This window comes from Stutzerimonas chloritidismutans (assembly GCF_020783375.1).
Classification (GTDB): domain Bacteria; phylum Pseudomonadota; class Gammaproteobacteria; order Pseudomonadales; family Pseudomonadaceae; genus Stutzerimonas; species Stutzerimonas kunmingensis.
This window is the reverse complement of the sequence record NZ_CP086067.1, coordinates 3,398,025-3,509,646: the sequence shown is the minus strand read 5'-3', so window position 1 is coordinate 3,509,646 and position 111,622 is coordinate 3,398,025. Positions and strand designations below refer to the sequence as shown.

Below are 111,622 nucleotides of genomic sequence, written 5' to 3'. Positions count from 1 at the left end.
TGCGGAGGATCGTGCCGAGGCGTCCATCGCCTGTCGCCAGGTGGGGCCGATTCGCATCAACGGCAAGCTCAAAGATGGCGATGTAGTGTTCAAGGAGCGCACCTCGCTGGTGTTCAAGACCATGCAGGTGGTGCGCTTCTTTGATGAGTCGCGTAATACCTTGGTTTATCTGGTCTACAGCGATCGCGTCATTGAGGGTAGCCCGCAGAATGCAGTGACGGCGATTCCGATTCTGCCTTGGCCGGTTGCGCCGTAGCTTGCGCATCGGTCCATCCTTCGCAAGTGGGGCAAAATTTGGGCATAAAAAAACCGGCGCTAGGCCGGTTTTTTCAAGAACCTGCAGTTAGGCTGCAGCAGCTTCGCCGAGGGCCTTGATGTGGCCGTTCAGGCGGCTCTTGTGACGAGCAGCTTTGTTCTTGTGGATGATGCCTTTGTCGGCCATGCGGTCAATGACCGGCACAGCAGCAGTGTAGGCTGTGCGAGCCTTGTCCAGGTCTTTGGCGTCGATGGCCTTGACCACATTCTTGATGTAGGTACGAACCATGGAGCGCAAGCTGGCATTGTGGCTGCGACGCTTCTCAGCCTGAATTGCGCGTTTTTTGGCGGAAGGGCTGTTGGCCACCGTCGAACTCCTCGAAAACTTGGGGGATTGCAAAGCAAATAAGGCCGCGAATCATGCCGACGCGAAGGGCGCTTGTCAAGCCCGGTCGAATGGCTTGAGAAGCTGGTCGGACAGAAGGGCTGCGGCTAAACTCGCCGCCTCTTTTCGTGTCGTAACTGGCCATCGATCCGGCCGGCGCTGAGCGCTCGGTCGATCAATCTCGCTGCAATTCTAGGAAGACAAATGTCCGAAAAAACCGGCAAGGGCGGATTGTTGCGCTCCAGCGCCGTGGTCAGTGTCATGACCCTGCTGTCACGCGTGCTGGGCATGGTACGCGATATGGTCGTCGCCAGCTACTTCGGTTCGGGGGCTGCGGCCGACGCGTTCTTCATTGCGTTCAAGATTCCCAACTTTCTGCGCCGGCTGTTTGCCGAGGGCGCATTCGCTCAGGCGTTCGTGCCGGTGCTTTCGGAATATCGCACCAAGCGCACGCTGCAGGACGTCAAGCAGTTGGTGGATCGCACCGCCGGCATGCTCGGGCTCATCCTTGCCGGGCTGACTGCGCTGGGCGTGCTGTTTGCGCCCTATGTGGTAATGGTCTTCGCGCCCGGCTTTCATGATGATCCGGAGAAGATGCAGCTGGCTGGCGAGCTGCTGCGCATCACCTTTCCCTACCTGATGCTGATCTCGCTGACGGCATTCACCTCCGGCGTGCTCAACAGTTACGGGCATTTCGCGGTGCCGGGCTTCACGCCGGTGCTGCTCAATGTCTGCATGATCGCCTCGGCTGTGTTTCTCACGCCCTATTTCGATCAGCCGATCATGGCGCTTGCCTGGGGCGTGTTCATTGCCGGTTTCGCCCAGCTGGCCTTCCAGCTGCCGTATGTCGCCAAGCTTGGCCTGCTGCCGCGGCCAAAGGTAAAGCGGGGTGATGAGGGCGTTCGTCGCATCATGCTGCTGATGGTGCCGGCGCTGTTCGGTGTCTCGGTCAGTCAGATCAATCTGTTGCTGGATACAGTGCTGGCTTCCTTTCTGCAGACCGGCAGCGTGTCCTGGTTGTATTACGCCGATCGCCTGTCAGAGCTGCCGTTGGGGGCGTTCGGCATCGCGATTGGCACGGTGATCTTGCCAAGCTTGTCGCGCCAGCATGCCGGAGACGATCCAAAGGCGTTCTCCGCAACGGTCGATTGGGCATTGCGCATGGTGCTGCTGGTAGGCGTTCCCGCTGCGCTGGCGCTGGGTATTCTCGCCGAGCCAATGATCGCCAGCCTGTTCTATTACGGCGCCATGAGCGAAGAGGCGGTGGTGCAATCGGCCAGGGCGCTGCAGGCCTATTCTCTCGGCGTGCTGGCGTTCATGCTGATCAAGGTGCTGGCGCCGGGTTTCTTCGCTCGTCAGGATCTGAAGACGCCGGTACGCGTCGCGGTCATCTGCATGGTCGCGAACATGGTAATGAACCTGATCCTGATCTGGCCGTTACAGCATGTCGGGCTGGCGCTGGCGACCTCGTTGTCGTCGATGCTCAACGCTGTGCTGCTGTTCTGGGGGCTGTACAAGGTTGGCGTCTACCGTCCTGCACCGGGCTGGTGGCTGTTCGGGTTACGCCTGGCAGCTGCCTGTGCGGCGATGGTGGCGACGGTCTGGTGGCTCAACGTGCCGGCGCAGGAGTGGTTCGTCTGGGGCTGGCAGCAGCGAGCGCTGCGGTTGGGGATTCTCGTTTGCGCAGGGCTCGCGGCATTCGCCGCCGGGTTGTTGCTGACCGGGCTGCGACCGCGGCATTTGCGGCATTGATCGACGATTCACGGGCGGAGCAAACCTGTCCGGGATGCGCGGCACGTGCGTATAATCGGCCACTTTTCAAGCAAGAAGTGCGGTATGCAGCTGGTTCGAGGCCTTCACAATCTGCGACCCCGGCATCGGGGCTGCGTCGCCACCATCGGCAATTTCGACGGCGTGCACCGGGGGCATCAGGCCATCCTGGCGCGGCTGCGCGAGCGTGCGGCCGAATTGGGGCTGCCCAGCTGCGTAGTGATCTTCGAGCCGCAACCGCGTGAGTTCTTTTCGCCGGACAAGGCGCCGGCGCGGCTCACCCGCCTGCGTGAAAAGCTGCAGCTGTTGAGCGAGCAGGGCGTCGATCTGGTGTTGTGTCTGGCCTTCAATCGCCGCCTGCGAGAGCTGAGTGCCGCTGAATTCGTCCACGCCACGCTGGTGGAAGGGTTGGGTGTACGGCATTTGGAAGTCGGCGACGATTTCCGTTTCGGTTGCGACCGCGCCGGCGATTTCGACTTCCTGCTCAAGGCCGGCGCGGCCGAAGGCTTCTCGGTCGAGGCCGCCACCACCATTGAGGTGGACGGCGAGCGGGTCAGTAGCACGCGGCTGCGTCAGGTGCTGGCGGAGGGTGATCTGGCCTGCGCCGAAGCACTGCTCGGCAGACCGTTCGGTATCACTGGCCGGGTCATGCACGGGCAGAAGCTGGGCCGCCAGCTCGGAGCGCCAACTGCCAATGTGCAGCTCAAACGCCGCAACACGCCGCTGAGTGGCGTGTTTCTGGTCAGTCTCGAGCTGGACGAAAAGTCGCTTGCCGGTGTCGCCAACATCGGCATGCGACCCACGGTCGAGAGTGACGGTAAACCACACTTGGAAGTGCATCTGCTCGATTATCAGGGCGACCTGTATGGGCGTCTGGTGCAGGTCACCTTCCATCGCAAGCTGCGCGACGAGCAGCGTTTCGCCTCGCTGGAGGCGCTCAAGACGGCGATCGAAGCCGACATCGCCGCTGCCCGCGATTACTGGCGGGCTTCACCCCTCATGACGAGTCAGGACTGAAATGACCGATTACAAAGCGACCCTCAATCTGCCGTCCACGGCATTTCCGATGAAGGCCGGTCTGCCACAGCGCGAGCCGGAGATTCTGCAGCGCTGGAACAGCATTGACCTGTACCGGAAGCTGCGGCAGATCGGCGAAGGTCGCCCGAAGTTCGTCCTGCACGATGGCCCGCCGTATGCCAACGGCAATATTCACATTGGCCACGCGGTGAACAAGGTGATCAAGGACATGATCGTCCGCTCGCGCACCCTGGCTGGTTTCGACGCGCCCTATGTGCCGGGTTGGGATTGCCACGGTCTGCCGATCGAGCACAAGGTCGAGACCACCTTCGGCAAGAACCAGCCGGCCGATCTGACCCGCGAGCGTTGCCGCGCCTACGCGGCCGAACAGATCGAAGGGCAGAAGGCCGACTTCATCCGCCTCGGCGTCCTGGGTGACTGGGACAACCCGTACAAGACCATGGACTTCGCCAACGAAGCCGGGGAAATCCGCGCCCTGGCCAAACTGGTCGAAGGCGGCTTCGTCTTCAAGGGCCTGAAGCCGGTGAACTGGTGCTTCGACTGCGGTTCGGCGCTGGCCGAGGCGGAGGTCGAATATCAGGACAAGAAATCCGATGCCATCGACGTCGCCTTCGAAGTCGAGGATGCCGACAAGCTGGCTGCTGCGTTCGGTCTGCCGAATCTGGCCAAGCCTGCCAGCATCGTGATCTGGACCACCACGCCCTGGACCATTCCGGCCAACCAGGCACTGAACGTGCACCCCGAGTTCGTCTATGCGCTGGTCGACACCGGCGAGCGCCTGCTGGTGCTGGCCGAGGAACTGGTCGAGTCCTGCCTGCAGCGCTACGGTCTGGCTGGTGAAATCATCGCCCGTTGCGAAGGCAAGGTGCTGGAGCTGATCCGCTTCCGTCATCCGTTCTACGAGCGCTTCGCCCCGATCTACCTGGCCGATTACGTGGAAACCGGTGCCGGTACCGGTATCGTCCACTCGGCGCCGGCCTACGGCGATGACGACTTCCGCTCCTGCAAGCACTACGGGATGGAGAACGACGACATCCTCGGCCCGGTGCAGAGCAACGGCGTCTACGTCTCCGACCTGCCGTTCTTTGGTGGACAGTTCATCTGGAAAGCGAACCCGGCTATCGTCGAGAAGCTCGCCGAGGTCGGCGCGCTGCTCAAGCACGAGTCGATCCAGCACAGCTACATGCACTGCTGGCGGCACAAGACCCCGCTGATCTACCGCGCCACGGCGCAGTGGTTTGTCGGCATGGACAAGGTTGCCCATGACGGCAGCTCGCTGCGCCGCCGTGCACTGGATGCCATCGAGCAGACCGAGTTCGTCCCTGCCTGGGGCCAGGCGCGCCTGCACGGCATGATCGCCGGGCGCCCGGACTGGTGCATCTCGCGCCAGCGCACCTGGGGCGTGCCGATCCCGTTCTTCCTGCACAAGGAAAGTGGCGAGCTGCACCCGCGCACCGTCGAGCTGATGGAGCAGGTGGCGCAGCGCGTCGAACAGGGCGGTATCGAGGCCTGGTCGAAGCAGGATGCGGCGGAGCTGCTTGGCGAAGAAGCGGCGCAGTACGAAAAGATCACCGACACCCTCGATGTCTGGTTCGATTCCGGCACCACCCACTGGCATGTGATGCGTGGCTCGCACCCCATGGGTCACGAAAGCGGCCCGCGTGCCGATCTCTATCTGGAAGGCTCCGACCAGCATCGCGGCTGGTTCCATTCATCGCTGCTGACCGGCGCAGCCATCGACGGGCATGCACCGTACAAGGGCCTGCTGACCCACGGCTTCACCGTGGACGAGAACGGCCGCAAGATGTCCAAGTCCCTCGGCAACGTCATCGCGCCGCAGGAAATTACCGACAGCATGGGCGCCGACATCCTGCGTCTGTGGGTCTCGGCCACCGACTATTCCGGCGAGATGGCGGTATCCAAGCAGATCCTGCAGCGCAGCGCCGATGCCTACCGTCGTATCCGCAACACCGCACGCTTCCTGCTCTCGAATCTCGACGGCTTCGATCCCGCGCAGCACATGGTGCCGAATGATCAGCTGATCGCCCTGGACCGCTGGGCCATCGACCGCGCGCTGCTGCTGCAGCAGGAGATCGAGGAGGCCTACACCACCTATCGCTTCTGGAACGTCTACCAGAAGGTGCACAACTTCTGCGTGCAGGAGTTGGGCGGCTTCTATCTGGACATCATCAAGGACCGCCAATACACCACTGGTGCGGACAGCCTGCCGCGTCGCTCCTGCCAGACCGCGCTGTATCACATCGCCGAGGCGCTGGTGCGCTGGATCGCGCCGATCCTGGCCTTCACCGCCGAGGAAATCTGGCAGTACCTGCCGGGCGAGCGCAACGAATCGGTGATGCTCAATACCTGGTACACGGGCCTGACCGCGCTACCACAGGAAGCCGAGCTCGATCGCGCTTTCTGGGACAAGGTCATGGCGGTCAAGACCGCGGTGAACAAGGAACTGGAAAACCAGCGTGCGGCCAAGACCATTGGCGGCAATCTGCAGGCGGAAGTCACGCTGTATGCAGAAGGCGCGCTGGCTGCGGAGTTGGCCAAGCTGGGCAACGAACTGCGCTTCGTGCTGATCACCTCTGCCGTAGATATCGCACCACTGGCTCAGGCCCCAGCCGAGGCCGTGGAGAGCGAGCTGGCCGGCCTCAAGCTGGTGGTCCGCAAGACCGGACATAGCAAGTGCGGTCGTTGCTGGCACCATCTGCCGGACGTTGGTACGCATGCCGAGCATCCGGACATCTGCGGTCGCTGTGTGGAGAATATCGAAGGCGCTGGTGAGGTCCGTCACTATGCGTGATATGCGCCGGACGATCAGCGGGCCGGAGGCTGTGCAATGAGTGCGCGTTTCGGTCGGCTCGCCTGGCTGTGGCTCAGTGTGCTGGTGATCGCCTTCGATCAGGCGACCAAACACTACTTTGAGGCCAACTTCAGCCTGTACCAGAAGGTCGACGTGATTCCGGGCTACTTCGCCTGGACGCTGGCGTACAACACGGGGGCGGCGTTCAGCTTCCTTGCCGATCATGGCGGCTGGCAGCGTTGGCTGTTTGCGGTGATCGCAGTTGGCGTCAGTGTCGTGCTGGTGGTCTGGCTGAAGCGGCTGAAAGCAAACGAAACCTGGCTGGCAGTAGCGTTGGCGCTCGTGTTGGGCGGCGCGCTGGGCAATCTCTATGATCGCGTGGTGTTAGGCCATGTAGTCGATTTCATTCTGGTGCATTGGCAGAACCGCTGGTATTTCCCCGCGTTCAATATCGCTGATAGCGCCATCACCGTCGGTGCCGTCATGCTGGCGCTGGACATGTTCAAGGGCAACAAGACCGGAGAAGCTGCACATGACTGAACAGCGCATTGGGCCGGACAAGGAAGTCACCCTGCATTTCGCGCTTGGCCTGGAAACGGGCGAGCTGGTCGACAGCACGTTCGACAAGAAGCCAGCAACCTTCAAGGTAGGTGATGGCAACCTGCTGCCAGGCTTTGAGCAGCAGCTCTACGGGATGAAGGCCGGTGACAAGCGCACCCTGCAGATTGCTCCGGAGCAGGGCTTCGGCCAGGTCAACCCGCAGAATGTGCAGGTCATGCCGCGCAGCCAATTCGAAGGAATGGAGCTCTCGGAGGGTTTGATGGTGAGCTTCCAGGATGCGGCGCGTACCGAGCTGCCGGGTGTGGTGAAGGCGTTCGACGAGAGTCAGGTCACCGTAGACTTCAATCACCCATTGGCTGGCAAGATGCTGACCTTCGAGGTCGAGATCATCGACGTCAAACCGGTGTAACCGGAGCTGGCCAGCCGGGAGGATTACTTCCCTCCCGCTGGCCGATACAGGGCGTCGGAGAACGCCTGTGCCGTATCGCGTTACACTCACCCGTCATCAAAGCCTTCGCGTGCCGAGACTTATCATGCAAATCAAACTCGCCAACCCTCGCGGCTTCTGCGCGGGTGTGGATCGCGCCATCGAAATCGTCAACCGGGCCCTGGAAGTTTTCGGGCCGCCGATCTATGTGCGGCATGAAGTGGTGCACAACAAGTTCGTGGTCGAAGACCTGCGTGCGCGTGGGGCGATCTTCGTCGAAGAGCTGGACCAGGTGCCGGACGATGTCATTGTCATCTTCAGTGCCCATGGCGTCTCCCAGGCTGTACGGCTGGAGGCGGAGAAGCGTGGTTTGAAGGTTTTCGACGCCACCTGTCCGCTGGTGACCAAGGTGCATCTGGAAGTCGCCAAGTACAGTCGTGATGGGCGTGAGTGCATCTTGATCGGTCATCAGGGCCACCCGGAAGTCGAAGGCACTATGGGCCAGTACGATGCGCGCAACGGTGGCGCGATCTACCTGGTTGAAGACGAGGAAGACGTCGCCCAGCTGCAAGTGCGCGACCCCGAGGCGCTGGCCTTTGTCACTCAGACAACGCTCTCCATGGATGACACCAGCCGTGTCATCGACGCGCTGCGCAGCAAGTTCCCAAGCATCGGCGGCCCGCGCAAGGATGACATCTGCTACGCCACCCAGAATCGCCAGGATGCGGTGAAGCAACTGGCCGATGAATGCGATGTGGTTCTGGTCGTGGGCAGCCCGAATAGCTCGAACTCTAACCGCCTGCGCGAACTCGCCGAGCGGATGAGCACGCCGGCTTATCTCATCGACGGCGCCGAAGACCTTAAGCGCGAATGGTTCGAGAGCATCGAGCGTATCGGTATCACCGCCGGTGCATCAGCCCCTGAAGTGCTGGTGCGTGGGGTGATCGAGCGGCTCAAGGAGTGGGGCGCCAGCGGCATGGATGAGCTGGAGGGCCGCCCAGAGAACGTGACGTTCTCGATGCCGAAAGAGTTGCGGTTAAAGGTGGTTTGATCCATCGCGAGTTATCAAGCGAGGACTTAGGTATCGCTGATTAATCTGGTCTTGAGCGAATGAATTGTCTCGCGTTCTGATCAAGTACCCGTGTGCTCCAATAACGCATAGCTGATTAGACAAAAGCCCCGGCCAGAGGGCCGAGGCTTCGTCACAGTTTATAAGGCTTTGACAGATCGTTAGGGGTGCGCTAGCCCTCGCTCAGTTGGAAGCTTAGCGCCAACACTCCGCGGCGGTCTTTCCGCTGCCGGTCCTGTCCTTGGCGCCAAGGGCGGTCAGAGTTAGATTGCCGCATTTGGTGTCGCCGAACTGTTGTTCGGCTGTGAGCGTATAGCCCCCGTCCCCGTTGTTTGTGCCTACTGAAAGTGTGTATTTACCTGTTTCCGACGTATTACCGTTCCTCAGCCCTAGCTTGGCAATATCGGCGTCTGAAGTGATGTAAGCATTGTTCTGGCCGAAGTAACGCTCCTGCCGCGCGGATGCATCGCTCAGTAGGGCTTGCCCTTCGGTGCGGTTACCGCGCTTTACGTACTCGTCATAGCTCGGATAGGCAATCGCGGCCAGGATGCCGATGATGGCGACCACGATCATGAGTTCAATCAGGGTGAAGCCGCACTGAGCTCGCTTCATGGACTGCTCCGTTAATACTGGGTTCATCTAGTTATTCCTGTTCAATACGGCGCCAGCTTTGCCGGCCTAGGCTTGCCGGGTCCGGGTAGACGTTGATGCACTCCTGGCCTGTGCAGTATTGGTACGTACCGTCGGAATCCTGTGAGAGTGTGCCGCCACCTTCACCATCCTGGCGAACCGCTGAGACGCTGGTCGTACCGATGTCCGTGGTCGGTATGTAGTCAAAGGCGTTGTGAGAGGTTCTGCCGCCAGTGAAGGGATTGATGGCGTAGGTCCAGTTATTCGCGCCATCACCGCAGGGGTCATCATTCGGAATCAGCGATTGGAAGAAGATCGTGCGACCTAGCTGCGACATGTTCTCCACCACCATTTCCCCCTGGCTCTGTCGCAGGTTAAGAAACCAGCCATTCTGTGCCGCCTGGGTATCGCTGCCCTGCCAACTGACGTTGTTATTGCTCAAGACCAGACCTTGGCGCGTGGTGCCGTTGGCCTCGACTGTGGTTTGGGTGGTGATTGTCTGCTGTTGCAAACTGCTGCGGGCGATATTCGGGTCACTTGCTTCCTCGCCCAGCGTTTGTTTGTCCCAGATGCCGTATACCGTTTGAGCGAAACTCTTGTCGCCTTCTTTGTCGCCGGTCTCGAAGAACTTGCCGGTACCAAATACGACCAGATAGCCGAACCCGGTGGGGTGTAGCACCAGGCTCGGTGCGGATGTAATGGGCTGACGACCTTCGGTGCCGGTGTTTGCTACGGCGCTGAACAGTGGTTCGCCGCCAAAGGCTACCTCGAAATCATCAATGGCGTTTTCGCTATCGTCTTCGGTGGTGAAGGGCGCCGTATCGCTCCGACCGTTACGTAGCAGATCGAAACGCCAGAGATTGCCCTGAAGATCTCCCGCGTAGGCATAGTCGGCTACACCGTCAGCGTTGTAGTCGGCAAGTTTGGGTGTCGAAAGGCCATTCGCAACCCCGTCTACACCCTCGACTTCCAGGCTAGTAAGGAGCGTGCCCTCTATTGCATCTACGACGAACAAAGCCGCCTTGCCGTTGGTATTGTTGGGGCTTTCGTAACCATTGCCGAACACGACGGTCCATGTTCCGGTATGCAGTCGCGCAATAGTCGGTTGGGAGAAGCTGTAACCCATCTTTACTGCTGCATCATCAGGCAGGCTGCTATCGTCGAATTCCCACAGCAACTCCTCACTTCCCGGTGTCGTGATATCCAACGCAAAGATAGATTTGCCTCCTGCCTTCAATGTGCCGACCAGAATGGTGCGCCATTCTTCGCCGTTGTAGACATCGGCCACGACGGGGCTGCCATCCACAAAAAATTCATGGCTGTAGTTGGAGCCGGTCAGCTTGTTGAGCTTAGCGAACACGGCACTGGGGACGAAGGCAAATTCCTCGACGCCGGTGAGTGCATTGAATCCATGTAGCATGCCGTCATTCCCGCCCGCATATACACGAGGCGTCCGCCCGGCGACACTGGTTGAAAACGTGGAGTACGCGGTATTGCCTTCCAGGCGGTTACTGAAGTTCACGAGGTAGCGGGGCCCGGATACTACGGCTGGACTGGATGAATAGAAGTCACCTAGGACGCTACTGCGTTGACGGAACGTTGAGCCTTCGCCAGTGCGGTTGCCGCGGAGATACTGTAAGCGCTGCTCTCCCTTTGCGTCCGGCAAATTACTATTCTCCGGGTCACGGCTGAGCAAGTTTGCTAACGTGCCGGCAGTACTGGCAGAGCCGGCGTTGTCCCAAGTGAAGTCCGCCAAACCGCTGTTCGTGTCTCCGGCCATTTTTATGATCCGGCTTTGCCAGCCTGGCACCTGGGTTTTTGCGCTCCATACTTCGGATGTTTCAAAAGCGTTGTTTTGAGCGCTCCAGACTTTTTCGAAGCGCTTGACGTCGCCAGACCAATTGTCGTCGCTGGCATAGGATGTCTGATATGAGACGGTCTTGACGGTACCGTTGTTATTTTCATCGGTACTGACTTGGCCGGAGTTGATGGCAGGCCTGGCTGCCGTGGATTTCCGATCAGCAATGCGGGATAGGATGTCATCGAAGGCTTGAACCATTGCTTCCGGGCTGTCGACACTGAAGAACTCGCCGCGTGAGTTGATGGCGGCATGCCAGAGGTCATAGACATTATTGGCGCTGCCGCTGGAAGCTGGCGGCCAGGTTGCTGTGCCAGCGACCAGGTTGGCGTAGCCCTGTCCTGCGAAAGTACCGCCCGCCCAAGGAATATTCGCGTTGTTCAGTGATTCGGTTAGGCCGAGCCCCATCACGAAGTTGGTCATATGCTGCCAAGTCGCCGGGTCGTTGCGCGCGTCCCAGTAGTCAGTTGTCGTATCGCCGCTTTTGAAGGGGGTGTACGCCGGCAAGTCATTGTCCAGATCTGGGTTAAGGTCGGTAGCCCAGTAGTGCATGGCCAGGTCGGCCAGAGTTTCACTCGTGCTGTCGTAATAGGGCTTGCGCTCGCTATAAGCACGGCCGTCAGGCAGGTTGAAGGTCGCAGCATCGTGACGGAAATTGCTGGGCATTGTAGTGGTGGAGTTCCATTGCCCGTCAGTCATCAGGATGTGGTAACTGGCACGGCACGCATAGGTATTTAGGCTGGTGTTACCTGTCCCGTTTGGAGTTTTCTGCCACGGCGTACTAGTGGTGTAAAATTCGCCTGCTCGTTTCATCGCAGCTGGCAGGTAGGTGGTTTGGTTAAAGTTAATGTTTTGCAACCAGGCGTAAAGCTGCCCTTTGTGTGTAGGTGAGTAATCTTTCAGAGAGTTATTGTAGCAGTTTGTCGTATCGGCACCTGTAAAACTCTTGCAGTTGCCAAGGCCTTGCCAAGTCAGGCGAACCGAGGGTGAAAGATCATAGAACGCCAGTGCCGCAGCGGAAATGGTAGCTAAAGCGCGATTACGGTAGAAGGAATACCAGTTGGCAAAGTTCTGTTGTTGTTCGCTGCTGACGAAATTTAGCGTATAGCAGTCGTCGTTCGCTTCGCTGCAGTTGTTAGCAAGGCTAGAGTCGTAAGTGTAGTAGTAGGCTGGAACACCGCGCTGCGCTAGAGTCGCGGTGTAGGTATTGGTTGCAGTTCGACTGCAATTAGCAGTGACGCTAACGCCAGAAATAGTCGCAGTGGCGCTACATGCAGAGCTACTGGTGCGGTTAATTGCGAACTGAATGCCAGCGTCATTGGTGACTGTAGATGTGCCATTGGTGTTACGTACTACGCTCGCACTGAAGTCGCCCGCAGGGTTCTCTCCCAAGCGGTTAGAGGTGTTGCTATAGCCGTAACTAGTGGCCTGTGAGCTGAGCAGGTCGTAGCTCCAGGTGACTTTGTAGTCGCTGCGTAGATCAATACTGCCAAGGGTGCTTTTGTAACCGTTAAGTAAAGCGGCGCTATAGCTGGTAGAAAGTGGCTGTTCTGTACCGTTCGTGTCGAACACGATGGGTGCGTCGTAGCTGATACTTGGGTTGAAATAAAGTGGATTGAAATCGCTCGACTTCGCTCGTCGCGTAGCGTGTATGCCATCGACGTTATCGGGGGCGAAGGCCCAGCGCATACTGCCTGAGTCATCCAGCGTAAGTGCCATGTTCGGCGGGACGCCAACGGTGAGGCTCAACGGGCTCTGTGATACAGCCGCAAAGCTATTGGCTGCGCTGAGCAGGGCTACGCCAAAAAGAGCGTATGAGAGCGTCTTAGCGCGAGAATAAGGATGAAAACGGGACATGATGTCGGCTCTCAATTGTTAAGGCCAAGGTAGATGTTGGCGTGCGTCGACTGCAGATAGAGGGCGTCGCCGGTCTTGCCGTTGTTGAGATAGAAATAGGTGCCACTTCCCTCGCCACGCCCGCCATATTCGGCGTTGACAGCAGCGTTCCCTGCTACATCCGCCAGGATGCTGTTGTAGTGGGCGTCGGCCGTCGTGGCTGCAGCAGGGTCCGTACCTCGGTAAGGCATCCAGACGTTCGAGGCGGTCAGGAGATCATCTCCGTCCGCCTGGTGAGGCTGGTCCACGAATGCCAGTAGACGATCTGTCTTGACTTCAAGCAGGCAAGGGCTGTTGATTCCATTGGCCTTCAGGGTGTTAGCCGCCAAACAGTTGGCTGCTTTAGCTTCAAGCTTCTCGGACAAGTTGCCGGGACCGTAAAAACGAAATTCAGCTTCGCGCAATGCCGCATCTGCAATGTTCTGGCTTTTCATGTCGTGAGCGCGGTTTGCCGTGATGCGTGACTCGAGCGTCACGCCTCGCATGCTGCTGACGGCCAGTACAGTCAGAACCAGCAGCATGACGAGGGAAACGAGGAGTACCGCTCCGCCCTGAGATTTGCGGGAAATGAGCATCATGGCATTAGATTCCTGATGGTTTGCGTGGCGCCTGCCACTTGGTAGATGCGCTTGTTATCTGCCTCTTCCAGTCGGGTTTGCGCTTCCGTTGAGGCTTCTAGCAGCCAGTCGGCAAGAACCTTCGAGTCATCGCCGTCGCGCTGTCCTGCACGGCTGGAGAGCAGTAGGGCATAGCGCACGCTACGAATCGCACCACTGGTGGGTGTCCAATCTGCTTGCTGGACGAAGGTGGTAACTTCCTTTTCCAGCATGTCAGTCTTGCCTACACCGAAGTCCAAACGCAGGTCCGCAATGCCGCGGAGCACCTCGCCGTACTGCGGCGTGGTGGCGTTGAGGCTTTTACATAGAAGGCGCCCGTCCTGCAGCTGGTCGTTGCTGCTGGGTTCGTATTTGAACGCCAGAACGGTCAGGTCGGCTGCGTCGGGCGGGGAAGAAGGGAAGGCTTCGTCATATGTAACAGAGCTAGCCGTGCCCTGACAGTCCAGTTCTCCACTGACTTGCGGCTGATATCGAATGCAGAAGCCGATACCTTCACTGGGATCCAATCCGGTAGCGGCATGTCCAGCGTTGAATGCGAGGCATCCACCGGAAGCAGGGCGGGAGGGAAAGACGATGTCCAGCAGCGCTGAGGGTGTCCGACGATAGCCTGCCTTGCTCAGGTAGTCGTTAATGACTAATGCGGCAAAGCGACTGTTTTCGACGTTCCCAGCCTGATTCTGTTGGAAGACATAGTTACGCTTGTTGTCGATATAGACTTGCGTAATACCGAGGATTAGAAAGCTACTGATCGCTAGTGCGATAAGCAGTTCTACCATGGACAGGCCAAATTGATGTTTAGTGTGGTTCATGGTTCTACCCGAACTGTATAGCTGCAAACATCGGAGTTTTCCGCATCAAGGCAGGCGCCTTCACGAACTTGCCAGGCCAGGCGAATTTCAAGCATTGAACCCTTGTCATCGCAATCACCTGCAATAGAGCTGCGGCAAACGTATACGTCGCTAACGAATAGCTCGCTGCCGCCTGGTAACAATGCTTCAACCTTGTCGGCCCAGCAGTCGCGCAGTTCTTTTGCTGTTTTTGCTATTCGGGTCGGACTCGCCACGCAGCTCTCGCGGTCGGCGAACTCATCGCCGGCGGCTTTGTAGAAAATGGAGCTGTCTTTTAACCCGCTGTTCATAGGGAACTGCGGTGGCGAAGTATCGAACAGCTCTTTTGGGTGCGCTCTTACAATTTCGATCAAGTCGCCGGCCAGAACGATGGCCGTGTTGCGCTGTACCGAGTCCTGTGTGTATTGGATGCTGCGTCCCTGCAGAGCCACCATGCCGAGTACACCGATGGTGGTTAGCAGTAGGGCCACCAGTACCTCGATCAGGCTGAAGCCTTTATTGGTTTTCATTGAGTTCCTCATGGTGTGCAGCTGTCCATGGCAGCTCCGTCTTTCTTGCCTCGAGGGTAGAGAACGAGGCCGCCGCTAGCTTGCACTTCGAGTAGGTAGCCGGTGGCCGGGTCTGAGTCGCGGCATATGGTGAACTTGGCGGTTGTAGCCGTGCCGTTGGCCCGGTAGACCAGTTTGTCGTCGCTGAGGGCTGAGCTGAGGATCTCCGCGTGAGCGGGGTTATGCTCCAGGATTCGCTCCACTTCCCCGCTTCCCGCGCTGCTGAGTTCCCAGGGCGCATTACTCTTGATCTGTACTTCGTATGCCTGTCGGTTAAGGACCGCTTGACCACGTGCGTGCTGCAGGAAGCTAACCAGTTCCTCTGCCTTGCTTTGCACTTGGTTACTACGGATCAGGCTGTTGAAGCTGGGGACGGCAATGGCTGCGAAAACGCCAAGCAACGCCAGGGTGATCATCAGCTCGACCAGGGTGAATCCGTGCATGTCGGTTGTGCGTGACATGGTGTACTCCAGGGGAATCGTGAGCGGATGATGCAAATGCGTTGGTGTCTTGTCCGCATGGGGAAGATCGTTGGTGCGTTTGTATGGATGAACGGTCGAGGCTTGAGTTTGAGCTGTGATGGCGTCGATGTTTGCCGCAGGAGTCCCTGGTTCGGCTTCACCGGCATAGGCTGGCTTGAGCGGTGTTTTCTGCCTCTGAAGCCTGGCGTATCCGCCCCTGACGACTGACGACGACTTGCCATGCGACCTGCTTCCCATGGCATTGGTAAAATCGCCCATTGCTGGCGGGCGCCGCCCCGTTATCGCGAAAACGAATGCTCTCGCTAAAGCCAATCCAGCTGAGCTCAGCTTGATGTGGAAGTTGGGTCAGTTGCAGTGTTTGCCCTGTCGTAGTGCGTACAAGCCAGCCATCTGCCCAGTTCGTCGAACATGTTGCCCCGTCTCCGCTTCCACATATCTCTATGGTGCGGCGCCGTAGAACTGCTTGCGTGCGGGCATTGTGCAGTGTGCTTTCGACCTCATCCTTCAGCGCTTCCTGGCGACTTCTTTCAATCATGTTGCCGAACGCGGGGATAGCTATCGCAGCGACGACGCTTAATACCGACAGCGTGACCATCAGGTCTATTAGTGTGAAGCCTTGATTTCGGTTCGCCATAGTGCGGTTCCTTTGCACGTATGATGCTCAGCCGTCCTGGCTGCTTTATGTGTATTGGCGTTCGCGAGATACACGACGCTCTTTTAAAGCAGCCTGCCCGTCAGTCCAAGTGAGGACGGGCAGAAATGTGAACCAGATGGTTGGAGAGGCATGTGAATCAAGAAGTGATCGTTGTCGGTGGCGGTGTCATCGGGTTGTTGTCCGCCTATCGCCTGGCTCAGGCAGGCACGTCGGTGTTGCTGCTGGAGTCGGGCGATGTTGGTCGCGAAGCTTCCTGGGCCGGCGGCGGGATCGTGTCGCCGTTGTATCCGTGGCGTTATAGCCCAGCAGTCACGGCGCTGGCGCATTGGTCGCAGGATTTCTATCCGCAGCTTGGCGAGCGGCTTCTGGAAGAGACGGGGGTGGACCCCGAGGTGCATGTCACCGGCCTTTACTGGCTGGATCTACATGACGAGGCGGAGGCGCTGAGTTGGGCTGAGCGTTATGGCCGGCCGCTGACGTCGGTGTCGATGGAGACCGTGCGCCAGGCAGTGCCTTCGCTGGCTGAGGGTTACGAGCGCGCCGTCTACATGGAGGGTGTTGCCAACATTCGCAATCCTCGTCTGTTGCGCGCCTTGCGCGAAGCGCTGCGGCAGCTGCCGAATGTGACTGTGATCGAGCAGTGCGCGGTCGAGGGTTTCCTCCGCGACGGTACGCGTATCGTGGGCGTGCAGACAGCGCAGGGCGAGATGCGAGCGGATCAGGTTGTAGTGGCTGCTGGCGCCTGGAGCGCACAGCTGCTGGCGACGCTGGGGCTGGAGATTCCGGTCAAGCCGATGAAGGGGCAGATGATTCTATTCAAGTGCGCGGAGGACTTCCTGCCGAGCATGGTGCTGGCCAAGCGGCGCTATGCGATTCCGCGGCGCGACGGCCATATTCTGGTTGGCAGCACGCTGGAAGATGTCGGCTTCGACAAGACGCCGACCGAAGACGCGCTGGAAAGCCTGAGGGCAACAGCGATCGAGCTGCTACCGGCGCTGGCCGATGCGCAAGTGGTCAAGCACTGGGCAGGTCTGCGACCCGGTTCGCCGGACGGCGTGCCTTATATAGGGCAGGTGAGCGGTTTCGACGGGCTGTGGCTGAACTGCGGGCACTTCCGCAACGGGTTGGTGCTGGCGCCGGCGTCCTGTCAGCTGCTTGTCGATCTGATGCTTGAGCAGGCGCCGATCGTGGATCCGTCGCCTTATGCGCCGGCCGGACGTATCGCCGATCAGAAGAGCTGATCGGCCCTTCGCGGTACTCCGGTTTCACGAGCAGTCCGGGTTTCATATGTGTCGCCCGGACTCTGTTCTGCTACCAACTCGCATTGCTGGTAAATTAGCCGGCACTTCGGCTCTGCCAGGCAGAGCCAGATTGGTGAGTGAGGTTTGTGTGGCGAAGAAAACCACTTCCCTGGCCGGCCTGAGCGGGCTGGTTTATTCCACCGATGCCGGTCGGCATTGTCCCGAGTGCAGTCAACCGCTGGGTAGTTGCATCTGCAAACAGAGCGTTCTGCCCGAAGGCGACGGCATTGCGCGGGTGCGCCGCGAGAGCAAGGGCCGAGGCGGCAAGACGGTGACGACCATCAGTGGCGTTCCCTTGCCCGAGACCGATCTCAAGGAACTTGCCAGCGCACTGAAACGTCGCTGCGGCACGGGTGGTGCGCTGAAGGATGGCGTCATCGAGATTCAGGGCGATCACGTTCAGCTGCTGATCGACGAGCTGAGCAAGCGTGGCTTCAAGGCTAAGAAGTCCGGTGGCTGAGCACCGATGTGACACCTCCACCGATTTTCACCATTTTCCGCATATCGGCTGTCGAAGCCGCATAGCCTTCGCCGCGCGGTTCTGCTCGCTGCGAAACACTCAATTTCTTCCGGGAGGCCTTGATGCCTGTACGACGCACACGTAAAGACGACGGTAGTCAGTGGACCGCTGCCGATAGCCGCAGCATTTACGGTATCCGCCACTGGGGCGCTGGGTATTTCGCGATCAACGATCAGGGCAATGTCGAAGTGCGCCCGCAGGGGCCGAGCGGTGAGCCGATCGAGTTCAACGGGCTGATCGAGCAATTGCGCGAGGCGGGACTGTCGCTGCCGCTGCTGGTGCGTTTCCCCGGCATCCTGCAGGACCGCGTGCGGCGCCTGACCGGCGCCTTCGATGCCAACATCGAGCGCATGGAGTACGCCGGCAAGTACACCGCGTTGTACCCGATCAAGGTCAACCAGCAGGAAGCGGTGGTGGAGAACATCATCGCCACGCAGAACGTTTCCATCGGCCTGGAGGCAGGTTCCAAGCCGGAGCTGATGGCCGTGCTGGCGCTGGCACCGAAGGGCGGCACCATCGTCTGCAATGGCTACAAGGACCGCGAGTTCATCCGCCTGGCGCTGATGGGTCAGAAGCTCGGCCACAAGGTGTTCATCGTCATCGAGAAGGAGTCCGAGGTCGGACTGGTGATCGAGGAGGCCAACGAGCTCAAGCTGACCCCGCAGGTCGGCCTGCGAGTGCGCCTGTCGTCGCTGGCATCGTCTAAATGGGCCGATACCGGTGGCGAGCGTTCCAAGTTCGGCTTGTCCGCAGCGCAGTTGCTCTCGGTGATCGAACGCTTCCGCGCCGCAGAAATGGATCAGGGCATTCGCTTGCTGCACTTCCACATGGGTTCGCAGATCGCCAATCTGGCCGACTATCGTCAGGGCTTCCGTGAGGCGATTCGTTACTACGCCGAGCTACGGGCGTTGAACCTGCCGGTGGATTACATCGATGTGGGCGGCGGACTGGGGGTCGACTACGACGGCACCCACTCGCGCAATGCCAGCTCGATCAACTACGACATCGACGAGTACGCCGGTACCGTGGTCGGCATGCTCAAGGAGTTCTGCGAGGCACAGGGGCTGCCGCACCCGAACATCTTCTCCGAAAGCGGGCGTGCCATGACGGCGCATCATGCGGTGTTGGTCATGCAGGTCACCGACGTCGAGCGGCACAACGATGAGCTGCCGGTGATCGACAACTACGACGAACTGCCGGAGATCGTGCAGTCGCTGGCCGACCTGCTCGGACCGACCGACCCGGAAATGGTCACCGAGACCTATTGGCGCGCTACCCACTACATGAGCGAGTCCAGCGCGCAGTACGCCTCCGGCAAGCTGACGCTGGCGCAGAAGGCACTGGCCGAGCAGAGCTACTTCGCCATCTGCCGCCGCCTGTACAACCAGCTCAAGGCCCGTCAGCGCTCGCATCGGGCGGTGCTCGACGAGCTCAACGACAAGCTGGCGGACAAGTACATCTGCAACTTCTCGGTATTCCAGAGCCTGCCGGACACCTGGGCGATCGACCAGATCCTGCCGATCGTGCCGCTGCAGCGGCTGAGCGAGGAGCCGGTGCGGCGCGCTGTGCTGCAGGACCTGACCTGCGACTCGGATGGCAAGATCAAGCACTACGTCGACGAGCAGAGCATCGAAAGCAGCATGCCGGTGCACGAGGTCGCGCCTGGCGAGGAGTACTTCCTCGGCGTGTTCCTGGTCGGTGCCTATCAGGAGATTCTCGGCGACATGCACAACCTGTTCGGCGATACCGACTCGGTGAACGTCTATCAGCGTGAGGACGGCAGCTACTACCACGCCGGTATCGAGACCCACGACACCATCGAGGACATGCTGCGCTACGTGCACCTGTCGCCCGAGGAGCTGATGACCTATTACCGCGACAAGGTCGCCAGCGCCAAGCTGAGTGCCAAGGAGCGCACCCAGTACATCGACGCGTTGCGTCTGGGGCTGACGCGCTCGTCCTATCTGACGCCTTGAGCCGCGAGCCCGGCGTCAGCCGGGCATTACGCCAAAGCCCCGTGCCATCAGCGACGCCAGCAAGGGGATCAGCAGGAGTAGCAGCAGCTCCAGGCGGATGGTCAGCTTGACCCACCTGGCGCTGCTGTCCGAGATGATCGGTGCCTGGCCTGCGGACAAGGCCGGGCGCCAGCGCAGGAACGTCAGGGTCGGATAGATGGAGAGCACCGCGACCACCACGAACAGGCCGATCTTGGCGTGGAACAGGCTGTTCTTCAGGTAGTAGTCCAGGCCTTTGCCATAGAGGATGGCCCGGGCCGCTCCGCTGGCCAGTACCGCCGCCGCGGTGATACCGAAGGCGATGTCGATACGGAACAGGCTGCGCGCTCGCTCCAGCGTCAGCGGCTGACGGAACAGCTGGTGCTCCAGCAGCAGCAGGGCAAAGAGCAGGAATATCGCCAGAAAATGCAGGTAGGCGGCGATGGCGTAGGCCATGTTCAGTGTCCTTCGGAGTGTGTGGTGCTCGGCGCGCCCATGTTAAACCAGGCTCCGCGGCGCTGCAGGCGCTGAGCGAGCACGCCCAGGCAGACGCCGCGCATCAGCATGAAGCTCAGAAACGCCAGCCACAAGCCGTGATTGCCAAGCCCTTGCAGCAGCCAGCCCAGTGGCAGCGTCAGGCCTACCGCCAGGAGCATGCTGTTGCGCATCTCCCGCGCGCGGGTTGCACCGATGAACAACCCGTCGAGCAGATAGCTCCAGACCGCAATCAGCGGCAACGCCGCCAGATAGGGCAGGTAGATCAGCGCGGTCGCGCGGACCTCGGGAATGTCGGTCTGCAGCTGGATAAATAGATGGCCGCCAAGCAGGAAGAACAAGCCGAAGGCGACGCTGGCCAGCAGCGACCAGCCCCCGGCGACCACCATCACCCGCTGCAGCGCGTTGCGGTCGCGGGCACCGATGGCATGCCCGCTCAAGGCTTCCACGGCATGCGCCAGTCCGTCGAGGGCGTGCGCGGTCAGCAGCAGGCCATTGAGCAGCAGGGCGTTGGCGGCGACCGTCGCATCACCCAGGCGGGTGCCCTGGACAGTCACCAGGAAGAACACCAGTTGCAGCGCCAGCGAGCGCAGGAAGATGTCGCGGTTGACCGCCATCAGCGGCCGCCAGCTCAACCAGCGGCGCAGCGCGCGGGTATCGACTCGACCGGGATAGCGGGCCAGCGCCTTGCGGGTGAGCGCCAGGCCGAGCAGCGCGCCGCTCCATTCGGCGATCACCGAGGCGCGTGCGGCGCCGGTCACGCCCCAGTCGAGGCCGAGCACGAACCACAGGTCCAGCGCCACGTTGATCAGATTGGTGGTCAGCAGGATGGCCAGGGGCGCGCGAGCGTTCTGCGTGCCGAGGAACCAGCCGATCAGCGCATAGCTGGCCAGCGCCGCCGGCAGGCCGAACAGCCGCGTGTGGAAATAATCACGGGTGAGTTCGTCCAGTTCGGCCGAGGGCTGCATGAGCTGCAGGGCCGCGCCTTTCAGCGGCACGCCGAGCACCCCGAGCAACAGCGCGAAACCCAGGGCCAGCAGCAATCCCTGTAACAAGATCTGGCGAAGGGCGCCGCCGTCGTTGCGACCAGCGGCCTGGGCGGCGAAGCCCGTCGTGCCCATGCGCAGAAAGCCCATCACCCACACCAGCAGCGTATACAGGCTACCGCCGACCGCCACTGCGCCCAGCTGATGCGCGTGCGGCAGATGGCCGATCACGCTGCTGTCCACCAGTGCGACCAGCGGAACGGATAGGTTCGACAGGATCATCGGCGCCGCCAGCGCCCACACCTTGCTGTGGGTTGGGGCGTGGCGCCAGGCGGCAAGCATGCTGGACATTACGGGCCTCCGGGACGGCCCGGCACTATACGTGGCATGCAATGAAAGAGGGAAAGTCCGAGCTTTAGGCTGCGCGTCAGTGAATCAACCAGCTCAGCAGCCACAGCCCGAGGAACAGCCAGATCAGCCCGCCGATGATCGAGCCGCGAAAGAACGCGCGGACCGCCGCAACCAGCAACAGCAGGCCGATCGCCAGTGCTACCAGGCTGATCAGCGAGCGGTCCATGCCCAGCGTACGCGACAACCCCTCGAGGAAATTGTGTCCGGCCCTGGCAAACAGGCCGAAGAGGTCGCCCAGCGCCTCGACGATGAAACGTATGACCGCGCCCAGCGCCTGTCCCAGCCATTCGAAGAATCCTTCTACCCGCATGTATCACTCTCCTGAACGTTCGATTGCGGTGCCCAAGCACGGCTCTGGGCATTGGGCTCTCGAGTGCGCCCGAGAGTTCCGAACGGTCGCCGCTGCACTGGAACCACCAGGGCAGGAGGCGGTCGGAATGTCGCTGTGAGTCCTTAGCGCATCATGCGTTCCCGACCTTCATGCAACTGCAACAAGCGCCAGGCAGCCTGCCTACCATTCCCAGAACGAGAAGACCAACGATGCTGGCCATTGCCAGAGCGCGCCTGGAACGAATCAAGACACTGCGCCCCGCCTGGGCCTATGGCTGCGTCTTTTTCGGCCTGCTCTACGTTGTCACCGCCACTCATCTGGACGAGCGGCTGTTCTATACGCTGAAAACCACTTGGCATGAAAGCAGCTGGGAAAGGCACAGCCTCTGGCTACCCGAATACCGGGTGAAGATCGACGCGCTGCAGGTAGCCACGGTGGAAGACAATCTTTCCGGGCTGACCTATGACGAACGCCGCGATCATCTCTGGGGCGTCGTCAATAACCCCGAAGAGCTGCTGGCGCTGGACAAGGATGGCGGCTTCCTCGCGCGCTACCCGCTGCGCGGGTTCCAGGACGTCGAGGGCGTGACCTATCTGGGTGATGACCTGCTTGTGTTGACCGAGGAGCGCAAGCAGTCGCTGTTGCTCGTGCAGGTTCCCAAGATTGCCGGGCCGCTGCAGCGTACCGACGCCCGCTCCATCACTCTGGCCCTGAACGACGAGGACAATACCGGTTTCGAGGGCGTCGGGTACGACCGCGCCGGTGATCGGCTGTTCGTGGTCAAGGAGCACTCACCGCGCAAGCTCTACGAGATCCAGGGCATCAAGCGCAGTCTGGCAGGTGACATGGACATCAAGATCATCGACCGTGAGGCCTGGATTGAGAAGCTGGACATGGCCAGTGATCTGTCCTCGGTGCACTTCGACGAGCGTACCGGCCATCTGGTGCTGCTCAGCGACGAGGCGAAGATGATGCTGGAACTCGATGCCGAGGGCGAGCTGGTCAGCTTCCGCTCGCTCTGGAGCGGGTTTGCCGGACTCGAGCGCAGCGTGCCGCAGGCCGAAGGGATGACCTTCGATGCACAGGGCAATCTCTACCTGGTCAGCGAGCCCAACCTGTTCTACGCCTTCGAGCACGAGTGACGCCCGCCGCGCACCTGCTAGCCGCGCTGGATCAGCCAGACGCCGGCGAAGATCAGCAGCAGACCGGAGACCTTGCCGAAGCTGATGCTGGACTGGCGAAAGCCGGCCCAGCCGAAGTGATCCAGCAGCAAGGCGACGAACAGCTGGCCGGCCAGCAATAGCGCCATGAACAGCAGCGCTCCCGTGCGCGGTGCGGCGAAGGCGGCCGTGGCGATGAAAAAGGCCCCCAGCAGCCCACCACACCAGTGCCACCAGTGCAGGCCTTTGAGCGTCTGCAACGCCGGGATATCGCGCTGGACTGCCACGATGACGAACAGCGCCAGTGTGCCCACGGTAAACGAAAGCAGTGCCGCGCCCATCACGTTGCCGAGGTGACGCGCGACCTGGCCGTTGATTCCGGCCTGCAGCGGCAGCATCGCGCCGGCAATGAACGGAAGGGTGAGTAACCACCAGGCAACGGCAGGCATTTCGGATCTCCGGAATCAGGGCGCGACAGTATGGCGAGCCGGGATACGACTCGCCATAGCGGGACAGCGGTTCGCCGCGCTTGGCTCAGCGCGGCGGGTATTGCGACAGCACCCGTGTCACCAGCTCGCGCATGCTGCCGGCGCGCTGCTCGGGGGTGCCCTGGCGGTTGCTCAGGGTCTGCTCGGCGCTGCCGCGCCAGACCAGTTTGCCGTCAGCGGCGTCATACAGGTCGATCTGCAGCGTGCCGACCTGGTAGTCGATGGTGCGGGTGTCGGTGAACATCGGCCCACCCCAGTAGCCGTACCAGGGATTGCCCCAGGCGCCGGAGGTGGTCGTGTACTGCTGGGTACGCTGGTCGACGATGTACCAGGCCTGCACCTTGAGGTCCGCCGCTTGGCCGGCCGCGGCGGGACGCAGTCCCTGCTGATCGAGCTGTTCGGCGATCGCCGCGCGGATGCGTTGTTCGGTGAGGTCGCTTTTGATTCGTGGATCGTCAGGCCGGTACTGCAGCGCCGGTTCCTGCCAGCTCCAGGCCCGATAGGCCGAGAAATCCCGCGTCGGATCGAAATCGCGCTGCACCTGCGGGCCCTGGCAGGCGGCGAGCGCGAAGAGCAGAGGTATCAGCAACAGGCAGCGCAACATGATCGTTCTCCGGGGGTGGAATCTGTTCAGTCTAGGCCTCGGCGCGGTGCTGAGTCTGCATCGCTGTCACGCTCAGCGCGGCGGGTAGTCCGCCAGCGCCCGCTGCACTGCCTCGCGCAGCGCATCCTGCTGCTTGGCGCGGCTACCGCCGCTACGTGCTTCGGCGCGATTGCTCCAGATCGATTGGCCGGAAGCCGCGTCGAACATCTCGATACGCACCGAGAGCACCTCTTCCTCGTAGTTACGCACGATGGGTACGCTCGTCCCCACGCCATAACCTGAGCCGTATCCGTAGCCGCCACCGTAGCGGCCTGCGCCGACATGCGGGCCGTAATCATCGTAAGTCTGCCGAATGCGGGTCTCCTTGCTGGCGCGGGCGCTGATCAACAGCTCGCCCTTGCGCTCGGCCTGCGCAGGGCGCAAGCCGAGTTGATCGAGCGCGCCGGCGACCATTTCCTGCAGCTCCTCACCGGTGATCGACGCGGTGCCGGCCGGTGGTGCTTGCCAGCTCCAGTTCTGGTAGCTCGAGAAGTCCCGTGGTGCCGCCGGATAGACCGGTGACTGGATCTGCTCGATAGGTGGCGCCGGAGGAATCGGCGCGGATTCGTCGGTATAGGGGTTCTGGCTCTGGCAGGCTGCAAGGCCCAGGCAGAGCACCGGCAGCATGGCGCGGATCGACATCGGTACCTCCCGGTCGGCTCAGAGCGGCCGACACATCCAGTGCAGGTAGCGCCCGAGACCGGCAAATTGCGGATGGCGGCGGTAGGCCAGTTCCATCTCGATCAGTTCGGCAGGCTCGGTGCGGGCCTGGAAATCGGCGGGCATGTAGTCATGGAATACGCGCACGCCACTGGTTGTTTCGACCTGCCAGTGCGGTGCGAGTTGCGCTGCCAGCTCGCGTGGGTCCAGCGGCTGCTGAGGCGTCAGGCTCTGGCGCTCGCCGGCATAGGTCTGGCTGCGCAGCTTCTTGAAATGGCCCTTGAGCAGGTTGCGGTAGATCAACGCGTCGCGGTTGTAGAAGGCCAGCGATAGCCAGCCATCGGCCGATGTCAGACGATGCAGCACCGGCAGGATCGCCTGGGGCTCGGCCAGCCATTCCAGTACCGCGTGGCAGATCACCAGATCGAAGCGGCCCTCGACCTGGCTTTCGACTGTCTGCCAGGGCGCCTGAATGAAGGTTGCCTGCTGGCCGGTTGCGGCAAACTGTTTGCGCGCGCCTTCCAGCATCGGCTCTGCCGGTTCTGCCAGGGTCACATCATGGCCCTGCTGAGCCAGCCACAGACTCATATGGCCGAGGCCGGCGCCGATATCCAGCACCCGCAGTGGCCGTTGCGGCAGGGCTTCCGTCAGGTCGGCCTGCAGCACGGCAAGGCGGATCGCGCCTTTGGCGCCGCCGTAGATCTTCTCGGCGAAGCGCGTCGCCAGCTCGTCGAAATGCCGGTCGCTCATCGGGCGAACCGCCGCTCGTTGTCAGCCAGCTTGGCCAGCAGCGCCTGTTCCATATCGATGCCCAGCTCGCTGCACATCAAGAGCAGGTACATGAGGATGTCGCCGACTTCCTGACCGGCATGCTCAAGTTTGTCGGCTGAGAGCTGGCGCGACTCGTCCTCGGTCTGCCACTGGAAGATTTCCACCAGCTCGGCCATTTCCACGCTGGCGGCCATGGCGAGATTCTTGGGGCTGTGAAAGCGCTGCCAGTCGTTCTGATCGCGGATCGCGTGCAGGCGTTGGGTGATCTGTTCGATGTTCATCTGGGAGGGTGGGCGTGTTCGAAAGACGACAAGCTTCCGCCAGCGCGGCAGCGCCCGCAAGGGGCGGATCAGAGACGCCGCACTTTCAGCTCACGCTCGATGGCGATCACGCCGGGACGGTAATCGCCCTGCTCGATGGCGCGGATTGCCTGTTCCAGGGTTTGCTCGGCGATCTGCTCGTGCTGCTGGGAAATCGCATTGACCCGGATCGGCAGGAAATCCAGCAATTGCGCGTCACCAAAGGTCGCCAGCCGCAGCTGCTCCGGCCACAGCAGGTTCCGCTCGCGCAGCGCATCGAAGACGCCTTCGAGCAAGACGTAGGCGGTGGTGATCAGCGCATCGGGCAGCGGGCCGCGCTCGAGCAGGGCGAGCATCTGTTCACGGCCGCACGCACGGCTGAACTGTTCGGCCTGCAGGATGCTGACCTGACCGCTGTGCTGCGACAGTGCCTGGCGAAAACCTTCCTCGCGCTGCTGACTGATGGGCAATGCCGGGCGTGCGCTGATCAGGGCGATATGGGCGGCGGCCGGAACTGCCAGCGAGCGGGTGAGCAGGGCGGCCGCTTCGCAATCATCGCTGACCACCGAGCAGAAGTGCTCGGCGTCCAGCGCACGGTCGAGGGCGATCACCGGCGTGCCAGCCGCCTGCACCTTGCGATAGCTCTGGTCGTCGGCTGGTAGGCAGCTAGCGACGATCAGCGCATCGCAGCGGCGCGAGCGCAGCAGCTGGATGACCTGGCGCTCGGTATCCGGCTCGTCGTCGGTGCCGGCGATCAGCAGCTGGTAGCCGCGCTGCCGCGCGCGCTGCTCGAGCAGTTTGGCCAGACGCGCATAGCTGGGGTTTTCCAGATCCGGAACGATGAAGCCGAGGGTGCGCGACTGCCCGCGACGCAGGCCAGCCGCCTGCTGGTCGAGCTGAAAGCCCTGCTGTTCGGCCACGGCCATCACCCGCTCGACCGTGGCCGCGCTGATACGGCGCTGCGCGGCCTTGCCATTGAGCACATAGCTGGCGGTGGTTACCGAAACGTTGGCGAGGCGGGCGATGTCGGTCAGTTTCAACAGAGGGTCCTGAGACGGGTGGTATGAACTCGGGCTTCTAGAATTACCCAATATTGCGTAATGTGCCAGCCTTAGGTGAAACGTTTCAGCAGTGTTTCGGTCTGAAGCGCCAGCCCAGGATTCGGGCAAAGCCGGCTTGACCGTCGGCCACAACAATCGCGAGCCCCCGCAGGAGTTCTCCATGCTTGAGTTGAATGCACAGCACATCCACATGCATCAGGCCGCGGCGGACAAGCCAGCGGCGCTGGCCCTGCTGGGTGAAGTTCTGGTCGCCGACGGGCTGGTCGCGCCGGGTTATCTGGACGGGCTGCGTGCGCGTGAAGCGCAGGGCTCGACCTTTCTCGGGCAGGGCATCGCGATCCCTCATGGCACACCGGAAACCCGCGATCAGGTGTTCACCACCGGCGTACGGCTACTGCATTTCCCAGCCGGGGTGGATTGGGGTAATGGCCAGCTGGTGTATCTGGCGATCGGTATTGCCGCGCGTTCGGATGAGCACCTGCGGCTGCTACAGCTGCTGACCCGAGCATTGGGTGAAGGCGATCTGAGCGAGGCGCTGCAGAAAGCCGAAAGCCCGGAAGCCATCATCGACCTCCTGCAAGGTGCGCCACAGGCGCTGGCGCTGGATGGCGAGCTGGTCTCGCTGGGTGTCGCTGCGGATGATTTCGACGAGCTGGCCTGGCAGGGCGTCAAGCTGCTCAAGCGCGCGCAGTGCGTGGAGCCGGGTTTCAACGCCAGTCTGCCGCTTGGCCAGGCGCTGCCGCTGGGTGACGGTCTCTGGTGGTTGAGCAGCGAGCAGGCGGTGCAGCGTCCGGGTCTCGCCTTCGTCACGCCAGCCTCGAATCTTGAGCATCAGGGGCAGCCGCTCAACGGGCTTTTTGTGCTGGCCAGCATGGGTGAGGCGCATCAGGCCATGCTCGAGCGGCTGTGCAATTTGCTGATCGAAGGCCGTGGCCAGGAGCTGAGCCAGGCGACGTCCAGTCGCACAGTGCTCGAAGCCCTGGGCGGCGAAGTGCCGGCAGACTGGCCGAGTGCCCGCGTGCCGTTGGCCAATGCACATGGCCTGCATGCACGCCCGGCCAAGGTGCTGACCGAGGTCGCACAGGCCTTCGCCGGCGAGATCCGCGTGCGCCTGGCTGGTAGCCAGAGCGCGGGCGTTTCGGCCAAGAGCCTGAGCAAGCTGCTGGCGATGGGTTCGCATCGCGGCCAGGTGCTGGAGTTCATCGCCGAGCCCTCGATCGCCGACGATGCGTTGCCGGCGCTGGTCCGCGCGGTGGAAGAAGGGCTGGGCGAGGAAATCGAGCCGCTGCCGGCCGGCGGGGCGCCGGCGGAGCAGCGGGCCGTGCAACTGAATGAGGCAGCCCAGGACGTGCCCGTCTTGCGGGCCGGCGAGCAGGTCATCGGCATCGCCGCCGCGCCCGGCATCGCCATCGGTCCGGTCCTGGTACGCAAGCCGCAGGTGATCGACTACCCCAAGCGCGGCGAGTCTCCGGTGATCGAACTGCAGCGGCTGGATGCGGCGCTGGACAAGGTCCATGCGGAGATCGGCACGCTGATCGATGAGAGTCAGGTCGCCAGCATCCGCGACATCTTCACCACCCATCAGGCCATGCTGCGCGACCCGGCGCTGCGCGAGGAAGTCCAGGCGCGCCTACAAAAAGGTTTGAGTGCCGAGGCCGCCTGGATGGAGGAAATCGAAATTGCGGCGCAGCAGCAGGAGGCCTTGCACGACAAGCTGTTGGCCGAGCGGGCCGCCGACCTGCGTGACGTGGGTCGCCGTGCGCTGGCCTGCCTGACTGGTGTGGAAGCCGATCAGGCCCCAGACGAGCCCTACATCCTGGTGATGGACGAAGTGGCGCCTTCGGACGTCGCCACTCTCAACGCCCAGCGCGTCGCAGGCATTCTTACCGCTGGCGGCGGTGCGACCTCCCACAGCGCCATCATCGCCCGCGCGCTGGGCATTCCGGCGATAGTCGGTGCCGGGCCGGGTGTGCTCGGGCTAGCGCCAAACACACTGCTGCTGCTCGACGGCGAGCGCGGTGAATTGCTGGTGTCGCCGACCGAGGCGCAGCTGGAGCAGGCCCGCAGCGAACGCACCAGTCGCGAAGAACGCAAGCGCTTGGCAAATGAGCGTCGCCTGGAGCCGGCCATCACACGTGACGGTCATCATGTCGAGATCGCCGCCAATATCGGCGCGGCCGGCGAAACCCCGGAAGCAGTGGCGATGGGCGCCGAAGGCATCGGCCTGCTGCGCACCGAGCTGGTGTTCATGAACCATTCCCAGGCGCCGGATCAGGCGACTCAGGAAGCCGAATACCGCCGCGTGCTGGAAGCCCTCGAAGGCCGCCCTTTGGTGGTACGTACGCTGGATGTCGGCGGGGACAAACCGCTGCCGTACTGGCCGATGCCTGCCGAGGAAAATCCCTTCCTCGGCGTGCGCGGCATTCGCCTGAGTTTGCAGCGCCCGGACATCCTCGAAACCCAGCTGCGTGCCTTGCTCTCGTCGGCCGATGGCCGCCCGCTGCGGATCATGTTCCCCATGGTCGGCAATATCGACGAGTGGCGCACCGCCAAGGCCATGGTCGATCGCCTGCGCGTGGAGCTGCCGGTGGTTGATCTGCAGGTGGGGATCATGATCGAGATCCCATCCGCGGCCCTGATCGCGCCGGTGCTGGCGCAGGAAGTCGACTTCTTCAGTATCGGCACCAACGACCTGACCCAGTACACCCTGGCCATCGACCGCGGCCATCCGACGCTCTCCGGCCAGGCCGACGGCTTGCATCCGGCGGTATTGCGTCTGATCGGCATGACCGTCGAGGCCGCCCATGCCCACGGCAAGTGGGTGGGCGTCTGTGGTGAGCTGGCCGCCGATGCGCTGGCGGTACCGATGCTCGTGGGCTTGGGCGTGGACGAACTGAGCGTTTCGGCGCGCAGCATCGCCCTGGTGAAGGCGCGGGTCCGCGAGCTGGATTTCACGACCTGCCAGAGGCTGGCCCAGCAAGCCTTGATGCTGCCCGGCGCCCATGAAGTCCGCGCCTTTGTCGGGGAGCACTGCTGATGGCTCGTGTTCTCACTGTCACCCTTAACCCGGCCCTGGACCTAACCGTGCAGCTGTCCGCGCTGCGCCTGGGTGAAGTCAATCGCAGCGAAAGCCTGCAGGTGCATGCCGCCGGTAAGGGGCTCAACGTCGCGCAGGTGCTGGCCGACCTCGGCCATCAGTTGACCGTCACCGGCTTTCTCGGCGAGGGCAATCCTCTGGCCTTTGAGCAGCTGTTCGCCGCGCGTGGATTTGCCGACGAATTCGTCCGCGTGCCGGGCGATACCCGCAGCAACATCAAACTGGCCGAAGCGGGCGGGCAGGTCACCGACATCAACGGCCCGGGGCTCAAGGTGAGCGAGGCGCAGCGCGCGGAGTTGCTGACACGGCTCCAGCGGCTGGCGCCCGCTCATGACCTCGTGGTCGTCGCCGGCAGCTTGCCGCGGGGCATCGACAGCCAGTGGTTCGTGGAGATGCTGAACACCCTCAAAGCGCTCGGCGCGCGGGTGGCGCTGGATACAAGTGGCGCCGCATTGCGTGACGGGCTGGCGACCCGGCCGTGGCTGATCAAGCCCAACGAGGAGGAACTAGCCGAGGCCCGTGGCGTTGATCTCAGCGGGTCGTCGGCGCTGGTTGCCGAAGCGCGGCGGCTGCAAGGCGAAGGCATCGAGCACGTGGTTATTTCGCAGGGCGCCAATGGCGTCAGCTGGTTCTCGCCAGGCGCCACGCTGCATGCCAATCCGCCAAAGGTTCAGGTCGTCAGCACCGTTGGTGCGGGCGACTCACTGCTCGCCGGCATGCTCCACGGTCTGCTGGAAAGCTGGCCGGCCGAGCGCACCCTCACACACGCCACCGCCATTGCCGCGCAGGCGGTTGGGCAGGTCGGCTTTGGCATCACCGACACGGATGGACTTGCGGACCTGGAGGCCAGGGTCCGGCTCCAGCCGCTGAGCCAATAAATCGAACAAGAGGTGAAGGAATGAATCTTCTCATCGTTACGGCCTGCCCCAACGGAATGGTCACCAGCGTGCTGACTTCACGCCTGCTCGAAGCGGCCGCCCATCGTCTGGGCTGGTCGACTGCCGTGGAAGTCCACGATCCCAAGGCCATCGGCTCGCCGCTGACGCCCGCGCAGATCGCCAATGCCGATCTGGTGGTCGTGGTGAAGACCGGGCCGTTGTCGCTGCAACGCTTCGTCGGCAAGCGCGTCGCCCAATCCACGCCATCCGAGGCGCTGCTTGATCCGGAAGCCTTCCTGCGCAGCGCCGCCGACACGGCGAGCGAACTGCAGCAGGCCGACGAAGCGGATGCCGCGCATACGAGTGGCAAGCCCAAGCTGGTGGCCATCACCGCCTGCCCGACCGGCGTGGCACACACCTTCATGGCCGCGGAGGCCCTGCAGCAGGCGGCGATCCGCAAGGGTTACGACCTGCAGGTTGAAACCCGCGGCTCGGTGGGGGCGCGCAATGTGCTGGAAGCGGACGCCATCGACGAGGCCGACGTGGTGCTGCTGGCTGCGGATATCGAGGTGGATGTCATCCGTTTCGCCGGCAAGCGCGTGTTTCGCTGCGGTACTGGCGTGGCCCTCAAGCAACCCGATGCGACCCTGGATCGCGCGCTGGAAGAAGGCGTGGTGCTCGCTGGAGGCGCCGCTGCCAGCGCAAGTGGCGAACAGAAGGGCGAGAAGGCTGGCGTCTACAAGCACCTGCTGACCGGCGTGTCCTACATGCTGCCGATGGTGGTGGCGGGCGGTCTGTTGATCGCACTGTCCTTCGTGTTTGGCATCGAGGCATTCAAGGAGGAGGGCACGCTGGCCGCCGCGCTGATGAAGATCGGTGGCGAAACGGCCTTCCAGTTAATGGTGCCGCTGCTGGCGGGATATATCGCCTATTCCATCGCGGATCGCCCGGGGCTTGCGCCGGGCATGATCGGCGGCTTGCTGGCCGGCACCCTCGGTGCGGGCTTTATCGGCGGGATAATCGCAGGCTTCGTGGCGGGTTATGCGGCCAAGGCAGTGAGCCGCTGGATTCCATTGCCGGCCAGTATCGAATCGCTGAAGCCAATCCTGATCATTCCGTTGCTGGCGAGCCTGGTAACCGGTCTGGTGATGATTTACGTGGTCGGCACGCCGGTGGCGAAGATGCTCGCCGGGCTCACCGAATTCCTCGACACCATGGGCACCTCCAACGCCATCCTGCTCGGGCTGCTGCTCGGCACCATGATGTGCGTCGACCTTGGCGGGCCGGTGAACAAGGCCGCTTATGCCTTCTCCGTCGGGCTGCTCGCGTCCCAGAGTTACGCGCCGATGGCCGCCACCATGGCGGCGGGGATGGTGCCGCCAATCGGCATGGGCATCGCCACGCTGATCGCCCGACGCAAGTTCGCCCAGACCGAGCGCGAAGCTGGCAAGGCCGCGCTGGTGCTGGGCTGCTGCTTCATTTCAGAAGGCGCGATTCCTTTCGCTGCGAAAGACCCGTTGCGGGTGATTCCGGCCAGCATCGCCGGTGGTGCGCTGACCGGCGCGCTGTCCATGGCCTTCGGCGCAAAGCTGCTGGCGCCACATGGCGGTCTGTTCGTGCTGCTGATCCCCAACGCCATCAATCACGCGCTGCTGTATCTGCTGGCGATCCTCGCCGGCAGCCTGGTGACCGGGGTGATCTACGCCGTGATCAAGCGGCCTGAAACGCAGCCGCTCAGCGTCGTGGCAACGGCGTAAGCGGTCGCCAAACCGCTGAACTAAAGCCCTGCCCATCGTATCCACTAAAAGCTGGCGAGACTTTGTGTCAGAAAGTTTCGCCAGCTTTTTGCTTTTTGTTTTGAAGATGAATCGGCTGGAGAGCGTTGCATGAGTATCGATTACGGGCCGCGGCCCATGCGCATCACCCTGACCGCCGTGGCGGTTCTGCTGCTGGGGGCGCTGATGGCGGTCGGTGGCGGCTACCTCGCGATGCTGGGTGGCTCCTGGTATTACCTGCTGGCCGGTATCGGGCTGCTGGGCGTAGCCGGGCTGTTGTTCGCTCGGCGCCGCGCCGCGATCTGGCTCTACGCGGTGCTGCTGCTGGCGACGTTGGCGTGGACGCTGTACGAAGTCAGCTTCGACTGGTGGCAGCTAGCGCCGCGCATCGACCTCTGGTGCATCCTCGGGCTCTGGCTGATCCTGCCGTTCGTCAATCGTTACGTGGGCGATCGGCTGGTCTGGCGTGATGGCGCCAGTGGGCTGCTCGGCTTGGGGCTGCTGGCCGGCGCGCTGATCGCAGGGTATTCGCTGACCCAGGATTACCACTCGATCACCGGTGAATTCAGCGACGCGCAGATGCAAGGCTTGAACCCCGACGGGCAGGCCGGCAGGGTTGCCGGCGAATGGAAAGCCTACGGCGGCTCCGACCGCGGCGATCGTTACTCGACGGCCGATCTGATCACGCCGGACAACGTCGGCAAGTTGAAAAAGGCTTGGGAGTTCCACACCGGTGACCTTTCCGGCGAGGGTGACCCCGGCGAGATCACCTATCAGGTGACGCCGTTGAAGGTTGGCGACAATCTGTTCATCTGCACGCCGCACAGCATTGCCATGGCTGTCGATGCCGACAGCGGTGAGGAGCGCTGGCGCTTCGACCCGAGCATCAACCGCGATGCCGAGTACTACCAGCACATGACCTGCCGTGGCCTGGCCTTCCATGACGCCAACGCCTACGGGCCCGCAGCGACGGCGCCGTCCGACCAGCCCGTAGCGCGTTGCGCGCGGAGGCTGTTTTTGCCGACCAACGACGGCACCCTGGTCGCGCTGGACGTCGAGGACGGCAAGCCCTGCGAGGACTTCGGCAATGCCGGCGTGGTGGATCTGAAGGCTGGACTCGGTGAGGACGCTCTGGGCGTTTACCTGCCGACTTCCCCACCGGTGGTGACCGAGAAGCTGGTCATCGTCGGTGGCTCGATTACCGACAACGGCGCGGTGGATTCACCCGGCGGCGTGATTCGCGCCTACGACGTGCGCAGCGGCGAGCTGGTATGGAATTTCGACCCGGGTAACCCGGACGCCACAGAGCCCTTGCCGCCCGGCGAAACCTACGTGCGCAGCACGCCGAACTCCTGGACCATCGCCACTGCCGACGAGTCGCTGGGGCTGGTCTACATCCCCACCGGCAACCAGACCCCGGACCAGTGGGCGCAGCCGCGCACGCCGGAGTCCGAGCGTTTCACCGACACCCTGGTGGCGCTGGACCTGGCGACCGGCCAGGTGCGCTGGGAATTCCAGACCGTGCACCATGACCTATGGGACCGCGACCTGCCATCGCAGCCGACGCTGGTGGATATTGAAGGGCCGCAAGGTCAGGTGCCGGCCATCATCCAGCCGACCAAGCGTGGCGATCTGTACATCCTCGACCGCCGTACCGGCGAGCCGATCGTGCCGGTGGAAGAGATGCCCGTGCCCCAAGGCACTGACTACGGCGAGTTCACCGCGCCGACCCAACCCGCATCGGCCGTCAGCTACGCCCCGCAAGAGCCGCTGCGCGAGCGCGACATGTGGGGCGGCACGCCGCTGGATCAGATGATGTGCCGCATCCAGTTCCGCAAGCTGCGTTACGAGGGCGACTTTACGCCGCCGTCGGAGCAGGGCTCGCTGATCTATCCGGGTAACGTGGGTACCTTCAACTGGCCATCGGTGGCGGTCGATCCGAGCCGCCAGCTGCTGTTCGGCGCGCCGAATTACCTGGCCTTCATCTCGACCATGGTCAAGCGCAGCGAGGTCGACCCCGATGAGCGTACCGGCGGTGGCGAGACCGGCCTGCAGCCCAACCTGGGTGCGCCGTACATGGTGCGGCTGGAGCCGTTCATGTCGGTCGTCGGCCTGCCGTGCCAAACGCCGCCATGGGGCTTCGTCACCGCGCTGGACCTGCGCAGCATGAAGAAGGTCTGGATGCACAAGAACGGCACGAGCCGCGACAGTGCACCCTTGGGCATTCCCTTCCCGGTGGGTACGCCAGCACTGGGCGGGCCGATCGTCACCGCCGGTGGAGTGGCCTTTATGAGCGGAACGCTGGATTACTATCTGCGCGCCTACGATCTGCAGAACGGCAAGGAATTGTGGAAGGGCCGCCTGCCTGCCGGTGGCCAGGCGACTCCGATGACCTACGTGTCCGAGAAGACCGGCAAGCAGTACGTGGTGCAGATGGCCGGCGGGCATGGCTCGTTCGGCACCAAGCTGGGGGATTCCTTGATCGCGTGGACCCTTGAGGAGTAGGTGAGGCGGGGCAGGTGGCGACGTCGACTGCGGCGCTCGACATAGCCACCAGCCCCTCGCCCTAGCCCTCTCCCCGGAGGGGAGAGGGGACTAGACCGCGCGGTTTTTCGTTCCGGGTGTAGGGCGATGCGCTTTAATGCGTGTCGGGCCGATCACAAAGGGTTCGGTGGCTTCATTCAGGCCCCCTCTCCCCTTTGGGGAGATGGTTGGGGCGCGGGCCCCGATCCGGTGCAAGATTTCAGTCAGGACTCGGATTCAGGCCGGTGTATCGGTAATGCGCGGATTGGGTGCTGGGGTGAGAGCGTGCTGGTGGTTGTTGCAACTGCTTGATGGGCACAGCCCGCGCTCACTCCCCTCGCTTGCTCTGCACGGTCTGCATGAGCAAGTGATCCGGCTGCCTCAATCCAGCCCCCTCTCCCCGTTGGGGAGAGGGTTGGGGTGAGGGGCGCGGGCCCGATCCGGTGCAAGATCCCAGTCAGGGCTCGGGTTCAGGCCGGTGTATCGGTAATGCGCGGATTGGGTGCTGGGGTGAGAGCGTGCTGGTGTTTGTTGCAACTGCCTGATGGGCACAGCCCGCGCTCACTCCCCTCGGCTGCTCTGCGCGGTCTGCATGAGCGCAAGTGATCCGGCTGCCTCAATCCAGCTCCCTCTCCCCCTTGGGGAGAGGGTTGGGGTGAGGGGCGCGGGTCTCAATCCAGCTCAAGATTTCAGTCAGGACACCCTCTAGATTCCGTATCACATCCAGATTGCTGAAGCGTAGAACCTCCAGCCCGTGGTGCTGCAGGTAGGCCGTGCGCAAACGGTCTTTCGCCAGACCAGCTTCGTCGAAGTGCTGACCGCCATCGAGTTCAACTACAAGTCGCAACTCTGCACAGTAGAAATCCAGGACATAGGGCGGGCACGGATGCTGTCGGCGAAATTTGAATCCGGCTAAGCCGCGATTGCGCAGCTGGCGCCACAGCAGACGCTCGCAATCGGTGAGTTGGCCTCGAAGATTTCTGGCGAACTGGCGTTGTTCGGGGGCGGGGCGTTCGGTGGGCATATCACTTCCTTGTGAAAAGCGGGGTTCTCGCATCCTTGCGAGAGGTCGCAGTCTTGGGCGCAGCCCTACGGCGGTGCCCGATCAAATACGCCCGCTATACCGGTAACAGACGCATTTCCGGCATCAATGATGCTCCCGCGTCGCCCTGAACTTCACATCCGGCCAGCGCTCTTCCATCAGGCTCAGGTTTACCCGTGTCGGTGCCAGGTAGGTGAGGTGGCCGCCGCCGTCGATGGCGAGGTTCTCGTAGGCCTTGTTCTTGAAGTCTTCGAGCTTCTTCTTGTCATCGCACTCGATCCAGCGCGCCGACCAGACGTTGATCGCCTCGTAGGCACACTCGACCTTGTATTCCTCTTTCAGGCGACTGGCGACGACGTCGAACTGCAGCACGCCGACCGCGCCGAGGATGATGTCGTTGTTGCGCTCGGGGAAGAACACCTGGGTGGCGCCTTCCTCGGCGAGTTCCTGCAGGCCCTGGCGCAGCTGCTTGGATTTCAGCGGATCCTTCAGGCGCACGCGGCGGAACAGTTCCGGGGCGAAGTGCGGGATACCGGTGAAGCCGAGGTTCTCGCCTTCGGTAAAGGTGTCGCCGATCTGGATGGTGCCGTGGTTGTGCAGGCCGATGATGTCGCCGGCCCAGGCTTCCTCGAGCATTTCCCGCTCGCTGGAGAAGAAGGTCAGGGCGTCGGCGATGCGGACATCCTTGCCGATGCGCGCGTGGCGCAGCTTCATGCCTTTCTCGTACTTGCCCGAGCAGATGCGCATGAAGGCGATGCGGTCGCGGTGCTTGGGGTCCATGTTCGCCTGGATCTTGAACACGAAGCCGGTGAACTTCTCCTCGACCGGCTCGACCACTCGCTCGTTGGCCGCGCGGGGCAGCGGCATCGGCGCCCAGTCGACGACGGCGTCGAGCACGTGGTCCACACCGAAATTGCCCAGCGCGGTACCGAAAAACACCGGGGTCAGCTGACCATTGAGGAATTCGTCCTTGTCGAACTCGTGGCAGGCGCCCTGAACCAGTTCCAGCTGTTCGATGAAACGCTCGTACTCGTCGCCGATGTGCTTGCGCGCTTCGTCGGAATCCAAGTTCTGGATGATCTTGACCTCGGTGCGCTCGTGCCCGTGGCCCGGCGTGTAGACGATGATGTAGTCGTCCTTGAGGTGGTACACGCCCTTGAAGTCGCGGTAGCAGCCGATCGGCCATGTGATCGGCGCGGCCTTGATTTTCAGCACCGCCTCGATTTCGTCGAGCAGTTCGATCGGGTCGCGGATATCGCGGTCGAGCTTGTTGATGAAGCTCACGATTGGCGTGTCGCGCAGGCGGCAGACGTCCATCAGCGCGATGGTGCGTGGCTCGACACCCTTGCCGCCGTCGAGAACCATCAGTGCCGAGTCCACCGCGGTCAGGGTGCGGTAGGTGTCTTCCGAGAAGTCCTCGTGGCCGGGGGTGTCGAGCAGGTTGATCATGTGCTCGCGGTAGGGGAACTGCATCACCGAGGTGGTGATGGAGATACCGCGCTGCTTTTCCATTTCCATCCAGTCGGACGTGGCGTGGCGGTCGGATTTACGCGACTTCACCGTACCGGCAACGGCGATCGCCTTGCCCATCAGCAGCAGCTTTTCGGTGATGGTGGTCTTGCCCGCATCGGGGTGCGAGATGATGGCGAAGGTACGGCGCTTCGCGACTTCGGCGGCCTGAGTGGTCATCGGAATTAAGGAACCCGTCGACGAGTAGTCGGTCTGTCAAAAAAGGCGGCGATTATAGCGGCAAATGGATTTCGCTGCGGCCCGCACGGCTGCGGAAATCGCCGATTTGTGCAGTTTCCATGACGCTTTGTTTTGAATCGACAACAACTCGAAACGGATGCACCTTCGGGACGTTTTTTTGATTGATCTATGCCCCCCTTGGTCCTAAAGTTCGCGCCCGAACGTCCATGCTGGCAACGATCCATCCGGCTCAAGTACTGACGACGAGAGATCCTCCGTGATACTCGGCGACATGCCTTGGGAAGTAGGCGAACCAAAGTGGGGAAACTGATCAGGCGTTCTTGTCAGGGCTGATGCCCTCCATCCCTCATCCGACTTTTGTTTCCCGTTTTTTGGAGTCCCACGCATGACGGTCAAGATCGAAGACTATTACCCTCGCGCCACCTTCCAGAAGATGAAGGCATTTGCCGACCAGCACGAAACCCCCTTCGTGGTGATCGACACCGAAACCATCAGCAAGGCTTATGACGACCTGCGCGCCGGTTTCGAATTCGCCAGCGTGTACTACGCCGTCAAGGCCAACCCGGCGGTCGAGATCATCGATCTGCTGCGCGACAAGGGTTCGAGCTTCGATATCGCCTCGATCTATGAACTGGACAAGGTGATGTCCCGCGGCGTTGGCCCGGAGCGCATCAGCTACGGCAACACCATCAAGAAAGCCAAGGACATCCGCTACTTCTACGACAAGGGTGTGCGCATGTTCGCCACCGACTCGGAAGCCGACCTGCGTAACATCGCCAAGGCCGCGCCGGGTTCGAAAGTCTATGTACGCATCCTCACCGAAGGCTCCACTACTGCGGACTGGCCGCTGTCGCGCAAGTTCGGCTGCCAGACCGACATGGCGATGGATCTCTTGATCCTCGCCCGTCAGCTGAAGCTGGAGCCCTACGGCATTTCCTTCCATGTCGGCTCGCAGCAGCGCGACATTTCCGTATGGGACGCCGCCATCGCCAAGGTCAAGGTGATCTTCGAGCGTCTGAAGGAAGAAGACGGCATCGAGCTGAAGATGATCAACATGGGTGGCGGTTTCCCCGCCAACTACATCACCCGCACCAACAGCCTTGAAACCTACGCCGAGGAAATCATCCGCTTCCTCAAGGAAGACTTCGGCGACGAGTTGCCGGAAATCATCCTCGAGCCGGGTCGTTCGCTGATCGCCAACGCCGGCATCCTCGTCAGTGAAGTGGTGCTGGTGGCACGCAAGTCGCGTACCGCGGTCGAGCGTTGGGTGTATGTCGATGTGGGCAAGTTCAGCGGCCTGATCGAAACCATGGACGAGTCGATCAAGTTCCCGATCTATGCCGAGAAGAAGGGCGAAGTCGAGGAAGTGGTGATCGCCGGTCCGACCTGCGACAGCGCCGACATCATGTACGAGAACTACAAGTACGGGCTGCCGCTTAACCTGGCCATCGGCGACCGCCTGTACTGGCTGTCCACCGGTGCCTACACCACCAGCTACAGCGCCGTCGAATTCAACGGCTTCCCGCCGCTGAAGGCTTACTACATCTAAGCCGTAGACGATGAACGAACGCCCCGCATTGCGGGGCGTTTTCGTTTCTGTGCTTCGTTCACCGCAACCCGGCGCGTAGCTCGTCGCGTCGTCGCGCGTAGGCCTCGACGATATCGGCGATCTGAGGCAATGCGGCGGCCTGCAGGCTGGCCAGCGCGGTCTCGACGAACTTCAGGTGGCCAACCTCAAGCGCGCGGTCCAGCCAATGCCGGGCGGCGTCCCATTGCTGCTGGGTGAGCAGCACGGCGGCATGGCTGAACTGACCGCGAAAGTCGCCAGCCTCCGCGGAGCGTCGATACCAGCCGTGTGCCGCTGGCAGATCGCGCGACACACCGCGGCCTTCTTCCAGGCAGCGTCCGGTCAGGTTCATCGACTTGGCGTGGCCCAGCTCGGCGGCCTGGCGGTAGAGGCGATAGGCCGCGACTTCATCCTGAGGAATGCCGCGGCCGGTGGCGAGCAGGTTGGCCAGGTTGTACATGCCCCAGTCCAACCCCATGTCTGCCGCGCGCCGGTACCGCTCGGCGGCGCGTGCGGGATTGGCCGGGCAGCCCCAGCCAAGCTCGTGGCAGCGTCCGGCCATGTTGCAGGCCATGGCGTGGCCGCGGCCGGCGGCGATGCCGAACCAGGTCAGGGCCAGTTCGGGATCGGCCTGGATGCCGCGGCCCTCCAGCAGGATTTGCCCGAGCAGCGCCTGCGCTTCGATTTCCCCGGTCGCGGCGGCCGCGAGGACCAGGCGTGCGGCTCGGTGCGGTTCCTCGGCCAGCTTGCCCAGCTGGTCGCTGTCGAGGGCTTCCTCACGGCGCAGAAGATGAGGCATCAGACCTCGACCCAGCGGCGCAGCAGGTTGTGATAGGTGCCGGTCAGTTGCACCAGGGATGGGTGCTCCGGCACATCGGCGGTCAGCTGCTGGATGGCTTGGTCCATCTCGTAGAGCAGCGTGCGCTGCGCATCCTCGCGCACCAGGCTCTGAATCCAGAAGAACGAAGCCAGCCGTGCGCCGCGGGTGACCGGCTCGACCTTGTGCAGGCTGGTGCTGGGGTAGAGCACCATGTCGCCGGCAGCGAACTTCACCCGCTGGGTGCCGTAGGTGTCGTGGATCACCAGTTCGCCGCCGTCGTACTCCTCGGGATCGCTGAAGAACAGTGTGGCGGACAGGTCGGTGCGCACGCGTTCGGCGCTGTTGCGTACCTGACGCACCGCATTGTCGATGTGATAGCCAAACTCGCCGCCTGCCGTGTAGCAGTTGAACAGGGGCGGAAAGACCTTGCTCGGCAGCGCGGCAGACATGAACTGCGGGTGCTGCCAGAGCCGTTGCAGCATGGCTTCGGCAATCTCGTGGGCGAGTGGGTCGTCCTCCGCCAGCTGCAGATTGTATTTGGCCTTGGCCGACTGATAGCCAGCGGTGACGCGGCCGTCCTGCCAGTTGGCCTGTTCCAGCGCGGAGCGAATACGGTCGGTTTCTTCACGGGAAAACACATTGGCAATGCGTAGGAGCATGGATCACCGACAGGATGTGGAATTGGCGAATGATATTAGTTTGCATTTAGGTGTTTCAGAATGCGACAGAATGTATCAGAATGCTACCTGCTAATAATAGCAATTCGCAGTTGCGTCAACTCCAAGGATCCGCATTACATGTCGCGTCAGTCTCTAGAACTGGCCCAGCCACCTCGCGTGTTGGCTTCGGCTATCGGTGTCGCCCTTACCGCTTTCTCCGCTCCCTCCATGGCTCAGGTCGTGCCTGCAGCGTCATCGCCCAGCGAAGCGCCTGTTGCGCTCGATGAAGTGACGGTAATCGGTGAGCAGGAACAGGCCTACAAGGCCGATACATCCGCCTCGAAGAAATACACGGCACCGCTGCGCGAAACACCGAAGTCGGTCACCGTGATCACCGACCAGGTGATTCGCGACACCGGTTCGCTGACGTTGGTCGATGCGTTGCGCACCACTTCCGGCATCACCTTCGGTGCGGGCGAGGGCGGAAATCCGGCGGGCGACCGGCCGATCATCCGCGGCTTCAACGCCGAGAGCGACACCTTCATCGACGGCCTGCGTGACGTTGGCTCGCAAACCCGCGAGATCTTCAACGTCGAGAGCATCGAAGTGAGCAAGGGGCCGGGCTCCGCCTATACCGGTGCCGGCTCCACGGGCGGCAGCCTCAACCTGATCAGCAAGACCGCCAAGCAACGCGACTTCGGCGATGCCAGCGTCACCCTCGGTTCGGACCAGACGCGCCGCTATACGCTGGACGTCAACCGCGTGCTCGGTGACAACGTCGCCGGCCGTCTGAACCTGATGAAGCACGAGGCCAACGTCGCCGGCCGCGATGGCGTGGATGTCAGTCGTTGGGGCGTGGCGCCGACCATCACCTTCGGCTTCGATACGCCGACCCGGGCGACGCTGTCCTACTACCACCTGGAAACAGACGACATGCCGGACTACGGCATTCCGCTGACCTTGGCTACGTCAGGCAATCCAGGTCGCGAGCCAGTGAGCGTGGATCGCGACAACTTCTACGGCCTTGAAAGCCGCGACTTCCGCGAGAGCACCACGGATGCCGGCACCATTCGGCTCGAGCACGACCTGAACGAGAACCTGACCGTCTCCAACACCACGCGTATCGCCCGCACCACCCTGGACTACATCGTCACCAACCCGGACGACTCGCGTGGCAACGTGCCCAATGGACTGGTTTCGCGCTCTGCCAAGAGCCGCAATTCCGATACCCAGAGCTGGGTCAACCAGACCGATCTGACGGCGCGATTCGACACCGGCAGCATCGAGCACACCCTGGTGACCGGCGTGGAAATCAGCGATGTCGGCGTGCACAACCGACCCTACGTGGTCACTCCGGGCACCAGCGGCAACACCTGTTCGTCGGCGCACCTGGCTTCGGGCGACTGCACCAGCCTGTCCAACCCGAGCTCCAAGGATGCCTGGACCGGCAGCATCGCGCGCAGCGCGGCGACGACCGATACCGACACCGAAACGCTGGCGGCTTATGTCTTCGATACGCTGAAGTTCAATGAGCAGTGGTCGCTGAACATGGGCCTGCGCTACGACGACTACGAAACGGAGCAGAAGGCCGTCTCCACCGCCGGTGTCGTCACCCGGCCGGAGAACAAGAGCCACTTCTGGAACTACCAGTTGGGTCTGGTCTTCAATCCGCTGCCCAATGGCAGCATCTACGCGGCGTGGTCGACCTCCAGCAACCCGTCCGGCGAGACCGGTGGCGAAGGTTCCGATGCACTCAACGTGAATAACCAGGTCCTCGATCCGGAGCGCAACCGCAACTACGAGATCGGCACCAAGTGGGACTTCTTCGACGAGCGTCTCGGCCTGACCGCCGCGCTGTTCCGCACCGAGAAGACCAACGCGCGGGTGACCAACGCCAGCGGTTTCCAGGAAAGCATCGGTGAAACCCAGGTCGACGGCCTGGAACTCGGCGCGACCGGCCAGATCACCCGTAACTGGCAGGTGTTCGCCAGCTATACCTACCTGGACGCCGAACTGGTCAAGTCCGGTGCCGCCAACGTCGGCACCCGCGCGGCGCCGGTGTACGTGGAAGGGCTGTACGACGGTAACGAGGTGCCGAGCACGCCGAAGCACAGCTTCAGCTTCTGGAACACCTACAACCTCACCCAGGACCTGACCATCGGTGGCGGTGCGACCTACGTCGACTCCCGCTTCGGCGACACGGCCAACAACATCGAGGTACCGGAATACTGGCGCTACGATGCGATGGCCGCCTATCGCGTGAGCAAGAATCTGGACCTGCAGCTGAACGTGCAGAACCTGACCGACAAGCGCTATTTCGATCAGGTCTACGGCAGCCACTATGCCCACGTCGCGGCCGGTCGTACTGCGTTACTGAGCACCAACTTCCACTTCTGATCCCGCTGTGAAAATGACAAAGGCCGCTCTTCGAAGCGGCCTTTGTCGTTATGGCGGACATCAATACAGGTCGCGGCGATAGCGTCCCTGCTCGCTCAGCTGTTCCAGCCGCGCCTGGCCGAGCAGACCGAGCAGGATCTGCTGCACTTCCTGCCCCATGCCTTCCAGGTTGCCGCAAACGTAGATCGCCGCGCCCTGATCTATCCAGCGGCGCAGGTCGTCGGCCGCGTCCCGCAGAACTTGCTGCACATAGCGCTTCTCCGGCTGGTCGCGAGAGAACGCCAGGTCCAGCCGCTCCAGCAGGCCGCTGTCGAGCCAATGCTGCAGTTCGTCTCGAAAGAAGAAGTCGTGGGCGGCGTTGCGTTCGCCGAACAGCAGCCAGCTGCGTGAGCCTTGGGGAGCGGCTGCGCGTTCGCGCAGGTGCGCGCGCAATCCGGCGATCCCGGTACCGTTGCCGATCAGGATCAGCGGTGTATCGACCGAGGGCCCATGAAAACCGGGGTTGCTGCGGATGCGCAGGGCGATCCGCTCGCCAATCGCCGCGTGACGGCACAGCCAGCCGGATCCGAGGCCGAGCGTGCCGTCCGGATGACGAGCTTCGCGCACCACCAGCTGCACGGCGCCGTCCGTGGGTATCGAGGCGATGGAGTATTCGCGGTGCGGCAAGGGCGGCAGGGCCAGCAAGGCGGGCAGGTCGAGCGTGCGCAACACGTCGAGGTCGGGCAGGCGTAATCCGGCCAGCTGGCTTGCCAGACGCTGGCCATCGAGCCGCTGCTGAGGGTCGAGACCCAGCTGCTGCAGCAAGCGTTCCATGCGGGCCAGTTCGTGCTGCGGGCCGACCTCGACGATATCGCCGGCGCGCCAGCGTTGCTGATCGTCGACTGGCATGAGCGTCAGATGCTGCACTGGCGCGCCGGCACTGCCGGGGTTGAGGCAGCGGCGCTCGGTGAGCTGCCAGTGCCGATAGGGCGCCGGCAGCCAGTCGCTGAAATCGCTGTTGCCACTTAAATGCGCCAGCTGCTGTTGCCAGTGACGCAGCACGCCGGGATCGGCTCGGTCAGCCTCCAGGCGATCGAACAGTGGCATGGCGCCGCATTGGCGCATTCGTTCATCCAGCCGCTGGCCGAACGCACAGAAATGGCGGTACTGGCGATCACCAAAGGCCAGCACGGCATACTCGAGGTCCTGCAGCTGCAGGTTTGCCGTGCTCAGGCGCCGCTCGAAACGCGCGCCGTCGTCCGGCGCCTCGCCTTCGCCATAGGTGCTGACGACGAACAGGATGCGCCGCGCTGGCAGCCGGCTCGGCTCCAGCGCATTCAGCGGCAGCAGCTGCACGTTCAGGCCAGCTTCGCGAAGCTGCTCAGCACTGCGTTCGGCATAGAGCCGGGCTTGCCCGCCCTGGCTGGCATAGGTCACCACAAGCGCCGAGGTCGCGTCGGTAGATGCTGCTTTGCGGGGTAGCTGTCCACGCCAGCAATACAGCGACATGGCCAGATAGACGAGGACGACCACGGCAGCGCTGATCGCTCGCAACGGCTGCCACCACAGCAGCAGCGCAGCGACCGCGAGACAGCCGAGCAGCGGCGACAGGCGCCGGACGGATTGGAAAGGTCTGGGCAAGAGGCGGACTCGTTGCGGGGAATGCGGTAGCGCGCTGCCTGAGCGTCAGTGCTCAGGCAGCGGGCTGGCGTCAGGGCGCCAGCACTTCCAGCGTGGCGCTGTAGCTGGCGCGGCGCTCGGTGGCCGGCTTGCTGACGCCCTTGTCGGTAGTGAGCTCGGCTTCCAGCCAGTACATGCCGGCTTCCGGCCAGGTGATGCTGGCCTTGCCGGCCTTGTCGGTTTTCGTCCTGATCTCCCCCAGTTGGTCGCGGTAGCGGTTGCCGCCCGGGATCACGCTGATCTCGACATCCGCGGTCGGCTTGCCATCGAGCAGAAAGACGAACTCCGCCGCTTCGCCGGCGAACAGGTCGTTGGGGTGGGTGACGGGCTTGAGTTCCAGGCCCTGGCCGCTGGGCGCGAGTACGTCAGTGCTGGGCGCACCGGAGGTCACGAACACTTCCATGCGGTTGCTGGTCTGGCTGACCTTGAGACCTTCGGCCTTGGCCGGGACGTCCTTGGCGAAGCGTTCCGGGGTGCCCATCCAGCGGCGCATCTGGCCGTTTTCCTTCCAGCTGGCGAACAGGCCGTTGTTGGCGACCGCCAGCTTGTAGGTGCCCTTCTGGCTCAGCTGCACATCGAAGGTACTGCGGTAGCGGCCGATGGCGCCGTTCTGTACCGCGACCCTGGAGCCATCCGGGGCGATGACCTGCAGCTCCGGAACCGGCCGCCCGCGCATGCCGGGCGGGCCACCTGCCGGCGCCTGGGCTGCCTCGCCGATACCCTTGAGGCGCATCGGCACGTGTTCGAAATAGAACAGGTCGTTGGAAACCGCGGCGTCGACGGTGATCCAAGGCTCTTCACCCGAGAGCACGGTGGCCGAAGGCAGCATCCAGGCGCGGTGGGCGTGGGCCGAAAGCGGCAGGCAGACGGCGAGGGCCAGGGCGGTCCATTTGATGACGGGTTTCATGGCGTGCTTCCTGTTCATGGGGTCAGCGTGAGATTGATGGCGCCCAGCTCACTCTTGCCCTGGGCTTGATGTTCGGCGTTCTGCTGGGGCGGCCAGCTGAATGGGACGCGCAGCAGCTCGCGGCCGCCGACCTCGCGGGCGGCTTCGACCACCACGCGGTACTCGCCGGCCTCCAGCGTTTTGAACGGCGCCTGCTTGTCAGAAAACTTCAGGCTGTGGCTGCCCACGGCACGGGTGGCGCCGCTGACGCCATCAACCGGCATTTCCAGGCTGCGGCCGCTACGGCGCCACCACTGGCGCAGGTCCTTGAGCCACTTTTCACCTTCCTTGTCCTTGAGCTTGGTGTCGTACCACACCGCCAGATTGGCAACGTGGCTCTGGTCCGGGCGCTCGAGCCAGATGGCGACATAGGGGCGGTGGTACTCGGCGACATCCAGGCGGGGGATTTCCACGTCCAGCTGCAGGTCCGCCGCGTATAGCGGGGCGCTAAGCAGGGCGAGGGGGAACAACAGGCGTTTACGCATGAGCAGTCCTTAATGAATGAAGAGCAGCGCCAGTAGCAGCGGAATCACCAGCCCCAGGCCAACCAGTGGCCAGGTGCCGGGGCGATTGCCGGCATGGCGTTGCAGGAGCAGCAGGCCGGTGAGGCTGAACACCACACAGGCAACGGCAAACAGATCAATGAACCAGCTCCAGGCTTCGCCGCTGTGACGGCCCTTGTGCAGGTCGTTGAAGTAGGCGATCCAGCCGCGATCGGTCGACTCGTATTCCAGCTCGCCGCTTTCCAGGCTCAGACTCAGCCAGGCATCGCCGCCAGGACGGGGCAGGGCGACGTAGAGTTCGCCATCGCTCCACTCGGCTTCGCGACCGGCCAGCTGCACGTCCAGGGTCTGTTCCAGCCATCGCTGCAGGTCAGCTGGCAGACCGTCCTCCGGAGTGTCGGCCTGCAGACTGTTGAGCAGCCGCTCGGGCAGCTGCCCTTCGCGGGTTTCCACCAGCGGTTTGCTCTCGATCTGCCCGGCGTGGTTCAGCGTGATGCCGGTGACCGCAAACAGCAGCATGCCGACCAGGCACAGCGCGGAGCTGATCCAGTGCCATTGGCGCAGAGTGCCGAGCCAGATATGCATGGTGGTCCTTGGCGTATGGGAGGGTGGGCGAATTCTAGGGCGACTGACGCGGCGATGCTAAAGATTTACAAACAGCATACATTCGCGTTTTTCATGATCCGTATGGGCGAGAAACAACAGAGCCGGGATGATCCCGGCTCTGTTGTGTCGCCTTCAGGTCAGAAGGTCAGGTTGGCTGACAGCCACAGGCGGCGGCCTTCTTCCACGATACCGGTGGTGGCGGCGCCGGAGTGGCTGTAGTCGGTGCCGTAGGCCGTGCCGTTTGCGCTCCCGCCATTGGAGTAGGTGGTGTAGGCCTTGCCGTCGACGAAGTCCTTGTCGAACAGGTTGTAGATCGTCGCGTTGAGCGTCAGGTTCTCCGTAGCCCGATATGACCCGCCCAGGTGAAAAAGTGTGTATGCCTTGGCGTTCTTGCCCAGCGTGTCGTAGATCGACTGGCTGGTGGAGTAGCTGCCGTTGGCGTTAGCGAGATTCTCGTAGCTGGAGGTGAAGCGCGCGCGCTCGCCGCGGTACTCGCTCTTCAGCCACAGGCCCAGGCGGTCGGTGGTCTGCCAGTCGAGTTTGGCGTTGGCCAGGTGTTCGGGCGTGTTGGTCAGCGGCTCTCCCTGGTTATCGCCACTCTTCTGCTCGCTGTCGGTGTACGTGTAGTTGGCGCTCAGTTTCCAGGCTGGTGCGAACTGCCAGCTGCCAGCCAGCTCCAGGCCACGGGTCACCGCTTCGTCGACGTTGATCTGCTGCGAGCAGGTGCCGTTGTTGTTGCCTGCGCACAGTGGATCGGTGATCGGGTCGCCGCTGGCGATCTTGTCCTTGAACTTGTTGTGGAACAGCGTGGCGTTGGCGCTGAAGCCGGTCAGGCTGTCGAAATACGCACCGATCTCGGTACTGGTGGTCGTTTCGGGGTCCAGGTCCGGGTTGCCGATGGTGATGATGGAGCCCTGGCCGGTTACGCCATTGATGCCGCCGTGCAGGTCGTTCAGGTCGGGCGTCTTGTAGCCCTTGCTGATGCCGCCCTTGAGGGTCCAGTTGTCGGTGGTGTTCCAGACCAGGTAAGCCCGCGGGCTGACATGTCCACCAAAGGACTCGTGGTCGTCATAGCGGGCGCCCAGGGTCAGGGCCAGATCATCGCGCAGGCGCCATTCGTTCTCGGCAAAGAATGCCCAGGTCTTCTGCTCGAATTCCGTCTGGGCGATGCCATCGGTCATCTCGGCCTTCCACCATTGGCCGCCTACTGTGGCGATGTGCGATTCGCCGATGGGGGCAACCAGCTTGGTATCGAAGACCAGATTGGTGGTCTCCAGCTCGCGATCATCCCCTCCGACCGCGCCGGGCACGGCGGTCGGTGCGCCGATGGTGCCGGGAATGGTCCGACCAAAGGTCTCGGTGGTGTTGTGCATCAGGCTGGAATCCAGCGTGCCGAAGCCGAGGCGACCGGTGTGGGTCAGGGCGATCTGTTCGCGCTCGAAGCGAAGCTCGTCGTCATAGCCGTTCGCGGCGGTATCCGGTGCGCTACAAGCCCTGTTCAAGCCGTCGAGGGTGCCGAGCTGGCATTCGTCATTGTTGTATGCCTGCCGTCCACGCTCGATATCCAGCGCGAAGTCGTGGTCCTGGTGCGGGGTCAGGGCCAGGCGGGCGCCGATGTTCTGGTTGCGACCGTCGACGGGCGAGGGGCCGCGCTTGCTGACATCAATGCCATTGCCGTAACTCAGATCCGACTCCTGGCGATCGAACAGGCTGCCGCGGACCTGCAGACCGAGCAGGCCGTCGACCAGCGGACCACTGGCGTAGACACTGGTGTTGCGGGTGTCGCCGAAGTCGCGATCTTGCTGGTAGGTGTAATCCTGTGTCAGCGAGCCGGTCCACTCCTTGCCGACCTTGCGGGTGATGATGTTGATTACCCCGCCCATGGCGTCGGAGCCGTAGAGCGTCGACATCGGGCCACGGATCACTTCGATGCGCTCGATGGCCGACAGCGGCGGCATGAAGCTGGTGGAGGTTTCGTTGAAGCCGTTTGGCGTGACATTGCCTGCGGCGTTCTGTCGACGGCCGTCGATGAGGATCAGGGTGTACTGGCTGGGCATGCCGCGAATGCTGATGTTGAGCCCGCCGGTCTTGCCGGTGCCCTGGCCGATGTCGATGCCTTCCACGTCACCCAGTGCCTGCGCCAAGTTGTTGTAGCGCTTCTGCTGCAGGTCTTCACGGCTGATGACGCTGATGCTGGCCGGTGCTTCGGTGATCTTCTGTTCGAAGCCGGAGGCGCTGACGACCGTGTCGTTGAGCGTGACAGGCGCGTTCTGGGCGAGAGCCGTCCAGCTGCAGCCGATCATGGCCCAGGATAGGGCGGTACGTGCGAAGGGGATAGACATGCGGGCTCCTTGTAGCCGTCTCGTTGGCGCCCGCATGATAATCATTCGTAAACGAGAATTTAGACTTTACTGCATTGGTTTCTCATCTGGGTCGTCAAATCGGTTGCCAGCCCTTGCACAGCGCGGGCTGGCTATTTGTAAGCGAATATTTAGAAGTGGTCCGAACGGTCAGTTTCGGTCACGGCATCTGAACTTCGATGACGCCGTCGGCGTTGATCGTGACCTGGCGAGTGCCCGCTTCGATTTCAGGGATGGGTGCCGATTCCATCATGTCCATCTTCATCGCGCTGCTGCGCATGACAGGTTGAAATCCGCCGCCGTTGAGGTTGAGGCTCACCAGCTTGTATCCGCTGCCGCCGAGCGCCTCGGTCGCGAGTTCGGCGCGCGCCTGGAACGCGGCGACCGCCTCCTTGAGCAGGGCATCCTCGTTCTGCTTGCGGATCGGGTCGGAGACACTGAAATGCATGCTGCTCATCTTCAGGCTCTTCATCAGCTCGGCGGTCAGCTTCGACAGGCTGGCAAAGTTGCCGCTCTCCAGGCGCAGTTCGGCACGCTCCCGCCAGCCGGAGATCTGCTGGCCCTTGCCGTCATAGACTGGATAGCTGTTGCGGCTGCCCTGGCTGACGATCACATCCTTGCTCTGCCGAGCGGTCTGCAGCGCCTGGTTCAGCGCGCGGGTGGTCTCTGCCGCAAGCTGGGCGGGGTCGTTGTGTTGTGCTTCGCTGTAGAGCGTGACGTGCATGCGGTCATGGGCCACTTCGCTGCTGACCTCGGCGCGCAGGGCGACCTGGTTGTAGCGGGGTTCCTCGGCCATGGCGGGCAGGCTGACGAGGCTGGTGATCAGCGCCATGAGGGCTGCGCTGCGGAAGAGAGTTGGCTGCATAACGGATCCTTGGCATGTGCACCGGCCGGTGCGATAGCGCAAGACTCTACCTGCGCCGGTGAATGTATGCAGCTGCCCGTGCGTCGAGTTGCCGCATTTCGGTTTGGCCGCAAGACGGCTTGGTTATACTCCGCCGAATTCTTGGAGACTCCATGTACACATCCGTCCCGCTGCTATCTGCCAGCCGGCAGAACCTTCGGCTTCTGACCCTTATTCGCATCGTGGTGCTGGCTGCACAGTCCGGCGCCGTGGGCGTGGCTTACGCGACGCAGATGCTGACGCTGCCTTGGCTGGCGCTGGGCATCACGCTGGCCGTGTCGGCGGTGCTCTGTCTGGGTACGGCACTTCGTTTGCGCGGCCCGTGGCCCGTCACCGAGCTGGAATACGCCGTGCATCTGGGCTGCGACCTGATGATCCACAGCGCGCTGCTGTACTACTCCGGCGGCTCGACCAATCCGTTCGTGTCCTACTACCTGGTGCCGCTGACCATCGCTGCGGCAACCCTGCCGTGGCTTTATTCCATCGTGCTTTCCGGCCTGGCGCTGCTGGGTTACACGCTGATGCTGGTCTGGTACGACCCGCTCACCCTGCCACCCTTCGAGCGGGCGACGCTGCAGGTTTACGGCATGTGGCTGAGTTTCGCGCTGGCGGCCGCGCTGATCACTTTCTTCGTCGCGCGCATGGCCGAACAGCTGCGCCGACAGGAACAGCAGCAGGCCCAGCGCCGCGAGGAGAGCATGCGTGACCAGCAACTGCTCGCCGTGGCCACCCAGGCCGCTGGCGCCGCTCATGAACTGGGCACGCCGCTGGCAACCATGAGCGTGCTGCTCAAGGAGTTGCGCCAGGAATACAAGGACCCGCAGCTGAGCGAGGATCTCGGCCTGCTGCAGTCGCAAGTCCAGCTCTGCAAGGAGAGCCTGCGTCAGCTGGTCCGCGCCGCAGAGGCGGACAGGCGCCAGGCGGTCGTCGAGCAGACCTCACGCGAATGGGTCGACTCGGTCCTGCAGCGCTGGCACCTGATGCGTCCAGAGGCAACATTTCGCTTCCAGTGCGTCGGCCTTGGCAGTGCGCCGAAGCTGATGCCGCCGGCGGACCTCAGCCAGTCGCTGCTCAACCTGTTGAACAACGCCACCGATGCCAGTCCCGAGGATCTGGAAATACGCCTGGACTGGGATCCGCAGTGGATCAAGCTGACCATCCGTGACCACGGCGCCGGTGTTCCGCTGGCCATCGCCGAGCAGATCGGCAGACCCTTCATCACGACCAAGGGCAAGGGTTTCGGCCTTGGTCTGTTTCTCAGTCAGGCCAGCGTCACGCGCGCTGGCGGCACGGTGAAGCTCTACAATCACGAAGAAGGTGGCACACTGACCGAACTGCGCCTACCGCATGGTTCGGTACGCGCCTGATCCTGATCGTGACCAATGCGAGGAAATGCACAGATGACCGACGAGTTGCAGCAAGAGGGCGAAGAACAACCTCACCTGCTGTTGGTGGATGACGATCCGACGTTCACCCGGGTGATGGCTCGCGCCATGAGCCGTCGTGGACTGCAGGTCAGCATCGCCGGTTCGGCCGAAGAGGGCCTGGCCCTGGCCAAGCAGGATATTCCCGACTATGCAGTGCTTGACCTGAAAATGGAGGGCGATTCGGGCCTGGTGCTGCTGCCCAAGTTGCTCGAGTTGGACCCCGAAATGCGGGTGTTGATCCTGACCGGTTACTCGAGCATCGCCACAGCGGTGGAAGCGATCAAGCGCGGCGCCTGCAATTACCTGTGCAAGCCTGCCGATGCCGACGACGTGCTCGCGGCATTGTTGTCGCAGCATGCCGATCTCGACAGCCTGGTGCCGGAAAATCCCATGTCGGTCGATCGCCTGCAGTGGGAGCATATCCAGCGGGTGCTCAGTGAGCACGACGGCAATATCTCCGCTACCGCCCGTGCCCTGGGCATGCATCGACGGACCTTGCAGCGCAAGCTACAGAAACGTCCGGTGCGACGCTAACCGGCGTCATCGTCTCGCGGGGGCGGCGTTGTCATCACACGGCGCCCGAGCCCTCGCGTAACGCATGCTTTATGCTTGCGAGCTTTGTAGTTGCAGGCGTCTTCCATGCTCCCCCTCGTACTGCAGACCCTGAGCGTCACTGCGCCGGTGTTTGCCATGTTGTTTCTCGGTGTCGCGCTCAAGCGCCTCGGCTGGATCGACGCTGCGTTCGTGTATACGGCTTCGGCGCTGGTGTTCAGGGGCACCATGCCGACGCTGCTGTTCATCTCCATCATCAAGGCCGATCTGACAGCGGCGCTGCAGCCGGCACTGCTGCTCTATTTCGTGCTCGCCACAATTGCGACATTCATCGTGGCCTGGGTCTGGGCCTTGTGGCGCTGCCCGGCATCCGATCGCGGCGTGTACGTGCAGGGCGCGTTTCGTGGCAACAACGGCATCGTCGGCCTGGCGCTGGCCAGCAGCCTCTACGGTGACTACGGCCTGTCGGTTGGCGGTGTGCTCGCCGGGGTGGTGATTCTGGTCTACAACAGCCTCTCGGCGATGGTGCTAGCCATCTACAGCCCCGATGGGCAGGTCGGTCCGAAGGAAATTTTGCTCAGCATCCTGCGTAATCCGCTGATCATTGGTGTGGTCGCGGCCGTGCCCTTCGCCTATTGGCAGATTGACTTGCCGGGCTGGCTGATGACCTCGGGCCAGTACTTTGCGCAGATGACCTTGCCACTGGCGCTCATCTGCATCGGCGCCACGCTGTCATTGGATGCGTTGCGCAAGAGCAGCGGCAGTGCGCTCAGTTCGAGCCTGATGAAAATGGTCTGGCTGCCGGCACTCGCGACCCTGGGTGCCTGGGCCTACGGCTTTCGCGATGCGGAGCTGGGTATCCTGTTTCTCTACTTTGCCAGCCCAACGGCGGCGGCGAGTTTCGTCATGGCGCGCGCGGTCAATTCCAATCACCAGCTGGCCGCGACCATCATTGTCATCACGACGCTGATGGCAGCGCTGAGCATCAACGCCGGGCTGTTTCTGCTGGGCTGGCTGGGCTGGATCTAGTCGAGACCTTGGCTGCGATTCGCCGCGCCGTTCGTCGCCAATGCGGCTCTCAGCTTAAGAATCGCGTCGCGATGGTCGTAATCGGTCATCAGGCCTCAGAAAAAAAAGTGCATTTGCGTCAAATTGCCCTGGACGTTCAACGGCTTGCCTGGCGAGGCGGCCGCTCCGTGTTCTAGGGAATCTCTCATGGCATTTTTCACACCTTCGAGCCGCTCGCTGACGCGTGACGACATACGCGTGGTGAACCTGCGGCGCCTTGCGGTTCCGGGTTTTGCGCTGTTGCTGGTGCTGAGTCTGGGAAGCTTTGCTAGCGGTGTCTGGCTTGGCAGCGATCTGCGCACGCCGCACCTGGCCACGCATCAGAGTGATGTACCCGTCGAGGATGAGGACCGCTTTGCCATCGCCCGGGTCGGCGAGGTGGTCGGCCGGTTGAAAACTCTCGAATCCGATCTGCTCGCCCTGCAGCAGATGATGGATCAACAGCGTGTTCTGCATGGCCAGCTGTCGGCGCTGGACCCGACGCTGTTGCCCGTGCTGGTGCCGGCACGCACGGACGGCGCAGGGCAGGGCGGCGCGCTGTTGCCGCCTCGGGGTTGTTCGGGGGAGCTGCTGGTCGATGCCGAGCGGCTGAGCCTTGCCGACCTGCAGCACAGCGAGACCTCTGCGCGCTGCATGCGGGTGATGCTGGACGGGCTAATGCAACAAGTGGCCGAGCGCAACGCGGCGCTCATGGCGATTCCGTCACGGCGACCGGTAGGCGAGGCACGGCTGGGCTCGGCATTCGGCAATCGCGTCGACCCCTTCCGCAAGAAACTGGCGTTCCATTCCGGGGTGGACTTCGCGTTGCGCAGCGGCTCCGACGTAGTCGCTGCGGCGGGAGGCCGGGTGCGCTTCGCCGGCTACCGAGGTGCCTACGGCAAACTGGTGGAGATCGACCATGGCAATCGCCTGGTCACGCGCTATGCCCACCTGTCGCGACTGGATGTTCGCCAGGGTGAGGTCGTCACGCCGGCACAGCGTATCGGTGCGGTGGGTTCGACAGGTCGATCCACTGGTCCTCATCTGCATTTCGAGGTGCTGCACAAGGGGCGCTTCGTCGACCCGCAGCGGTTCCTGGCCCTGGGTGATCTGGAGCGTGACAGCGATGGCCTGGCTGAGGACTAAACGCCCTTCCACGCGCGAGTTGCTACGCGCCGAGCACCGACTGCAAGCCGCGCGCAGCGCGCGCAGCGGACGTTGGCTGATCTTTGGGATGCTCTGTGTGATCGGCGCGTTGCTGTACCTGCGCAACCACGAGCAGGTGGCTCATGCACGGCAGGTCGAGGCGCTGACGCAGGACAGCCAGGCACTCAGGGCCGCGCTTGGCCAGAGCCGGTTGAAGCGCCAGGAAATCCAGGCCACCGAAGAGCAATTGCTAAGGCGTATAGCCACTCTCTCAGCGCAGGTCGAGCGGCTGCAGACCGATCTGGCGTTCTTCCGTCAGCAGAAGAAGGCCCGTTAACTTTTTTGGAGTAGATGATGTTCAACAAGAAGAAGCCGGTACCTCGCGTCACCATCGATCAGTTTTCCAGCCTGATCTCCGGCAACCTGTCCCTGATCGGGGACGTGACCTTCGAAGAAGGGTTGAAGGTCAGCGGTGAAGTGCGCGGCGATGTCTGCCACAAGCCGGGCACACACAGCCTGCTGGCGCTGAGTGCCGAGGGAAGAATCGAGGGCAACGTGAGCAGTTACGATGCACTGATCGACGGCACCATCGTCGGCGATCTGGTGGTCGAGCATCTGCTCGAACTGCATTCCAACGCCCGCGTGCGCGGGAACATCCGCTATCGTCAGTTGAGCATGGAGAACGGCGCGGTGGTCGACGGGACCCTCAACCGCATGGGTGACGAAGAGGAGAGTGCCCGGGTGTTCGAGTTGCCGCGGCCTCAGGTCCGTGAGGGCTGAGTGAAGGCGGGCCAGCCAGGCCCGCCGGTGGTTCGTCCTGTTGTCAGCGCTGGGTTTTCCAGGCGCGGCCGGCGATGACCAGCAGCGTGATCGCGGTCAGCGGCAGTGCATAGCCCAGCATGGCGTCGCCAAAGGTTTCCGCGAACGGGCGGCCGGTACTGGTCAGCACCAGGTACAGGGTGTAAGCCACGTAATAGGCGACGAACAGGGCGCCTTCCCAGCGTTTGATGCAGTAGCCGGCGAAGAATATCGGCAGGCAGGCCACCGCTACCGCGATCATCACCGGGAAGTCAAAGGCTAGCGCGTTCGAAGACACACCGATCGCCTGCGGCGACACCAGCGAGGCCAGGCCGAGTACGCAGAGCAGATTGAAGATGTTGCTGCCAACGATGTTGCCAACGGCGATATCGCGCTCGCCGCGGATGGCCGCCATGATCGAGGTGGCCAGTTCCGGCAGCGACGTGCCGATGGCGATCACGGTCAAGCCGATGACCAGTTCGGATAGCCCGAGCGCGCGGGCCAGGGCGACCGCGCCCTCGACGAGAAAGTTGGAGCCCACTACCAGCAGCACCAGGCCTGCGATCACCAGGCCAGCATTGATCAGCCCCGCATGCGGCTTGGCCGGCTCGTGCAGGCCGAACTCCTTGGCAAACTCGTCGTCGGCTTCCGCGGCCTTTTCGCGGCGACTGCTGATGATCAGAAACAACGTGTAGGCCACAACCCCGGCGAACAGCAGCGCACCGTCGATACGGCTGAGCTCGCCGTCCCAGGCCAGGCCGAAAGTTACCAGGCTGGCACCGATCATGATCGGCACATCCAGACGGATCAGTTGACGCGACACCACCAGCGGCGCGACCAGTGCGGTCATGCCGAGGATCAGCAGCACGTTGGCGATGTTGCTGCCTACCACGTTGCCGATCGCAATGTCGCCGCTGCCATTGAGTGCGGCCTGCACGCTGACGGCCGTCTCCGGCGCGCTCGTACCGAAAGCGACCACGGTGAGGCCAATGACCAGTGGGGAGATGCCGAACTGGGCGGCGAGTTTGGCTGCACCTCGCACCAGGACCTCCGCGCCGGCAACGAGCAGCACCAGGCCGGCTATGAGGTAGACAAAGGTCATCAGGGTCACGATGGGGCGCTCCGCAAAAAATCCAGAAAGTGGGTGTTTCAGCGCTGGTGTTGCCAGGCGCGCAGGAAGATCACCAAAAGCGTGACGGCCGTCAAGGGGAACGCGAACCAGAGCATCGCGTCGCGCAGCAGCTCGATGGCACCGAGGCCGGTGGCGAACATCACCAAATACAGGGTGTAGGCCAGGTAATAGGCGAAAAACATCAGCCCTTCCCAGCGCCGGATGCAATACCCGGAAAAGAAAATCGGCAGGCAGGCGACGAACACGGCCAGCATTACCGGGAAGTCGAAGGACTGCGCATTGGGGGAAATGGACAGGCCGTCCGCGGCCACCGCGGCGCCGGCGCCGAGTACCAGCAGCAGGTTGAAGATGCAGCTGCCCACCACATTGCCGACGGCAATGTCGCGCTCCCCCTTGATGACCGCCAGCACCGAGGTCGCCAGCTCCGGCATCGAGGTGCCGACCGCAACCACCGTCAGGCCGATGACCAGCTCGGAAAGACCGAGCGCGCGCGCAAGGCCAACGGCACCTTCGATCAGCAGATTCGAGCCTCCCACCAGCAGCCCCAGGCCGAGCAGGATCAGCAGCAGCTGGAGCACCCAGGCATAAGGCTTGTCGCCAGCGTCCGGGCCGAACTCCGTGTCGAATTCGTCGACGCCTGGTCCAGGCTTGTCCCGCTTGCTGGCGAGGACCAGAAACAGCGTGTAACCAATCAGGGCAACGAGCAGCAGGATGCCGTCCAGTCGGCTGATGCTGCCGTTCCAGGCCAGTCCATAGCAGAGCAGGCCGGCGCCGATCATCACTGGCACATCGAGGCGGATCAGTTGCCGGGATACCACCAGCGGTGCGATCAGTGCGGAAATGCCGAGAATCAGCAGGATGTTCGCGATGTTGCTGCCGATCACGTTGCCTACTGCGATGTCACCGCTGCCATTCAGCGACGCCTGCACGCTGACGGCTGTTTCCGGGGCGCTGGTGCCGAAGGCCACCACCGTCAATCCGATGATCAGGGGCGGAATGCCGAAGCGGCTGGCCAGTTTGGCCGCGCCGCGTACCAGCGCTTCGGCACCGACGACGAGCAGCACCAGGCCGCTGATGAGGTAGCCAAAGGTAATCAGCGACATGCGGGCGCTCCCTTGGCTGGGGTAGCGCAGTCTGTGCTCTGTGACATCACTGCAGGTGCCTGTTCCTTCATGGGAGGGTTTCGATACGCACGCGGATCACGCCGCTCTTGAGCATGTCCAGTTGTGCCGCCGCGGCGCGGGAAAGGTCGATGATGCGGCCGCGGCGAAATGGTCCGCGGTCGTTGATACGTACCACCACCTGCTTGCCGTTCTGCTCGTTGGTTACCCGCACCCGCGTGCCGAAAGGCAGGCTGCGATGAGCGGCCACCAGCGCGTTCTGATCATGGGTTTCGCCGTTGGCGGTGCGCTGGCCGTGATGCATCCGCGCGTAATAGGAGGCCTTGCCGCTCTGGCTGAAGCGCTCTTGCGTGGTCGGTGGTGCCTTGGCGGGTTGAGCCGGCTGGCGATCTGCACAGCCGCTGACCAGCAAGGCCAGCAACAATAGGGCGGTGAAGCGTGTCAGGCGCATGAACAATCCTTCCGTTGGGTCGATCGCTGAGTCGGCGATGGCCCGCGGCAGGTGTCGTGACGTTGTGGCGATGCCGGGAGCGGTGATGCAGCGATGTCCGCGGTTGCAGCAGGGGCAACCGCGGAGGGCCATCGCTCAGCTTAGCCTTCGAGTTTTTTCTTCAGCAGTTGGTTCACCTGGCCAGGGTTGGCCTTGCCCTTGGAAGCCTTCATCGCCTGGCCGACGAAGAAGCCGAACATCTTGCCGCGCTTGGCTTCGTCGCTGGCGCGGTACTGTTCGACCTGCTCGGCATTCGCTGCCAGCACTTCGTCCAGCATCGACTCGATGGCGCCGGAATCAGTGACCTGCTTGAGGCCCTTCTTCTCGATGATCTCGTCAGCCGAACCTTCGCCGGCGGCCATCGCCTCGAAGACCATCTTGGCGATCTTGCCGCTGATGGTGTCGTCCTTGATGCGCAGGATCATTCCACCCAGCTGCTCAGCTGTTACCGGCGTCTGCTCGATTTCCAGGCCTTCCTTGTTGAGCAAGCTGGACAGCTCGCCCATCACCCAGTTGGCCGCCAGCTTGGCGTCACCGCAGCTGGCATTGACCCGCTCGAAATAGTCAGCCAGTTCACGGCTTGCAGCCAGGACGTCGGCATCGTATGGCGACAGGCCGAACTCGCGCTCGAAACGCTCGCGCTTCTGTACCGGCAGTTCAGGCAGGCTGGCGCGCACTTCGTCGAGGAAGCTCTGCTCGATCACTACGGGCAGCAGGTCGGGGCAGGGGAAGTAGCGGTAGTCGTTGGCTTCTTCCTTGCTGCGCATGGAGCGCGTCTCATCCTTGTTCGGGTCGTACAGGCGGGTTTCCTGCACCACCTTACCGCCGTCCTCGATCAGCTCGATCTGCCGCTGCACCTCGTGGTTGATCGCCTTCTCGATAAAGCGGAAGGAGTTGACGTTCTTGATCTCGGCGCGGGTGCCGAACTCGGCCTGGCCTTTCGGCCGCACCGAGACGTTGCAGTCGCAGCGCAGCGAACCTTCGGCCATGTTGCCGTCGCAGATGCCGAGGTAGCGCACCAGGGCGTGGATCGCCTTGACGTAGGCGACCGCTTCCTTGGCCGAGCGGATGTCCGGCTCGGAGACGATCTCCAGCAGTGGTGTGCCGGCGCGGTTGAGGTCGATGCCGCTCATGCCGTGGAAGTCTTCGTGCAGGCTCTTGCCGGCGTCCTCTTCCAGGTGCGCGCGGGTGATGCCGATGCGCCGCGTGCTGCCGTCTTCCAGGGTAATGTCCAGATAGCCCTTGCCGACGATGGGATGGTCCATCTGGCTGGTCTGGTAGCCCTTGGGCAGGTCGGGGTAGAAGTAGTTCTTGCGCGCGAAGACGTTCTTCGGAGCGATCTCGGCATCGATCGCCAGGCCGAACTTGCAGGCCATGCGCACGGCTTCGGCATTGAGCACCGGCAGGGTGCCGGGCATGCCGAGGTCGACCAGGCTGGCCTGGGTGTTGGGTTCGGCGCCGAAGGTGGTGGCGCTGCCGGAAAAGATCTTCGACTGGGTCGCGAGCTGTGCGTGGATCTCCAGCCCGATCACGGTTTCCCATTGCATCTTCAATCTCCTCAGAATCCGGCCGGGGCGCGCATGTGCCAATCGGTGACTTGTTGATACTGGTGCGCCACATTGAGCAGGCGCGCTTCCTGGAAGTACGGCGCCAGCAGTTGCACACCCACCGGCAGGCCATCAATGAAGCCGGCCGGCATCGACAGGCCCGGAATGCCCGCCAGGTTGGCGGTGATGGTGTAGATGTCTTCCAGATAGGCCGAAACCGGATCGGCGTTCTTCTCGCCCAGCTTCCAGGCCAGGTTCGGCGTGGTCGGGCCGAGGATCACGTCGACCTGCTCGAAGGCAGCGACGAAGTCCTGCTTGATCAGACGGCGGATTTTCTGCGCCTTGAGGTAGTAAGCATCGTAGTAACCGGCGGACAGCGCGTAGGTGCCGACCATGATGCGCCGCTTGACCTCGTCACCGAAGCCTTCGGCGCGCGAGCGCTTGTAGAGGTCGGTGAGGTCGACCGGGTTTTCGCAGCGATAGCCGAAGCGTACGCCATCGAAACGCGAGAGGTTGGAAGAGGCCTCGGCTGGCGCGATCACGTAGTAGGAAGGAATCGCATGCTGCATGTTCGGCAGGCTGATTTCCTTGACCGTGGCGCCGAGCTTCTTCAGTTCCTCGACGGATGCCATGACGGCGTCAGCGATCTTCGGATCGAGGCCGGCGCCGAAGTACTCCTTCGGCAGGCCGATGCGCAGACCGGCGAGCGGCTGGCTCAGCGCGGCGAGGTAATCGTCCAGCGGCTGGTCGACGCTGGTGGAGTCCTTGGCGTCGAAACCGGCCATTGCCGACAGCAGCAGCGCGCAGTCTTCGGCCGTGCGTGCCATCGGGCCGCCCTGATCGAGACTCGATGCGTAGGCGACCATGCCCCAGCGCGATACCCGGCCGTAGGTCGGCTTGAGGCCGGTGAGGTTGGTCAGCGCAGCCGGCTGGCGGATCGAACCGCCGGTGTCGGTGCCGGTCGCGGCAGGCAACAGTCGTGCGGCGATGGCCGCGGCGGAACCGCCGGAGGAGCCGCCCGGTACTCGGGTCAGGTCCCAGGGGTTCTTCACCGCGCCGTAATAGCTCGACTCGTTGGCCGAGCCCATGGCGAATTCGTCCATGTTCAGCTTGCCGAGGGTAACCGTGCCGGCAGCTGCGAGCCGTTCCACCACGGTGGCATCGTAGGGCGCTTTGAAGTTGTCGAGAATCTTCGAGCCGCAGCTGGTGCGGATGCCCTGGGTGCAGAACAGGTCCTTGTGGCCGATCGGTGCGCCGAGCAGGGCGCCGTTCTCGCCGGCGGCGCGACGCGCGTCGGCGGCCTTGGCCTGTGCGAGGGCAAGCTCGTCGGTCACGCTGATAAACGCGTTGAGCTGCGGGTCGAGCTGCTCGATGCGGGCCAGCAGGGTGCGCGTCAGCTCCTCGGCGGAGAAGTGCTTCTCGGCGAGGTTGCGGGCGATCTCGGCAAGCGTCAGGTTGTGCATGTCGGAATCCTTCATCATCACTCGATCACTCGCGGAACCAGATAGAGGCCTTCTTCCACGGCGGGTGCGATGGCCTGGTAGGCATCACGCTGGTTGCTCTCGGTGACTGCATCGGCACGCAGGCGCTGGGTGGTTTCCAGCGGGTGGGCCAGCGGCTCGATACCAGTGGTGTCGACCGCCTGCATGCGGTCGATCAGGCCGAGGATATTGTTGAGGGTCTCGGTGGTGCGGGGCAGGTCGGCTTCAGACAGGCCCAGGCGGGCCAGATGAGCGATCTTCTCCACCTCGGTGCGTTCAAGCGCCATCGGGTATCTCCAGCGGAAAGCGAATCGGGACTGCACCTTCCGTCGACTGGACGGGGTGCATGGCAGCACGGGACGAGCCGCGGCAATGGGCTTTCTGGCCCGGAAAAGCCGTCAATCTTACATGCCCGAGGCGGTTATCGGTAGCGTGGACGCGGTGCGCGGCCTTAGGATGAGTGGCGACCACCGTCATGCGACCTGGCACGCAATGCCTCATTTCTGGCGCCACGCGGGCGGACTCTCGCCTTGCCCTAACTTCGCACCATTGTTAGAGTTTGCGGCACTTTTTTCCCCACGCGTTTGCCCCAGGGCCCTTTTCCCATGTTCAAGAAACTGCGTGGCATGTTTTCCAGTGATCTGTCGATCGACCTGGGCACTGCCAATACCCTTATTTATGTGCGCGATCGCGGCATTGTTCTCGACGAACCCTCTGTAGTCGCCATTCGTAGCCACGGCAACCAGAAGAGCGTTGTCGCCGTCGGCACCGAGGCCAAGCGCATGCTGGGCCGTACCCCGGGCAACATCAACGCGATCCGTCCGATGAAGGACGGTGTGATCGCCGACTTCAGCGTCTGCGAGAAGATGCTGCAGTACTTCATCAACAAGGTGCACGAGAACAGCTTCCTGCAGCCCAGCCCGCGCGTGCTGATCTGCGTGCCCTGCAAGTCGACCCAGGTCGAGCGTCGTGCAATTCGTGAGTCCGCACTCGGCGCCGGTGCTCGCGAAGTGTTCCTGATCGAGGAACCGATGGCCGCTGCGATCGGTGCCGGTCTGCCGGTGGACGAGGCCCGCGGCTCCATGGTCGTAGACATCGGTGGAGGTACCACCGAGATCGCGCTGATCTCCCTCAACGGCGTGGTCTACGCCGAATCCGTGCGAGTCGGCGGTGATCGTTTCGACGAATCCATCGTGACCTACGTGCGTCGCAACTACGGCAGCCTGATCGGCGAATCCACTGCCGAGCGCATCAAGCAGGAAATCGGTACCGCCTTCCCGGGCGGCGAGGTCCGCGAAGTGGACGTCCGTGGCCGCAACCTGGCCGAAGGCGTGCCGCGCAGCTTCACCCTGAATTCCAACGAAGTGCTCGAAGCCCTGCAGGAATCGCTGGCGACCATCGTTCAAGCGGTCAAGAGCGCGCTGGAGCAATCTCCGCCGGAGCTGGCCTCCGACATCGCCGAGCGCGGCCTGGTGTTGACAGGCGGCGGCGCGCTGCTGCGTGATCTGGACAAGCTGCTCGCCCAGGAAACCGGTCTGCCGGTGATCGTCGCCGAGGAGCCGCTGACCTGCGTCGCCCGTGGCGGTGGTCGCGCGCTGGAGATGATGGATCGTCACGCCATGGACCTGCTGTCCACGGAGTGAGCCTGCGCCGCTGTGCTCATGACAAGCCGAAAGATCCGGTCGCACCGGCTTTCGGCTTGTCGCGTTTAGTCTCAAGCTTTTACTCGTGAGGTAGTTGCAATCAAGCCGCTATTTGCCAAGGGACCTTTGCTCGGTGTGCGCCTGCTGGTGTTCGTCGTGCTTTGTGTCGTGCTGATGGTGGTGGATGCACGCTTCGACGCGCTGAAGGCGGTACGCAGCCAGATGGGGCTGGTACTGACGCCGTTCTACTGGGTCGCCGACATGCCGGTGCGGATCTGGAGAGGTGCGACCGAGCAGATCGCCAGTAGCAGCAGCCTGATGGCCGAGAACGAGAAGCTCAAGGCCGAGGCGCTGCTGATGCAGCGGCGCCTGCAGAAGCTGGCGATGCTCACCGAGCAGAACGTGCGCCTGCGCGAGTTGCTCAACTCGGCGGCGCTGGTGGATGACAAGGTCATCGTCGCCGAGCTGATCGGGCTCGATCCGAACCCGTTCACCCATCGCATCCTGATCGACAAGGGCGAGAAGGACGGCGTCTTCATGGGGCAGCCGGTGCTCGATGCCAGCGGCCTGATGGGGCAGGTCGTCGAGGTGCTGCCGTATGCCGCGCGCGTGCTGCTGCTGACCGATGTCACCCATAGCATTCCGGTGCAGGTCAACCGCAACGGACTGCGTGCGATCGCCGTGGGCACCGGCAATCCAGACTATCTAGAGCTGCGCCATGTGGCCGAAACGGCTGATGTCAAAGCAGGAGATTTGCTGGTCAGTTCCGGGCTCGGTCAGCGATTCCCTAGCGGCTATCCGGTGGCGCAGGTGACCGAGGTGGTGCACGGCTCCGGCCAGCCGTTCGCCATCGTACGTGCGGTGCCGACCGCCATGCTCAATCGCAGCCGCTATCTGATGCTGGTCTTCAGCGATTCGCGGACGCCGGAAGAGCGGGCCGCCGACGCTGCCGAGGCCCAGGCCGATGCCGATCAGAAAGCCGCTGCCGAAGGCGCGGAGGCAGCCGCACCTGCACCTGCTGCTGAGGCAGGGGCTGAAACGAGCGATTCCGAGCAGGCGCCCGCCGCCTCGTCGTCGACAACGGTATCGGAGGAGGCGCAATGATCAGCGGGCGGCCGAATAATGGATGGGTCATCTGGTTCAGCCTGACGATCGCGCTGCTGCTCAGCGTCGCGCCCATGCCCGGCAGCGCGGAGATCGCACGGCCGCTATGGCTGGGGTTGGTCATCGCCTTCTGGTCGTTGGTTCTGCCGCATCGCGGTGGGCTGGGCGCCGCGTTCTGTTTTGGGCTCGCGCAGGACGTGCTGGCCGGCACGCTGTTCGGCCAGAGCGCCTTGCCGCTGATCCTGATCGCTTTTCTGGTGCTGAGCCTGCAACAACGCCTGCGCATGTTTCCGCTGTGGCAACAGAGCATGGTGCTGCTGGTTGTGCTCGGCCTCGCCCAGTTGGTGCAGCTCTGGCTGAACACGCTGACCGGTAATCGGCCGCCGACGCTGCTGTTCCTCGTGCCTGTGCCGGTCAGCGCATTGCTCTGGCCTTGGGTTTATGTCGCGTTGCAGGGGCTGCGTCAGCGATTTGCGGTGTATTGACCAACGCCCGGTCGATTTTTCGTCCGTCGTACTCTGCGCTGAAAAAATCTGATCTTTTGTGTGGGGTTGTGCCGCCGGGCACGGCTTACGCCTTGCTGCTCCAAAGCAATTCTGAAATCATGCTGCCGCTATGGCGTTCCGCCATTACTGGTTTCTGCTTCAGAAGACGATAAGCACAACAGCACGGGCGATGAGTATGGAAGCTGGCAGTTCGATTTTTTCCAGGCCGCAAGGCTCTCGTGGCGCCCGTGCGGTGCTGGCTGCCGGCGCGGTAGGGTCGCTGCTGATGACGCTGGTCATGAGCACTGGTTACTCTCAGGCCGATAGCGCCCCCCAGGCCCCTCAGTTGGCCAAGCTGTCGGCCCCAGATACGCTCTCCACCGTTGCCGCTCCCTCTGAGTCCGCTGCCGATTCGCCTCGCGCCGAGCAGCTGGCCGGCAAGATTGCAGAGCTCGACGCCATCCTCCTTGAAAAGCAGAAGCTTGAAGATGCGCTGCGGGCCGAGAAGAGCGAGCTCGCTGCCGTGCAATTGCAGCTGGCCAACAGCAAGAAGCTGATTCGCCTGGAGGTCGACGACTTCCTCGGTCAGAGCGCCGAGCGCAAGCGTCTCGATGAGCTGCTGGACGAGCACAAACGTAGTGCCGAGGCCGAGAAAGCCATTGGCGAACGCGTCGAAGCTCTGGAGAAGGGTCTCGGCAGCCAGCACCTGAAGTTCTCGCTTGCCGCGCGTGACGTCGATCGTCTCAAGACCCAGCTGGCGGCCGAGGTTCGCGAGCGCAACAGCAAGAAGATCCAGGCCATTGCCCGCAAGCTGGACAAGACCATTCGCTTCGAGCAGGCGGTTTCGTTCCGCTGTTCCGCCAGCAAGAGCCTCGCGGCCTGCCTGGCCGAGCACCGCAACGATGGTCAGATGTCGCAATGGGTGCTGGAAAACTACCAGCGTGTGCTGGCCGAGGATATCCGCGAGCAGGTTGCCGATGTCGAACTGGATACCGCCTGGTACCGCTACCGCACACGTACCGATTTCGCCCAGGCAAGCATGAGCCTGGACGGCACCGTCAACGCGCAGATGAACGTCGAGGCGACCATCACGGCGAAGAAGATGATGCCGTGCGCGATCCTCGATGTGCCCTACGAGCAATGCGACAGCAAGACCCACTCGCTGATCGTGCGTAGCAACAAGTACGATGATCGGGTCCGCATCAACGACCAGGAGCATGGCGCCACGCCGGTTTCGCTGGTGCTCGACAGCGGTGTCTATGACATTCAGGTCACCTCCGGTGGCATTACCCAGAAGCGCACGCTGTCGCTCAAGGGCGATCAGGTGGTCAACTTCAAGTTCTGATCCATGCCCGGCGTAGTCCTTACGCCGGTCCTCTGCGCCTTCCTCGACGTACCCCGGATATGCGACGCTGTCGCTTTACTGTCTGAGGAACTGCCATGGGCGCTCTGTTTCTTGCCTCGGCATCACCCCGCCGCCGCGAATTGCTCGCGCAGATCGGCGTGCCGTTTTCTCTCGTCAGCGTGTCCGTCGATGAAACGCCCTCGCCAACCGAGTCGCCCGAGGCGTATGTCGAGCGCGTTGCGCGCGACAAGGCGCTCGCCGGGCTCGTCAGTCTGGGGGATCGCGACGGCTGCGTGCTGGGTGCCGACACCAGCGTGGTGCTCGATCAGCATATTCTCGGCAAGCCTGCCGACCGTGCCGACGGGCTCGCCATGCTGGCGGCGTTATCCGGGCGTACGCACCGGGTCATGACCGCCGTCGCGCTGGCCAGTCGAAGTGCCTGCGAGGTGCGTGTGGTCATGAGCGAGGTGACCTTCCGTACCATCGACGAAGCTGAAGCCGAACGCTATTGGGATAGCGGAGAGCCGGCGGACAAGGCGGGCGGTTACGCCATCCAGGGCTGGGGCGCGGTGTTCGTCAGCCAGTTGCACGGCAGCTATTCGGCGGTGGTTGGCCTGCCGTTATGTGAAACGGCGCAGCTGATCGACGCCTTCGGACTTTCACGTTGGACCAAAGGCTCAAGCTAGAGCCTGTGGCTTCGGCGCGCAGGCCGGTTAGAATCGACTCAACCACCAGCTAGCGCTGCACATCAAGCCACCGCCGAGAACAACAATGAGCGAAGAAATCCTGATGAACATCACCCCCATGGAGTCGCGGGTGGCGGTGGTGGAGAACGGTGTCCTGCAGGAGGTGCATGTCGAGCGCACCCAGCGCCGTGGCATCGTCGGCAACATTTACAAAGGCAAGGTGGTGCGCGTCCTGCCGGGTATGCAGGCGGCGTTCGTCGACATAGGGCTGGATCGCGCCGCGTTCATCCATGCTTCCGAGATTTCCGCCCGCGAGGGTAATGCGGTCGAGCCGATCAACGCCCTGGTTCACGAAGGCCAGAGTCTGGTGGTGCAGGTCACCAAGGACCCCATTGGCACCAAGGGCGCGCGCCTGACCACGCAGCTGTCGATCCCATCGCGCTACCTGGTGTACATGCCGCGCACCAGCCATGTCGGCATTTCCCTGCGTATCGAAGATGAAGCCGAGCGCGAGCGGCTCAAGCAGGTCGTTGCCGAATGCGTTGAGGCAGAGGGCATCCAGGAGGCCGGTGGCTTCATTCTGCGTACCGCGGCTGAAGGGGCCGGCAGCGACGAAATCCTCATGGACATCCGCTATCTGCGCCGTCTGTGGGAGCAGATCGCCAGCCAGATCAAGACCGTCGAAGCGCCTACGGTGATCTACGAGGATCTCTCGCTGGCCATGCGCACGTTGCGGGATCTGGTCAATCCGCGGATCGAGAAGATTCGCATCGATTCGCGGGAGAATTTCCAGAAGGTGAGCCAGTTTGTCGGCGAGCTGATGCCCGAGCTGGGCGACCGCCTCGAACACTACCCGGGCGAGCGGCCGATCTTCGATCTCTACGGTGTCGAGGATGAGATCCAGAAGGCGCTGGAGCGCAAGGTCATGCTCAAGTCCGGCGGTTACCTGATCATCGATCCGGCCGAGGCGATGACCACCATCGACGTCAACACGGGCGCCTTCGTCGGTCATCGCACCCTCGAGGAAACCATTTTCAAGACCAACCTCGAGTCGGCCACCGCCATCGCTCGTCAGCTCAGGCTGCGCAATCTGGGTGGCATCATCATCATCGATTTCATCGACATGGAAGACGAGGAGCATCGTCGCCAGGTCCTGCGCACGCTGGAGAAGCAGCTCGAGCGCGATCACGCCAAGACCAACATCATCGGCATCACCGAGCTCGGCCTGGTGCAGATGACTCGCAAGCGCACCCGCGAAAGCCTCGAACAGGTGCTGTGCGAACCCTGCATGTGCTGTCAGGGGCGCGGCAAGCTGAAGACGCCGGAGACCGTCTGCTACGAGATATTCCGCGAGATCCTGCGTGAGGCGCGGGCCTACCAGGCGGAAGGCTACCGGGTGCTGGCCAATCAGAAGGTGATCGATCGTCTGCTCGACGAGGAGTCGGGCAATGTCGCCGACCTGGAGGCCTTTATCGGTCGCTCGATCAAGTTCCAGGTGGAAAGCATGTACTCCCAGGAACAGTACGACGTGGTGTTGCTCTGAACAATGGTAGACCGGGCCGCAAGGGCCAGGATGACCGGAGCGCATCCAGATGAACCGCCTCGCCGCCTTCCTCGTGACACTGTCGCGCCAGCTGTTCTGGGTAATCGCGTTCGGGCTGATTTTGGCCGCGCTCTACGTGAGCCTGGGGCGGCAGCTGGTGCCTGTAATCGCCGAGTACCGGGCCGAGGTGCAGGAGAAGGCGCAGGCGGCGCTGGGCATGCCAATCGCGCTGGGCAGGCTCGAAGGCCGCTGGGAGGGTTTCGCTCCCCGTTTGCTGGCGCATGATGTATTGCTGGGCGAGGGTGACAGCGCGATGCGCCTGGACCGTATTGCCATCGTCCCAGACCTGGCGGCCAGCCTCTGGGCGCGAGAGTGGCGGCTGAGCCGGCTGGAGTTTAGCGGCGTGCAGCTGTCTGTCGCTGAAGATGCCGAGGGCAAGTGGCGAGTGGAGGGCTTGCCGACCCGTACCGAGCAGAAACCGCCCGAACCGCAGAAGATTCTCGAGTCGTTGCAGCGGGTGCGTGGGCTGGCGGTGCGCAACAGCCAGATCACGCTGGAGCCATTCGGAGAACCGCCGCTGACCCTGAGCTACACCGATCTAGACCTGCTCGTCGACGGTGTGGGGCTCCGGTTGGACGGGCGCAGCATCCTGCCGGATGGCCAGCCCCTGGCCTTGCGCATTGAGGGGCGGGTGCAGCCGCAGCGCTGGCAGCACGCCGAGGCGCAGGTTTATCTCAGCCTGCCACAAAGCGACTGGGCCGCCTGGTTGCCGCGCCGACTGACTGCCGACTGGCATCTGCAGACGTTGAAGATGGGAGGTGAGCTGTGGGTAACCTGGCGCGAAAAGGCGCTGGAGCGTGCTGTTCTACGGATTAACGCGCCGCAACTGATCACGTCCTTTGCCGATCGTGAGCCTGTTCAGCTCGAGGACCTTGGGGGCGAGGCTTATATCGATCGCAACGAGCAGGGCTACCGGCTGCTGCTGGACCGGCTGGCGTTCGATCTCGAAGGCGAGCGCTGGGGCGATGCGCGAATCCAGGTTCAGCAGGATCAGACTCAGCAGCATTGGCAGCTGCAGGCTGATCGGTTGGGTATCGCGCCGATCGCCACACTCGTCCGTGCACTGGCGCCGCTACCACCGGCCGCAGCCGAGACGCTGACGGCGCTGCAGCCCAATGGAACATTGCGCAACCTGCAGCTCGACTACCGCCCCCAGATGGAGTCGCCGCAGCGGCTGCAATTCGCTGCCAATCTGGACCGTATCAGTTTCGCCGCACACAACTGGATACCGGCGGTGGGCAACGCGAGTGGCAGCATTCGCGGTGATATGGGCGGCGGAGAACTGCGCCTGGACAGCGACGACTTCAGCCTGCAGCTTGCGCCGCTGTACCCCGATCCCTGGCGCTACCGACACGCCGGCGGGCGTCTGACCTGGGCGCTGGACGAGCAGGCCTTCACGCTGGCTGCGCCCTATCTGCGTATCGACGGCGAGGAAGGCAAGATCGCCGGTGACTTCCTGATCCGCCTGGCCAGGGATCCCGCGGCAGAGGATTACATGGACCTGCGGGTTGGCTTGAGCGAAGGCGACGCGCGCTTTACCGAAAAATACTTGCCGACACGCTCACCAGCGTTAAGCCCGGCGCTGGTCAGCTGGCTCAAGGAAGCGATTCGCAGCGGTACGGTCGAGCAAGGTTATTTCCAGTACCAGGGCGCATTGAGCAAGGGAGCTTCCGACAGCGCGCGCAGCCTGAGCCTGTACTTCAAGGTGCGCGATGCCGAGCTGGCGTTTCAGCCCGGCTGGCCCGTGCTGCAGCAGGGCCGTGGCGAGGTGCTGATCGAAGACAGCGGGGTTCGCGTCCGGCTCGCGGAAGGGCGGATTCTCGACAGTCACGTGCGTGATGCGACAGCGGACATTCCTCGCGTCGGCGCCGGCAACGTGCCGCAGTTGGCCGTGAAGGGGCAGGTCGCCAGCAGCCTGGCGGATGCCTTGAAGCTGCTTCAGGAGGCGCCGATCGGAACCGGTGAGATCTTCGCAGGCTGGCAGGGGCAGGGTGCGCTCAGCGGCGCGCTCGATCTGCAGATCCCGCTGGGCAAGGGCACGCCGCGGGTCATTGTGGATTTCGCCAGCGACGATGCGAAACTGAAGATTCCCGAGCCGGAGCTTGCCTTCGAGCAACTCAGCGGCAGTTTCCGCTACGACACCGCGCGAGGCTTGAGTGCAGAGGCCATCCAGGCGCGTCTGTTCGGCGCTCCGGTCAAGGGCAAGGCGGTAGCGACAGGAGCGACTGGCAAGCCTGCCTCTCGCGTGGAGGCACAGGGCGCCGTGGGGTTGAAGCGTCTGGCTGAGTGGCTCGCGATCGAGCAGTCGCTGCCCGCCAGCGGTGAGTTGCCCTATCAGTTGCGACTGGATCTGGCGGGTGAGGACAGTCAGTTGCAGATCGACTCTTCGCTACAGGGGCTGCGCATCGATCTGCCAGCGCCGTTCGGCAAGCCTGCACGCGAGCGCCGTGACACCTCGTTGCGGATGTCCCTGCAAGGAGTCGAGCGTCGCTACGGTGTCCGGCACGGGTCACTCGCCGCACTGACGTTCGCTGCGCCGCCGGGTGCCTGGGCGCAGGGCCGCGGCGAGCTGCGTCTCGGGCCTGGGGCGGCCAATCTTCCGGCCAGTGCCGGGCTTTATGTCAGGGGGCGCCTGCCGCAGCTCGACTTGAAAGCCTGGCAGGCGGTGCTTGAACAGCACGGCAAGGCACAAGCGCAGCAGACGACTGGCTCGCTGCTGCGCCGGGCGCAGGTCGATATCGATCGTTTCGAAGGTTTTGGCACCCGGATCGACAATCTTGGGCTGGACCTGCGGCGAATGAGGGAAGCCTGGGACCTTGGCCTTCGCAGTTCGATCATCAGCGGCTCGGTTCGCCTGCCAGATGCCGAGGGCGGCATCATCGTTGCCGATCTCCAGCGCCTGCGTCTGCCGGCTGCCGCGCAATCCAACGAGGCGGTCAAGGAGCGACCCGATCCGCTGGCTGATGTCGACCCGCAAAGCCTGCCGGCAATGGATGTCGCGATCGAACGGGTTTCCCTGGGCGACAATGTGCTCGGCGCCTGGGCGTTGAAGCTGCGCCCGGTCAGCGGCGGGACCGAGTTCCGCGATATCGCTCTCGACCTCAAGGGCCTGAAGATTACCGGGAACGGCGGCTGGGGCAGTGCGCAGACCTGGTACAAGGGCCGCCTCGAAGGGCGCAATCTCGCTGACGTATTGCTTGCGTGGGGCTTTGCGCCTTCGGTGACCAGTGACAGTTTTCGCCTGGATGTGGATGGGCAGTGGCCTGGTTCGCCGGCTTGGTTCGCCATGGCGCGCTATTCCGGCAGCATGCGACCTCGGCTGCGCAAGGGGCAGTTTGTCGAGATCGACGGCAGCGCCCAGGCGCTGCGCGTGTTCGGCGTGCTCAACTTCAATTCGATAGGGCGCCGCCTGCGGCTGGATTTCTCCGATCTGTTCAGCAAGGGGCTCAGTTACGACCGGCTGGATGGGCGGTTGCTGGCCAAGGAGGGTGTGTTTAACACCCGCGAGCCCATCACCGTCAGTGGTCCGTCGACCAACCTCGAGCTGGATGGCAGGCTGGATATGGCGCGTGACGAGATCGACGCCAAGTTGCTGGTCACCTTGCCGATCAGCAACAACCTGCCGCTGGCGGCGCTGATTGTCGGCGCACCGGCGATCGGCGGGGCGCTGTTCGTGGTGGACAAGCTGCTCGGCGACCGCGTTGCGCGTTTCGCCAGCGTACAGTACGACGTCAAGGGGCCTTGGCAGGCGCCTAAGATCAGCTTCGACAAACCATTCGAAAAGCCCAACTGATCCGCATCGGGCCGGGTCTTTCAGCATCGGGGAAAGCATGTCCTTAGCCGTGATTCAGATGGCCAGCCAGGCGGATGTAATGCTCAATCTGGCCCGCGCGCGCGAGTTGCTCGAGCAGGCGGCCGAAGCGGGCGCGCGGCTGGCGGTGCTACCGGAGAACTTCGCCGCAATGGGCCGCAGCGATCTACCGCGGCTGGGTCGCGCCGAAGCCGCTGGCGACGGGCCGATCCTGCCCTGGTTGAAACAGGTCGCCCGTGACCTCAGGTTGTGGATCGTGGCTGGCACCTTGCCGTTACCGCCCGACGACGACCCGCAGGGCAAGCCGAATGCCTGCTCGCTGCTGTTCGATGATCAGGGGCAGCGGGTGGCGCGCTACGACAAGCTGCATCTGTTCGATGCGGAGGTTGCAGATAACCGTGGCCACTACCGTGAATCGGACGACTATGCGGCGGGGCAAAGGCTGGTGATTGCCGACACACCGGTTGGACGCTTGGGGCTGAGCGTGTGTTATGACCTGCGTTTCGCCGAGCTGTATGGTGCGCTGAGGGCGGCAGGTGCCGAGTTGATCAGCGTGCCGTCGGCGTTCACCACGGTGACCGGTGAAGCGCACTGGGCGACGTTGATTCGTGCCCGTGCCATCGAGACTCAGTGCTATATCCTGGCTGCCGCACAGGGTGGAGAGCATCCTGGTGGTCGCCTCACGCATGGGCATTCGTCTATCGTGGACCCATGGGGCCGTCTGATGTGCGAGCAGGCGACTGGCGAGGCGGCTTTGGTTGCCGCTCGGGATGCGTCCGAACAGGCTGCCATCCGCCAGCGAATGCCGCTGCAGCGCCACCGCCGATTTTCCGTACCGTGCCTGGCCACGGACCGTTTGGAGTGAATATGAGTGAACTGCTGTTACCTGTCACCGAGCGACTGCTGACACCTGGCGGCCTGGGTATCGATGACCTGCCAGGCTTGCTCGGTGAACTCGCCGGGCCCGGCGTGGATGCGGCGGACCTGTACTTTCAGGATCAGGTTTCCGAGTCTTGGGTACTCGAGGATGGCATCGTCAAGGAGGGCGGCTTCCATCTGGAGCAGGGCGTCGGCGTGCGCGCACTGTCCGGCGAGAAAACCGGTTTCGCCTACAGCAACGCGATCACTGCCGATGCATTGCGTCAGGCGGCTCAGGCTGCACGCTCCATCGCGCGCAGCGGCCAGCAAGGCCAGGTCAAGGTGCTGTCCAGGGCGGCATTCGCGCCGTTGTACGCGCAGGACAATCCGCTCGACGGGCTCGGCCGTGCCGAGAAGGTCGAGCTGCTCAAGCGCATCGACGTCGCGACAAGGGCGCTGGACCCTCGCATCAAGCAGGTGACCGTAAGCCTGGCGGGCGTCTGGGAGCATATCCTGGTGGCCGGAATGGACGGTGGTATGGCAGCCGATATCCGCCCTCTGGTGCGTTTCAACGTCAGCGTGATCGTCGAGCAGAACGGCCGCCGCGAGCGCGGTGGCCAGGGTGGCGGCGGACGTACCGGCTACCAGTACTTCCTCACCGAGGATCGCGCCATGGGCTACGCCCGCGAGGCATTGCGTCAGGCGCTGGTCAACCTCGAAGCGGTGTCGGCACCGGCCGGTTCCTTGCCGGTCGTTCTTGGGCCTGGCTGGTCCGGCGTGCTGTTGCACGAGGCCGTCGGCCATGGCCTGGAGGGTGATTTCAATCGCAAGGGCAGCTCGGCCTACAGTGGCCGGATCGGGCAGAAGGTGGCGTCCAGCCTGTGCACCATCGTCGATGACGGTACCCTGGCGGATCGCCGAGGTTCGCTCAGCGTCGATGACGAAGGCACGCCGACCCAATGCACCACGCTGATCGAGAACGGCATTCTCAAGGGTTATATCCAGGACAAGTTAAACGCCCGCCTTATGGGCGTCGCGCCGACCGGTAACGGCCGCCGCGAGTCTTACGCGCATCTACCGATGCCGCGCATGACCAACACCTACATGCTGGCCGGCGAAAGCGATCCGCAGGAAATCATTCGCTCGGTGAAGAAGGGCATCTACTGCGCCAGCCTCGGCGGCGGTCAGGTCGACATCACCAGCGGCAAGTTCGTCTTCTCCACCAGTGAGGCCTATCTGATCGAGGACGGCAAGATCACCGCACCGGTGAAGGGCGCGACGCTGATAGGCAATGGCCCCGAGGTGATGAACCGGGTGTCGATGGTCGGTAACGACCTGGCGCTCGACAGCGGTGTCGGCACCTGTGGCAAGGATGGGCAGTCGGTGCCGGTGGGCGTCGGCCAGCCGACCCTGAAGATCGACGAGATAACCGTAGGCGGAACGGGTGCGTGAAGCCGCGGCGAGTGCCAGCCGCGAGCTTCAAGGCTAGGGGTTGAGGTACGGGTTGAGATTGCCGTCAGCGCAAGCCGCGTTTGGCTTCGTCCAGTTCGCGGATGTACTTGAATATCTTGCGGCTGGCGGCCGGCGGCTTGTCGCGCGCCGCCTCGTGCTGGGCGTGGCGGATCAGCCCGCGCAGATGCTGGCGGTCGGTCTCGGGGTATTCGGTTACGAACGCTTCCAGGGTGGCGTCGTCACCGCCGATCAGACGGTCACGCCAGCGCTCCAGCGCATGGAAGCGCTCGTTGTATTGGCGCGTCGAGGCGTCCAGTTGATCGACCAGCGCGAGAATGGCATCGACATCCTGGTCGCGCATCAGCTTACCGATGTACTGGATGTGCCGTTTGCGCGCGATATGCGCCTTGTGTTTCGGCGCGTCGGCCAGCGCCTTCTGCAACGCGTCGCTCAGAGGCAGGCGAGCGATGAGGTCAGGCTTGAGGGTAGTTAGCCGCTCGCCTAGCTCCTGCAGGGCAAGCAGCTCGCGTTTGACCTGGGACTTGCTTTTTTCGTCGAAATCGTCGGCGTCGGAGTGTTCAGACATGGGGATGGTCCACTAGGAAATGCCGCCATCATAACAGCAGCCCTGGCAGCAGGCTCCAGAGGAGCGGCGCCAGGTTGCAACTTGATTCGATTGCAGTGGTTTGGGAGTGCTTATGAGTGAAGTAGAGGGCATCGGCCCGCACGCGCTGCCCGGTTTGCGCGAGAAGGTCGAGCGCATCATCGAGGAAGCGCGCCGGCAGGGCGCCAGCGCCAGCGAGGTTTCGGTCTCCATGGAGCAGGGGCTGTCGACCACAGTGCGTCAGCGCGAGGTGGAGACGGTCGAGTTCAATCGCGACCAGGGCTTTGGCATCACGCTCTATGTCGGCCAGAGCAAAGGCACTGCGAGCACCACCGGCAGTGGTGACGACGCCATCCGTGAAACCGTAGCCGCCGCGCTGGCCATCGCCAGGCATGCCTCGGAGGACGAATTTGCTGGCCTCGCTGACGCTACGCTGATGGCGCGCGAGCTTCCCGATCTCGATCTTTACCATCCGTGGGCGGTCACCCCCGAACAGGCCATCGAGCAGGCGCTCAGCTGTGAAGACGCCGCGTTCGCCTTCGATCAGCGTATCCGCAACGCAGACGGCACTACGCTAAATACCCATCAGGGCTGCCGCGCCTATGGCAACAGCAACGGCTTCATCGGGGGCTATTGCAGCAGCCGTCACAGCCTGAGTTGCGTGATGATCGCCGAGAGCGCAGGGCAGATGCAGCGTGACTATTTCTACGACGTCAACCGCATCGGCGAGTCGCTGCTCGACCCGCAGACCATCGGCCGGCGCGCAGCCGAGCGTGCCGTGCGACGTCTGGGTGCGCGCCCGGTTCCTACCTGCGAAGTGCCGGTACTTTTCGCCCCCGAGCTGGCGACCGGTCTGTTTGGCCACTTCATTGCAGCGATTTCCGGCGGAAATCTCTACCGCAAAGCCTCTTATCTTGAGGATGCCCTGGGACAGGCGCTGTTTCCCGAGTGGCTGAGCCTTGATGAGCGTCCGCACATCCCGCGAGCCCTCGGTAGTGCCAGCTACGATGGCGATGGCCTTGCGACCTATGCCAAGCCGTTCGTGGAGAACGGCCGCCTGCTGTCCTATGTGCTTTCGACCTATTCCGGACGCAAGCTCGGTATGCCCAGTACGGCCAACGCCGGGGGTGTGCACAACCTGTTCGTCAGCCATGGGGAAGAGGATCAGGCGGCGTTGATCCGGCGCATGGGCCGAGGCCTGCTGGTGACGGAGCTGATGGGACAGGGCCTGAATCTGGTGACCGGCGACTATTCTCGTGGCGCCGGCGGCTATTGGGTCGAGAATGGCGAGATCCAGTTCCCGGTACAGGAAGTAACGATTGCCGGAAATCTGCGCGACATGTTCCGCCAGATCGTGGCGGTCGGTTGCGATGTGGAAACGCGCGGCAACGTGCGGACCGGCTCGGTGTTGATCGAGCGAATGATGGTCGCTGGCAAGTAAGGCAGTGCGGCGCGGTCGGCAACGATTCGCGCCGCTGTGGCAAGGTGTCTACTCGCCTTCTTCGAAATAGTCGTCGATCAGCGCGGTCAGCGCGTTCAGTGCGTCCTCTTCCTGTTCACCTTCGGTGTCCAGGTGCACGGTGGTGCCTTTGCTGGCGGCGAGCATCATGACCGCCATGATGCTCTTGCCGTCGACCAGCGTGGCCGGGCAGCGGCCAACGCGAATCTTGCAGGGGTAGCGATTGGCAACGGCGACGAACTTGGCGGCAGCGCGCGCGTGCAGGCCGAGTTTGTTGATGATGGTGACTTCGCGGGCGGGCATGGTGCAGGTATTCCTAGGCGAGGTCCCGATGACGGACCTGCAGGTTCTTCAGCGGTTCTCTCAACGCCTGGCCTAGCCGTTCGGCCAGGTAGACCGAGCGATGATGGCCGCCGGTGCAGCCGATGGCGATGGTGACATATGCGCGGTTGCTGGCGGCAAAGCGCGGCAGCCATTTGCTCAGATAGCCGTGGATATCCTGGAACATTTCCTCCACGTCGGCCTGGGCGCTGAGGTAGTCGATCACCGGCTGGTCTAGCCCGGAAAAGTCGCGAAGCTCGGCTTTCCAGTAAGGGTTGGGCAGGCAACGTACGTCGAACACGAGATCGGCATCGATCGGCATCCCGCGCTTGAAACCGAATGACTCGACCAGAAAAGCGGTGCCCGGCTCAGGCTTGTTGAGCAAGCGCAACTTGAGCACGTCGCGCAGCTGATAGAGATTGAGATGGGTGGTGTCGATCTTCAGGTCGGCGTGATCGATGATCGCTGCGAGCAGCAACTCCTCATCATGGATCGCTTCGGCCAGAGAGCGATTTTCGTTGGTCAGTGGATGGCGGCGGCGGGTTTCCGAGAAGCGCTTGAGCAGGGTCTCATCGTCGGCATCCAGATAGAGCACATCGCACTGGATGTGCCTGGCGCGGACTTCTTCGAGTAGCTCGGGGAAGCGCTTGAGCTGACTGGGCAGGTTGCGCGCGTCGATCGACACGGCGACCTGCGGATGCAGCAGCTCAGTGTGCAGCAGGGCGCGCTCGGCAAGCTCAGGCAACAGTCCGGCAGGCAGGTTGTCGATGCAATAGAAGCCGTTGTCCTCGAGCACGTTCAGTGCAGTGCTCTTGCCCGAACCCGAGCGTCCACTGACGATGATCAGCCGCATCTATGCCCCGTTCTGCACGTCGACCACTACCTGGTAGAGGCTTTCGTTGCTCGGCGCCTGGCGCAGTCGTTGGCGTACGTCTTCGCGGTCGAGCATGCTGGCGATCTGGCGCAGCAGTTCGAGATGCTCGTCGGTGGCGGCCTCCGGTACCAGCAGGACGAACAGCAGGTCCACCGGCGCGCCGTCGATGGCGTCGAAATCCACTGGCGTCTGCAGGCGCAGAACGGCGCTCAGCGGTGCATTGCAGCCAACCATGCGGCAGTGCGGGATGGCGATGCCGTTGCCGAAGCCGGTCGAGCCGAGCTTCTCGCGCGCGATCAGGCTTTCGAAGATGGTCTGGGAGTCGAGATCGATAAGGTCCCGGGCGATCACCTTGGCGATCTGTTCCAGGACGCGCTTCTTGCTACCGCCCGGGACGTTCACCAAGGAACGCCCGGGGGTGAGGATGTTTTCGAGTCGGATCATATTGGAGTCAGCGGGTGACAGCGCCCTGTGTGTGGTCGAGCTGCTTCTCCTTGTGCTTGATCAACTGGCGATCGAGCTTGTCGACCAACAGGTCGACGGCAGCGTACATGTCTTCGTGATCGGCGATGGCCACGACTTCGCGGCCTGCGACGTGCAAGGTTGCTTCGGCTTTCTGCTTGAGTTTCTCGACCTGGAGGATCACCTGAACGCTGATGATGCGGTCGAAGTGGCGAGCAAGCCGATCGAATTTCTCCTCGATGTAGTCACGCAGGGCATCGGTTACTTCCAGATGAACACCGCTGATGTTGACTTGCATACTGCTATCTCCTTTGCCTTGTACGAAGAGCAGGTTGGTGGGCCTGCCGCCGGGACAGTTCGACCAGGGGCCGATCACAGTAGACGTTTGCGCTCGCTGGATGGTGCGATACCGAGCGACTCGCGGTACTTCGCAACTGTGCGGCGGGCCACCTGGATGCCCTGCGCTTCCAGTAAACCAGCGATCTTGCTGTCGCTCAACGGCTTTTTCTGGTTTTCCGCGGCGACCAGTTTCTTGATGATCGCGCGGATCGCGGTGGACGAACATTCGCCGCCTTCCGCCGTGCTGACGTGGCTGGAGAAGAAGTATTTGAGTTCGTAGATGCCGCGTGGCGTGTGCATGTATTTCTGCGTGGTCACGCGGGAGATGGTCGACTCATGCATGCCCACCGCCTCGGCGATGTCGTGCAGTACCAGAGGCTTCATCGCCTCGTCACCATGCTCGAGGAAGGCGCGCTGGTGTTCGACGATCTGAGTCGCCACCTTCATCAGGGTCTCGTTGCGGCTGAGCAGGCTCTTGATGAACCAGCGCGCTTCCTGCAGCTGGTTGCGCATGAAGGTGTTGTCCGCGCTGGAGTCGGCGCGTTTGACGAAGCCGGCGTATTGCGCGTTGACGCGAAGGCGCGGCATGGCTTCCTGATTCAGCTCGACCAGCCAGCGATCATTGTGCTTGCGCACGATCACGTCGGGCACCACGTATTCCGGTTCGCTCGCCTCGATCTGCGACCCCGGGCGCGGGTTCAGGCTCTGGATCAGTTCGATGACCTGGCGCAGATCGTCTTCCTTGATCTTCATTCGCCGCATCAGCAGGCTGTAATCCCGGCTGCCGAGGATGTCCAGATAGTCGCTGACCAGACGCTTCGCTTCGCTCAGCCATGGTGTGCGGTCGGGCAGTTGGCGCAGCTGCAACAGCAGACACTCACGCAGATCACGTGCGCCGATGCCGGCCGGTTCGAATTGCTGGATACGACGCAGAACGACCTCGACCTCGTCGAGTTCGATTTCCAGCTCGGGATCGAACGAGTCGACGATTTCCTGCAGCGTCTCTTCGAGATAACCCTGTTCATTGATGCAGTCGATGAGGGTGGTCGCGATCAGCCGGTCGGTGTCGCTCATTGGCGCGAGGTTGAGCTGCCACAGCAGATGGCTCTGCAGGCTTATGCCGCTCGATGTCCGGCTGGTGAAATCCCACTCGTCGTCATCGTTGCTGGGCAGGCTGCTGGCGCTGGTCTGGTAGATGTCTTCCCAGGCGGTGTCGACCGGAAGCTCGCTGGGAATCCGCTCGCCCCAGTCGCCGTCGCTGTCGTCCAGGCTGTCACTGCTATGAGAGGGCCCCTCGTAGGTGCTTTCCTGGCTGCTGCTTTTCTCGGTGACGGTGTCGCCTGGCCGTTCAGCGGCCTCGGCCATAGGGTCGGAGCTGTCGAAGTCGTCTCCGTCTTCTTCGCGTTCGAGCATGGGGTTGGAGTCCAGCGCCTCCTGGATCTCCTGTTGCAGATCGAGGGTGGATAGCTGGAGGAGCCGTATGGCCTGTTGCAGCTGCGGTGTCATCGTCAGCTGCTGGCCCATCTTCAGGACTAGCGATGGTTTCATGGCAGAGGACTTCGAACCTTTTATGCCGGCGCAACCGCGCCCATTCCGACATGCCGTGCGCGGGGCGCCGGCAGAAAGCAAATTATATGCCTGCCGATGAAGCCTTTGCCTAGAGCCGATTTGCCGAGCCGAGCAAAAATTCCGCCTTACAGGCGGAATTCGTGGCCCAGATAGACTTCCTTGACCAGCTGATTGCTCAGGATGGTCTGCGCATCGCCCTCGGCAATCAGTTGCCCGTCGTTGACGATGTAGGCCGTCTCGCAGATATCCAGTGTCTCGCGGACGTTGTGATCGGTGATCAGCACGCCGATGCCCTTGGCCTTGAGGTGATGGATGATCTGCTTGATATCGCCCACCGAAATCGGGTCCACACCGGCGAAGGGTTCATCAAGCAGGATGAACTTCGGTGCGGTGGCCAGTGCGCGGGCAATCTCCACCCGGCGTCTTTCACCACCAGAGAGGCTCATGCCGAGGCTGTCGCGGATATGGTTTATATGGAATTCCTGCAGTAGGCCTTCCAACGCCTGCTGACGGCCGTTGCGGTCCAGATCCTTGCGGGTCTCGAGAATGGCCATGATGTTGTCGGCGACCGAGAGCTTGCGAAAGATCGAGGCCTCCTGTGGCAGGTAGCCAATGCCGGCCCGTGCGCGCCCGTGCATCGGCAGGTGGGTGACGTCGTCCTGATCGATCAGCACGCGGCCCTGGTCGGCATTCACCAGGCCGACGATCATGTAAAAGCAGGTGGTCTTGCCTGCGCCGTTGGGGCCGAGCAGGCCGACGATCTGCCCGCTTTCAATGGACAGGCTGACATCGCGCACGACCTGCCGGCTCTTGTAGCTCTTGGCCAGATGCTGGGCTTTGAGAACGGCCATTACTCGGGCTGCTCCGCAGCCTGGCCGTTTTTGCGCGGCTGGATCACCATGTCCACGCGCGGGCGCGGCGTGGTGACATCGGCATTGGTGGCGCGACCGGCGTTGACGATCTGCCGACGGGTGTCATAGACGATCTTCTCGCCTTCGAAGGTGTTGCCTTCCTGAACGACCTTGGCCTGATCGATGAGCACGATTCGCTCGTTGGCGGCGAAATACTGGATGGTCAGGCCGTAGGCTTTGACGATCTCCTTGTCCACCGCAGGCTTCTGCTCGTAGTAGGCCGGCTTGCCGATGGAGGTGAAGACTTCGACGTCGCCGTTGTCATCCTGGGTAATGGTCACCGTGTCGCCGGTGATCTTCATCGTGCCCTGGGTGATGACCACGTCGCCGCGGTAGACCGCCACGCCCTGTCGGTCGTCCAGTTCGGCGGTGTCGGCTTGAACGCGGATTGGCTGTTCACGATCCTCGGGAAGCGCCCAGGCGCTGGCGCCAAGCCAGAATGCGCTCAAACCGAGCAGGAGGGGGAGAGTCTTAACGCAGCTCATGCTGGCCTCTTACGTTGGACAGCAGGAGCATCCTGCCGTCATCCATGTACGCTTTCATGCCGGTTGCCGTGGTCACGCCATTGGCGGCCTCGATTCTAACGGCTTGGTTTGTCTCGGCATAATCCTTCTCCGGCCACACCGTCAGGCGGCTGGTGGTGAGGATCGTCGGGCGCCCCTTGGCGTCGGTGCGCTCGACCTTGACCTGATCGATCAGCAGCACCTCGTCGCCTTCGGCCGATACTTCGCCGCGCTCACTACGCACGTGCCACGGCAGTTCGGTGCCGCGATAGGACAGCAGATCCGGTTTGGTCAGCAGGCTGATGTCGCTCGCCTTGATGTGCTCGAGCTTGTCTGCGGTCAGTTCGTAGTTGCGCTTGCCGTCGGGCTGATATTGCACCGTGCGGGAATTGATCACATAGAAGTCGACATCAGGCGTTGCGCCACTGGCGACGGACGGCTCCTGCATGAAGCTTTCCGGCCGGATGTTCCAGTAGCCGACCGCCACCAGCAGGGCGGCGATCAGCGTCAGCAGGACAGCGAAGCGCATTTTGCGAAGCATGCAGACCCCTACAGATATGCGTTTTGCGCGGCGGCCAGGGTGCCCTGCGCGCGCATGATCAGTTCGCAGAACTCGCGTGCCGCACCCTCGCCACCGCGGGCCAGGGTAACGCCATGGGCATGTTCACGAACGAAGGTGTCGGCGCTGGCCACGGCCATGCCGAGGCCTACGCGGCGTATCACCGGCAGATCAGGCAGGTCGTCACCGAGATAGGCTACTTCAGAGTAGCTCAGGCCAAGTTCGGTCAGCAGTTCGTCGAGCACGACCAGCTTGTCCTCGCGCCCCTGATAAAGGTGCTGGATACCGAGGTTCTGCGCTCGACGCTCTACCACGGGCGTCTTGCGCCCGCTGATGATCGCGGTACGCACGCCGGAGTTGATCAGCATCTTGATGCCGTGGCCGTCCAGTGTGTTGAACGTCTTGAACTCGCTGCCGTCGGTCAGGAAATAAAGGCGGCCATCGGTGAGCACACCATCGACGTCGAAGATCGCCAGGCGAATGTCGCGGGCGCGTTGCAGCAGGTGTTCGTGCATTACATCACCCCCGCGCGCAGGAGGTCGTGCATGTTCAGCGCACCAATTGGCAACTCCTGGTCATCGACGACTACCAGCGAACTGATCTTGTGGTCTTCCATGATCTTCAGAGCCTCGGCGGCGAGCATCTCGGCATGGGCGGTCTTGCCGTGCACGGTCATGATCTCGTCGATGCGCGTCTGGCGAACGTCGACTCCCTTGTCCAGGGCACGGCGCAGGTCGCCGTCGGTGAAGATACCGGCGAGTCGTCCGTCCGCTTCGACGATGACGGTCATGCCCAGGCCCTTCTGCGTCATTTCCAGCAGGGCGTCGCGCAGCGATGTGCCGCGCGGAACCCTCGGCAAGCGCTCGCCGGTATGCATGACGTGCTCGACTTTCAACAGCAGGCGGCGGCCCAGCGCGCCGCCCGGGTGAGAGAAGGCGAAATCTTCAGCAGTGAACCCGCGAGCCTCGAGCAGCGCGATAGCCAGGGCATCGCCGAGCACCAGGCTGGCAGTGGTGGAGGAGGTCGGCGCGAGATTCAGCGGGCATGCTTCGATGGCGACGCTGGCGTCCAGATTCACCGCAGCGGCCTTGGCCAGCACCGAGTTGGGGTTGCCGGTCATGCTGATCAGGGTGATGCCGAGCCGCTTGATCAGCGGTAGCAGGGTGACGATCTCGCTGGTGGTGCCGGAGTTGGAAAGGGCGAGGACCACGTCGTCCTGAGTGATCATGCCCATGTCGCCATGGCTGGCTTCGGCAGGGTGCACGAAGAAGGCGGCGGTGCCGGTGCTGGCCAATGTAGCGGCGATCTTGCGGCCGACGTGCCCGGACTTGCCCATGCCAACCACGACCACTCGGCCCTTGCAGCCAAGGATCAGCTCGCAAGCCTGCACGAAATCGGCATCGATACGTGCGTTCAACTGCTCAACCGCTTCTATTTCCAGGCGGATGGTGCGTTGCGCGGTTTCGATCAATTGGCTGCTCTGGCTCATGGCTGGCGAGGTCGTCCGATTAAAAGGCGGGGATTATAGCGAGAATCCGTTGCGGGCTCATGGAAAATGTCGGCACATCACTGTGGGTCGGCACATTCAATTTGATCAGCCTGAGCTGAACCGAAGCTGAACGGGGCGTCGCTCGTCATCTGCCGAAACGCTCATCGGTTGGGCGGCCTCTGGCGCGATGCTATAGTGCGCCGCCGAAAACGGTCAGGGCAGAAAGTATCCCAGCGTCATCGGGAGCCGTCTGTTTCGCAGACTGCATGCAAGGAGACCAGATGAGCGCCTGCAATGACTTCGCCGTCGAGCTGAAGGGAGTGACCTTCAAGCGAGGCGAGCGCAGTATTTTCAACGATGTCGATATCGCCATACCGCGAGGGAAGGTTACGGCCATCATGGGGCCGTCCGGTTGTGGCAAGACGACGCTGCTGCGCCTGATCGCTGCGCAGCTGATGCCGTCGCGTGGTGAAGTCTGGGTGGCGGGCAACAATCTGCCGAGCCTCTCGCGCAGCGAGCTGTTCGACATGCGCAAGCAGATGGGTGTGCTGTTCCAGAGCGGGGCACTGTTCACCGATCTCGACGTGTTCGAGAACGTTGCGTTTCCGCTGCGGGTGCATACCAAGCTCCCAGACGAGATGATCCGCGACATCGTGCTGATGAAGCTCGAAGCGGTAGGGCTACGTGGCGCCATCGAGCTGATGCCCGACGAGCTGTCCGGTGGTATGAAGCGGCGTGTCGCGCTGGCGCGGGCGATTGCCCTGGATCCGCAGATTCTGATGTATGACGAACCCTTCGCCGGACAGGATCCGATTGCGATGGGCGTTCTCGTGCGGCTGATTCGCCTGCTCAACGACGCGCTGGGCATCACCAGTATCGTGGTCTCCCACGATCTGGCCGAAACCGCGTCCATTGCCGACTACATCTACGTGGTTGGCGATGCCCAGGTGCTTGGCCAGGGCACGCCGGCGGAGCTGATGGAGTCGAACAATCCGCGCATCAGGCAATTCATGACGGGCGCAGCCGACGGGCCGGTGCCATTCCATTTTCCTGCACCGGCCTATGCCGACGATCTACTGAGAGGCACCGATGCGTAAGCGTTCGTTGTTGGATCGGATTGCCCTGCTCGGTCGCGCCGGACTGGATGTGCTGGCAGCCCTGGGGCGCTCGACGATATTTCTCGTGCATGCGCTGTTCGGGCGAAGCGGGCTGCGTAACGGTTTTTCGCTGCTGGTCAAGCAGCTCTATTCGGTTGGTGTGCTGTCACTGGCGATTGTAGTTGTCTCCGGCATCTTCATCGGCATGGTGCTGGCGCTGCAGGGCTACAACATTCTCAGCAGCTACGGCTCCGAGCAGGCGGTTGGGCAGATGGTCGCACTGACCCTGTTGCGCGAGCTCGGTCCGGTGGTTACTGCGCTGCTGTTCGCCGGGCGTGCCGGCTCGGCTCTGGCGGCCGAGATAGGCAACATGAAGTCGACCGAGCAGCTCTCGAGCCTGGAGATGATCGGAGTCGATCCGCTCAAGTACATCATCGCGCCGCGCCTCTGGGCCGGTTTCATCTCGCTGCCGCTGCTGACGCTGATCTTCAACGTGGTCGGTATCTGGGGCGGAGCGATGGTGGCGGTGGAGTGGCTCGGTGTCTACGAAGGCTCGTTTTGGGCCAACATGCAGAACAGCGTCGACTTCAGTTCCGATGTGCTCAACGGCGTTATCAAGAGCGTCGTCTTTGCGCTGGTCGTGACCTGGATCGCCGTGTTCCAGGGCTACGATTGCGACCCGACCTCCGAAGGTATCAGCCGTGCCACCACCCGGACTGTGGTTTACGCCTCGCTGGCGGTGCTCGGCCTCGATTTCATTTTGACCGCGTTGATGTTTGGAGATTTCTGATGCGTATCCGCACACTGGAAATGGGTGTCGGGCTGTTCCTGCTTGCCGGGCTGCTGGCCTTGCTGCTGCTGTCACTGCGTGTCAGCGGGCTGAGCGTTACTGATGCCGACACTTACAAGCTGTATGCCTATTTCGACAATATTGCCGGATTGACTGTCCGATCCAAGGTGACCATGGCTGGCGTGACCATCGGCAAGGTCACCGCGATCGACCTGGATCGTGACAGCTACACCGGACGAGTCACGCTGGAAATCCAGCAGGATGTCGACATCCTGCCGGCCGACTCGACGGCTTCGATCCTTACCGCAGGGCTGCTGGGTGAGAAGTACATCGGCATCAGCGTCGGCGGTGAGGAGGAGTTGCTCGCCGATGGCGACACCATTCAGGACACCCAGTCCTCGCTGGTGCTCGAGGATCTGATCGGCAAATTCCTGCTCAACTCGGTTAACAAAGATTGAAGGAGATGCACATGATGACTGCCTTGCGCCGCGGCCTGCTGATTCTGTTGGCCGTTCTGCCCATGTTCTCCCACGCTGCGCTGACAGCCCACCAGATCATTCAGCAGACCACCGATGAGTTGCTGGCCGATCTGAAGGCCAACAAGGAGCAGTACCGCAACGATCCGGCGGCTTTCTATGACTCGCTGAACGAGATTCTCGGCCCGGTCGTCGATGCCGAAGGCATCTCGCGCAGCATCATGACCGTCAAATATTCGCGCAACGCCTCGCCCGAGCAGATGACGCGCTTCCAGGAGAATTTCAAGCGCAGCCTGATGCAGTTCTATGGCAACGCCCTGCTGGAATACAACAACCAGCAGATCCGCGTGCTGCCGTCGAGCGGCAAGGCGGATGACAAGCGCACCAGTGTCGGCATGGAGGTGGTAGGGCGCCAGGGCGAGATCTACCCGGTGTCCTACACCATGGTCAACGCCGGCGAGTGGCGGGTGCGCAATGTGATCATCAATGGCATTAACATTGGCAAGCTGTTCCGCGATCAGTTCGCCGATTCCATGCAGCGTAACGGCGGCGATCTGGACAAGACCATCGATGGTTGGGCCGAGGTGGTGGCGCGAACCAAGGACACCGAGGCCGGTCAGCAGGCCGCAGGCGATGAGTGAGGCGCGTATCGAACGTGGTGCCGAAGGCGAACTGCGCATGATTGGCGTGCTCGACTATAGCAGCGGGCCCGCGCTGCGCGAGGCCGGGCGAGCGCTGATCGCGGACAGCCGCTCGGCACTGATGCTGGATTGCTCGGCGGTCGAGCGGTCCAGCAGTGTCGGGCTTTCTCTCCTGCTTGCGTTCATGCGCGATGCCAAGGCCGCCGGCGTCGAACTGCGCGTCACTGCGTTACCTGGCGATATGGAAAAGATTGCCAAGGTGTCCGGCTTGCTGGATATCCTGCCGCTGGAAGCATCCCGGGTCTGAAAGGAATAGCCATATGAAACTGCGCTGGGCGGAAGAGCTGCGCGATAGCGTGCATGAGCTCGCCGAATCGCTGGGCAATCTGCTGGTCGAGACGTTCCACTACCTGGCGCTGTTTGCGATCGGCGCGGTGACGGCCTGGGCTGCGGTCATGGCCTTTCTCGGCATGGTCGAGAAGGGCCATATCACGGTCGATGACATCCTGCTGCTGTTCATCTACCTGGAGCTGGGTGCGATGGTCGGGATCTATTTCAAGACCAACCACATGCCGGTGCGATTCCTGATCTACGTGGCGATTACCGCGCTGACCCGCCTGTTGATCTCCGATGTTTCCCACCACCATCGTCCTGACATGGGCGTGGTCTACGTATCGGGTGCGATCCTGCTTCTGGCGTTGGCGATTCTGGTGGTGCGCTTCGCCTCCTCACGCTTTCCCGCCGTGCAAAGCGATAGCGGTCGGCCACGCCATTCGCGTAGCCGTGACCAAGGCGCCGAGACGCTCGATTGAGACATCTCCGTTGGTTCGGCGAGGTTCGGGGTTCGCAGCCTTCGGGCTTTTTTGTATGATGATCGGCCCGTGCGCGTCCTGCGCCGATCGAGGTTGAACATGCAGGCCCAAGAAGTGAAGAATTTCCTGGAAGAGAAGATTCCAGGTGCCCAGGTAGAAGTGGAAGGCGAAGGCTGCAACTTCCAGCTCAACGTGATCAGTGACGAGCTGGCCGGTCTGAGCCCGGTCAAACGCCAGCAGCAGATCTACGCCCACCTCAACCCCTGGATCGCAGATGGCAGCATTCACGCCGTCACCATGAAGTTCTTCAGTCGCGTCGACTGGGCCGGGCGCGCCTGATCGCTGGCGGCCAGCACCTCCACTCATTCCAGGCAGAGCGCGTCGAATTGACTGCGCCGCCCCCTTCGGCAGTGCTTACAGCCTGCGGCTTACGGGAATACTCATGGACAAACTGATCATTACCGGCGGTATTCGCCTCGATGGCGAGATTCGCATTTCCGGTGCGAAGAACTCCGCCCTGCCGATTCTGGCCGCCACCTTGCTGGCCGACACCCCTGTCACGGTATGCAACCTGCCGCACCTGCACGACATCACCACGATGATCGAGCTGTTCGGTCGCATGGGCGTGCAGCCGGTCATCGACGAAAAGCTCAGTGTCGAAGTGGACGCCAGCAGCATCAAGACGCTGGTTGCGCCCTATGAGCTGGTGAAGACCATGCGCGCCTCGATCCTGGTGCTCGGCCCGATGGTCGCGCGTTTTGGCGAAGCCGAAGTTGCCTTGCCCGGCGGTTGCGCCATTGGCTCGCGGCCGGTCGATCTGCACATCCGTGGTCTCGAAGCCATGGGCGCGCACATTGACGTCGAAGGTGGCTACATCAAGGCCAAGGCGCCTGCCGGTGGATTGCGTGGTGCGCATTTCTTCTTCGATACGGTAAGTGTGACCGGTACCGAAAACATCATGATGGCCGCCGCGCTGGCCAACGGCCGCAGCGTGCTGGAAAACGCCGCGCGTGAGCCCGAGGTGGTTGACCTGGCCAACTTCCTCAACTCCATGGGTGCTAAGGTTTCCGGTGCCGGCACCGACACCATCACCATCGATGGGGTCAAACGTCTTGGCGGTGGTCGTTACAGCGTGATGCCCGACCGTATTGAAACCGGGACCTATCTGGTCGCGGCGGCTGCCACTGGTGGCCGTGTTCGCTTGAAGGATACCGACGCAACGCTGCTCGAAGCTGTGCTGCACAAGCTGGTTGAGGCTGGCGCGCATATCGACACCGGTGCCGACTGGATCGAGTTGGACATGAAGGGCAAGCGGCCAAAGGCAGTCAACGTGCGGACTGCGCCATACCCCGCGTTTCCGACCGACATGCAGGCGCAGTTCATTGCGCTGAACGCCATTGCCGAAGGCACCGGCACGGTGATCGAGACCGTTTTCGAGAATCGCTTCATGCACGTCTACGAGATGAACCGCATGGGCTCGCAGATTCTGGTCGAAGGCAATACCGCCATTGTCACCGGCGTCGAGCGTCTCAAAGGTGCGCCGGTCATGGCGACCGATCTGCGCGCGTCGGCAAGCCTGGTCATCGCCGGCCTGGTTGCCGAGGGCGATACGCTGATCGATCGCATCTACCACATTGATCGTGGCTACGAGTGCATCGAAGAGAAGCTGCAGCTGCTGGGCGCGAAGATTCGCCGCGTGCCGGGCTAGGTTTTCGCGAGACGGATGGCTAGCGGGCCCTTGACTAGCGAGGGCCCACCCGAGGTTCCAAAGGAAATGTGCTCCATGCTTACCATCGCCCTGTCCAAAGGCCGCATCCTCGACGATACCCTGCCGCTGCTCGCCGCAGCTGGCATCGTGCCCACCGAGAACCCGGACAAGAGCCGCAAGCTGATCATCCCGACCACTCAGGATGATGTGCGTCTGCTGATCGTCCGCGCTACCGACGTGCCCACCTACGTCGAGCATGGTGCGGCCGATCTCGGCGTCGCCGGCAAGGATGTGCTGATGGAGTACGGCGGCCAGGGGCTGTACGAGCCACTCGATCTGCGCATCGCCAACTGCAAGTTGATGACCGCCGGCAAGGTCGGTGCGCCGGAGCCCAAGGGCCGCCTGCGCGTGGCGACCAAGTTCGTGAATGTCGCCAAGCGCTACTACGCCGAGCAGGGCCGCCAGGTCGACATCATCAAGCTGTACGGCTCGATGGAGCTGGCGCCGCTGGTGGGGCTGGCGGATAAGATCATCGACGTCGTCGACACCGGCAACACCCTGCGTGCCAATGGCCTGGAGCCCCAGGAACTGATCGCACACATCAGTTCGCGGCTGGTGGTGAACAAGGCTTCGATGAAGATGCAGCATGCGCGCATCCAAGCGCTGATCGATACCCTGCATGCCGCGGTTCAGCAGCATCAGCATTGATGCGTTTCGCGGTCCCCGCCGCGCCTGCCTATCCGTGCCATAGCTGAAATTCTCAGGTGCCCGCACGGTGGGCTTGATATTCTAGCGGCGCCTGAGAGCCCGGCCTGCGCTTCGTGCCATTGCAATGAAGCAGGCCGCTTCCGATGCCTAGCCAACCATGAGGCCCGCTATGACCGCTCCCTCCGCCATCCGTCGACTCAACGCTGCCGATGCCGACTTCGCACGTCATCTGGATCATCTGTTGAGCTGGGAAAGCGTTTCCGACGATGGCGTAAACGAGCGAGTGCTGGAGATCATCAAGGCTGTACGCGAGCGCGGCGATGCTGCGCTGGTCGAGCTGACCCAGCGCTTCGATGGACTACAGGTCGCCTCCATGGCTGATCTGATCCTGCCACGCGCACGTCTGGAGCAGGCCCTCGAGCGGATTACCCCGGAACAGCGCGAGGCCCTCGAAATTGCTGCCGAGCGGGTGCGCAGCTATCACGAGCGGCAGAAACAGGACTCCTGGACCTATACCGAAGCCGACGGCACGGTGCTGGGGCAGAAAGTCACCCCGCTGGACCGCGCCGGTCTCTACGTGCCGGGCGGCAAGGCATCCTATCCATCGTCGGTGCTGATGAACGCCATTCCGGCCAAGGTTGCTGGTGTGCCGGAAGTGGTCATGGTCGTGCCTACCCCGCGTGGCGAGCTCAATGAGTTGGTGCTCGCGGCGGCCTGCATTGCCGGCGTCGATCGGGTCTTCACCATCGGTGGCGCTCAGGCAGTCGCGGCGCTGGCCTACGGCACCGAGAGCGTGCCTCCAGTGGACAAGATCGTCGGCCCCGGAAACATCTATGTGGCTACCGCCAAACGCCATGTGTTCGGCAAGGTCGGCATCGACATGATCGCCGGCCCGTCGGAAATCCTGGTGGTCTGCGACGGCCAGACCGACCCGGACTGGATCGCCATGGACCTGTTCTCCCAGGCCGAGCATGACGAGGATGCCCAGTCGATTCTGGTCAGCCCGGATGCCGTCTTCCTTGATCGCGTCGCCGAAAGCATCGCCCGCCTGCTGCCGACACTGGAGCGTGCCGATATCGCCCGTACCTCCATCGAAGGCCGTGGTGCGCTGATTCAGGTGGCCGACATGCAGCAGGCGATCGATGTCGCCAACCGTATCGCGCCTGAGCACCTGGAGCTTTCGGTCGCCGAGCCGGAGCAATGGCTGCCGCAGATTCGGCATGCCGGCGCGATCTTCATGGGGCGTTACACCGCCGAGGCGCTGGGCGATTACTGCGCTGGCCCGAACCACGTGCTGCCGACCTCGGGCACGGCGCGCTTCTCCTCGCCGCTGGGTGTGTATGACTTCCAGAAGCGCTCGTCGATCATCAATTGCTCGGCCGAGGGTGCCTCGACGTTGGGCAAGGTGGCGTCGGTGCTGGCGCGCGGCGAATCGCTGACGGCGCATGCGCGCAGCGCCGAGTACCGCATCAAGAGCTGACGCTGGGCGGCCGGCACGGACTGGCTCATGCCCGTTCGCCGTCGCCACTCGGCAACGCGTTTTGAACTATCGCCTCACGACCAACCGATCACTTTCGAGGAGAGAAGGGCAGATGAGCAAATTCTGGAGCCCCTTCGTCAAGGACCTGGTGCCCTATGTGCCGGGTGAGCAGCCCAAGCTGAGCAAGCTGGTCAAGCTCAACACCAACGAGAACCCCTATGGCCCATCGCCACGTGCGATCGCCGCGATGCAGGCCGAGCTCAACGACGGTTTGCGGCTGTATCCGGACCCGAACGGCGAGCGGCTGAAGCACGCCGTGGCCGAATATTACGGTGTGTGCCCAGCTCAGGTCTTCGTCGGCAATGGCTCGGACGAAGTGCTAGCCCATGCCTTTCATGGTTTGTTCCAGCATGACCGCCCGCTGCTGTTCCCTGATATCAGCTACAGCTTCTACCCGGTGTATTGTGGGCTGTATGGCATCGCCTACGAAACCGTCGCGCTCGATGAACAGTTCCAGATCGATGTGGCCGATTACAACCGACCGAACGGCGGCATCATCTTTCCCAACCCGAATGCGCCGACTGGCTGCCTGCTTCCACTTCAGGCGATCGAGCAGCTATTGCAGGCGAACACTGAATCCGTAGTGCTGGTCGATGAGGCCTATGTGGATTTCGGCGGTGAGTCTGCCATCGCATTGGTGGACCGTTATCCGAATCTGCTGGTGACGCAGACGCTCTCCAAGTCGCGTTCGCTGGCCGGCCTTCGTGTGGGTCTGGCAGTCGGCCATCCGGATCTGATCGAGGCGCTGGAGCGGATCAAGAACAGCTTCAATTCCTACCCGCTGGACCGTATCGCCATCGCCGGCGCCGCGGCGGCGTTCGAGGATCGCGCCTATTTCCAGCAGACCTGTCAGCAGGTCATCGACAGTCGCGAGGCGGTGGTGACGGCGATGCAGAGGCTGGGTTTCGAGGTGCTGCCGTCGGCGGCGAACTTTATCTTCGCGCGTCATCGGCAGCGTGATGCGGCAGCGATAGCTGCGAACCTGCGCGAGCAGGGCGTGATCGTACGGCACTTCAAGCAGCCACGTATCGAGCAGTTTCTGCGTATCACCATCGGTACGCCGGAGCAGAATCAGGCGCTGTTGGCTGCGCTCGGCTGACGCTGAGTCTGGTTCAGGCAGGCTTACTGCCTGCCCTTGCCGACCTGGCGGTGGAAGGGGCGCAGCATGTTGCGGCATTTCCCTCTTTTGGCAGGAGCATCATCGCTATTTCGGCGCCGCGTTCACCGGTGGTCGCATGCCAACTTCGGCGGTAAGGGTCAGTGGCTTGCCATTGCGCAGGATATCGATGTCGATGTTCTCGCCTGGGCGCGCGCGGGCGACCTGATTCATCGAGCTGCGTCCGTCGGCCGACTGCACCCCGTCGATGCTCAGGATCAGGTCGCCTGGCTGAAGCCCGGCGCGTGCCGCCGGGCCGTCGCGGTAGACACCCGCCACCACGATTCCCGGTCGTCCTTCCTGACCAAAGGACTCGGCAAGCTCCTGGGTCAGCGACTGCACCTCCACGCCCAGCCAGCCACGGATAACCTGGCCGTGCTCGATGATCGACTTCATCACTTCCAGTGCCAGCTTTACCGGAATCGCAAAACCGATGCCCTGGGAACCGCCAGACTCGGAAATGATGGCGGTATTGATGCCGATCAGGTTGCCGCCGGCATCCACCAGCGCGCCGCCCGAGTTGCCGCGGTTGATTGCAGCGTCTGTCTGGATGAAATCCTCATAGGTATTCAGGCCCAACTGGTTGCGACCGGTGGCGCTGATGATGCCCATGGTGACCGTCTGGCCAACACCGAAGGGATTGCCGATCGCCAGGGTGACGTCGCCCACGCGTATGCGATCGGAATGGCCGAGCGTGATGGCCGGCAGGTCTGCGAGGTCGATCTTCAGCACGGCAAGGTCGGTCTCGGGATCGCTGCCAATCACCCGGGCCAGCGTTTCGCGGCCGTCCTTGAGGGCTACCACAATCTGCTCTGCGTTGGCAGTTACATGATTGTTGGTCAGCAGATAGCCTTCGGAACTCATGATCACCGCAGAACCGAGGCTCGACTCCATGCGCCGCTGCCTGGGCAGGTTATCACTGAAGAAGCGTTGAAACAGCGGGTCTTTGGATAGCGGTTGCTGCTCGGTCTTTTCAATGACCTTGGTGGTGTAGAGGTTGGCGACTGCTGGTGCAGCCGTGGCGACCGCGTTGGCGTACGAGTAGGGCCCCTGCTGCGGTGCGCTGGCGACCAGCGGTGCCTGCTGTAGACCGATGTCGTGCTCCTTGACACCCACCAGCTGCGGGTAACGCTGGATGATCAGCAGTGCTACGAGCAGGCCGACCAGCAACGGCCAGCCGAGAAAACGTAGGGCATTGAACATCGCGCAGAGGTCCGGACAGAGTTGCGGGCGCGGGGAGCGCCCCTTAAGGTGGCGGCATTATACGAAGCTCCAACTGAAATGCAGCTTCATGTGTGCATGATTTGCCGTGAGGGTTCGACTAGAAATCTATCGAGCCATATCGCATTTACCAAGAGGTTGCCATGACTGTTGCGCTCACCGCTCTGGTTCAGGAGGCAGATCGATATCTGGATGCCGCCAGGATTGCCGATTATTGCCCCAATGGCCTGCAGGTCGAAGGGTGCTCGCAGGTCGCGCGGGTCGTCAGTGGTGTGACGGCCAGCCAGGCATTGCTGGATGCGGCAGTCGAGGCAGGCGCCGATGTGGTCCTGGTCCATCATGGCTATTTCTGGAAGAACGAGGATGCTCGTGTCGTCGGTATGAAGCAGCGCCGCCTGAAAACCTTGCTGAGCAATGACATCAGCCTGCTGGCGTACCACCTGCCACTCGATGTGCATCCTGAGGTCGGCAACAATGCCCGATTGGGCGTATTGCTCGGTCTTCGCTCCGACGGTCCGCTGGAGCCGGGCAATCCGCGCTCGGTGGGGCTGGTGGGCTCCCTTGAGAAACCGCTGGCGCCGGCTGAGTTCATGCGTCGGATCCATGACGTGCTTGGACGGGAGCCGCTGATGGTCGCCGGCGACCGCCCGATTCGGCGTGTCGCCTGGTGTACCGGTGGTGCCCAAGGCTATATCGATCAGGCTGTGGCGGCCGGAGTAGACGCCTATATCACCGGTGAAATCTCCGAACCCACGGCACATATCGCGCGTGAAAATGGCCTGAGCTTCTTCGCTGCCGGCCATCACGCGACAGAGCGCTATGGGGTCCGTGCGCTGGGTGAGTACCTGGCAAGCCGCTTCGGCATCGAGCACCAATTCATTGATTGCCCAAACCCCGCGTAAAGCTTGCTCTACAAGCGCAGTGAGTCGTGGATCCCCCATTTCACGGTCCCGTGGCACGGCGGAGAGTCGATATAAATCTATAGCTTTTAGGTCTAAAAGGCGGCCTGATTAGAATTGAAGGTCGTGTTAGAGTTGCGCGCATTCCACGGCCGGCCGGCCGTCCATCTGCCAAATCGTGAGTAGCCATGGTCGACAAACTGACGCATCTGAAACAGCTGGAGGCGGAAAGCATCCATATCATTCGTGAGGTCGCTGCAGAGTTCGGCAACCCGGTGATGCTGTATTCCATCGGCAAAGATTCGGCCGTAATGCTGCACCTGGCGCGCAAGGCCTTCTTCCCTGGCAAGCTGCCGTTCCCGGTGCTGCATGTCGACACCCGCTGGAAGTTCCAGGAGATGTACAGCTTCCGCACCAAGATGGTCGAGGAGATGGGCCTTGAGCTGATCACCCACATCAACCCCGACGGTGTGGCGCAGGACATGAATCCCTTCACGTATGGCAGTGCCAAGCACACCGACGTCATGAAGACCGAAGGACTCAAGCAGGCGCTGGACAAGTACGGCTTCGACGCTGCCTTCGGTGGTGCCCGTCGCGACGAGGAAAAATCCCGCGCCAAGGAACGTGTCTACTCCTTCCGTGACAGCAAGCACCGCTGGGATCCTAAGAACCAGCGCCCTGAGCTGTGGAATCTCTACAACGGCAAGGTCAAGAAGGGCGAGTCGATCCGCGTGTTCCCGCTCTCCAACTGGACTGAGTTGGACATCTGGCAATACATCTACCTCGAGCAGATCCCGATCGTGCCGCTGTACTTCGCTGCCGAGCGGGAAGTCATCGAGAAGAACGGCACCCTGATCATGATCGACGATGAGCGGATTCTCGAGCACCTCACTGAAGAGGAAAAAGGGCGCATCGAAAAACGCATGGTCCGCTTCCGCACCCTCGGCTGCTACCCGCTCACCGGTGCGGTCGAGTCGACCGCGACCAGCCTGCCGGAAATCATCCAGGAGATGCTCCTGACCCGCACTTCCGAGCGCCAGGGGCGCGTCATCGACCATGACGCCACCGGCTCGATGGAAGAAAAGAAACGCCAGGGTTATTTCTAAGGAAACGCATCATGAGTCATCAATCCGAACTGATCAGCGAGGACATCCTCGCCTACCTGGCGCAACACGAGCGCAAGGAACTCCTGCGTTTTCTGACCTGCGGCAACGTCGATGACGGCAAGAGCACCCTGATCGGCCGCCTGCTGCACGATTCGAAGATGATCTACGAGGACCATCTCGAAGCGATCACCCGCGACTCCAAGAAGGTCGGTACCACTGGCGAAGACGTCGATCTGGCGCTGCTGGTCGATGGGCTGCAGGCCGAGCGCGAGCAGGGCATCACCATCGACGTTGCCTACCGTTATTTCAGTACCGCCAAGCGCAAGTTCATCATTGCCGACACCCCCGGCCATGAGCAGTACACGCGCAACATGGCCACCGGCGCGTCCACCTGCGACCTCGCGATCATCCTGGTAGATGCCCGCTACGGGGTGCAGACCCAGACCAAGCGCCACAGCTTCATCACCTCGTTGCTGGGCATCAAGCATATCGTCGTCGCCATCAACAAGATGGACCTGATGAACTTCGATCAGGACGTGTTCGAGAAGATCAAGGCCGACTACCTGGCATTTGCCGATCGCATCGAACTCAAGCCGTCGTCTCTGCACTTCGTGCCGATGTCGGCGCTGAAGGGCGACAACGTGGTCAATCGCAGCGAACGTGCGCCTTGGTATGAGGGGCAGTCGCTGATGGAGATTCTCGAGAGCGTCGAGATCGCCGGCGACCGTAACTTCGATGACCTGCGCTTCCCGGTGCAGTACGTCAACCGCCCGAATCTGAACTTCCGTGGCTTCGCCGGCACCCTGGCCAGCGGTATCGTGCGCAAGGGTGACGAAATCGCTGTGCTACCGTCCGGCAAGACCAGCCGGGTGAAGTCCATCGTCACCTTCGATGGCGAGCTCGAGCAGGCGACGCCGGGTGAAGCCGTCACCCTGACGCTGGAAGACGAGATCGATGTCTCGCGCGGCGACATGCTGGTACATGCGGACAGTCGCCCGCGTATTGCCGACAGCTTCGAGGCAATGCTGGTGTGGATGGGCGAAGAGCCGATGCTGCCGGGCAAGAAATACGATATCAAGCGCGCTACCAGCTACGTGCCGGCCTCTATCGCCAGTATCGCCCACAAGGTGGATGTGAATACGCTGGAGAAGGGCGCTGCTAGCAGCTTGCAGCTCAACGAAATCGGTAAGGTCAAGGTCAGCCTGGATGCGCCTATCGCGCTCGATGGCTACGCGCAGAACCGCACCACCGGTGCCTTTATCGTCATTGATCGCCTCACCAATGGCACCGTCGGCGCCGGCATGATCATCGCCGAACCGGTTGCCCAGGGGGCGGGCGGTCATCATGGTGCGCTGGCCCACGTCTCTACCGAAGAGCGCGCCACTCGCTTTGGCCAACAACCGGCGACCGTACTGTTTACCGGCCTTTCCGGCGCCGGCAAGAGCACGCTGGCTTATGCGGTGGAGCGCAAGCTGTTCGATATGGGCCGCGCAGTTTACGTGCTCGATGGCCAGAACCTGCGCCACGACCTGAACAAAGGCCTACCGCAGGACCGCGCCGGCCGTACCGAGAACTGGCGCCGCGCCGCCCATGTCGCACGTCAGTTCAACGAAGCGGGCCTGATCACCCTGGCCGCGTTCGTCGCACCAGACGCCGAAGGGCGTGAACAGGCCAAGGCATTGATCGGCGCTGAGCGCCTGATCACCGTCTACGTCCAGGCCTCCCCGCAAGCCTGCCGCCAGCGCGATCCGCAGGGGTTGTATGCGGCCGGTGGGGATAACATTCCGGGTGAGTCTTTTCCGTACGATGTGCCGCTGGGGGCGGATCTGGTGGTCGACAGCGAATCGCTGAGGGTGGAAGAGGGCGCCAAGCAGGTGATCGAGCTGCTGCGTAAGCGCGGAGCGATCTAAGCGCCCCGCCCGGTGAATGAAAACGCCCTGCCAATGCAGGGCGTTTTTGTTTCGGCAAGACAACTAGCCGCTACGATGCCTTGCCGACATGGCTGATTAGGCGAGCAAAGGGATCGACGTTCGAGGTATATGAGTCCGTTGCGCTGCATGGAAGAACGTCGCCCTCATTGGCGCTGACGACGAAACCCTGCAGGGTGTGCAGCCCGCTGTGAGGGGGCTCGCAGCGGTGTCTGTCTGGTGGACATTGAACACTGATGGTGCAGGTTTCGTCGATACACAAAAACAAAACCCCGCCGGATAGGCGGGGTTCTGTTTGATATGCGAGCGTTATGCAGCCTTGTGCAATACCCGCAGCGCTGCAGGGATTAACGGCAGCCCGACGGAATATGAGAAGTATTTGTCAAGCCAGCGCAGGTCCAGCCTTGGATCTGGTTCGAGGTAGCATCAACTGTCGGGGTGATAGTCATCGTTTGGCCAGAAAGCGTACCGGCGTTAAAAACGACCGAGATTTGCCCGTTAGCACCAACAGTTGCACCGCCTGCAGCAAAATAATTGCCTGCCAACGCTTGCGCGTCAGTATCTGCTTGCGAACCAGCGCCAGGAACTGCGCCATCGACTGCCAGTTGGCTAGCGATTTCTGCTCGCACGCCTGCAGTGGCAGAAAGCCCTTCAGTTGCTTGTGCGCGAGCGGTGTAGTCTTGATAGGCCGGAAGTGCAATCGCTGCCAGGATGCCAATGATCGCGACGACAATCATCAGTTCGATAAGAGTAAAACCCTTCTGCATCTGAGCTTTCATTTGAATCTCCTTTTGAGTGTTAAGGCTTTGAGCCTGCCAGGACTAAGCAGCTAGCGTGCCATGTGTCTTCCACGTTGCGCGGATCAGGAAATATTGTGACGTGCGTCCGTTAAACGATGCCCGGTGCGTGGCGATATGTTCTTACTATTACTTGACGGCGGCAGCGGCATTGGAACAGGCGAAAGAGTTTCTTGCGTTCGTTTTGGTATGCATGTTTTTTACGGGCGCTATGTGACCAATAGCGTCACGCTACGTTCCGCATGTTTGCAGTGGAAGGCTTTCGCGCTATAAGGCGGGCTTGGAACTAGGCGAGACCCTTATGAGCGAAAACATTTCTCTATCCGGACTGGCACGACAGGTGGTCGGTGCCGGGGTGCTAGACGAGAGAACTGCGCAGCAGGCCCAAGCACAAGCGCTTCGCAGCAAAACGCCTTTCGTTACCTATGTTGTTCAGAACAGGCTGGTCAAGGGGCGCGTCATAGCCGAGCTTGCGTCTGAGCAGTTTGGCGTCGCATTGATGGACCTGGGCGCCCTGGATAAGGAGGTACTGCCCAAGGATCTGATCAGTGAGAAGCTTGCCAAACAGCATCGCGTGCTCCCCCTTTCCAAGCGTGGAACCAAGTTGTTCGTCGCTATTTCTGACCCAGCGAATCATCAGTCCATTGCCGATATCCAGTTCAGTACCGGGCTTTCGATCGAGCCGGTCTTGGTAGAGGACGACAAGCTCGGTGAGGCAATCGAAAAGCTTTACGACAACGGTGCTACCGGGCTGGAGGATCTCGGCGATGTTGACCTGGATGGCGTGGACGTCGAGTCGGTCAGTGATGATGCTAAGGGCGATGAAACGGGCGAGGCCGCAGATGATGCGCCAGTGGTTCGTTTCGTCAACAAGATGCTGCTTGATGCCATTCGTGGAGGCTCATCTGACCTTCATTTCGAACCGTACGAGAAAGCCTATCGGGTACGGCTGCGTACTGATGGCATCCTGCATGAGGTGGCGCGTCCGCCAATACAGCTAGCGCCGAGGATTTCTGCGCGCCTCAAGGTGATGGCGGGGCTGGATATTTCCGAGCGCCGCAAGCCGCAGGATGGTCGCATCAAGATGAAGCTGTCCAAGAACAAGGCCATCGATTTTCGCGTCAATACGCTACCCACGCTCTGGGGGGAGAAGATCGTGATGCGAATTCTCGATCCGTCCAGTGCGCAGATGGGCATCGATGCATTGGGTTATGAAGAGGATCAGAAAGAGCTCTATATGAATGCCCTGAAGCAACCACAGGGCATGATTTTGGTTACCGGCCCGACCGGCTCTGGTAAGACGGTTTCTCTCTACACCGGCCTAAATATTCTCAATACGGTGGACGTGAATATATCTACTGCCGAAGATCCGGTGGAAATCAATCTCGAGGGCATCAACCAGGTCAACGTCAATCCTCGTCAGGGGATGGACTTCTCCCAGGCGTTGCGCGCGTTTCTACGTCAGGATCCAGACATCATCATGGTCGGTGAGATCCGCGATCTGGAGACCGCTGAGATTGCCATCAAGGCGGCGCAGACGGGCCACATGGTCATGTCGACGCTACACACCAACAGCGCCGCGGAAACCCTGACCCGTCTTCGCAACATGGGGGTGGCCGCGTTCAATATCGCGACCTCGGTCAACCTGATCATCGCGCAGCGACTGGCACGCAAGCTTTGCAACAGTTGCAAGAAGGAGATCGATCTGCCGCGCGAGGCGCTGTTGGAAGAGGGCTTCCCTGCCGACAAGATCGGGACGTTCAAAATCTATGGTCCGGTCGGCTGCGATAATTGCAAAGGCGGTTACAAAGGTCGTGTCGGTATTTATGAAGTGGTTAAAAACACGCCGGCACTGGCCAGGATTATCATGGAAGACGGCAACTCCATTGATATTTCCACCCAGATGCGTAAAGACGGCTTCAACGATCTGCGTACATCGGCCCTAGTGAAGGCCATGCAGGGCGTGACCAGCCTGGAAGAAGTGAACCGGGTGACCAAGGACTAACATGGCGCAGAAAGCGATTAAAACCAGTGTCTTCACCTGGGAAGGTACCAACAAGCAAGGCGCGAAGATAAAGGGCGAGCTCAGTGGCGTCAGTCCCGCGCTGGTGAAAGCGCAGCTGCGCAAACAGGGTGTCAACCCGCAGAAGGTGCGTAAGAAGTCGGTCTCATTGTTCGGTGCTGGCAAGAAGATCAAGCCGATGGACATCGCCTTGTTCACTCGCCAGATGGCAACCATGATGAAGGCGGGTGTGCCGCTTCTGCAGTCGTTCGACATTATCGGGGAAGGCTTTGACAATCCGAATATGCGAAAGCTGGTGGATGATCTAAAACAGGACGTCGCGGCAGGGAATAGTTTCGCAACCGCCCTTCGTAAGAAGCCTCAATACTTCGATGATCTGTATTGCAACTTAGTGGATTCCGGTGAGCAATCCGGTTCGCTGGAAACGCTGCTTGATCGGGTGGCGACGTACAAGGAAAAGACTGAAGCTCTGAAAGCCAAGATCAAGAAGGCGATGAATTACCCCATTGCCGTGGTGCTGGTTGCAATCGTCGTTTCGGCGATCCTGCTGATCAAGGTGGTTCCACAGTTTCAGGATGTATTCTCGAACTTCGGTGCAGAGCTTCCGGCATTCACATTGTTTGTGATTGGCATATCCGAAGCGCTTCAGGCTTGGTGGCATCTGGTTTTGCTGGCGTTGGTCGGTGCTGCCTATGCCTTCAAGACTGCTCACGGCAAGTCCGAGCGCTTTCGTAACTCGTTTGACAGGTTTCTTCTTAAGATGCCGATTGTCGGAGATATTCTCTATAAATCTGCTGTTGCGCGTTTCGCGCGCACCTTAGCTACGACCTTTGCCGCAGGCGTGCCATTGGTAGATGCGTTGGATTCGGTCGCTGGAGCAACGGGCAATGTGGTGTTCCGCAATGCAACAATGAAAGTGAAGGGCGACGTTTCGAGTGGTATGCAGCTCAACTTTTCTATGCGCACGACCGGCACCTTTCCGAGCATGGCTATCCAGATGACTGCGATCGGCGAAGAGTCCGGCTCTCTCGATGAAATGTTGGCTAAAGTGGCGACCTTCTATGAAGACGAAGTCGACAATATGGTCGACGGGCTGACTGCTCTGATGGAGCCAATGATCATGGCGGTGCTTGGTGTGCTGGTCGGCGGTTTGATCATTGCCATGTATCTCCCGATTTTCCAGCTGGGTGCCGTCGTCTGATTATGATGTTGATCGATTATCTGGCCAGCCACGTGCTGGCCTTTGTTTTGTCCGCTGCATTGCTGGGCTTGTTGATCGGCAGCTTCCTCAACGTCGTGATTTATCGCCTGCCGATCATGATGCAGCGTGAGTGGCGCGCGCAGGCGCTTGAGTATCTCGAGTGCCCGCCGGAGCCGATCCGTGAGCGCTTCAATCTGCTGCTGCCAAGTTCGCGGTGCCCGCACTGTGATCATCAGATTCGCTCTTGGGAGAATATCCCCTTAGTCAGCTGGCTGGCCTTGCGTGGCAAGTGTTCGTCATGCCAGGCACCGATCAGTGGTCGCTATCCCCTCGTGGAGTTGGCGTGCGGCCTGCTTTCTGGCTATGTCGCTTGGCATTTCGGTTTCACCTGGGAGGCAGGAGCAATGCTGTTGCTGACCTGGGGATTGGTGGCGATGAGCATGATCGATATCGATCACCAGTTGCTGCCCGATTCGCTGGTTCTGCCGTTGTTGTGGCTTGGTCTCATCCTGAACAGCTTCGGTTTGTTCGTATCGCTTGAAAGTGCACTGTGGGGAGCGGTAGCGGGATATCTGAGCCTGTGGTCGGTTTATTGGCTGTTCAAGCTGGCCACCGGCAAAGAAGGTATGGGCTATGGCGATTTCAAACTGCTTGCGATGTTAGGAGCTTGGGGTGGCTGGCAGGTGTTACCCCTTACCATCCTATTGTCATCGGTGGTTGGGGCTGTTCTTGGCACAATCCTGTTGCGGGTGCAGCGCGCCGAGAGCAGCACGCCCATCCCTTTCGGTCCCTACTTGGCGATCGCCGGCTGGATCGCGTTGCTTTGGGGTGACTGGATCACCGAGAGCTATCTCCATTTCGCGCGCTTCTAAGTCGGACACCATTGCTGAGTCGAAAGCCGTTCCGCCGACTTGTACTCTTAACGAAAGACGTTCTGGGCTTGCGCTTCGCAGGCTGAGTGGTTACTACTGCGCGTCCTGTTTTTAGTCTGGGTGTGGTTGCGATGGAGCCCTGGATTCTCGGGTTGACTGGCGGCATTGGTAGTGGCAAGACCGCGGTGCTGGATCGCTTCGCCAGTCTGGGTGTACATGTCGTCGATGCCGATCAGGCGGCGCGCTGGGTGGTCGAGCCCGGGCGGCCAGCCTTGCTGCAGATTGCCGAGCGCTTCGGCTCAGGCATCTTGCTCGCGGACGGCGCTCTGGATCGAAAAGGGCTGCGTGAGCGTATATTCGATAACCCGGCCGACAGGCAGTGGCTGGAACAGCTGCTGCATCCTCTGATTCGAGCTGAGATCGCCAGGCATCTTGCCTTGGCCGAGTCGCCTTACGCCATCATGGCTTCTCCGCTGCTGATCGAGTCAGGGCAGTACCGTCAGGTCAATCGTGTGCTGGTTGTAGACGTCCCTGTGTCACTCCAGGTTGCGCGCACGATGGCACGTGATCAAGTCAGTGAGGAGCACGTGCGGGCGATTCTCAAGGCGCAGGCCCGTCGTGAAGCGCGCCTGCAACATGCCGATGATGTGCTGGTAAATGATCGAGATCTGTCGTGGCTAGGGGCGGAGGTCGAGCGATTGCACCGCTTTTATTTGAAGTTACGAGGAGGGCAGGTATGACCGCTGCGATAGTTGAGTGTCCGACGTGTGGAGCGTCGGTAGAGTGGGGGGCGCAAAGCCCAAGCCGGCCGTTCTGTTCCGATCGTTGCAAGCTTATTGATCTTGGTGCTTGGGCGTCGGAAGCGCACGCGATTCCGGGCAATGAGCTGGAGGATGATCTGTTCTCCGGTGACATGCCTCCGCGCGAGCACTAGCGCTTTGACGCTACTTGTCTTCTTTCCATGGCGCCTGCAGATAGCGGCTTTGATTGAAACTTTCCATCCAGTCCGGGTAGAAAACCACCAGGGCGGTAATCGCTGTGCCGTTGATGAAGGCTTCGGGGAACATGACCAGCCATAGGTAGCCGGCAAAATCCGCCAGCCAAGGCGGCATCGGGTAGCGACCATCTAGTAGCAGTACGCCGAGCGATGCCAGGATGCACGCCAATGCTGCGAGCGCCGCTGGAAAGAATCCAGCGAAGAAAATGAAGACGAACAGGTTGCGGGGTTGGGCGCGTTCTACGAGTCGCGCGCATACAACCGTGACTAGCACTGGGATCAGTACCAGCAGGATGCCGTTCATGCCCAGGGCTGCAACTTGTTGATGACCTGTCAGTGTCAGGCCGACCTGGGCGATGAGGGCGGCGATGATTGCCAGTGGCCAGTCCAGTAGCAAGGTGACGGCTGTCAGCCCGATGAAGTGGAATGAAAGGCCCGAATCGAAGTCCCTTCGCACCAGCCAGAGCAGAAAGATCGAAAGCATTGCGCCGAACAGCAAGTGCTGACGGCGAGTATCACTGAAGAGCTCGACCCAGGGAGCTCGCCAGGTCGCCCATAACAGCGCGATCACATAGATTATCCAGCCTGCCAGCAGGCTGGATGGAGCAAGCAGGTGGGCGGCGATCATGCTAGTGATTTCCTTTGTGCTCGTTGTTGCCGGTGCGCAGTAGTCGGCGCTTCGTGAAGGGGCTTAGGGGGCTGGATTCGGCTGTTCTGTGTGGATTGCTTCAATTGCGGCTAGCACTTCACTCGAGAGCGTAATTTCGGCGCTACTGATATTCGACTCAAGTTGCTCTAGTGATGTCGCGCCGATGATATTGCTGGTGACGAAGGGTTGCGCTGTGACGTAGGCAAGCGCCATCTGCGCTGGATCCAGTCCATGCTCGCGAGCCAGTTTAACGTACCGAGAGCATGCGGCTTTGGCCTGGGGGCTGTTATAACGCGCGAAGCGTTGAAAGAGCGTGAGGCGCGCGCTGGCAGGGCGAGCGCCGTTCTCGTATTTGCCGCTGAGCATGCCGAATGCCAGTGGTGAGTACGCGAGTAGGCCGCATTGTTCACGGATGCTGATTTCCGCCAGGCCAACCTCGAAACTGCGATTGAGCAGGTTATAGGGGTTCTGTATCGAAACCGAACGCGGCAAGCCGCGAGCTTCGGCTAATTGCAGGTATTTCATCGCGCCCCACGGCGTTTCGTTGGACAGGCCGATGTGGCGGATTCTGCCCGCTTTGACTTCGGCATCGAGCGCTTCGAGAGTTTCTTCCAGTGGAGTGAAGTCGCCTTCTTGATGTCGGTAGCCCAGCTGCCCGAAAAAGTTGGTGCTGCGTTCCGGCCAATGCAGCTGGTACAGGTCGATCCAGTCGGTCTGCAGGCGCCGAAGGCTGTTATCGAGCGCGGTGCGGATCTGTTCGCGATTGAATTTGGGTTGACCGTCGCGAATGTGCGTAATGCCGTTGCCGGGTCCCGCGATCTTCGTGGCTATGATCCAGTCGGCTCTGTTGCCCCGGCTCTGGAGGTAATTTCCTATGTATTGCTCAGTGGTTGCGTAGGTTTCCGGGCGCGGCGGCACCGGATACATCTCGGCCGTATCTATGAAGTTGATGCCGGCAGTCTTCGCCCGGTCGATCTGGGCGAATGCCTGGGCCTGGTCGTTCTGTTCTCCCCATGTCATGGTGCCGAGGCACAGTGAGCTGACTTTCAGATTTGTGCGGCCGAGTGAGCGATATTCCATGCAATACCTCGCGTGATCTGAGACTGAGTGCCGAAGAGCTTAACGAAGACGGTACGGCTTGTGCTCATGAGAGCGTTCGACGTATCCGAAGTGCCCTGGATGTCACGCTGGCGGATATCTGGAGTGAGGCTCGCTGTTTGGTGGGCTGTGCCTGCTTGAGAGCGGGTGTGGCGGGAATTCGATAACTATAAATGTCGGTTGCTATTTTGCTGGTAATCAGGATAATTCCGCAGCCTGTCGCCGGGGATGCCTAGCCTGTCGACGCAAGCCAAAGGTAGGGGATGCCTAGCCTACCGAATCACTGCCGTGGCGGACGCGCTGACCCGAGCCCCCGATAGCGTCTGTTTCCGGCTGCTCTGGCCTTGCCAGGGCGAGCACCATTCAGTAAGATTCGCCGTCTTATTTTCAGGGCGGCCCCTGAGGCTATAACGAATGAAGACATTTACTGCTAAACCGGAAACCGTCAAGCGCGACTGGTTCGTCGTCGACGCTGCCGGCCAGACCCTGGGTCGTCTGGCAACCGAAATCGCTAGCCGCCTGCGTGGCAAGCACAAGCCGGAATACACCCCTCACGTAGATACTGGCGATTACATCGTCGTGATCAACGCTGAGCAAGTGCGTGTAACTGGTGCCAAGACCACAGACAAGGTGTACTACTCTCACTCCGGTTTCCCGGGTGGCATCAAGTCGATCAGCTTCGAGAAGCTGATCGCCAAGGCGCCCGAGCGTGTGATCGAGACCGCGGTCAAAGGCATGCTGCCGAAGAACCCGCTGGGTCGCGACATGTATCGTAAGCTGAAGGTGTACAAGGGTGCCAACCACCCGCACACCGCTCAGCAGCCCCAAGAACTGAAGATTTAACGGAATAGTTCATTATGTCGGCGACTCAAAATTACGGCACTGGCCGTCGCAAGACTGCAACCGCGCGCGTCTTTCTGCGCCCGGGCACTGGCAAGATCTCCATCAACAACCGTGAGCTGGATAACTTCTTCGGTCGCGAAACTGCCCGCATGGTCGTTCGTCAGCCGCTGGAGCTGACTGAGACTGTCGAGAAGTTCGACATCTACGTCACCGTTCTCGGTGGTGGTGTCAGTGGTCAAGCCGGTGCCATTCGTCACGGTATCACTCGTGCACTGATCTCGTATGACGAAACCCTGCGCAGCCCGCTGCGTAAGGCTGGCTTCGTCACTCGCGACGCTCGTGAAGTGGAACGTAAGAAGGTCGGTCTGCGCAAAGCGCGCAAGCGTCCGCAGTACTCCAAGCGCTAATTCGCGCTTTCAAAAGAAACGCCCAGTTTCGTTCGGAGCTGGGCGTTTTTTTTTGGGGTGCGTTTTTATATGGCGGTGCGACAGTGTGTCGCGCGCTGGAAAGCCTGAAGGCCGGGCATTAGGGCTTATGTGACAGGCTATTACCTTGTCAGAAGAAGGCCTTTTCTTTACCATTTGGCGAATTTTTCGCGGCCCAATTTTACGTGGTACATGCCTGCGTCAAGCAGGCCATAAGAAGCTGATGGGAGACGACTGAATGAGCAATGACGGCGTGAATGCAGGCCGGCGTCGCTTCCTTGTGGCCGCCACTTCGGTGGTGGGCGCTGCAGGAGCGGTGGGTGCTGCGGTCCCGTTTGTGGGATCGTGGTTCCCGAGTGCCAAGGCCAAGGCTGCCGGTGCGCCGGTAAGGGTAAATATCGGCAAGATCGAGCCGGGACAGCAGATGGTCGCCGAGTGGCGCGGTCAGCCGGTATTTATCGTGCGTCGGACCGACGAGGTCCTCGGAAATCTGGAGAAGGTTGCCGGCCAGGTAGCCGATCCTGAGTCCAAGGCTTCCGAGCAGCCTGCTTATGTCGATCCGAAGAACCGGTCGATCAAGCCCGAGTTGCTCGTGGTGGTCGGTCTGTGTACTCACCTCGGCTGTGCGCCGTCCTTCCGTCCTGAGGTGGCTGCGGCCGATCTCGGTGCCGATTGGCTTGGTGGGTATTTCTGTCCTTGCCATGGTTCCAAATACGATATGGCCGGTCGCGTCTATAAGTCGCAGCCAGCTCCCTTGAACCTGCCGGTGCCCCCGCACTCGTACGAGACCGATAATGTAATCATCATCGGTGTGGACCAGGAGAACGCCTGATGAGCAAGTTCATGGAATGGGTCGACGCCCGCTTTCCCGCGACCAAGATGTGGGAAGACCATCTTTCGAAGTACTACGCCCCCAAGAACTTCAACGTCCTGTATTTCTTCGGTTCGCTGGCCCTGCTCGTACTGGTCAATCAGATACTTACCGGTATCTGGCTGACCATGAGCTTCGAGCCTTCGGCTGAGGGCGCCTTCGCCTCCGTCGAATACATCATGCGCGACGTTGAGTACGGCTGGATCATCCGCTACCTGCACTCCACGGGCGCGTCCGCGTTCTTCGTCGTGGTCTATCTGCATATGTTCCGTGGGATCCTCTACGGCTCCTATCAGAAGCCGCGCGAGCTGGTGTGGATCTTCGGCATGATGATTTACCTGGCGCTCATGGCTGAGGCCTTCATGGGCTATCTGCTGCCTTGGGGGCAGATGTCCTACTGGGGTGCCCAGGTAATCATCTCGCTGTTTGGTGCCATTCCGGTCATCGGTGGTGACCTGACCCAGTGGATTCGCGGTGACTACCTCATCTCCGGCATCACGCTGAACCGCTTCTTCGCACTGCATGTGATCGCGCTGCCAATCGTCATTCTTGGCCTGGTCGTTCTGCACATCCTGGCGCTGCATGAGGTTGGCTCGAACAACCCGATGGGTGTCGATATCAAGAAGACCAAGGACGAGAATGGCGTGCCGCTCGATGGCATCCCGTTTCACCCGTACTACACCGTGAAAGACATTGTCGGTGTCGTGGTGTTCCTGTTCGTCTTCTGTGCGGTCGTGTTCTTCTTCCCTGAGATGGGTGGCTATTTCCTCGAGAAGCCCAACTTCGAAGTGGCGAATGCGTTCAAGACGCCGGAGCACATTGCTCCAGTCTGGTACTTCACGCCGTACTACGCGATTCTGCGTGCGGTGCCTGACAAGCTGCTTGGCGTTATCGCCATGGGTGCGGCTATCGCAGTGCTCTTCGTGTTGCCCTGGCTGGACCGGAGCCCGGTCAAGTCCATGCGCTACAAGGGATGGATGAGCAAGATCGCACTGATCGCGTTCTGCATTTCCTTCATCATTCTCGGTGTGCTGGGCGTACTGGCGCCAACACCTGAGCGTACTCTGGTGTCGCGGATCTGTACTGCTATCTACTTCGGATACTTCATCCTGATGCCGTTCTACACCAAGCTCGAGAAGACCAAAGTGGTTCCGCAAAGGGTGGATGGCTGATGAAAAAGCAATTTGCTGCATTGATTCTTGCAATTCTGCCGGCCTTTTCCTTCGCGGCAGGCCCGGCCGTTCATCTGGACAAGGTCGATATTGACCTGACTGACAAAGCGGCCATGCAGGACGGTCTGAAGACTTTCGCCAACTATTGCATGGGTTGCCATAGCGCGCAGTATCAGCGTTACGAGCGTGTTGCCACGGATCTCGGTATTTCCGAAGAGGTCATGATGGACAACGTCGTTTTTGCTGATGCCAAGTTTGGCGATCACATGAAGATCGGCATGAAGCCTGATGACGCCAAAGTCTGGTTCGGTGCTGCTCCGCCGGACCTGACCCTGGTTGCTCGCGTTCGCGGCAACGACTGGCTGTACACCTACATGCGCAGTTTCTACGAAGATCCGGCCCGCCCTTATGGCGTCAACAATACGGTCTTCCCGAACGTCGGTATGCCGCACGTCTTGGCTCCGCTTCAGGGGCGTCGCGTCGTGGGCTGCAAGCAGGTGCAGGTGGTCGAAGACGGTCGCAAGCAGTTTGATCCTCTGACCGGCACGCCGATCACTAAAGAGGCATGCGATCAGATGGTCATCGAGCCTGGTACCGGCACGCTCTCCGAGGCCGAGTATGACGAGAAGATCAAGAACCTGGTGACCTTCCTTGCCTATTCGGCAAACCCGGTCAAGCTGGAGAGCCAGCGCATCGGTACCTATGTGCTGCTGTTCCTGGCGGTGTTCTTCGTGTTCGCTTACCTGCTCAAGCGTGAGTACTGGAAAGACGTTCACTAAGCTGCACGTTCCAACTGCTGTACCCTGCGCGCGCCCTCTGGGCGCGCGTGTTTTTTCTGCTTCAAGATAAAAGAGTGAGGAAGGACCTATGGCTGCAACCAATCGGTTGGGCTGCTACTCCGATCCCGCCGACCACTATTCCCATCGCGTTCGTCTCGTGCTCGCAGAGAAAGGCGTCAGTGTGGACATACTTGACGTCGAGGCGGGGCAGTGTCCGGTCAAGCTGGTCGAGGTGAACCCGTATGCCAGTGTTCCGACGCTGGTGGATCGCGATCTGGCACTGTATGAGCCGAGTGTGATTCTGGAGTATCTGGAAGAGCGTTACCCCCATCCCCCTTTATTGCCGGTGTATCCAGTTGCGCGGGCGAATACTCGCCTGCTGGTTCATCGCATTCAGCGAGATTGGTGTTCGCTGGCCGACCGTATCCTTGACCAGCGTACCGCTGAGCCGGAACGCGCGCAGGCGCGCAAAGAGCTTCGTGAAAGCTTGACCGGCGTGTCGCCGATATTCGCGGAAAAGCCGTATTTCATGAGTGACGAGATCAGTCTCGTCGACTGCTGCCTGTTGCCTATCCTCTGGCGTTTGCCCAGACTCGGTATCGAGTTGCCTCGAGCTGCCAAGCCGTTGCTTGACTATATGGAGCGCAGTTTCGCCCGCGAGGCCTTTCAGGCCAGTCTTTCCGCCGTCGAGCGCAACATGCGCTGAGAGAGGGTTCCCATGAATTCAAGTCGCCCCTATCTAGTCAGAGCGCTCTACGAGTGGATCGTGGACAATGATTGCACGCCGCACTTGCTGGTCAACGTCGATTATCCCGGCGTGCAGGTCCCTGCCGGGTTCGCCAGTGACGGGCAGATCGTGCTGAACGTTGCGCCAAGCGCGATACGCCACCTGCACATGGATAATGAGGCGATCAGCTTCGAGGGGCGTTTCGGTGGCGTTGCTCACTCGTTGAACGTGCCGTCCGCTGCTGTGATGGCCATCTATGCCAGGGAAAATGGGCAGGGCATGGTGTTTGAGATCGAGCCGACGCCGCCGGACGACGATGCGCCAAGCGAGAGCGGTGGTGACGACGCGCCGCGGCCGGGCGGACGTCCGAGTTTGAAGGTGGTCAAGTAGGCGAGCGCGGCGCCCGGGCCTATCGGGCGCCAAAGTCGGTCAGTCGATGTATTCGAACAGTTTGACGATACGCTGCACGCCACTGACGCTCTGAACGAGGTTGGTTGCGCGGTTGCCTTCCTGGCGGGTAACCAGGCCCAGCAGATAGACAATGCCGTTTTCGGTGATCACCTTGATCCGCGAGCCCGGCACGCTGTTATCTGCGAGCATCTGGGTCTTGATCTTGGTGGTCAGCCAAGAGTCGTTGCTGCGTGCCAGTGCAGAGGAGGGCTGCAGGATCTGCAGTTCATTGTGGACGCGCTTGACGCGCTGCACGCTGCCTGCAGCTCGTTCGGCCGTTTCCTTGAGTTCTGCGCGCGGAGTCTGTCCGGCCAGCAGTACGACGCCGTTGTAGCTCGCTACGACTATGTGCGAGCCCTGATCAAGGTCGGGATGGGCCTTGGCGATATTGACCGCAGCCTTTGTCTCGATCAGCGAGTCGTCGATCTTGCTGCCGATGGTGCGGGTGCCGCGGTTATCGGCAATTGGATCGTCGCGGGTTGCGGTTAGTACCGAACTACAGCCGCTGACGGCTAGACACAGGCCTAGGGCGATAACAGGCAGGCGGGGCACGTTCATTCCTCACTTCCGAACAATTGGTTGTCGATCAGGTCGCACAAGCAGTGGATAGCCAGCAGGTGCACCTCCTGGATGCGGGCGGTTACCTTGGCTGGTACGCGGATTTCGACGTCTTCTGGCAGCAGCAGAGACGCCATGCCGCCGCCGTCCCGTCCAGTCAGTGCCACTACCAGCATCTCCCGGTCATGAGCTGCCTGGATGGCCTGGATCACGTTGGCGGAATTGCCGCTTGTAGAGATCGCAAGCAATACGTCGCCTGGCTGACCCAGGGCGCGGATCTGCTTGGAGAATACTTCGTTGTAGCTGTAATCGTTGGCGATCGAGGTGATCGTCGAGCTGTCGGTGGTCAGAGCGATGGCGGGAAGGCTCGGCCGCTCACGCTCAAAGCGGTTGAGCAGTTCGGAGGAGAAATGCTGCGCGTCGCCGGCGGAGCCGCCGTTGCCACAGGTAAGAATCTTGCCTTCGCTAAGAAGGGCATTGACCATCGCCTGGCCGGCCTGCTCGATGCTCGGGGCTAGGATTTCCATGGCCTGCTGCTTGGTTTCGATGCTGGCCTGGAACAGTTGGCGGATTCGGGTTTGCATGTCCATTGTGTTCGACCTTAAAGGTTGCAAGCGCCTCCGGCTATCGCGCCGGTATGCGCTTGCGGTTCGCTAGGGCTGGGCGGCATCGTGCAGCAGTCGCTGCGTAATGAATCGTTCAGCTATCAAATGCGTTGCGGATCCAGTTCAGATTCTCGGTCTGCCCGGCTGATGTGATCGCAACGACGTCGAAGCGACAAGGGCTCCGGGCCCATCGGCTTTCCTTCTGCAGGAAGAGCTGGGCAGCCTTGATCAGCTTCTG

110 protein-coding genes (2 of these 110 only partly in view) are annotated in these 111,622 nt (G+C 61.9%); 59 read left to right on the top strand and 51 right to left on the bottom strand.

Going from position 1 to position 111,622, the window contains the following annotated elements:
- Window positions 1–256: the 3' portion of a CreA family protein gene (locus tag LLJ08_RS16375; RefSeq protein WP_003302151.1), read on the top strand. 209 nt of this gene lie to the left of the window's left edge; only the last 256 of its 465 coding nucleotides appear in the window; the start codon falls outside the window, past its left edge; its stop codon occupies window positions 254–256.
- 87 nt (window positions 257–343) lie between these two features.
- Here the strand turns inward: LLJ08_RS16375 and rpsT are convergent, their stop codons facing one another.
- Window positions 344–622 (bottom strand): 30S ribosomal protein S20, encoded by a 279-nt coding sequence (gene rpsT, locus LLJ08_RS16370; protein WP_003281567.1) that lies wholly within the window; start codon window positions 620–622, stop codon window positions 344–346.
- Between the two features lie 222 nt (window positions 623–844).
- Here rpsT and murJ point away from each other — a divergent pair, with 222 nt between their 5' ends.
- The 6 genes from murJ (at window position 845) to ispH (ending at window position 8,299) form a co-directional block, all read left to right on the top strand.
- Window positions 845–2,392 carry a murein biosynthesis integral membrane protein MurJ gene (gene murJ, locus LLJ08_RS16365; RefSeq protein WP_104097922.1) on the top strand — a complete coding sequence of 516 codons (1,548 nt, stop codon included), beginning with the start codon at window positions 845–847 and terminating at the stop codon, window positions 2,390–2,392.
- Window positions 2,393–2,476: 84 nt separating this feature from the next.
- Complete coding sequence (gene ribF, locus LLJ08_RS16360; protein WP_042927711.1) at window positions 2,477–3,427, top strand: bifunctional riboflavin kinase/FAD synthetase; 951 nt, start codon at window positions 2,477–2,479, stop codon at window positions 3,425–3,427.
- A 1-nt stretch (window position 3,428) separates the two neighbouring features.
- Window positions 3,429–6,260, top strand: a complete 2,832-nt coding sequence (gene ileS, locus LLJ08_RS16355) for an isoleucine--tRNA ligase (RefSeq protein WP_228207483.1) — start codon at window positions 3,429–3,431, stop codon at window positions 6,258–6,260.
- Window positions 6,261–6,296: 36 nt separating this feature from the next.
- Window positions 6,297–6,800: a signal peptidase II gene (gene lspA / locus LLJ08_RS16350; RefSeq protein WP_044315014.1), complete on the top strand. Its 504-nt coding sequence runs from the start codon at window positions 6,297–6,299 to the stop codon at window positions 6,798–6,800.
- Window positions 6,793–7,230, top strand: a complete 438-nt coding sequence (locus tag LLJ08_RS16345; RefSeq protein ID WP_228207482.1) for an FKBP-type peptidyl-prolyl cis-trans isomerase — start codon at window positions 6,793–6,795, stop codon at window positions 7,228–7,230. The genes lspA and LLJ08_RS16345 overlap by 8 nt, the downstream gene beginning before the upstream one ends.
- 124 nt (window positions 7,231–7,354) lie before the next feature.
- Window positions 7,355–8,299 carry a 4-hydroxy-3-methylbut-2-enyl diphosphate reductase gene (ispH, locus tag LLJ08_RS16340; RefSeq protein ID WP_228207481.1) on the top strand — a complete coding sequence of 315 codons (945 nt, stop codon included), beginning with the start codon at window positions 7,355–7,357 and terminating at the stop codon, window positions 8,297–8,299.
- 213 nt (window positions 8,300–8,512) lie between these two features.
- Here the strand turns inward: ispH and LLJ08_RS16335 are convergent, their stop codons facing one another.
- From LLJ08_RS16335 to LLJ08_RS16305, 7 genes are all read right to left on the bottom strand, one after another.
- Entirely contained in the window at window positions 8,513–8,956 is a 444-nt protein-coding gene (locus LLJ08_RS16335) for a type IV pilin protein (protein WP_272877183.1), read from the bottom strand.
- Between the two features lie 4 nt (window positions 8,957–8,960).
- Window positions 8,961–12,662, bottom strand: coding sequence for a pilus assembly protein (locus tag LLJ08_RS16330; RefSeq protein WP_228207480.1), 3,702 nt, complete (start codon window positions 12,660–12,662; stop codon window positions 8,961–8,963).
- An 11-nt stretch (window positions 12,663–12,673) separates the two neighbouring features.
- The gene (locus tag LLJ08_RS16325) at window positions 12,674–13,279 is read right to left on the bottom strand and encodes a PilX N-terminal domain-containing pilus assembly protein (RefSeq protein ID WP_179484770.1); all 606 of its coding nucleotides are present in this window, start codon (window positions 13,277–13,279) and stop codon (window positions 12,674–12,676) included.
- On the bottom strand, window positions 13,276–14,127 hold the full coding sequence (locus LLJ08_RS16320) for a PilW family protein (protein ID WP_003302166.1): 852 nt from the start codon (window positions 14,125–14,127) through the stop codon (window positions 13,276–13,278). Before LLJ08_RS16320 ends, LLJ08_RS16325 begins: the two co-directional genes overlap by 4 nt.
- Window positions 14,124–14,675 carry a type IV pilus modification protein PilV gene (gene pilV / locus LLJ08_RS16315; RefSeq protein ID WP_003302169.1) on the bottom strand — a complete coding sequence of 184 codons (552 nt, stop codon included), beginning with the start codon at window positions 14,673–14,675 and terminating at the stop codon, window positions 14,124–14,126. The genes LLJ08_RS16320 and pilV overlap by 4 nt, the downstream gene beginning before the upstream one ends.
- A gap of 8 nt (window positions 14,676–14,683) precedes the next feature.
- Window positions 14,684–15,175 (bottom strand): GspH/FimT family pseudopilin, encoded by a 492-nt coding sequence (locus LLJ08_RS16310; protein WP_003302171.1) that lies wholly within the window; start codon window positions 15,173–15,175, stop codon window positions 14,684–14,686.
- Window positions 15,176–15,332: 157 nt separating this feature from the next.
- Window positions 15,333–15,830: a GspH/FimT family pseudopilin gene (locus tag LLJ08_RS16305; protein WP_003302173.1), complete on the bottom strand. Its 498-nt coding sequence runs from the start codon at window positions 15,828–15,830 to the stop codon at window positions 15,333–15,335.
- 152 nt (window positions 15,831–15,982) lie between these two features.
- Here LLJ08_RS16305 and thiO point away from each other — a divergent pair, with 152 nt between their 5' ends.
- The 3 genes from thiO (at window position 15,983) to speA (ending at window position 19,648) form a co-directional block, all read left to right on the top strand.
- Window positions 15,983–17,092, top strand: coding sequence for a glycine oxidase ThiO (thiO, locus tag LLJ08_RS16300; protein ID WP_228207479.1), 1,110 nt, complete (start codon window positions 15,983–15,985; stop codon window positions 17,090–17,092).
- A gap of 148 nt (window positions 17,093–17,240) precedes the next feature.
- Entirely contained in the window at window positions 17,241–17,612 is a 372-nt protein-coding gene (locus LLJ08_RS16295; RefSeq protein WP_042927694.1) for a translation initiation factor Sui1, read from the top strand.
- 122 nt (window positions 17,613–17,734) lie between these two features.
- The gene (speA, locus tag LLJ08_RS16290) at window positions 17,735–19,648 is read left to right on the top strand and encodes an arginine decarboxylase (RefSeq protein ID WP_014821432.1); all 1,914 of its coding nucleotides are present in this window, start codon (window positions 17,735–17,737) and stop codon (window positions 19,646–19,648) included.
- Window positions 19,649–19,663: 15 nt separating this feature from the next.
- On the opposite strand, the gene LLJ08_RS16285 is transcribed toward speA, so the two are convergent.
- The 3 genes from LLJ08_RS16285 to LLJ08_RS16275 form a co-directional block, all read right to left on the bottom strand.
- Window positions 19,664–20,122 (bottom strand): DUF2214 family protein, encoded by a 459-nt coding sequence (locus LLJ08_RS16285; RefSeq protein WP_041014872.1) that lies wholly within the window; start codon window positions 20,120–20,122, stop codon window positions 19,664–19,666.
- A 2-nt stretch (window positions 20,123–20,124) separates the two neighbouring features.
- The gene (locus tag LLJ08_RS16280; protein WP_228207478.1) at window positions 20,125–21,498 is read right to left on the bottom strand and encodes an MATE family efflux transporter; all 1,374 of its coding nucleotides are present in this window, start codon (window positions 21,496–21,498) and stop codon (window positions 20,125–20,127) included.
- A gap of 76 nt (window positions 21,499–21,574) precedes the next feature.
- Window positions 21,575–21,868 (bottom strand): hypothetical protein, encoded by a 294-nt coding sequence (locus LLJ08_RS16275; RefSeq protein ID WP_228207477.1) that lies wholly within the window; start codon window positions 21,866–21,868, stop codon window positions 21,575–21,577.
- A gap of 230 nt (window positions 21,869–22,098) precedes the next feature.
- Here LLJ08_RS16275 and LLJ08_RS16270 point away from each other — a divergent pair, with 230 nt between their 5' ends.
- Window positions 22,099–23,031, top strand: coding sequence for an SdiA-regulated domain-containing protein (locus tag LLJ08_RS16270; protein ID WP_228207476.1), 933 nt, complete (start codon window positions 22,099–22,101; stop codon window positions 23,029–23,031).
- Between the two features lie 17 nt (window positions 23,032–23,048).
- On the opposite strand, the gene LLJ08_RS16265 is transcribed toward LLJ08_RS16270, so the two are convergent.
- The 6 genes from LLJ08_RS16265 to cra all read right to left on the bottom strand — a co-directional run bounded on the left by LLJ08_RS16265 (window position 23,049) and on the right by cra (window position 26,950).
- A complete protein-coding gene (locus LLJ08_RS16265; RefSeq protein ID WP_003302186.1) occupies window positions 23,049–23,498 on the bottom strand; it encodes a DMT family transporter in 450 nt (149 codons plus the stop codon).
- 85 nt (window positions 23,499–23,583) lie between these two features.
- On the bottom strand, window positions 23,584–24,141 hold the full coding sequence (locus LLJ08_RS16260) for a DUF4136 domain-containing protein (protein ID WP_228207475.1): 558 nt from the start codon (window positions 24,139–24,141) through the stop codon (window positions 23,584–23,586).
- Window positions 24,142–24,213: 72 nt separating this feature from the next.
- Complete coding sequence (locus LLJ08_RS16255; protein ID WP_228207474.1) at window positions 24,214–24,822, bottom strand: DUF4136 domain-containing protein; 609 nt, start codon at window positions 24,820–24,822, stop codon at window positions 24,214–24,216.
- Between the two features lie 18 nt (window positions 24,823–24,840).
- A complete protein-coding gene (locus LLJ08_RS16250; RefSeq protein WP_228207473.1) occupies window positions 24,841–25,590 on the bottom strand; it encodes a methyltransferase domain-containing protein in 750 nt (249 codons plus the stop codon).
- Window positions 25,587–25,892 carry a nucleotide pyrophosphohydrolase gene (locus LLJ08_RS16245; protein ID WP_003302193.1) on the bottom strand — a complete coding sequence of 102 codons (306 nt, stop codon included), beginning with the start codon at window positions 25,890–25,892 and terminating at the stop codon, window positions 25,587–25,589. The genes LLJ08_RS16250 and LLJ08_RS16245 overlap by 4 nt, the downstream gene beginning before the upstream one ends.
- A 68-nt stretch (window positions 25,893–25,960) precedes the next feature.
- The gene (gene cra, locus LLJ08_RS16240) at window positions 25,961–26,950 is read right to left on the bottom strand and encodes a catabolite repressor/activator (protein ID WP_003302195.1); all 990 of its coding nucleotides are present in this window, start codon (window positions 26,948–26,950) and stop codon (window positions 25,961–25,963) included.
- Window positions 26,951–27,131: 181 nt separating this feature from the next.
- Here cra and ptsP point away from each other — a divergent pair, with 181 nt between their 5' ends.
- The 4 genes from ptsP (at window position 27,132) to LLJ08_RS16220 (ending at window position 35,226) form a co-directional block, all read left to right on the top strand.
- Entirely contained in the window at window positions 27,132–30,008 is a 2,877-nt protein-coding gene (ptsP, locus tag LLJ08_RS16235; RefSeq protein WP_228207472.1) for a phosphoenolpyruvate--protein phosphotransferase, read from the top strand.
- Window positions 30,008–30,946: a 1-phosphofructokinase gene (pfkB, locus tag LLJ08_RS16230; protein WP_228207471.1), complete on the top strand. Its 939-nt coding sequence runs from the start codon at window positions 30,008–30,010 to the stop codon at window positions 30,944–30,946. Before ptsP ends, pfkB begins: the two co-directional genes overlap by 1 nt.
- A 20-nt stretch (window positions 30,947–30,966) precedes the next feature.
- Entirely contained in the window at window positions 30,967–32,703 is a 1,737-nt protein-coding gene (locus tag LLJ08_RS16225; protein WP_228207470.1) for a PTS fructose-like transporter subunit IIB, read from the top strand.
- 129 nt (window positions 32,704–32,832) lie between these two features.
- Entirely contained in the window at window positions 32,833–35,226 is a 2,394-nt protein-coding gene (locus LLJ08_RS16220) for a membrane-bound PQQ-dependent dehydrogenase, glucose/quinate/shikimate family (RefSeq protein ID WP_228207469.1), read from the top strand.
- A 634-nt stretch (window positions 35,227–35,860) separates the two neighbouring features.
- Here LLJ08_RS16220 and LLJ08_RS16215 read toward each other — a convergent pair.
- Window positions 35,861–36,268 (bottom strand): endonuclease domain-containing protein, encoded by a 408-nt coding sequence (locus LLJ08_RS16215; protein ID WP_101274442.1) that lies wholly within the window; start codon window positions 36,266–36,268, stop codon window positions 35,861–35,863.
- Between the two features lie 123 nt (window positions 36,269–36,391).
- Entirely contained in the window at window positions 36,392–37,975 is a 1,584-nt protein-coding gene (locus tag LLJ08_RS16210) for a peptide chain release factor 3 (protein WP_228207468.1), read from the bottom strand.
- A gap of 406 nt (window positions 37,976–38,381) precedes the next feature.
- Between LLJ08_RS16210 and LLJ08_RS16205 the strand changes: the two genes are divergently transcribed.
- Window positions 38,382–39,545: a type III PLP-dependent enzyme gene (locus LLJ08_RS16205; protein ID WP_003302224.1), complete on the top strand. Its 1,164-nt coding sequence runs from the start codon at window positions 38,382–38,384 to the stop codon at window positions 39,543–39,545.
- A gap of 58 nt (window positions 39,546–39,603) precedes the next feature.
- On the opposite strand, the gene LLJ08_RS16200 is transcribed toward LLJ08_RS16205, so the two are convergent.
- Together LLJ08_RS16200 and LLJ08_RS16195 are read right to left on the bottom strand one after the other, a co-directional pair.
- Window positions 39,604–40,362, bottom strand: coding sequence for a tetratricopeptide repeat protein (locus LLJ08_RS16200; protein WP_228207467.1), 759 nt, complete (start codon window positions 40,360–40,362; stop codon window positions 39,604–39,606).
- A complete protein-coding gene (locus LLJ08_RS16195; protein WP_042922801.1) occupies window positions 40,362–41,042 on the bottom strand; it encodes a Fe2+-dependent dioxygenase in 681 nt (226 codons plus the stop codon). Before LLJ08_RS16195 ends, LLJ08_RS16200 begins: the two co-directional genes overlap by 1 nt.
- Before the next feature lie 138 nt (window positions 41,043–41,180).
- Here LLJ08_RS16195 and LLJ08_RS16190 point away from each other — a divergent pair, with 138 nt between their 5' ends.
- Window positions 41,181–43,439, top strand: a complete 2,259-nt coding sequence (locus tag LLJ08_RS16190; RefSeq protein WP_228207466.1) for a TonB-dependent receptor — start codon at window positions 41,181–41,183, stop codon at window positions 43,437–43,439.
- A gap of 60 nt (window positions 43,440–43,499) precedes the next feature.
- Here LLJ08_RS16190 and LLJ08_RS16185 read toward each other — a convergent pair whose 3' ends face one another.
- From LLJ08_RS16185 to LLJ08_RS16160, 6 genes are all read right to left on the bottom strand, one after another.
- The gene (locus LLJ08_RS16185; RefSeq protein ID WP_228207465.1) at window positions 43,500–45,059 is read right to left on the bottom strand and encodes a sulfite reductase subunit alpha; all 1,560 of its coding nucleotides are present in this window, start codon (window positions 45,057–45,059) and stop codon (window positions 43,500–43,502) included.
- 70 nt (window positions 45,060–45,129) lie between these two features.
- The gene (locus LLJ08_RS16180) at window positions 45,130–46,005 is read right to left on the bottom strand and encodes a DUF4198 domain-containing protein (protein ID WP_228207464.1); all 876 of its coding nucleotides are present in this window, start codon (window positions 46,003–46,005) and stop codon (window positions 45,130–45,132) included.
- 14 nt (window positions 46,006–46,019) lie between these two features.
- Window positions 46,020–46,529 carry a DUF2271 domain-containing protein gene (locus tag LLJ08_RS16175; protein WP_023445936.1) on the bottom strand — a complete coding sequence of 170 codons (510 nt, stop codon included), beginning with the start codon at window positions 46,527–46,529 and terminating at the stop codon, window positions 46,020–46,022.
- A gap of 9 nt (window positions 46,530–46,538) precedes the next feature.
- Entirely contained in the window at window positions 46,539–47,132 is a 594-nt protein-coding gene (locus LLJ08_RS16170) for a PepSY-associated TM helix domain-containing protein (RefSeq protein WP_191121757.1), read from the bottom strand.
- 158 nt (window positions 47,133–47,290) lie between these two features.
- Window positions 47,291–49,495 (bottom strand): TonB-dependent receptor domain-containing protein, encoded by a 2,205-nt coding sequence (locus LLJ08_RS16165; RefSeq protein ID WP_228207463.1) that lies wholly within the window; start codon window positions 49,493–49,495, stop codon window positions 47,291–47,293.
- 178 nt (window positions 49,496–49,673) lie between these two features.
- Window positions 49,674–50,378: an SIMPL domain-containing protein gene (locus tag LLJ08_RS16160; RefSeq protein ID WP_228207462.1), complete on the bottom strand. Its 705-nt coding sequence runs from the start codon at window positions 50,376–50,378 to the stop codon at window positions 49,674–49,676.
- Window positions 50,379–50,530: 152 nt separating this feature from the next.
- On the opposite strand from LLJ08_RS16160, the gene LLJ08_RS16155 reads away from it, so the two are divergent.
- The 6 genes from LLJ08_RS16155 to LLJ08_RS16130 all read left to right on the top strand — a co-directional run bounded on the left by LLJ08_RS16155 (window position 50,531) and on the right by LLJ08_RS16130 (window position 55,369).
- Complete coding sequence (locus LLJ08_RS16155; protein ID WP_228207461.1) at window positions 50,531–51,784, top strand: ATP-binding protein; 1,254 nt, start codon at window positions 50,531–50,533, stop codon at window positions 51,782–51,784.
- A gap of 33 nt (window positions 51,785–51,817) precedes the next feature.
- Window positions 51,818–52,378, top strand: coding sequence for a response regulator transcription factor (locus LLJ08_RS16150; protein WP_014821408.1), 561 nt, complete (start codon window positions 51,818–51,820; stop codon window positions 52,376–52,378).
- A gap of 105 nt (window positions 52,379–52,483) precedes the next feature.
- On the top strand, window positions 52,484–53,425 hold the full coding sequence (locus tag LLJ08_RS16145) for an AEC family transporter (RefSeq protein ID WP_023445931.1): 942 nt from the start codon (window positions 52,484–52,486) through the stop codon (window positions 53,423–53,425).
- 186 nt (window positions 53,426–53,611) lie between these two features.
- Complete coding sequence (locus LLJ08_RS16140; RefSeq protein ID WP_041014855.1) at window positions 53,612–54,589, top strand: M23 family metallopeptidase; 978 nt, start codon at window positions 53,612–53,614, stop codon at window positions 54,587–54,589.
- A complete protein-coding gene (locus LLJ08_RS16135; protein WP_041014854.1) occupies window positions 54,570–54,926 on the top strand; it encodes a hypothetical protein in 357 nt (118 codons plus the stop codon). Before LLJ08_RS16140 ends, LLJ08_RS16135 begins: the two co-directional genes overlap by 20 nt.
- Before the next feature lie 17 nt (window positions 54,927–54,943).
- Complete coding sequence (locus LLJ08_RS16130; RefSeq protein WP_041014853.1) at window positions 54,944–55,369, top strand: bactofilin family protein; 426 nt, start codon at window positions 54,944–54,946, stop codon at window positions 55,367–55,369.
- A 43-nt stretch (window positions 55,370–55,412) separates the two neighbouring features.
- Here LLJ08_RS16130 and LLJ08_RS16125 read toward each other — a convergent pair whose 3' ends face one another.
- The 6 genes from LLJ08_RS16125 to gatC all read right to left on the bottom strand — a co-directional run bounded on the left by LLJ08_RS16125 (window position 55,413) and on the right by gatC (window position 61,445).
- Window positions 55,413–56,498, bottom strand: coding sequence for a calcium/sodium antiporter (locus LLJ08_RS16125; protein WP_041014852.1), 1,086 nt, complete (start codon window positions 56,496–56,498; stop codon window positions 55,413–55,415).
- 38 nt (window positions 56,499–56,536) lie between these two features.
- On the bottom strand, window positions 56,537–57,622 hold the full coding sequence (locus LLJ08_RS16120; protein ID WP_041014851.1) for a calcium/sodium antiporter: 1,086 nt from the start codon (window positions 57,620–57,622) through the stop codon (window positions 56,537–56,539).
- Window positions 57,623–57,689: 67 nt separating this feature from the next.
- Window positions 57,690–58,091, bottom strand: a complete 402-nt coding sequence (locus tag LLJ08_RS16115) for a septal ring lytic transglycosylase RlpA family protein (RefSeq protein WP_041014850.1) — start codon at window positions 58,089–58,091, stop codon at window positions 57,690–57,692.
- Between the two features lie 140 nt (window positions 58,092–58,231).
- Window positions 58,232–59,677 (bottom strand): Asp-tRNA(Asn)/Glu-tRNA(Gln) amidotransferase subunit GatB, encoded by a 1,446-nt coding sequence (gene gatB / locus LLJ08_RS16110; protein WP_256445875.1) that lies wholly within the window; start codon window positions 59,675–59,677, stop codon window positions 58,232–58,234.
- An 11-nt stretch (window positions 59,678–59,688) separates the two neighbouring features.
- Window positions 59,689–61,140, bottom strand: a complete 1,452-nt coding sequence (gene gatA, locus LLJ08_RS16105; RefSeq protein ID WP_228207459.1) for an Asp-tRNA(Asn)/Glu-tRNA(Gln) amidotransferase subunit GatA — start codon at window positions 61,138–61,140, stop codon at window positions 59,689–59,691.
- Between the two features lie 17 nt (window positions 61,141–61,157).
- Window positions 61,158–61,445, bottom strand: a complete 288-nt coding sequence (gene gatC / locus LLJ08_RS16100) for an Asp-tRNA(Asn)/Glu-tRNA(Gln) amidotransferase subunit GatC (protein ID WP_014821398.1) — start codon at window positions 61,443–61,445, stop codon at window positions 61,158–61,160.
- A 318-nt stretch (window positions 61,446–61,763) separates the two neighbouring features.
- Here gatC and mreB point away from each other — a divergent pair, with 318 nt between their 5' ends.
- From mreB to tldD, 9 genes are all read left to right on the top strand, one after another.
- Window positions 61,764–62,801: a rod shape-determining protein MreB gene (mreB, locus tag LLJ08_RS16095; protein ID WP_003302863.1), complete on the top strand. Its 1,038-nt coding sequence runs from the start codon at window positions 61,764–61,766 to the stop codon at window positions 62,799–62,801.
- 126 nt (window positions 62,802–62,927) lie between these two features.
- The gene (mreC, locus tag LLJ08_RS16090; RefSeq protein ID WP_023445925.1) at window positions 62,928–63,905 is read left to right on the top strand and encodes a rod shape-determining protein MreC; all 978 of its coding nucleotides are present in this window, start codon (window positions 62,928–62,930) and stop codon (window positions 63,903–63,905) included.
- A complete protein-coding gene (gene mreD / locus LLJ08_RS16085; RefSeq protein ID WP_014821395.1) occupies window positions 63,902–64,390 on the top strand; it encodes a rod shape-determining protein MreD in 489 nt (162 codons plus the stop codon). Before mreC ends, mreD begins: the two co-directional genes overlap by 4 nt.
- Window positions 64,391–64,586: 196 nt before the next feature.
- Window positions 64,587–65,735, top strand: a complete 1,149-nt coding sequence (locus tag LLJ08_RS16080; RefSeq protein ID WP_125878289.1) for a PEGA domain-containing protein — start codon at window positions 64,587–64,589, stop codon at window positions 65,733–65,735.
- Window positions 65,736–65,830: 95 nt separating this feature from the next.
- Entirely contained in the window at window positions 65,831–66,421 is a 591-nt protein-coding gene (locus LLJ08_RS16075) for a Maf family protein (RefSeq protein WP_228207458.1), read from the top strand.
- A gap of 85 nt (window positions 66,422–66,506) precedes the next feature.
- Complete coding sequence (gene rng, locus LLJ08_RS16070) at window positions 66,507–67,964, top strand: ribonuclease G (RefSeq protein ID WP_228207457.1); 1,458 nt, start codon at window positions 66,507–66,509, stop codon at window positions 67,962–67,964.
- Window positions 67,965–68,013: 49 nt separating this feature from the next.
- On the top strand, window positions 68,014–71,817 hold the full coding sequence (locus LLJ08_RS16065; RefSeq protein WP_228207456.1) for a YhdP family protein: 3,804 nt from the start codon (window positions 68,014–68,016) through the stop codon (window positions 71,815–71,817).
- 37 nt (window positions 71,818–71,854) lie between these two features.
- Entirely contained in the window at window positions 71,855–72,700 is an 846-nt protein-coding gene (locus LLJ08_RS16060; protein ID WP_228207455.1) for a carbon-nitrogen hydrolase family protein, read from the top strand.
- Window positions 72,701–72,702: 2 nt separating this feature from the next.
- A complete protein-coding gene (tldD, locus tag LLJ08_RS16055) occupies window positions 72,703–74,145 on the top strand; it encodes a metalloprotease TldD (RefSeq protein WP_228207454.1) in 1,443 nt (480 codons plus the stop codon).
- A gap of 64 nt (window positions 74,146–74,209) precedes the next feature.
- On the opposite strand, the gene yjgA is transcribed toward tldD, so the two are convergent.
- Entirely contained in the window at window positions 74,210–74,731 is a 522-nt protein-coding gene (yjgA, locus tag LLJ08_RS16050; protein WP_041014842.1) for a ribosome biogenesis factor YjgA, read from the bottom strand.
- 112 nt (window positions 74,732–74,843) lie between these two features.
- Here yjgA and pmbA point away from each other — a divergent pair, with 112 nt between their 5' ends.
- On the top strand, window positions 74,844–76,190 hold the full coding sequence (pmbA, locus tag LLJ08_RS16045) for a metalloprotease PmbA (RefSeq protein WP_228207453.1): 1,347 nt from the start codon (window positions 74,844–74,846) through the stop codon (window positions 76,188–76,190).
- Between the two features lie 48 nt (window positions 76,191–76,238).
- Here the strand turns inward: pmbA and LLJ08_RS16040 are convergent, their stop codons facing one another.
- The 10 genes from LLJ08_RS16040 to LLJ08_RS15995 all read right to left on the bottom strand — a co-directional run bounded on the left by LLJ08_RS16040 (window position 76,239) and on the right by LLJ08_RS15995 (window position 83,235).
- Window positions 76,239–76,511, bottom strand: coding sequence for an HPr family phosphocarrier protein (locus LLJ08_RS16040; protein WP_014821387.1), 273 nt, complete (start codon window positions 76,509–76,511; stop codon window positions 76,239–76,241).
- A gap of 13 nt (window positions 76,512–76,524) precedes the next feature.
- Complete coding sequence (gene rapZ, locus LLJ08_RS16035; protein ID WP_228207452.1) at window positions 76,525–77,382, bottom strand: RNase adapter RapZ; 858 nt, start codon at window positions 77,380–77,382, stop codon at window positions 76,525–76,527.
- A complete protein-coding gene (gene ptsN, locus LLJ08_RS16030; protein WP_228207451.1) occupies window positions 77,383–77,847 on the bottom strand; it encodes a PTS IIA-like nitrogen regulatory protein PtsN in 465 nt (154 codons plus the stop codon).
- A gap of 7 nt (window positions 77,848–77,854) precedes the next feature.
- Entirely contained in the window at window positions 77,855–78,163 is a 309-nt protein-coding gene (gene hpf, locus LLJ08_RS16025) for a ribosome hibernation-promoting factor, HPF/YfiA family (RefSeq protein ID WP_003302844.1), read from the bottom strand.
- A 74-nt stretch (window positions 78,164–78,237) separates the two neighbouring features.
- Complete coding sequence (locus LLJ08_RS16020) at window positions 78,238–79,752, bottom strand: RNA polymerase factor sigma-54 (RefSeq protein ID WP_228207450.1); 1,515 nt, start codon at window positions 79,750–79,752, stop codon at window positions 78,238–78,240.
- 146 nt (window positions 79,753–79,898) lie between these two features.
- Window positions 79,899–80,624 (bottom strand): LPS export ABC transporter ATP-binding protein, encoded by a 726-nt coding sequence (lptB, locus tag LLJ08_RS16015; protein ID WP_003302842.1) that lies wholly within the window; start codon window positions 80,622–80,624, stop codon window positions 79,899–79,901.
- Complete coding sequence (lptA, locus tag LLJ08_RS16010) at window positions 80,624–81,169, bottom strand: lipopolysaccharide transport periplasmic protein LptA (RefSeq protein WP_003302840.1); 546 nt, start codon at window positions 81,167–81,169, stop codon at window positions 80,624–80,626. Before lptA ends, lptB begins: the two co-directional genes overlap by 1 nt.
- Window positions 81,156–81,728: an LPS export ABC transporter periplasmic protein LptC gene (gene lptC / locus LLJ08_RS16005; RefSeq protein ID WP_003302839.1), complete on the bottom strand. Its 573-nt coding sequence runs from the start codon at window positions 81,726–81,728 to the stop codon at window positions 81,156–81,158. The genes lptA and lptC overlap by 14 nt, the downstream gene beginning before the upstream one ends.
- Before the next feature lie 8 nt (window positions 81,729–81,736).
- Window positions 81,737–82,261, bottom strand: a complete 525-nt coding sequence (locus LLJ08_RS16000) for a KdsC family phosphatase (RefSeq protein ID WP_045666720.1) — start codon at window positions 82,259–82,261, stop codon at window positions 81,737–81,739.
- Window positions 82,261–83,235 carry a KpsF/GutQ family sugar-phosphate isomerase gene (locus tag LLJ08_RS15995; RefSeq protein ID WP_023445913.1) on the bottom strand — a complete coding sequence of 325 codons (975 nt, stop codon included), beginning with the start codon at window positions 83,233–83,235 and terminating at the stop codon, window positions 82,261–82,263. The genes LLJ08_RS16000 and LLJ08_RS15995 overlap by 1 nt, the downstream gene beginning before the upstream one ends.
- Before the next feature lie 281 nt (window positions 83,236–83,516).
- On the opposite strand from LLJ08_RS15995, the gene LLJ08_RS15990 reads away from it, so the two are divergent.
- The 11 genes from LLJ08_RS15990 to hisC all read left to right on the top strand — a co-directional run bounded on the left by LLJ08_RS15990 (window position 83,517) and on the right by hisC (window position 92,106).
- Window positions 83,517–84,332, top strand: a complete 816-nt coding sequence (locus tag LLJ08_RS15990; RefSeq protein ID WP_014821380.1) for an ATP-binding cassette domain-containing protein — start codon at window positions 83,517–83,519, stop codon at window positions 84,330–84,332.
- Window positions 84,325–85,122, top strand: a complete 798-nt coding sequence (mlaE, locus tag LLJ08_RS15985) for a lipid asymmetry maintenance ABC transporter permease subunit MlaE (protein ID WP_003302833.1) — start codon at window positions 84,325–84,327, stop codon at window positions 85,120–85,122. The genes LLJ08_RS15990 and mlaE overlap by 8 nt, the downstream gene beginning before the upstream one ends.
- Window positions 85,122–85,580: an outer membrane lipid asymmetry maintenance protein MlaD gene (mlaD, locus tag LLJ08_RS15980; protein WP_014821378.1), complete on the top strand. Its 459-nt coding sequence runs from the start codon at window positions 85,122–85,124 to the stop codon at window positions 85,578–85,580. Before mlaE ends, mlaD begins: the two co-directional genes overlap by 1 nt.
- Window positions 85,581–85,591: 11 nt before the next feature.
- On the top strand, window positions 85,592–86,239 hold the full coding sequence (locus LLJ08_RS15975) for an MlaC/ttg2D family ABC transporter substrate-binding protein (protein ID WP_228207449.1): 648 nt from the start codon (window positions 85,592–85,594) through the stop codon (window positions 86,237–86,239).
- Complete coding sequence (locus LLJ08_RS15970; RefSeq protein WP_045666719.1) at window positions 86,232–86,546, top strand: STAS domain-containing protein; 315 nt, start codon at window positions 86,232–86,234, stop codon at window positions 86,544–86,546. Before LLJ08_RS15975 ends, LLJ08_RS15970 begins: the two co-directional genes overlap by 8 nt.
- Window positions 86,547–86,559: 13 nt before the next feature.
- Window positions 86,560–87,051, top strand: a complete 492-nt coding sequence (locus LLJ08_RS15965; RefSeq protein ID WP_003302828.1) for a phosphate-starvation-inducible protein PsiE — start codon at window positions 86,560–86,562, stop codon at window positions 87,049–87,051.
- 99 nt (window positions 87,052–87,150) lie between these two features.
- On the top strand, window positions 87,151–87,390 hold the full coding sequence (locus LLJ08_RS15960) for a BolA family protein (protein WP_003302826.1): 240 nt from the start codon (window positions 87,151–87,153) through the stop codon (window positions 87,388–87,390).
- Between the two features lie 103 nt (window positions 87,391–87,493).
- Complete coding sequence (murA, locus tag LLJ08_RS15955; protein WP_003302824.1) at window positions 87,494–88,759, top strand: UDP-N-acetylglucosamine 1-carboxyvinyltransferase; 1,266 nt, start codon at window positions 87,494–87,496, stop codon at window positions 88,757–88,759.
- A 75-nt stretch (window positions 88,760–88,834) separates the two neighbouring features.
- Window positions 88,835–89,467 carry an ATP phosphoribosyltransferase gene (gene hisG, locus LLJ08_RS15950; RefSeq protein WP_045666718.1) on the top strand — a complete coding sequence of 211 codons (633 nt, stop codon included), beginning with the start codon at window positions 88,835–88,837 and terminating at the stop codon, window positions 89,465–89,467.
- Between the two features lie 169 nt (window positions 89,468–89,636).
- Window positions 89,637–90,947 carry a histidinol dehydrogenase gene (hisD, locus tag LLJ08_RS15945; RefSeq protein WP_200650228.1) on the top strand — a complete coding sequence of 437 codons (1,311 nt, stop codon included), beginning with the start codon at window positions 89,637–89,639 and terminating at the stop codon, window positions 90,945–90,947.
- Window positions 90,948–91,059: 112 nt separating this feature from the next.
- Window positions 91,060–92,106 (top strand): histidinol-phosphate transaminase, encoded by a 1,047-nt coding sequence (gene hisC, locus LLJ08_RS15940; RefSeq protein ID WP_102832005.1) that lies wholly within the window; start codon window positions 91,060–91,062, stop codon window positions 92,104–92,106.
- Window positions 92,107–92,211: 105 nt separating this feature from the next.
- Here the strand turns inward: hisC and algW are convergent, their stop codons facing one another.
- Window positions 92,212–93,366, bottom strand: coding sequence for a Do family serine endopeptidase AlgW (algW, locus tag LLJ08_RS15935; RefSeq protein WP_014821372.1), 1,155 nt, complete (start codon window positions 93,364–93,366; stop codon window positions 92,212–92,214).
- Between the two features lie 161 nt (window positions 93,367–93,527).
- On the opposite strand from algW, the gene LLJ08_RS15930 reads away from it, so the two are divergent.
- The 3 genes from LLJ08_RS15930 (at window position 93,528) to cysN (ending at window position 97,299) form a co-directional block, all read left to right on the top strand.
- Entirely contained in the window at window positions 93,528–94,286 is a 759-nt protein-coding gene (locus tag LLJ08_RS15930; RefSeq protein WP_228207448.1) for a Nif3-like dinuclear metal center hexameric protein, read from the top strand.
- 185 nt (window positions 94,287–94,471) lie between these two features.
- Window positions 94,472–95,389: a sulfate adenylyltransferase subunit CysD gene (gene cysD, locus LLJ08_RS15925; protein WP_228207447.1), complete on the top strand. Its 918-nt coding sequence runs from the start codon at window positions 94,472–94,474 to the stop codon at window positions 95,387–95,389.
- A gap of 11 nt (window positions 95,390–95,400) precedes the next feature.
- The gene (gene cysN / locus LLJ08_RS15920; RefSeq protein WP_228207446.1) at window positions 95,401–97,299 is read left to right on the top strand and encodes a sulfate adenylyltransferase subunit CysN; all 1,899 of its coding nucleotides are present in this window, start codon (window positions 95,401–95,403) and stop codon (window positions 97,297–97,299) included.
- A 365-nt stretch (window positions 97,300–97,664) separates the two neighbouring features.
- Here the strand turns inward: cysN and LLJ08_RS15915 are convergent, their stop codons facing one another.
- Window positions 97,665–98,096, bottom strand: a complete 432-nt coding sequence (locus tag LLJ08_RS15915; protein ID WP_179484726.1) for a pilin — start codon at window positions 98,094–98,096, stop codon at window positions 97,665–97,667.
- 319 nt (window positions 98,097–98,415) lie between these two features.
- Here LLJ08_RS15915 and pilB point away from each other — a divergent pair, with 319 nt between their 5' ends.
- The 5 genes from pilB (at window position 98,416) to yacG (ending at window position 103,144) form a co-directional block, all read left to right on the top strand.
- Window positions 98,416–100,119, top strand: coding sequence for a type IV-A pilus assembly ATPase PilB (pilB, locus tag LLJ08_RS15905; protein ID WP_179484725.1), 1,704 nt, complete (start codon window positions 98,416–98,418; stop codon window positions 100,117–100,119).
- A 1-nt stretch (window position 100,120) separates the two neighbouring features.
- Window positions 100,121–101,338 (top strand): type II secretion system F family protein, encoded by a 1,218-nt coding sequence (locus LLJ08_RS15900; RefSeq protein ID WP_179484724.1) that lies wholly within the window; start codon window positions 100,121–100,123, stop codon window positions 101,336–101,338.
- Window positions 101,339–101,340: 2 nt separating this feature from the next.
- Complete coding sequence (locus LLJ08_RS15895; RefSeq protein ID WP_179484723.1) at window positions 101,341–102,210, top strand: prepilin peptidase; 870 nt, start codon at window positions 101,341–101,343, stop codon at window positions 102,208–102,210.
- A 131-nt stretch (window positions 102,211–102,341) separates the two neighbouring features.
- Window positions 102,342–102,950 carry a dephospho-CoA kinase gene (gene coaE, locus LLJ08_RS15890; RefSeq protein ID WP_179484722.1) on the top strand — a complete coding sequence of 203 codons (609 nt, stop codon included), beginning with the start codon at window positions 102,342–102,344 and terminating at the stop codon, window positions 102,948–102,950.
- Window positions 102,947–103,144 carry a DNA gyrase inhibitor YacG gene (yacG, locus tag LLJ08_RS15885; RefSeq protein WP_179484721.1) on the top strand — a complete coding sequence of 66 codons (198 nt, stop codon included), beginning with the start codon at window positions 102,947–102,949 and terminating at the stop codon, window positions 103,142–103,144. Before coaE ends, yacG begins: the two co-directional genes overlap by 4 nt.
- Before the next feature lie 10 nt (window positions 103,145–103,154).
- On the opposite strand, the gene LLJ08_RS15880 is transcribed toward yacG, so the two are convergent.
- Together LLJ08_RS15880 and LLJ08_RS15875 are read right to left on the bottom strand one after the other, a co-directional pair.
- Entirely contained in the window at window positions 103,155–103,835 is a 681-nt protein-coding gene (locus LLJ08_RS15880) for an energy-coupling factor ABC transporter permease (RefSeq protein ID WP_042928463.1), read from the bottom strand.
- 63 nt (window positions 103,836–103,898) lie between these two features.
- A complete protein-coding gene (locus LLJ08_RS15875; protein WP_179484720.1) occupies window positions 103,899–104,936 on the bottom strand; it encodes an NADP(H)-dependent aldo-keto reductase in 1,038 nt (345 codons plus the stop codon).
- A 432-nt stretch (window positions 104,937–105,368) separates the two neighbouring features.
- Between LLJ08_RS15875 and rplM the strand changes: the two genes are divergently transcribed.
- The 7 genes from rplM to LLJ08_RS15840 all read left to right on the top strand — a co-directional run bounded on the left by rplM (window position 105,369) and on the right by LLJ08_RS15840 (window position 110,161).
- Window positions 105,369–105,797, top strand: a complete 429-nt coding sequence (gene rplM, locus LLJ08_RS15870; RefSeq protein WP_003302798.1) for a 50S ribosomal protein L13 — start codon at window positions 105,369–105,371, stop codon at window positions 105,795–105,797.
- Between the two features lie 14 nt (window positions 105,798–105,811).
- On the top strand, window positions 105,812–106,204 hold the full coding sequence (gene rpsI, locus LLJ08_RS15865; RefSeq protein ID WP_003302797.1) for a 30S ribosomal protein S9: 393 nt from the start codon (window positions 105,812–105,814) through the stop codon (window positions 106,202–106,204).
- A 256-nt stretch (window positions 106,205–106,460) separates the two neighbouring features.
- Window positions 106,461–107,054: a ubiquinol-cytochrome c reductase iron-sulfur subunit gene (petA, locus tag LLJ08_RS15860; protein ID WP_003302796.1), complete on the top strand. Its 594-nt coding sequence runs from the start codon at window positions 106,461–106,463 to the stop codon at window positions 107,052–107,054.
- Window positions 107,054–108,265, top strand: coding sequence for a cytochrome b (locus LLJ08_RS15855; protein ID WP_041014823.1), 1,212 nt, complete (start codon window positions 107,054–107,056; stop codon window positions 108,263–108,265). Before petA ends, LLJ08_RS15855 begins: the two co-directional genes overlap by 1 nt.
- On the top strand, window positions 108,265–109,044 hold the full coding sequence (locus LLJ08_RS15850) for a cytochrome c1 (protein WP_228207445.1): 780 nt from the start codon (window positions 108,265–108,267) through the stop codon (window positions 109,042–109,044). The genes LLJ08_RS15855 and LLJ08_RS15850 overlap by 1 nt, the downstream gene beginning before the upstream one ends.
- Before the next feature lie 88 nt (window positions 109,045–109,132).
- Window positions 109,133–109,750, top strand: a complete 618-nt coding sequence (locus tag LLJ08_RS15845) for a glutathione S-transferase N-terminal domain-containing protein (protein WP_228207444.1) — start codon at window positions 109,133–109,135, stop codon at window positions 109,748–109,750.
- 12 nt (window positions 109,751–109,762) lie between these two features.
- Window positions 109,763–110,161, top strand: coding sequence for a ClpXP protease specificity-enhancing factor (locus tag LLJ08_RS15840; RefSeq protein WP_003302790.1), 399 nt, complete (start codon window positions 109,763–109,765; stop codon window positions 110,159–110,161).
- Window positions 110,162–110,200: 39 nt separating this feature from the next.
- Here LLJ08_RS15840 and LLJ08_RS15835 read toward each other — a convergent pair whose 3' ends face one another.
- From LLJ08_RS15835 to LLJ08_RS15825, 3 genes are all read right to left on the bottom strand, one after another.
- A complete protein-coding gene (locus LLJ08_RS15835) occupies window positions 110,201–110,779 on the bottom strand; it encodes a BON domain-containing protein (RefSeq protein ID WP_014821351.1) in 579 nt (192 codons plus the stop codon).
- A complete protein-coding gene (locus tag LLJ08_RS15830) occupies window positions 110,776–111,369 on the bottom strand; it encodes a phosphoheptose isomerase (RefSeq protein WP_102831995.1) in 594 nt (197 codons plus the stop codon). The genes LLJ08_RS15835 and LLJ08_RS15830 overlap by 4 nt, the downstream gene beginning before the upstream one ends.
- A 109-nt stretch (window positions 111,370–111,478) precedes the next feature.
- On the bottom strand, window positions 111,479–111,622 hold the 3' end of the coding sequence (locus LLJ08_RS15825; RefSeq protein WP_014821349.1) for a YraN family protein. Its footprint extends 219 nt past the window's final position; 144 of the gene's 363 nt are visible here — the last part of the coding sequence; its start codon lies beyond the right edge, outside the window — the gene reads right to left on this strand; its stop codon occupies window positions 111,479–111,481.

Bases quoted from the DNA above. Each gene is read 5' to 3' on its own strand.
- ribF (WP_042927711.1), top strand. From the start codon at position 2,477: ATGCAGCTGGTTCGAGGCCTTCACAATCTGCGACCCCGGCATCGGGGC.
- rplM (WP_003302798.1), top strand. From the start codon at position 105,369: ATGAAGACATTTACTGCTAAACCGGAAACCGTCAAGCGCGACTGGTTC.
- LLJ08_RS15840 (WP_003302790.1), top strand. From the start codon at position 109,763: ATGAATTCAAGTCGCCCCTATCTAGTCAGAGCGCTCTACGAGTGGATC.
- rpsI (WP_003302797.1), top strand. From the start codon at position 105,812: ATGTCGGCGACTCAAAATTACGGCACTGGCCGTCGCAAGACTGCAACC.
- LLJ08_RS16150 (WP_014821408.1), top strand. From the start codon at position 51,818: ATGACCGACGAGTTGCAGCAAGAGGGCGAAGAACAACCTCACCTGCTG.
- LLJ08_RS16215 (WP_101274442.1), bottom strand. From the start codon at position 36,268: ATGCCCACCGAACGCCCCGCCCCCGAACAACGCCAGTTCGCCAGAAAT.
- gatA (WP_228207459.1), bottom strand. From the start codon at position 61,140: ATGCACAACCTGACGCTTGCCGAGATCGCCCGCAACCTCGCCGAGAAG.
- LLJ08_RS16080 (WP_125878289.1), top strand. From the start codon at position 64,587: ATGGAAGCTGGCAGTTCGATTTTTTCCAGGCCGCAAGGCTCTCGTGGC.
- LLJ08_RS15835 (WP_014821351.1), bottom strand. From the start codon at position 110,779: ATGAACGTGCCCCGCCTGCCTGTTATCGCCCTAGGCCTGTGTCTAGCC.
- LLJ08_RS15975 (WP_228207449.1), top strand. From the start codon at position 85,592: ATGATGACTGCCTTGCGCCGCGGCCTGCTGATTCTGTTGGCCGTTCTG.
- LLJ08_RS16255 (WP_228207474.1), bottom strand. From the start codon at position 24,822: ATGTCGATCCGCGCCATGCTGCCGGTGCTCTGCCTGGGCCTTGCAGCC.
- algW (WP_014821372.1), bottom strand. From the start codon at position 93,366: ATGTTCAATGCCCTACGTTTTCTCGGCTGGCCGTTGCTGGTCGGCCTG.
- LLJ08_RS16260 (WP_228207475.1), bottom strand. From the start codon at position 24,141: ATGTTGCGCTGCCTGTTGCTGATACCTCTGCTCTTCGCGCTCGCCGCC.
- LLJ08_RS16075 (WP_228207458.1), top strand. From the start codon at position 65,831: ATGGGCGCTCTGTTTCTTGCCTCGGCATCACCCCGCCGCCGCGAATTG.
- LLJ08_RS15830 (WP_102831995.1), bottom strand. From the start codon at position 111,369: ATGGACATGCAAACCCGAATCCGCCAACTGTTCCAGGCCAGCATCGAA.
- LLJ08_RS15930 (WP_228207448.1), top strand. From the start codon at position 93,528: ATGACTGTTGCGCTCACCGCTCTGGTTCAGGAGGCAGATCGATATCTG.
- LLJ08_RS16275 (WP_228207477.1), bottom strand. From the start codon at position 21,868: ATGCGGGTAGAAGGATTCTTCGAATGGCTGGGACAGGCGCTGGGCGCG.
- LLJ08_RS16115 (WP_041014850.1), bottom strand. From the start codon at position 58,091: ATGCGCCTGACACGCTTCACCGCCCTATTGTTGCTGGCCTTGCTGGTC.
- LLJ08_RS16000 (WP_045666720.1), bottom strand. From the start codon at position 82,261: ATGCACGAACACCTGCTGCAACGCGCCCGCGACATTCGCCTGGCGATC.
- LLJ08_RS16170 (WP_191121757.1), bottom strand. From the start codon at position 47,132: ATGCATATCTGGCTCGGCACTCTGCGCCAATGGCACTGGATCAGCTCC.
- LLJ08_RS15900 (WP_179484724.1), top strand. From the start codon at position 100,121: ATGGCGCAGAAAGCGATTAAAACCAGTGTCTTCACCTGGGAAGGTACC.
- tldD (WP_228207454.1), top strand. From the start codon at position 72,703: ATGAGTGAACTGCTGTTACCTGTCACCGAGCGACTGCTGACACCTGGC.
- rng (WP_228207457.1), top strand. From the start codon at position 66,507: ATGAGCGAAGAAATCCTGATGAACATCACCCCCATGGAGTCGCGGGTG.
- LLJ08_RS15875 (WP_179484720.1), bottom strand. From the start codon at position 104,936: ATGGAATATCGCTCACTCGGCCGCACAAATCTGAAAGTCAGCTCACTG.
- pfkB (WP_228207471.1), top strand. From the start codon at position 30,008: ATGGCTCGTGTTCTCACTGTCACCCTTAACCCGGCCCTGGACCTAACC.
- LLJ08_RS15970 (WP_045666719.1), top strand. From the start codon at position 86,232: ATGAGTGAGGCGCGTATCGAACGTGGTGCCGAAGGCGAACTGCGCATG.
- mlaE (WP_003302833.1), top strand. From the start codon at position 84,325: ATGCGTAAGCGTTCGTTGTTGGATCGGATTGCCCTGCTCGGTCGCGCC.
- rapZ (WP_228207452.1), bottom strand. From the start codon at position 77,382: ATGCGGCTGATCATCGTCAGTGGACGCTCGGGTTCGGGCAAGAGCACT.
- lptA (WP_003302840.1), bottom strand. From the start codon at position 81,169: ATGAGCTGCGTTAAGACTCTCCCCCTCCTGCTCGGTTTGAGCGCATTC.
- LLJ08_RS15880 (WP_042928463.1), bottom strand. From the start codon at position 103,835: ATGATCGCCGCCCACCTGCTTGCTCCATCCAGCCTGCTGGCAGGCTGG.
- LLJ08_RS15850 (WP_228207445.1), top strand. From the start codon at position 108,265: ATGAAAAAGCAATTTGCTGCATTGATTCTTGCAATTCTGCCGGCCTTT.
- LLJ08_RS16210 (WP_228207468.1), bottom strand. From the start codon at position 37,975: ATGACCACTCAGGCCGCCGAAGTCGCGAAGCGCCGTACCTTCGCCATC.
- LLJ08_RS15915 (WP_179484726.1), bottom strand. From the start codon at position 98,096: ATGAAAGCTCAGATGCAGAAGGGTTTTACTCTTATCGAACTGATGATT.
- mreB (WP_003302863.1), top strand. From the start codon at position 61,764: ATGTTCAAGAAACTGCGTGGCATGTTTTCCAGTGATCTGTCGATCGAC.
- LLJ08_RS16155 (WP_228207461.1), top strand. From the start codon at position 50,531: ATGTACACATCCGTCCCGCTGCTATCTGCCAGCCGGCAGAACCTTCGG.
- LLJ08_RS16225 (WP_228207470.1), top strand. From the start codon at position 30,967: ATGAATCTTCTCATCGTTACGGCCTGCCCCAACGGAATGGTCACCAGC.
- LLJ08_RS16180 (WP_228207464.1), bottom strand. From the start codon at position 46,005: ATGAAACCCGTCATCAAATGGACCGCCCTGGCCCTCGCCGTCTGCCTG.
- hisC (WP_102832005.1), top strand. From the start codon at position 91,060: ATGAGCAAATTCTGGAGCCCCTTCGTCAAGGACCTGGTGCCCTATGTG.
- ptsP (WP_228207472.1), top strand. From the start codon at position 27,132: ATGCTTGAGTTGAATGCACAGCACATCCACATGCATCAGGCCGCGGCG.
- LLJ08_RS16205 (WP_003302224.1), top strand. From the start codon at position 38,382: ATGACGGTCAAGATCGAAGACTATTACCCTCGCGCCACCTTCCAGAAG.
- murJ (WP_104097922.1), top strand. From the start codon at position 845: ATGTCCGAAAAAACCGGCAAGGGCGGATTGTTGCGCTCCAGCGCCGTG.
- LLJ08_RS16345 (WP_228207482.1), top strand. From the start codon at position 6,793: ATGACTGAACAGCGCATTGGGCCGGACAAGGAAGTCACCCTGCATTTC.
- lptC (WP_003302839.1), bottom strand. From the start codon at position 81,728: ATGCTTCGCAAAATGCGCTTCGCTGTCCTGCTGACGCTGATCGCCGCC.
- LLJ08_RS16335 (WP_272877183.1), bottom strand. From the start codon at position 8,956: ATGAACCCAGTATTAACGGAGCAGTCCATGAAGCGAGCTCAGTGCGGC.
- LLJ08_RS15990 (WP_014821380.1), top strand. From the start codon at position 83,517: ATGAGCGCCTGCAATGACTTCGCCGTCGAGCTGAAGGGAGTGACCTTC.
- LLJ08_RS16325 (WP_179484770.1), bottom strand. From the start codon at position 13,279: ATGATGCTCATTTCCCGCAAATCTCAGGGCGGAGCGGTACTCCTCGTT.
- murA (WP_003302824.1), top strand. From the start codon at position 87,494: ATGGACAAACTGATCATTACCGGCGGTATTCGCCTCGATGGCGAGATT.
- cysN (WP_228207446.1), top strand. From the start codon at position 95,401: ATGAGTCATCAATCCGAACTGATCAGCGAGGACATCCTCGCCTACCTG.
- LLJ08_RS15995 (WP_023445913.1), bottom strand. From the start codon at position 83,235: ATGAGCCAGAGCAGCCAATTGATCGAAACCGCGCAACGCACCATCCGC.
- cysD (WP_228207447.1), top strand. From the start codon at position 94,472: ATGGTCGACAAACTGACGCATCTGAAACAGCTGGAGGCGGAAAGCATC.
- LLJ08_RS16280 (WP_228207478.1), bottom strand. From the start codon at position 21,498: ATGTCCAGCATGCTTGCCGCCTGGCGCCACGCCCCAACCCACAGCAAG.
- LLJ08_RS16200 (WP_228207467.1), bottom strand. From the start codon at position 40,362: ATGCCTCATCTTCTGCGCCGTGAGGAAGCCCTCGACAGCGACCAGCTG.
- lspA (WP_044315014.1), top strand. From the start codon at position 6,297: ATGAGTGCGCGTTTCGGTCGGCTCGCCTGGCTGTGGCTCAGTGTGCTG.
- gatB (WP_256445875.1), bottom strand. From the start codon at position 59,677: ATGCAATGGGAAACCGTGATCGGGCTGGAGATCCACGCACAGCTCGCG.
- petA (WP_003302796.1), top strand. From the start codon at position 106,461: ATGAGCAATGACGGCGTGAATGCAGGCCGGCGTCGCTTCCTTGTGGCC.
- lptB (WP_003302842.1), bottom strand. From the start codon at position 80,624: ATGGCCGTTCTCAAAGCCCAGCATCTGGCCAAGAGCTACAAGAGCCGG.
- LLJ08_RS15895 (WP_179484723.1), top strand. From the start codon at position 101,341: ATGATGTTGATCGATTATCTGGCCAGCCACGTGCTGGCCTTTGTTTTG.
- LLJ08_RS15855 (WP_041014823.1), top strand. From the start codon at position 107,054: ATGAGCAAGTTCATGGAATGGGTCGACGCCCGCTTTCCCGCGACCAAG.
- LLJ08_RS16310 (WP_003302171.1), bottom strand. From the start codon at position 15,175: ATGTCACGCACAACCGACATGCACGGATTCACCCTGGTCGAGCTGATG.
- LLJ08_RS16245 (WP_003302193.1), bottom strand. From the start codon at position 25,892: ATGAACATCGAACAGATCACCCAACGCCTGCACGCGATCCGCGATCAG.
- LLJ08_RS15960 (WP_003302826.1), top strand. From the start codon at position 87,151: ATGCAGGCCCAAGAAGTGAAGAATTTCCTGGAAGAGAAGATTCCAGGT.
- LLJ08_RS16195 (WP_042922801.1), bottom strand. From the start codon at position 41,042: ATGCTCCTACGCATTGCCAATGTGTTTTCCCGTGAAGAAACCGACCGT.
- LLJ08_RS16190 (WP_228207466.1), top strand. From the start codon at position 41,181: ATGTCGCGTCAGTCTCTAGAACTGGCCCAGCCACCTCGCGTGTTGGCT.
- coaE (WP_179484722.1), top strand. From the start codon at position 102,342: ATGGAGCCCTGGATTCTCGGGTTGACTGGCGGCATTGGTAGTGGCAAG.
- LLJ08_RS16140 (WP_041014855.1), top strand. From the start codon at position 53,612: ATGGCATTTTTCACACCTTCGAGCCGCTCGCTGACGCGTGACGACATA.
- gatC (WP_014821398.1), bottom strand. From the start codon at position 61,445: ATGGCGCTTGAACGCACCGAGGTGGAGAAGATCGCTCATCTGGCCCGC.
- yjgA (WP_041014842.1), bottom strand. From the start codon at position 74,731: ATGTCTGAACACTCCGACGCCGACGATTTCGACGAAAAAAGCAAGTCC.
- hisG (WP_045666718.1), top strand. From the start codon at position 88,835: ATGCTTACCATCGCCCTGTCCAAAGGCCGCATCCTCGACGATACCCTG.
- ptsN (WP_228207451.1), bottom strand. From the start codon at position 77,847: ATGATCCGACTCGAAAACATCCTCACCCCCGGGCGTTCCTTGGTGAAC.
- LLJ08_RS16265 (WP_003302186.1), bottom strand. From the start codon at position 23,498: ATGCCTGCCGTTGCCTGGTGGTTACTCACCCTTCCGTTCATTGCCGGC.
- LLJ08_RS15965 (WP_003302828.1), top strand. From the start codon at position 86,560: ATGAAACTGCGCTGGGCGGAAGAGCTGCGCGATAGCGTGCATGAGCTC.
- mreD (WP_014821395.1), top strand. From the start codon at position 63,902: ATGATCAGCGGGCGGCCGAATAATGGATGGGTCATCTGGTTCAGCCTG.
- LLJ08_RS15845 (WP_228207444.1), top strand. From the start codon at position 109,133: ATGGCTGCAACCAATCGGTTGGGCTGCTACTCCGATCCCGCCGACCAC.
- LLJ08_RS16060 (WP_228207455.1), top strand. From the start codon at position 71,855: ATGTCCTTAGCCGTGATTCAGATGGCCAGCCAGGCGGATGTAATGCTC.
- LLJ08_RS16065 (WP_228207456.1), top strand. From the start codon at position 68,014: ATGAACCGCCTCGCCGCCTTCCTCGTGACACTGTCGCGCCAGCTGTTC.
- LLJ08_RS16285 (WP_041014872.1), bottom strand. From the start codon at position 20,122: ATGGCCTACGCCATCGCCGCCTACCTGCATTTTCTGGCGATATTCCTG.
- LLJ08_RS16305 (WP_003302173.1), bottom strand. From the start codon at position 15,830: ATGGCGAACCGAAATCAAGGCTTCACACTAATAGACCTGATGGTCACG.
- LLJ08_RS16320 (WP_003302166.1), bottom strand. From the start codon at position 14,127: ATGAACCACACTAAACATCAATTTGGCCTGTCCATGGTAGAACTGCTT.
- LLJ08_RS16330 (WP_228207480.1), bottom strand. From the start codon at position 12,662: ATGTCCCGTTTTCATCCTTATTCTCGCGCTAAGACGCTCTCATACGCT.
- LLJ08_RS16270 (WP_228207476.1), top strand. From the start codon at position 22,099: ATGCTGGCCATTGCCAGAGCGCGCCTGGAACGAATCAAGACACTGCGC.
- speA (WP_014821432.1), top strand. From the start codon at position 17,735: ATGCCTGTACGACGCACACGTAAAGACGACGGTAGTCAGTGGACCGCT.
- LLJ08_RS16135 (WP_041014854.1), top strand. From the start codon at position 54,570: ATGGCCTGGCTGAGGACTAAACGCCCTTCCACGCGCGAGTTGCTACGC.
- LLJ08_RS16130 (WP_041014853.1), top strand. From the start codon at position 54,944: ATGTTCAACAAGAAGAAGCCGGTACCTCGCGTCACCATCGATCAGTTT.
- ispH (WP_228207481.1), top strand. From the start codon at position 7,355: ATGCAAATCAAACTCGCCAACCCTCGCGGCTTCTGCGCGGGTGTGGAT.
- pilB (WP_179484725.1), top strand. From the start codon at position 98,416: ATGAGCGAAAACATTTCTCTATCCGGACTGGCACGACAGGTGGTCGGT.
- pilV (WP_003302169.1), bottom strand. From the start codon at position 14,675: ATGAAAACCAATAAAGGCTTCAGCCTGATCGAGGTACTGGTGGCCCTA.
- LLJ08_RS16165 (WP_228207463.1), bottom strand. From the start codon at position 49,495: ATGTCTATCCCCTTCGCACGTACCGCCCTATCCTGGGCCATGATCGGC.
- ileS (WP_228207483.1), top strand. From the start codon at position 3,429: ATGACCGATTACAAAGCGACCCTCAATCTGCCGTCCACGGCATTTCCG.
- yacG (WP_179484721.1), top strand. From the start codon at position 102,947: ATGACCGCTGCGATAGTTGAGTGTCCGACGTGTGGAGCGTCGGTAGAG.
- LLJ08_RS16220 (WP_228207469.1), top strand. From the start codon at position 32,833: ATGAGTATCGATTACGGGCCGCGGCCCATGCGCATCACCCTGACCGCC.
- LLJ08_RS16145 (WP_023445931.1), top strand. From the start codon at position 52,484: ATGCTCCCCCTCGTACTGCAGACCCTGAGCGTCACTGCGCCGGTGTTT.
- mlaD (WP_014821378.1), top strand. From the start codon at position 85,122: ATGCGTATCCGCACACTGGAAATGGGTGTCGGGCTGTTCCTGCTTGCC.
- LLJ08_RS16120 (WP_041014851.1), bottom strand. From the start codon at position 57,622: ATGTCGCTGATTACCTTTGGCTACCTCATCAGCGGCCTGGTGCTGCTC.
- LLJ08_RS16040 (WP_014821387.1), bottom strand. From the start codon at position 76,511: ATGCCCGCCCGCGAAGTCACCATCATCAACAAACTCGGCCTGCACGCG.
- LLJ08_RS16020 (WP_228207450.1), bottom strand. From the start codon at position 79,752: ATGAAACCATCGCTAGTCCTGAAGATGGGCCAGCAGCTGACGATGACA.
- LLJ08_RS16250 (WP_228207473.1), bottom strand. From the start codon at position 25,590: ATGAGCGACCGGCATTTCGACGAGCTGGCGACGCGCTTCGCCGAGAAG.
- pmbA (WP_228207453.1), top strand. From the start codon at position 74,844: ATGAGTGAAGTAGAGGGCATCGGCCCGCACGCGCTGCCCGGTTTGCGC.
- hisD (WP_200650228.1), top strand. From the start codon at position 89,637: ATGACCGCTCCCTCCGCCATCCGTCGACTCAACGCTGCCGATGCCGAC.
- LLJ08_RS16160 (WP_228207462.1), bottom strand. From the start codon at position 50,378: ATGCAGCCAACTCTCTTCCGCAGCGCAGCCCTCATGGCGCTGATCACC.
- LLJ08_RS16175 (WP_023445936.1), bottom strand. From the start codon at position 46,529: ATGCGTAAACGCCTGTTGTTCCCCCTCGCCCTGCTTAGCGCCCCGCTA.
- hpf (WP_003302844.1), bottom strand. From the start codon at position 78,163: ATGCAAGTCAACATCAGCGGTGTTCATCTGGAAGTAACCGATGCCCTG.